Origin of the sequence: Extibacter muris, from assembly GCF_004345005.1 — a bacterium.
In the GTDB taxonomy this organism is placed as follows: Bacteria; Bacillota; Clostridia; order Lachnospirales; family Lachnospiraceae; genus Extibacter; species Extibacter muris.
The window spans coordinates 230,686-346,028 of sequence record NZ_SMMX01000001.1; the positions used below are offsets into that span (position 1 = coordinate 230,686).

Here is a 115,343-nt window from a genome sequence, read left to right on the forward strand (position 1 = left end):
AGGAGATTCAGATTGTGCTGAAGCGTTATCTGGAGAAAATAGTGCTGCACTTTTATAAGAAGAGCCTCAACAGGTAAAAAAAGGTTGAAAAAACGCAGAATGTATTATAGAATTAGTAAAGTGAGAAAGAACGTCAGGTGCTATTGGCGCACCTTTTAAGGAGGATTATTCATGGTATCAGCAGGTGATTTTAAGAACGGCTTGACCGTAGAGATCGAGGGGAACATCTACCAGATTCTGGAGTTTCAGCATGTAAAGCCAGGAAAAGGAGCTGCCTTCGTACGTACAAAGATGAAGAATATCATCAACGGCGGTGTTGTCGAGAAGACATTCCGTCCGACAGAAAAGTTTGAGCAGGCGCATATCGACAGGAAAGAGATGCAGTACCTCTATTCAGACAGCGATCTGTTCTATTTCATGGACGTGGAGTCATACGACCAGATTGCAGTCAATGCAGACACGGTCGGGGATTCTCTGAAGTTCGTAAAAGAGAATGAGAACGTAAAAGTTATCTCTTACCAGGGAAACGTATTTTCCATAGAGCCGCCGATAACGGTTGAGCTTGACATTATTGAGACAGAGCCTGGATTCAAAGGCGATACTGCTCAGGGAGCTACGAAGCCGGCTATTGTCGAGACCGGGGCTCAGGTTATGGTTCCTCTGTTCGTGGAACAGGGAGACAAGCTCAAAATCGATACACGTACGGGAGAATACCTGTCACGGGTATAGTCATGTTCTGGCGGCCGGCCCTGCCGGACAGCTTGGCAAGATAATCGCTATCAAGATAAGAAAAGCCTTGCAATTTCTGCAGGGCTTTTTTATAATTGATATACCATAATATTTCAAGGCTGTATCACGCAGCCTGTCCAGATGACATCTATATGCAGACCGGCCAGATTGATGTATACAGCCGGATCCAGGCAGCTTCTGCCGGATATTCAGAAAAAAGCCAATAAGATACTGCTGCACGAAGAAAGGAGTAATATGACTTACGATCAGTTTGTGCAGGCCGTAGAAAGAAAAGTGAACGAGGGAACCGATGATGATACTGCCGTATGTATCCACACGGCAGTCAAGAATAATGGAAGGGAGAGGAAAGGGATAAGGCTGACGAAGCGTGGTGTCAATATATCGCCTGCCATATATCTGGAAGAGTACTATGAGCAGTTTCAGTCAGGAGGCACGGTTGAGGATGCCGCCGGGGATATATTGAGGCTGTATGACGAGATAAGCTTCAGCCGCTCATGGGAAAAGGATCATATATCAGATTATGCGAAAGTGAAAGGGAGGATCGTATATCACCTCGTCAACAAGGAAAAGAATGAAAATATGCTGACGGATACCCCATATGTGCCGTATCTGGACATGGCGGCCGTGTTTTATGTCCTGTTTGAAGTCAATGCCTATGGCACGGCCGCGATGATGATCAAAATAGAGCATCTGAAGCTGTGGGACGTAACCGAAGAGGAGATATACCATCAGGCATGCCGCAATACAGAACGGCTTCTTCCCTACGAGTTCAGGACGATGAAAGAAGTGATAGCAGAGCTGACGGGAAGCAAAGAGGATCCGGGAAGGGATGTCATGTATGTACTGAGCAATACGATAAGAAGCTTTGGCGCGGCCGTAGTCTTGTATGACGGCGTGCTTGCGTATGTCGGAAGCTGCCTCAGAGAGAACTATTACGTGCTCCCGAGCAGCGTCCATGAAGTGATAATCATACCCGAAAGCGAAGCGCCGGGCAAGAAAGAGCTGGCCGCGATGGTGGCAGAGATCAACGCGACCCAGGTAGAAGAGGAGGATGTGCTGTCGGATAATGCATATTATTACGACCGGAATCTGAAAAAACTGCAGGAGTAATGAAGAAGTCCCTTTCCATCACGCGCGCCGGGTGTTAAAATGATACAAAGGAGGGTGGTGGAATGGGACAGGATACGGTCAGGTTGTATACGAGACAAAATGATAAGACGCTGCTGCCGTTAGAGAAGCAGGGCCGCATCATCAATCAGAGAGCATATGTGGAGATGCATTTCGGAGATATCGCGCCGCTGTTTCTGGAAAGCTACGACTGGTTTACAGAAACAGCGGCTAAGAGAGTGCCCAAGCCGGAGGACGTCCAGGCTCCGATCTGGTGCTCCATCAGTGCAGAGAACTGCCTGAAGCCGATTGATGGGACGGTCGTATACGTGCTGGAAGTGCCGAAGGAAAAGGTAATCTATTTTGACGAGGCTAAGTGGGACTACGTGCTGAACCGGATATATCTGCCGAAAGACGCCCGCGACAGGGCCGCGTATAAGGAACATCTGAAGGAGATCGGCATCTCCAACGGGTTTGAATTTTTCGAGGGACGATATAAAGGCATGTATCCTGAAGAAGAGCGGCGGATCAAAGACAGCTGGCAGCGCGTCTTTGAAATCGACAGCTGGACTATCTTCAATGTATGCGGCAACATATGGGAAATCAAAGAGGAATATGTACAGGAAATCGTATATCCAGGAGATGACCTGGAAGGGCTTACGTATTAAGCAAACAAAAAAGGATACCTTTTTTGCCGGCAAAGTGCTATAATAAAACTGTTCACAATCTGCACTGCTAAGGAGGAATCGGTATGAAACTGGTAATTACAATGAGCCGGCGTTACGGTACAGGAGCAAGCATCATCGCCCGGGAACTATCGAAGAGGCTTGGGGTACCTGTATATGACAAGGTCAACGTGGAACAGGAACTGTATAAGAATATCTATGAATCTGAAGTGGAAGTGATAAAGGAGCTGGCGGAGAAGCCATGCATCATCCTTGGACGCTGTGCTTCGGAGATATTGAAGGACAGGAAGAATGTGTTCAATATCTATGTGTGCGCAGACAAAGAGGACCGGGTACGCCGGATTATGGAGAAGGACGGCATCTCCTATGAGGAAGCCGATGAGAAGGTGGAAAGGACAGACGAAGAACGCGCCACGTACTATCATGAACATACAGGCAAGGCATGGGGGGACGTCAACAATTACCATATGATACTGAACACATCCGATTTGGGCGTAGAGAACTGTGCGGATATACTGATGCGGTACTTCGAGAAGATGGAGTACATATAAACTTTTATTTTGTCGAAGATATCTTCTTTACATTATGCAAGAAATGTGATAATATTACAAAGGCAATTTCATATAGGACAAATTATGCACCCGTAGCTCAGGGGATAGAGCACCGCCCTCCGGAGGCGGGAGCGGCGGTTCGAATCCGCCCGGGTGTGTACTTAAAAAAGTGCTTACAATGGAGGGAGTCTTATGAAAGCAAGATGGAAAGACTGCTCCGGCCGGCTGAAGAAGTATAGAAGGGCTAATATAATCATAGCCATAATGCTGCTTGTACTGGCTCTGGGCGTAGTCGGGTTCAATCTTACGGAAGAGAAGGTCCAGAAAGCACAAAAGACAAATTCCCAGGACATCAAGGCGGAAAACAAAGGATATGACAGCATGGAGACAAATCCGCTTAGACTGGAGGCGTACCCGGAGGTGACAGACGTGGTTAAGTCTTACTACGCGCGCCTGGCAGAGAATTCAGATTTTGTCGAGTCCTATGACAATGTACAGGTCTATACGAAATTGGGAAAATACAAAGACTCATATGTGGCTTTTGCCAAATATGATATGAAGATAAAAGATATCTACACAGGGGTACCTGGATTAGGTACGCTGTATGTAGAAAAGAACAAAGAGAGCGGCAAATATCATGTGAGCCAGACCGTGGAGGACGATGAGCTGAAAAGTTCCGTGGAAGAAGTGGCCGGCCAGGATGATGTGGACAAGCTGCTGGCGGACACTACGTCACAGTATCACAGTGCCGTCGAATCTGACGCGTTGCTCAGGGAAGCTTTGGCAGATTTGAAGAATGCATACGAGGATTCCACTGGGACAAGCGGTAATGAATAAAGTATATCAAGTCAGGCCTCTGTATCTCCAGAGGTCTGACTTTTTGAAAAATACAAAGGATGGGTTGAGAGAAGATGTCGGGATATAAAGAGGCATTTAAAAAGGCGTTTCCATACACGATTCCGGTAATGACGGGCTATATCTTTATCGGTATCGCGTTCGGAGTCATGTATGCGGAGAAGGGATATTCTTTTTTGTGGGCGGTGCTGATGAGCCTGCTCGTATATGCGGGGTCAGGACAATACCTGGCTGTAAACTTTTTTGTACCCGGAATCTCGTTCCTCCAGGTCATATTTATGACACTGATGGTGAACATACGCCATATCTTCTATGGAATCTCTCTTCTGGAGAAGTTTAACAATATGGGCGGAAAACGCTGGTATATGATATTCGGCCTGACAGATGAGACGTATTCCCTTCTCTGTACGACAAAAGTGCCGGATGGGGTGGAAGAGGAGAAGTTCCTGTTTGCCATATCCCTGATGGACCAGTCGTACTGGCTTATCGGCTCTGCTATCGGCGGACTGGCCGGCAGCCTGCTCCCTTTTGATTCGGAAGGGATTGACTTTGCCATGACCGCGTTGTTTGTCGTCATATTCATAGAACAGTGGATGGACAGGAAGAACAGGACGCCTGCGGTAATCGGAATCGCGGCTGCATTCATCTGCCTTCAGATATTCGGCACGGATAAGTTCGTGCTTCCTTCCATGCTGCTCATCGTCTTCGTGCTGTTCATGCTGCGGACGAGGCTGGAGAGAAGGGGGGAGATCCGATGCCTATAAGTGCAGCCATGTCATTTCTCATAATCCTTGCAGTTGCCGGTACGACCTTCGCGACCCGTGTCGTCCCTTTTCTCGTGTTTCCGAAAGGAAAAGAGATCCCTCGAGTCGTACAGTATCTCGGGAAGGTGCTCACGCCCGCCGTAATCGGGATGCTTGTCGTGTACTGCCTGAAAGCCACGCCTGTGCTGGAGAGCCCCCATGGCGTGCCGGAAGCTCTTGCAGTCATCGTGACGGCAGGGCTTCACGTGTGGAAACGCAACAACCTGCTCAGCATCGGAGCGGGAACCATATTGTACATGTTCCTGATCCAAGTGGTGTTCTAGTTCATATCTGACGGAAAAGAAGCCGGTTCCTGCTGTTGCATATGGCAGGGACCGGCTTCTTTGCATGCGATGGATTGGTTCTTACTGGAGATTTGTCTTCTTCCTCAAAATATAGTACGTAAGGATGTAAAGGATAACAGACGTAACAATGGAGAGCATGGCTGTTATCTTGCAGAGATAAATCATATATTCCGCAAAGTTGAAATCCAAGGTTCCATTCTGTGAGGCAATCGGCAGATAGTCTGAGAAGAAGCCGGTAACCGTCATGACGAGCAGGCTGAAGATGGACACGACTGTCGTGATGATGAAGTAGGACACGACGGCCCCGAGGATCCGGTGGTTTGAAAACAGCTGCCCCATGGAGATGGAGGCATATATCATGATGACGCTGCTGATTGCACCGATGATTACAAGCAGTATGATTGCGGTTATGAGCAGTGCAGGAGTCATATTGCCTGTGATTCCGAGCTGCTTGAAGACTTCTGCCTTGTTTGAGCTGTATGCATCCGCAACGGACGGCGTCATGATGACTATCCACATGGACAGTATGACGAGCAGGATGTCGATGATGCACCAGACAGTTGCAGCTATCGTCTTCGAGAGCAGATGCTGGCCCGGCGTCACCGGAAGCGTCCGGGTAAGATAGCCTTCACTGGAGAACAGGTTCTTATAGAACTTGACCGCTATTATCATCTCGGTTCCAAACACGACACCAGCCACTATGAGAAAATAAAGCATAATGGTAAGTGAAAGCATGAGCGTGGTCGTGTCGTTGACTTCTGTAAACTGTATCCGGCTTGTAAGGAAGAATCTTCCTGCCAGGGCAGACAGTATGAGAAAACCGTGTATGATGATTAAGAACCGGTTCAATGCTTTCATGTCATATTTTATCAGTTTGCCTAACATCTGAACACCTCCCTGAACAGTGCATCTACGGATTTGCCATGGTCCATGCGTATCTCATCTACAGCAGCATTGAGAGCGAGCTGGCCCTGCCGGATGAATATGACACGGTCCAGTATATTCTCAATATCATGGATCAGATGGGTGGATATGATGACAGTGGCATTTTCATTGTAGTTGCCCAGTATCGTCTGCAGTATATAGTCCCTTGCGGCCGGATCCACGCCGCCAATCGGCTCATCCAGGACATAGAGCTGCGCGTCCCGGCTCATGGTGAGCAAAAGCTGGACTTTTTCCTTTGTCCCCTTTGAAAATGTCTTCAGTCGTTTGTTCACGTCTATCTCAAGGTCCGTAAGCATCTTATAAGCCCTGTCCGTCACAAAATCAGTATAAAAGTCAGAGAAATATGCAATCATGTCTTTTATCTTCATAGAGTCATCGAGATGGATACGGTCCGGAAGATAAGATACGATTTTTTTAGTCTCTACGCCTGGTTCCTTACCATCAATCAGTATCTTCCCGGAAGTAGGCACGAGAATATCATTGATCAGTTTTATGAACGTAGTCTTTCCGCTTCCGTTCGGCCCAAGCAGCCCCACGATCTGTCCCCTCCCGATAGAAAGGCTCAGGTTATTCAGGGCATAGAAGCTGCTGCCATACCTTTTGGAAAGACCCTGGCATTCCAAAATTGGATTCATATTAGTGTTCCTCCTTTATTGCTTCCTGGATTAACAGAAGGGTTTCGTCCTCCTGAAAGCCGAGCTGTTTCATTTTTTCAAAAAAGTCTTTGATGTGTTCGGAAGCCAGTTCCGTCTTCATCTGTTTCAACATCTTTTCATCCTCCGTTATAAAGCGTCCGCTTGTCCGCTGGGAGTATACCAGGCCGCTGCGCTCTAGCTCGGACAGCGCCTTCTGCATCGTGTTAGGGTTCACGGCAGCGTCCAGTGCGAGGTCTCGCACAGACGGAAGCTTGTCGCCGGGCTTATATATACCTGCTATGATATCCTGCTGAATCTTCTCCATAAGCTGCAGATAGATGGGCCGATCGTTATCTAAATCCCATGGCATGTAATCACCTCGTTTCTGAAAGGATAATTATTATTGTATTATCTATATAATACAATAATACAGGAGAGGGAAATTGTCAAGTGATTGCGCAAGATTGGCTTGAAAATCGCAAAAAGACCCGGCAGAGTTATCATGCTTCTGCCGGGATCATGGGATAGCCGGTATAAAAAGTTATCGGATGCCGTCCGCTTCGTATTCTTCCAATACGGTTTCCGCGAGACGGGGATTGAACAGGCCGCTTCTGAGCATCGCTATCTCATGCTTGTATGGCGGGTAGGTCTTCTTAGGACGATCAACCGATGGGATATATGGCGTCTCGAGTATTTTAGGTATCTCCCGGAAATCAGGATGGTGTACGATGTAGGAGAGGGCATCGAAACCTATCTCGCCGCTGCCGATATTGATATGCCTGTCTTTCCCGGCCCCCCTCGGATTGCGGCTGTCATTGATGTGGAATACCGCAATCTGGTCTTTGCCGATTACCTTGTCAAAATGCTCCATGACACCGTCAAAATCATGGACGATATCATATCCGCTGTCATGCGTATGGCACGTATCAAAGCATACCCTCAGCTTGTCGTTGCAGACGACGCCGTCATAGATGCGGGCGAGCTCTTCAAATGTACGGCCGATTTCAGAACCCTTTCCGGCCATCGTCTCCAGCGCGATATGGACGGACGTGTCCCTCGTAAGTATCTCGTTAAGCCCCTTTATGATCTGGGCGATGCCTTTGTCTGCCCCTTCCCCTACGTGGGCGCCGGGATGGAGGACGAGCGTCCTGCTTTTGCAGGCAGCGCTGCGCTTTAGATCCATCTGGAGAAATTCTACGGCCAGCTCGTATGTCCTGGGATTGACCGTATTGCCCAGATTGATAATATAGGGTGCATGGATGATGATTTCGCCTATATCATGGCAATCCATATATTCCCAGGCGGAATCTATATTCAGCTCGCTTATCTCTTTTCGTTTCGTATTCTGGGGAGCCCCGGTAAATACCATAAAGGCATCGGCACCGTAGGACGCTGCCTCTTTTGCCGAGCCGAGCAGCATATCCTTGCCGCTCATGCTGACATGGGAACCTAGCTTTATCACTGTTGCATACCTCTCTTTTCATCCATTTGTCATTGCCTGCGGAACTTATCCTTTCCCTGCCCGCAGACCGGACATTTATAGGAATCTGGAAGGTCCTCAAACGGCGTCTCCTGGTCGTATACATATCCGCATACGCTGCATACCCATTTTGCGGCTGAGCTGTCTGCCCCTTCTGTTTCTTCCGGCAGATAAGTAGGCGCGTTCTTCGGACTCCTTCCTTTGACGACATTGTGGTAGTATGCGTAAGTCATGGCCGGGGAATCTTCCAGGAGATCTCCATCCACGACTTCACCGAGGAATACGGTGTGGGTAGAAGTCTCCATCTTATCTATGACGTTACAGACGATATAGCCGCAGGAATCGTCGATGACAGGGAGCCCTTCCTTCAAGGCATGGCCGACGCCTTCAAATTTGTCCACGTCTTTGCCGCTTTGGAAGCCGAACTGTCCGATGAGGGCAGAGTCAGATGACTCCGACAATATGGATATTGCAAACCTGCCGCTTTTTGCGATGCAGGAGTTGGTGAAGTTGTCATGGTTCATGCTGAGCGCGATGGTGGCAGGCTCCGACGTAATCTGCATGATGCTGTTGGCGACGCAGCCGGTGCCACGGCCGCCGTCCAGCGTAGAGATGATATAGACGCCGTAGGATAAGTTGCGGAATACATTTTTGTTCATATGATGACCTCCTATAATTTAATAATAGTAATTGTTATTAATATAATACCATGTTGTGGAAGATTTTGCAACAGCAGATTTAAAATATGGTTGTTGCAAAACTTCCCTTGTGATAGAATAACTAGGTAAAATACGTTATATTCAAGTTTTTCATATATAGGATCCATATATGCAAGGAGGAGGCAAAATGGAAAAAATTATCAGTCTCATAGAGAAAGAGATGGAAGAAGCGTTCGAGAAAGCAGGGTATGACAAGTCCTATGCCAAGGTGACGCTGTCCAACCGTCCCGACCTGTGTGAATACCAGTGCAACGGAGCGATGGCGGGGGCGAAGGCATACCGTAAGGCGCCGATAGCAATCGCGCAAGACGTGGCTGCAAATCTGTCTGCAAAGTCATGCATCAAGGAGGCGGAAGCTGTGAAGCCGGGATTCATCAACATCCGGCTGAAAGAGTCATTTGCCGCTGATTACCTGAACGAGATGAACGAAGACGAGGCGCTCGGCCTTACGAAAGCCGATGCTCCCAAGATGATTATCGTCGATTACGGCGGGCCGAACGTGGCCAAGCCGCTTCATGTAGGACACCTGCGCTCGGCAATCATCGGGGAGAGCCTGAAGCGCGTCGCAAGAGCGATGGGACATAAAGTGCTCGGGGATATCCACCTCGGTGACTGGGGATATCAGATGGGGCTGATCATTACGGAGCTTAGATGCCGTCAGCCGGAACTGCCCTACTTTGACGACAGCTTTGAAGGTGAATATCCGGAGGAAGCGCCGTTTACCATCTCAGAGCTTGAGGAGATGTACCCGGCAGCGAGCAGCAGGGCAAAAGAGGACGAGGACTACCGCGAACAGGCGCTCAATGCCACTTGCCTCCTTCAGAACGGACACAGAGGGTATACGGCCGTATGGAACCATATCATGGCCGTATCGGTAGCGGATCTTAAGAAAAACTACGAGAGCCTGGGCGTCAGTTTTGACCTCTGGAAGGGTGAGGCGGACGCCCAGAGATATATCCCCGATATGCTGAAGCGGCTGAAAGAAGAAGGGCATGCCCGCGTCGATGACGGTGCCCTCGTGATAGACGTACAGGAAGAGACGGACACGAAGGAAGTGCCTCCGTGCATGATCCAGAAGTCGGACGGCGCGTCGCTTTATGGGACGACCGACCTTGCGACGCTCGTACAGAGGGAACAGGACTATCATCCGGATGAGATCATATATGTGGTGGACAAGCGGCAGGAACTGCATTTTGAACAGGTGTTCCGGGCCGCCAAGAAGGCGGGCATCGTCAGAGAAGAGATGAAGCTATACTTCCTTGGTTTTGGCACGATGAACGGTAAGGACGGGAAACCTTTCAAGACGCGAGAGGGCGGAGTGATGCGGCTGGAAAGCCTGATTGCTGATATCGGGGAGGAGATGTACAAGAAGATAACGGATAACCGTACGGTATCTGAGGAGAATGCGGCCCGTACGGCACAGATTGTCGGCATGTCTGCCATCAAATATGGAGACTTGTCCAACCAGGCGTCCAAAGATTATGTGTTCGATGTGGACAGGTTCACATCCTTTGAAGGCAACACCGGACCGTACATCCTGTACACGATCGTGCGTATCAAGTCGATACTGAACAAGTACAGGGAAAACGGCGGCTCCCTGGAAGGGATCAAGATGGAAGGGGCCCGTTCAGAGAGCGAGAAGGCGCTTATGCTGGAGGCGGCCAAGTACAATGAAGTGATACAGGCCGCGTTCGAGGACCTTGCGCCTCACAAGATCTGTGCCTATATATATGACCTGGCTAATGTATTCAACCGTTTCTACCATGAGACGAAGATACTTGCGGAAGAAGACGGGGTCAGGAAAAAGAGCTATATCGCGCTTCTTGTGCTGACGAAAAAGGTGCTGGAGGCAAGCATCGTCCTGCTCGGATTCGAGGCACCGGAGAGGATGTAGGAGAAGGTGGATGAGATGACAAGGAAGTTGTTCTATGAAGACAGCCATATGCAGCAATTTGAAGCAGAAGTGCTGTCATGTGAACCGTCCCGGGACGGATATAAGATCATACTGGATGAGACGGCCTTCTTCCCGGAGGGAGGCGGACAGTACGCAGATACCGGATGGCTCGGTGACGTCCGAGTAACTGACGCGCACGAAAAGGACGGCATTGTCAGCCATACGGCTGACGGGCCGCTGGAACCGGGGACGAGAGTGGCAGGCCGGATCAACTGGGCAGAACGGTTCGAGAAGATGCAGCAGCACTCGGGCGAACATATCATATCAGGGCTTGTCCACAGGAAGTTCGGCTATGACAACGTAGGATTCCATCTCGGGAGCGGCTACTGTACGATTGACTTCAACGGGCCGATAACGAAGGAGGAGCTGAAGGAGATCGAGGAGCTTGCCAATGAAGCCGTGTTCAGGGACCTCGATATCGAGGTGGCGTATCCGTCACAGGAAGAGCTGAAGAACATGGACTACCGGAGCAAGATAGAGATAGAAGGGCAGGTGCGTATCGTAACCGTGCCCGGTTATGACGTGTGTGCATGCTGTGCCCCCCATGTGGACAGGACAGGGGAGATCGGCCTTATCAAGCTGACGGATATGGTCAATTACAAAGGCGGGGAACGGATCAACATGTTATGTGGCATACGCGCCCTGAAGGACTACCGGCAGAAGGAGAGCAATGTCAAGGCGGTCTCGGCGCTTCTGTGCGCAAAGGAGGACGAGGTCGCGGAGGCAGTCGGACATCTGAAAGAGGAACAGATTCAGCAGAAAGGGAAGCTCGCGTCTCTCCAGCAGAAGCTGATTGCATATAAGGCGGCGGAGATTGGCGCGGACAGCGGTAAAGTGGTCGTGTTCGACTCTGAGCTTGCCGGGAGCGGGCCGAGAGAACTTATGAACCTGCTCCTGGACAGGGGGGCGCATGTATGCGCCGTGCTGGCGGGAACGGGCGGTGACGGATACCGTTATGTCATCGGCAGCCGGACGGCAGATGTCCGTCCCCTGTGCAAGGGCCTGAACGGCAGGTTCTCCGGAAGAGGCGGCGGCAAGCCGGAGATGGTGCAAGGGTCGCTGGCAGGTGAGGAAAAAGAGATCAGAAGTTTTATAGAGAGCTGGCAGGAGGTTCTTTGACTGATAACAGGGGAAGGGCGCATATGGCCGCTGCAGAGAGCTCCGTTCGACGGAAAGCGATGCAGAAGACATATGCGCCCTTCTCTTTCTTTTTTTGACATTTAACGATTTTCTCATGGTTTTATCACAGATTGAACACAATTACACGGTACACTACATACATAGACAGTTAGAAACAACTGTTCATCTGACAAATGAAACGAAAGGAGTCTTATATATGGACAATCAATATAATTATTATAATCCGGAACAGGAGCATGCAGGAGGAACGCCAGGCGGTTATGACAATAAGCCGGAACGGGTGAAGAAGACGACGCCGAAGTGGGTAAAGCTCTTATGTTCTGCACTTGTCTTTGGCCTCGTGGCAAGCGCGGTATTCCAGACGGGCAATGTCGTCGGAAATAAAATCTTCGGAACGGGCAGCAGCGGCAAGACTGCAAAGCAGGCATCTACCGTAGGCAGCACGAAACTGAATACTACCACAAACAGCACGGTAAACTCGGACATTGCGGATATAGCGGAAAAGGTCATGCCTTCCGTCGTCTCAATCACGAACATGAGCGTACAGCAGGTGCAGAATTTCTTCGGCGGCGTGCAGCAGCAGGAAAGCAAGAGCGTAGGGTCTGGCATCATCGTCGGTCAGAATGACGACGAACTCCTCATCGTGACGAATAACCATGTCGTGGAAGGAAGCAATACGCTTACCGTATCCTTTATCGATGAAGAAAGTGTAGAAGCCAATGTTAAGGGTACGGATGCAGCGAAAGACCTGGCAGTGATCGCAGTGCCGCTTGATTCTGTCAAGAGTTCCACGATGGACGCTATCGCGGTTGCCACGCTCGGCGATTCTACGAAGCTGAAGGTCGGCGAACCGGCCATCGCGATTGGCAACGCCCTAGGTTACGGCCAGTCTGTTACGACGGGTATCATCTCTGCCACGAACAGGGAACTTGACACGTATGACGGCGAACTGATCCAGACGGACGCTGCCATCAACCCAGGCAACAGCGGCGGTGCGCTTCTCAATGCCAATGGCGAGGTTATCGGAATCAACTCGATTAAAGTGGCTACCGATACGGTGGAGGGTATGGGCTATGCGATACCTATATCTGACGCGGGCAGCATCATACAGAATCTGATGAATAAAGAGACGCGTACAAAGGTTGCGGAAGGTGAGCAGGGCTATCTCGGAATCCAGGGAGTGGATGTCAACTCTGAGATCGCGCAGATGTACAATATGCCGACCGGCGTCTATATATCAGAGGTTATCGACGGCAGCGGAGCCAAGAAGGCGGGACTTTCCAAGGGCAGCATCATCACGGAACTTGACGGGACGTCTGTCAACAGTATGGATACGCTGAAGGAACAGCTCCAGTATTACAAAGCGGGCGAGAAGGTCACGCTTACCATACAGACTCCGGACAAAGGTGGAGAGTATAAAGAGAGCAGCGTAGAAGTAACCCTTGGAACAAATACGCAATAATGATATAATGTACCTGGTAGGTAACGTAAATATGTAAGAATTGCCTGGGAGGTACGAAAATGTATACATTTGACGAGATTAAAAAAGCAGACAGTGAAATTGCAGAGGCGATTACTTCAGAGATGGAACGGCAGAATTCCCACATTGAGCTGATCGCTTCTGAAAACTGGGTGAGCAAGGCTGTGATGGCGGCCATGGGAAGTCCCCTCACCAACAAGTATGCCGAAGGATATCCGGGAAAACGTTACTACGGCGGATGCCAGTGCGTGGATACCGTGGAAAATCTGGCGCGGGAAAGGGCGAAGGAGCTTTTTGGATGCGAATATGTTAATGTCCAGCCTCATTCCGGTGCGCAGGCTAACCTTGCCGCATATTTTGCACTGGTAGATCCGGGAGATAAGGTGCTTGGCATGAACCTGGATCACGGGGGACATCTGACCCACGGATCACCGGTGAATTTTTCCGGGAAGTATTTTAATATCGTCTCATACGGGGTCAACGCAGACGGAGTCATCGATTATGACGACGTAAGGGAGATTGCGCTAAGGGAGAGGCCGAAGCTTATCATTGCGGGCGCCAGTGCATATGCAAGGACAATCGACTTCAAAAGGTTCCGGGGGATTGCAGATGAAGCAGGCGCATATCTTATGGTGGACATGGCCCATATAGCCGGGCTTGTGGCTGCGGGACTCCATCCGAGCCCGATACCGTACGCCGATGTAGTGACGACAACGACACATAAGACGCTGCGCGGACCAAGAGGCGGCATGATACTATGCAACAGGGAGGCCGCGGACAAGTTCAACTTTGACAAGGCGATATTCCCGGGAACCCAGGGCGGACCGCTGGAACATGTCATCGCAGGGAAGGCAGTCTGTTTCAAGGAGGCGCTGGAGCCGGCATTCAAAGCATACCAGCAGCAGATTATCGACAACGCGCAGGCACTCTGCAGGGGACTTATGGACAGAGGGGCAAGGATCGTATCCGGGGGCACGGACAACCATCTCATGCTCGTGGACTTAAGCCAAGAAGAGGTTACGGGCAAGGATCTGGAGAGGCGTCTGGACGATGCTCGCATCACATGCAACAAGAACACGATTCCGAATGACCCGCGCTCCCCGTTCGTGACGAGCGGTGTAAGGCTTGGCACTCCGGCCGTGACGACGAGAGGGATGAAGGAAGAGGATATGGATGTCATCGCGGAGGCGATCGTGCTTGTGATTAAAAGTGAAGATAATATAGAGAAAGCAAAAGAAATTGTGGCAGGGCTTACGAAAAAGTATCCGCTCTGCTAGAAGAGTGAAGGAAGGCCGGAACGACCGTTGATGAATGCGGAGGTTCCGGCCTTTTTGCGCCGGCTGGCGATTGTTGCGCTCCAATCATAATTCCCCGTTGACAAATATACCGTGTAGAGGTATAATCTAAATACCCGATAGGGGTATAGATGGAGGTGCTTATATGATTACGAAACAGTTTATTATAGGAGGTATGAGCTGCGCGGCCTGCTCCAGCGCGGTCGAGAAGGTTACGAGGAAGCTTGTAAGTGTTACGGAGAGCAGCGTGAACCTGACGACCGGCATAATGACGATAACCTTTGACGAACAGGCACTGTCTGACGAAGAGATTATCAGAAAAGTGGAGAGGGCGGGGTTCCGGGCAAAGCTCCATATCGATAAGAGCAAGGAAGAGAAGAAAGAAGAAGAAGCGGTGATGGAAGACGAGGTTCACAAGACGAGGACGCATCTCATCATCAATATTATACTTGCCATTCCGCTTCTCTATATTTCCATGGGGCATATGGTACCGTTTCCGATGCCGCTCCCGGCTGTGCTGGATATGCATCACAGCCCGCTCAATTTTGCGCTGGCACAGCTCATTCTTACGACCGTCATCCTGTTTAACGGAAGAAAATTCTATCTTGCAGGTTTTAAAAGCCTGTTCAGAGGGCATCCGAATATGGACTCGCTTGTGGCGATAGGTACAGGAAGTGCATATCTGTACAGTCTTGTGATGACATTTCTCATACGTACAGACGGCACGGCGGTCCACAACCTGTATTATGAGTCCGCAGCCATCGTCGTGACGCTTGTCATGGTCGGAAAGTACATGGAAGGCCGGAGCAAGAACAAGACAAAAGATGCCATACGTAAGCTGATGGAGCTGGCCCCGGACACGGCCTGCGTGCTGAGGGACGGGGAACAGACGGAAGTGCCGGTGGAACAGGTGGGACGAGGAGAGCTGATTCTCATCAGGCCGGGTGATAAAGTGCCTCTTGACGGAACCATTACCGAAGGGCGCACGACGGTAGATGAATCCATGCTTACAGGCGAAAGCATCCCGGTTGAGAAGGAGGCGGGTTCGGAGGTCATCGGAGGCAGTGTCAATTACCAGGGTGCTGTCACCGTTGAGGTTACCCGTGTCGGTGCGGATACGACGCTTGCGAGGATTGTAAAGATGATGGAGGACGCACAGGGAAGGAAAGCGCCTATTTCAAAGCTTGCGGATACGGTAGCGGGGTACTTTGTCCCTGCCGTCATGTGTATCGCATTTGTGGCGGCGGTCGTGTGGGCGCTGCTCGGACACGACGTTGCATTCGTGCTCACCATATTCGTATCGGTGCTTGTCATTGCGTGCCCGTGTGCGCTCGGGCTTGCCACCCCCACTGCGATTATGGTCGGGACCGGGCTTGGCGCGGGCAACGGCATCCTGATCAAGAGCGGCGAGGCGCTTGAGATTGCACACAAGGCCGACGCAGTCGTGCTTGACAAGACAGGAACGATTACGGAAGGGAAGCCGGCGGTCATGAACATCATAAGCCATGACAAAGATGAGGATCTGCTGCTGCAGATTGCGGCGTCCTGCGAACAGGCCTCGGAGCATCCGCTCGGGCGTGCTATCGTGGATGAGTCTAAAAAGAGAGGGCTGCCGCTTCTGAAAGCGGAAGAGTTCCAGAGCGTCACCGGACAGGGTATCGAAGCGGTCATCGGGGGTGACACATATTATATCGGTAACAGGAAGCTGTGCGAGTCTCTTGGGATTGGTCTTGGTGCATACGGTAAGGCGGCGGAGGCAATTGCCTCGAAAGGACAGACCCCTATGTTTGTCGTGCAAAAGCCAGGCAGACCGGAAGATGGTGCAGAAGAGGCATCTGCCCCGGCAGGAATCATCAGCGTGGCGGATCCGGTGAAGGAGACGAGCCGGGATGCCGTGGCACGTATGAAGGAACTGGGCCTCCAGGTCTATATGCTGACTGGCGATAACCGGTTGACGGCTGAGTATATTGGGGGTAAAGTAGGAGTAGACCATGTGGTTGCAGAGGTGCTGCCGCAGGATAAGGCAAATGTGGTGGAGAAGCTTCAGAATGAAGGGCGCCGCGTGATGATGGTGGGAGACGGCATCAATGATGCTCCTGCTCTTGTGCAGGCGGATGTTGGAGTGGCTATCGGAAGCGGTAGTGATATCGCCATCGACTCGGGTGATATGGTCCTTATGAAGTCTGATCTGAATGACGTATATAAGGCCATCCGGCTGAGCAACGCCACCATAAGAAATATCAAGCAGAACCTGTTCTGGGCGTTCTTCTATAACAGCTGTGGCATTCCGCTGGCGGCCGGAGCGCTGTACGCGATAAACGGGACGCTGCTGAACCCTGTCTTTGCGGGTCTTGCCATGTCCTTGAGCTCCGTGACCGTCGTGGGAAATGCACTCAGGCTGCGCAGGCTGAAATTATAGGAAGAATACACGAAGAGGAGAGGGACTATGGAAGAGAAGAGCTGCTGTACGGAACGTACAAAGCACCGGGATGCCGGCGAATATAAAGAGCTGGTGACGAGGCTGAACCGCGTCGAGGGACAGGTAAGGGGAATCAAGAAGATGCTGGAGGAGGACCGGTACTGTGTGGATATACTGACGCAGATATCCGCCATTCAGGCGGCATTGAATGCATTCAGCAAAAAGCTGCTCGTTAACCACATCCATACGTGTGTGGTTGATGATATACAGGAAGGCAAAGTGGAAGTGGTCGACGAACTTTGCGATACGATTCAAAAATTGATGAAATAGGAGGACGGGCCAGATGACAGTGATTAAAGTGGCAGATATGCACTGTGAGAAATGTGTGGAGAGGATTACCAAACTTTTGACAGAGGAAGGGCTTGATTTTAAAGTGAGCCTGGAGGATAAGACGGTAACGGTGGACGGATGCGAACACTGTGTGAAAACCGCCATGGAAGCTTTGGATGACCTTGGATTTTCTGCGGAAGTGTAGAGAAGTGGGGACACTGTGTAATTTGTTTTGATATTTGCTCTGTTATATAGTATAATACGCAGTGGAAGTACAGATAGAAACGAACGAGGAGGGACAGATTTCCATGAAATGTCCAAAATGCGGCCAGCCGTTAAAGCCGAGCCAGAAAGACCCGGATTACATGTTATGCTTCAACTGCAGAAAGAAGTTCAAGGTGCCAGGAACGAAGCGGCGCGGGGAAGAGGAAGAATCTCAGAAGTATGCCAATATTCCGCCGAAGAAAGTGCGGGATAAGCGGGAAAAAGAGATGCGAAAGGCATATGATGAACTGCTTTCCGTGGAGGAAGAGAGACCGAGAAAGAGGCCGAAGAGAAGGCCGGAGCCGGAAGTCGAGGATGACTATTATGACTTGGAAGATGATAAGGTCTCCAAAGTGCCGGTGATTATACTGGGAATTGCAATTGTAGCCGTGGCAGCATTGATTATCTACATGCTCTTAAAATAGGCAGCCGATAGTGAGGCCGCTGATTGCAGATGTACAGTCATCTGTAGTCAGCGGCTTTTTTGTGCACAACTTCCCGGTAAGTCCCATACTATAATATTGCATATGATTATGGAAGGAGTATGACACATGCCGAATTACCGTTATAATGCGCCGGAGTACGGAAGGCGTAATAATTGTGGAAGAACAGCACCTGTCATGAGAGAGGAAGGCTGCCGTACGAAAGTGCAGCCGAAGATGCAGCCGGCCTGCTGTGATGACAGGGACGCTTGTGACGAGCTGAGCGGTATGCCTTTAGCGATGGCCTATGTACCGTGGCAGCAGTGGCGCGCCTTGTACGAAGTTGAAAAAGGATTTCACTGTGGTACGATTTTTGAAGAACTGAACAAACCATTCCGGGGGATAGGAGGGTGTTCAAGATGACAGATAATAAGCCTAGCAGAAGGGAACTTTTAGAGTGGATCAACGTGGTGAGCTTTGCGGTGGACGACGTGAAGCTTTTTCTCGATACGCATCCTTGTAATGCAGAAGCTCTTGAATTCTTCAATGAATTTAAAAAACAGAGAGTCCAGGCATTGAAAGAATATGCCAGATACTACGGCCCATTGACACTTGACACTGCTGATACGGAAGCAGACAGGTGGAAATGGATCAACGAGCCATGGCCGTGGCAGGAAGGAGGATGTTAGTATATGTGGAATTATGAGAAAAGACTGCAGCATCCGGTAAAAATAACGCAGACGAACCCAAAGATTGCCCAGGTAATCATATCACAGTTCGGCGGGCCGGACGGGGAACTCGCGGCATCTATGCGGTACCTGTCCCAGAGATATACGATGCCATATAAAGAAGTGACCGGAATACTTACCGATATCGGTACAGAGGAGCTGGCCCACATGGAGATGGTCTGTGCCATCGTTCACCAGCTTACAAGAAACCTGACCCCGGAAGAGCTTGAAAAATCAGGCTTCGACAAGTACTACGTAGACCATACACTGGCACTGTGGCCGCAGGCGGCCAGCGGCGCACCGTGGACGGCAACATACTTCCAGTCCAAAGGAGACCCGATAACGGACCTTCACGAAGACATGGCGGCAGAACAAAAAGCACGGACTACTTACGATAATATACTGAGGCTCGTAAAGGATCCTGAGATATGTGAGCCAATCCGCTTCCTGAGAGAGCGTGAAATCGTTCACTACCAGCGTTTCGGCGAATCTCTGCGCATCGTGCAGGATAACTTGGACAGCAAGAACTTCTACGCATTCAACCCAGAGTTTGATGTCAGAAAATAGCGTGAATTGTCGAAGGGGTCAGACCCCCTGCATATGCAGGGGGTCTGACCCCTATGAAATTTCTCTTGACTTTTACGGCGGGTTAATGGTATACTCACCCCGTAAAGTAAACAAAAAGGACTTCGTTACTGACGGATAATGTGGGTTACCACAGGGGAATGAAGTCTTGGAATAAGCCGACCGTCTGGGCAGCATCATTTTTCTGGTGCTGCTCTTTTTTTAACGGTTGGGGTCAGGCCCCTTTCAAAAGGGGTCTGGCCCCAATGAAAAGAGCACAGGGAATGATGTCATACACACAGAGAACAGGAGGAATGGAATATGTTTATACAGTGGGAAGGTTTTAATCCGGGGATATGGCAGGAAGAGATGAATGTACGTGATTTTATCCAGAAGAACTATACCCCTTATACAGGAAATGGGGATTTCCTGAAGCCGGCGACGGAACGTACCGGTAAGCTGCTGCATAAGTTGGAGAATCTGCTTGTGCTGGAGCGTGAGTTCGGAGGCGTGCTTGACATCGATACCCAGACGGTCACTTCTCTTTTGAATTACAAGCCGGGATATCTGGACAAGGAACAGGAGATTATCGTAGGGCTCCAGACAGACCGTCCGCTAAAAAGGGGCGTCAATCCCTTCGGGGGCCTGCGCATGACAAGGGACGCTTGCCGGGCGTATGGCTATGAACTGTCACAGAAGGTGGAAGACGAATTCCAGTACAGGACGACCCACAACGACGGGGTATTCCGTGTCTATAACAAGGAGACGAAGGCTGCCAGGCATTGCGGCCTTATCACGGGTCTGCCCGATGCTTACGGACGCGGCCGTATCATCGGCGATTACCGCCGTGTCGCCCTCTACGGCCTCGACTATCTGATTGGACAGAAGCAGGCGGACAAAGACAGGCTGAGCCTGGAGGTCATGGATGTAGACCACATACGCCAGCAGGAAGAGCTGTACCAGCAGATCAACTTCCTCGGCAAGCTGCGCGACATGGCCGCTATGTATGGATATGACATTACAAAGCCCGCGGCGGACGCCAGGGAAGCGGTACAGTGGCTGTACTTTGCCTATCTCGGCGCCATCAAAGAGCAGAACGGAGCAGCCATGAGCCTTGGCCGCACCTCAACATTCCTTGACATCTATTTTGAACGCGATATTGCAAAAGGCATCCTGAGCGAAGAGGGAGCCCAGGAGATTATCGATGACTTTGTGATGAAGCTGCGTATGGCACGCCATCTGCGCACGCCGGGCTATAACGAACTGTTTGCCGGCGACCCGATGTGGATTACGGAATCCGTAGGCGGCATGGGTGAGGACGGCAGGACGCTCGTGACGAAAAATTCCTTCCGCATGCTCCATACGCTTTACAACCTGAAGCCATCGGCAGAGCCGAACCTAACGGTATTGTGGTCAAAGGACCTTCCGGATAATTTTAAGAAGTATTGTGCAAAGGTTTCCTGTGATACGGATGCCATCCAATATGAAAATGATGACCTGATGCGCCCGCAGTTCGGCGACGATTACGGTATTGCCTGCTGCGTATCTGCCATGAGAATCGGCAAGGAGATGCAGTTCTTCGGAGCCCGTGCCAACCTAGCCAAGCTGCTGCTCATGTCGCTGAACGGCGGCAGGGATGAAAAGCAGAACATACAGGTAGGGCCAGTGCATGAACCATACGATGGAGAATATCTGGATTACGGCAAGGTTATGGAACTTCTGGACGTATACCGTCCGTGGCTCGTGAGGATGTATGCCAACACGATGAATGTCATCCATTATATGCATGACAAATATGCCTACGAAAAGACGCAGATGGCACTGCACGATACGGAAGTGCACCGGTTCATGGCATTCGGCATCGCAGGGATGAGCGTGCTTGCAGATTCTCTTTCTGCCATCAAGTATGCCAAGGTGAGATGCATCCGCGACGAGGAGACGGGTCTGATCAAAGATTTTGAGATAGAAGGAGAGTATCCGGCGTTCGGTAATGATGACGACCGTGTGGATGGCATTGCCTGTGAACAGGTGAAACTGTTCTATGAAGAGCTGAAAAAACAGAAGCTGTACCGTGACGCTGAACCGACCCTTTCCATACTCACGATAACGTCCAATGTCGTATACGGCAAGAAGACCGGTTCCACACCGGACGGAAGGAAGGCGGGAGAGCCGTTCGCACCGGGTGCCAATCCGATGCACGGCAGGGAGAAGAACGGAGCGCTTGCCTCGCTCAACTCGGTTGCAAAGCTATCCTACCAGTACTGCAAGGATGGAATCTCCAATACATTCTCTGTCGTTCCACAGGCGCTTGGAAAGACAGAGGAGGAAAGGCTTGATAACCTGACATCCATACTGGACGGATATTTTGGCCAGATGGCGCATCATCTGAATGTCAATGTGCTGAACAGGGACACGCTTATGGATGCATACGATAATCCTGACAAATATCCTAACCTTACCATCCGCGTATCCGGCTATGCGGTGAACTTCAACAAGCTGACGCGTGAACAGCAGAAGGAAGTGATTTCACGTACCTTTCATGAGACGATGTAGCGGCCGTATCCACTCCTTCCAGTCCATGGGGGCAGTGGACGGGCCGGGGCTCAGATTCGTGGTGTTCATGCAGGGATGCCCTCTGCGGTGCGCCTACTGCCATAACCCGGATACGTGGGAGCCGGATGCCGGAGTAGAATACGCGCCGGAACAGGTGGCGGAGAAGATCCGCCGCTATCTGCCGTATCTGGAAAATGGAGGTGTCACGGTGACAGGAGGGGAGCCGCTCATGCAGCCGGAATTTGTGACAGAGCTGTTTTGCATTCTCAAGGAAGAAGGGATACACACCGCTCTGGATACGAGCGGAGTCGGAGATCTGCAGAAGGCCGGAATAGTATTAGAGTACACGGATCTGGTACTGGCTGATGTAAAGTTCCTAACTGCGGAAGACTACAGATATTACTGCAAGGCAGATTTCCAGAAGGTTATAGCGTTCTTGGATCTGGTAAAAAAGATGAACATACCGCTTTGGATACGCAGGGTTGTCGTCCCTGGCATCAATGACACGAAAGAACATATTATAAAGCTGGTGGATTTCCTGGAAGCGTATCCGAATGTTGAGAAGATCGAGCTGCTACCGTTCAGGAAGCTCTGTCTGGAAAAATATGAAACGATGGGCATACCGTTTGCGCTTGCGCAAGTGCCTGAGATGGCGGAGATGGAAACGGGAAAGCTGAGAGAGATTCTTCCGGACCGGTACCGGTAGACAATAATAGAATGACTGATACAAAGACGTAACCGGCTGCCTGGGGGGGCAGCCGGTTTTGCGGCTATTCGCCGCCTGGTCCGTCTTTTCTCGGACGTTCAGACTCCGGAAGGGGTTCAACTGATTTTTCGGAGTTGGAAGCGTTGATCTTACCGTCATAAGCGTCTTTGCTCTCCAAATAGTCGATTGGACGTTCCGTTGTAAATGAAGATTTGTTTTCTTTCATACGTGCACACTCCTTTCAAAAGTATGATGCTCACAAGTAAGAGGAAATATGTATCTGAATTCATCTTCCTCATTGCAGACATCGGAACCATACTTGTCAGAAGCCCTGATTTATTCCCTCGGGCAACGAGCCAAAGCCAGGCCCGCTTGGCCTTGGCGACTGCCGCGAGGGTCATATGCCCTGCAGCTCGCTGCGAGGTATTTGACTTCGCTGTACAGGATATAAGGAGTATAGTATAATTAGATATAAATGTACGATGACAGAAACATTGCCACAGAAGACAGGAGTGATGATTATGATATATGAAGGACAGATCTGCCGTGCGCCCATGGAGCGGGCATCGTTCATGCTTACGGTAATGGTAGGATGCTCTTATGGCAGGTGCAAGTTCTGCAATCTTTTCCGGCATCTGTATATCGGTATCGAAAGCGGCCTGGATGACGTTCTGGCATTCATGGAGAAAGACCATGATATGAGCCAGGCGTATGAGGCTGTCAATAGAATACGCCTTGCAGAAATGCAGAGGCTCTTGCCGCCTTTTTGAACAGCACAGCCCCCCGGTATGTGGTCAACTTCTCCATGTTCCATCATAAGGAAGCGCCGCTGTACCAGCATATCCTGGACAATACTTTCCGGCCTTCGGATGAGCTTGAGAACCTGCGGGAAGAAAGAAGGCTGCTGGAGCTACTTGGAACGCCGGATGTACAAGAAGGCGAGCCGGTCATATACGATGGATTCCATGATTATATACAGTTCCGTGTCCGGGGACGTCTGCCCGTGGACCGGACACAGATGCTTGATAAGCTCAAGGAGGGCATCAGACAGTATGAACACAGAAGCCCGGTATTCTCTTATGTACAGGGGGAGTGTCCGCATCTGGAGAAATGCGATGGACTTCAAAAAGTGTGGGATATGCCGACATGAACACCGGAACCTTAGACAGCCTGTGCACTCCATATAGCAAGGAGATACCCTGTCAGGCAGAAAATGCAGTTGTTTTTATTCTTTCATATCGTTATAATAAGAACGGTAGATTGGAGTGTAGATATTATGGCGAGAAATCAGAAGACAAGAAAAAGGAAAATGACTAAGACGCGGTATTTTGATTACAGTATGCTTGCGGTCCTTATATTTCTCATCTGTTTCGGACTTGTAATGCTGTACAGCACGAGCTCATACAGCGCGCTTGTAACCTATGGCGACAGTATGCATTATTTCAAACGGCAGCTTATATTCTGCGTGATGGGACTCATAGTCATATACGTGGTGGCTAAAATTGATTATCATATTTATATAAAATGGGCCAAACCGTTGTACATAGTCTCTGTATTTTTGATGATGCTCGTCAAGACGCCCCTGGGGAAAGAGGTAAATGGCGCCAAGCGCTGGATACAGCTGCCGTTTGACCAGCAGTTCCAGCCGGCGGAGGTGGCGAAGATAGCAATCATCTTATTTATCCCTGTGCTTATCTGCAAGATGGGCAAAGAGGTTAAGACGCTCGGAGGCATCGTGAAGATACTTGCGTGGGGTGCTTTTTCCGCAGCCTGCGTCCTGTTCCTGACGGACAACCTGAGTACGGCTATCATTGTAATGGGGATTACCTGCATCATGGTATTTGTCGTACATCCGAAGACGGCGCCGTTTATCGTGCTATTTACGGCAGGTATGGGTGTGGTACTTGTGGCGGTACAGATTCTGGGCAGGGTGCTTGTGACGAGTGAAAACTTTCGTTTGAGAAGGATACTCGTATGGCTTGCGCCGGAGGATCATGCCGCAGAAGGAGGATATCAGATCATGCAGGCGCTGTATGCTATCGGATCGGGAGGGTTTTTCGGGAAAGGTCTCGGAAACAGCGCACAGAAGATGATCATCCCGGAAGTCCAGAATGATATGATTCTTTCTATTATATGTGAAGAACTCGGGATATTCGGGGCAATCATGGTACTCGTCCTGTTCGGGATGCTGCTGTACCGCCTGCTCTTCATCGCCCAGAATGCACCAGATATATATGGTTCTCTCATAGTGACTGGCATATTCGCACATATTGCCATCCAAGTCATCCTGAATGTGGCTGTTGTGATAAACCTGATTCCTACAACCGGAATTACGCTGCCGTTCATCAGCTATGGGGGAACATCCATCCTGTTTCTGACGATCGAGATGGGAATTGCGCTCGGAGTGTCAAGAAAGATTAAGTTTGAAGATTAGGCTGTCTGGGAAAACTTTAATAAAAATACTTTTATTTCCAATATAAATGTGCTATGATTACTAATGTAGTATTCAAAACTACATATTATAGCAACAGATGACATGCCAGCCGAACACAGATATGGCAAGCCGGGAGGAAAGATATGAGTTATAAAGTGATTGTAGACAGCTGTGGAGAACTTACAGATGAGATGAAGGAGTCCGGGTGCTTTGAGACGGCGTCTCTTAAAATAGAAGTGGCGGGGCAGCAGATTGTTGATGACGAGACCTTTGACCAGGAAAGATTTTTGAAGCTGGTGGCAGCTTCACCGGAATGTCCAAAGTCTTCCTGTCCGTCACCGGAAAGATATATGGAGGGATTCCACTGCGATGCAAAGCATGTGTATGCGGTGACGCTCTCTTCAGAGCTGAGCGGCTCATATAATAGCGCCCTGCTCGGCAAGAACCTGTACAGCGAAGAATATGGGGAGAAAGATATCTACGTGTTCAACTCCCGCTCAGCCTCTATCGGCGAGACATTGATAGCACTGAAGATTGCAGAGTGCGAGGAGGCAGGCATGGCATTCCAGGACGTAGTGGATACGGTGGAGGAATATATAGCGGAACAAGATACGTATTTTGTGCTCGAGACACTTGAGACATTGCGGAAAAACGGACGGCTCACCGGCCTGAAGGCTATCGTCGCCACCGCTCTCAACATAAAGCCGGTGATGGGCGCCACGGCAGAAGGGACCATCTGCCAGCTTGGACAGGCAAGAGGGATCAAGAAGGCGCTCGTGAAAATGGTAGAAGAGATTGCAAAGAGGCTGAAAGAGCCGGGTAAGAAGATACTTGCCATATCACACTGCAACTGTCCGGAGCGTGCCCGCCAGGTAAAAGACATGCTGCTTGAAAAGGCAGATTTCCGGGAAGTCATCATTGTAGATACGGCTGGGATCAGCAGCATGTATGCTTCAGACGGAGGCGTAATTGTAGTTGTATAATGCCGGAAACTATGGTAGAATAGCTGTTAGTTATTGAGCTATAGAAGGAGCGAAAAAGTATGAGCCAGGAAAAAGTAGACAGATATAAGCAAGAGAAAGCTAACCGCAAAAAGAATATAAAAAAGGAGAAAGCCGCTAACATAGCCCGCAAATGTGTCGTAGGGCTGGCCGCACTTCTTCTTGTGGGCTGGGTTGGATATTCTGCCTACGGAACATATAAGTCCAATAAACCGAAAGAGTCAGTGGAAATCGATTACAGTGCGCTGACAGATTTTTCCACCAACCTGTCCGAGGCGGCAGGAAATACAGAAGAATAGCCGGTAAGATTCAAGATTACAAAGGCGCTGCAGAACAGATGGCTGGTCCATCTGTCCTGCAGCGCCTTATTTTTATGTTGGAAAACAAAAGAAAAAGAAGTCTGACAATAGCCTGAATTTTGAAAGGGGTCAGACCCCTGCGGACGCAGGGGGTCTGACCCCTTTCAAATTTTTCTAAAAAAAGGGTTGAAATCGCCCAAAAAGTGGTTTACAATGTATTCAAGTGGTAGAAAGTGGTGAAAAGTGGTATAAAGTGGTGCAAAAGTGGCAGACCACTTGAAAGAGGGTGAGTTCTTATGTTGAAAGGAGAATACAGTCATAATATCGACCCTAAGGGCAGATTAATCATTCCGGCCAAGTTTCGTGACGATCTAGGGGAGAATTTCGTCATAACAAAAGGCATGGAAAACTGCTTATATGTATATCCTGAAGATGAATGGAACGCCTTCGAAGATAAACTTAACGCTTTGCCTACGACCACGGACAAAAAAGCCAGAGCTTTTGCCTACTTCTTTCAGGGAAGTGCAACGGACGGCGACCTTGACAAGCAAGGAAGAACTTTAATCCCTTCTGTACTGAGGACCTACGCGCATCTTGAAAAGGAGGTCGTGTTTATCGGCATGGGGAAGCGTGCCGAGATATGGGACAAGGCAAGATGGGATGAAAAGAATGCTGAAGTGGAGCTCAACATCGAGGATATAGCATCTGATATGGAAGAGAGCGGATTCAGTATCTAGAGGGAGAAGATATGGGATTCGAGCACAAGTCAGTATTACTTGAAGAAACTATTAATGGGCTGAACATCAGGCCGGACGGCACATATGTGGACGGAACGCTTGGTGGAGGTGGACATGCATACGAGATATGCAGACGCTTAGGAGACAAGGGGAGTATTGTAGGAATAGACCAGGACGCGGCGGCTATCACTGCCGCAGGCGCCCGCTTAAAAGACTTCGGGGAGAAGGTCACGATAGTCAGGAGCAACTATTGTGATATGAAGTCGCAGCTCCATCAGTTAGGAATTGACAAAGTCGACGGGATCGTACTCGATCTGGGCGTATCATCTTATCAGCTGGATACGGCAGAGCGGGGATTCTCCTATCGCGAAGATGTGCCGCTGGACATGAGGATGGATACGCGTCAGAAGATGACAGCCAGGGACATCGTCAATGACTACGGTGAGATGGACCTCTACCGTGTGATACGGGACTACGGGGAAGATAAGTTTGCAAAGAACATCGCCAAACATATTGTAGCCGCACGCGCGGAGAGGCCCATCGAAACAACCGGCCAGCTGACCGGCATTATAAGACAAGCCATACCGATGAAATACCAGAAAAAGTCTGGGCATCCTTCCAAGAGGACGTTCCAGGCTATCCGTATTGAACTGAACAGGGAGCTGGAAGTTCTGCGGGATTCTCTGGATGATATGATCGACTTGTTAAAACCAGGTGGGAGGCTGTGCATCATAACCTTCCATTCGCTGGAGGACAGGATAGTAAAAAGTGCATTTAAGAAAAATGAAAACCCATGCACCTGTCCAAGCGATTTTCCCGTATGTGTATGCGGAAAAGAATCAAAGGGGAGTATTTTAACTAGAAAACCGATTCTTCCGGATGAGGAGGAGTTGGAATATAACAGCCGTGCGAAGAGTGCCAAGCTCCGCATATTTGAACGACGATAATTTAGAAAGGGGAAAAACATGGCAGCAGGATATACATCATCCAGAAGCAGGACAACCTATGGAATATCAAACAGAATACGCAGTCAGATGTATGTCTACGGCAATGTAGTGACAAAACCGGCATATGAGCCGGAACGGCGTACAAAAGAACTCGAAAGGCCGAGGAAGACAAGCAGGCAGGTGCGCAAGAACCGCAGGAAAGCGCTGCACATGAGCCCCGGATATGTTATTTTTCTGGCAGCGGCGGCCATACTTGCACTCGTAGTATGTGTAAATTATGTCCAGCTGCAGTCCAGGCTTACAAACCGCTCAAAAGCAATCTCTGCGATGCAGGAAGAGCTGGCGGATATGAAGGAAGAAAATAATACAAGGTATAATGCTGTAATGGATTCTGTCAATCTGGACGAGATTCGGGACAAGGCGCAAAATGAACTGGGAATGGTATATGCCAATTCAGACCAGATCGTAGAGTATGACAATCCCGCGTCAGATTACGTGAAACAATATGAGGATATACCGGAAGACGGTATACTCGCCCAATCAGACAAAAAATAATAACAGGTGGAATTATGGGAAAACAGACAAGAAATGTATTTAAAAGGAAGTTTTCCAAACTGATGCAGAAAAAGCTAGTAATGCTCTTCGTAGCAATTGTACTAGCTTTTGGTGTATTAGTAGGGAGAATTACATATATCAATGCGGCCAGCGGGGACAGGTATACGAAGGTGGTACTGGATCAGCAGCAGTACGACAGCCGTACGATACCGTTCAAGCGGGGCGATATCGTGGACCGGAACGGGACGAAGATAGCCACGAGCGAACGAGTATACAATGTCATCCTGGATGCCAAGGTGATGACAAGCGACAAGGACTATATCGAACCGACGATAGAAGTGCTGAAAGACTGCTTCGATATAAAGGAAGAGGATGTCAGGAAACTGATAAAAGACAACCCGGGGAGCAGATATAACATGCTGAAAAAAGGAATTGATTACGAAAAGGCCAAGGAATTTGAAAAGATAGACGCAGATGACAAGAAATATCCGGATGTAAAAGGCATATGGCTGGAAGAGGACTATGTCAGAAAGTATCCATACAATACGCTTGCCAGCGATGTCGTCGGATTTACCGTGGACGGCAATGTGGGAAGCAATGGGATAGAGGCGTCATACAATTCGGTCCTGAATGGGACCGACGGCAGGGAATATGGATATTTTGACAAGGAATCCAGCGTGGAGCGCACGGTAAAAGAGGCGGTGAACGGGAGCACCATCATATCTACCATAGACCTCCAGGTGCAGAGCATCGTTGAAAAGCATATACTGGAATTCAACGAAAAGCATAAGAACGAAGCTTCTGAGGGAGAGGGCAGCAAGAACACGGCAGTTATCGTCATGAACCCGCAGAACGGAGAGATAATCGCAGAAGCATCTTATCCGAACTTTGACCTCAACAACCCAAGAGACCTGACAAGATACTATTCCGAGGAAGCCATAGAGGGAATGGATGATGAAGAGAAGCTTGAGAAGCTGAATGCACTGTGGAACAACTTCTGCGTAAGCGACACGTATGAACCGGGTTCCACCTATAAGCCGTTCACCATATCTGCCGGCCTGGAGACCGGCGTACTGACCGGTAACGAAAGCTATACGTGCGGCGGGATGCTTCATGTGGGAGACCACGACATACACTGCAGCAACCGTGACGGGCACGGGACGCAGTCGCTGAAGCAGTCGCTTGAAAATTCATGTAACGTGGCATTGATGCAGATAGGCGCCGCGCTCGGTAATGACGAGTTCTGCAAATATCAGGAGCTGTTCGGATTCGGCTCGTCCACAGGCGTAGACTTGCCGGGGGAAGAGGCAGGACTGCTGTATGAGCCGGATAATATGGACCCGGCCAGCCTTGCTACTAATGCATTCGGCCAGAACTTCAACGTAACCATGACACAGATGGCATCCGCATTCGGTTCGCTCATCAACGGGGGGGATTATTATAAGCCCCATGTGGTGAAGCAGATTCAGGATGAAAACGGGAATGTCACGGAGCACAAGGATCCGGTGCTCGTAAAGCGGACTGTTTCAAAAGAGACGAGCGAGATCATCAAAGACTATATGCTCGGCGTCGTGCAGGAAGGGACCGGCAGTTCGGCAGCGGTAGAAGGCTATGACATAGGCGGCAAGACCGGAACCGCGGAAAAGCAGCCCCGTGGAAACGGCAAATATCTCGTATCCTTTATCGGATATGCGCCGCAGGACAATCCGGAAGTGGTCGTATATGTCGTGATTGACGAACCAAATGTGGCAGCACAGGCAAGCAGCTCTTACGCGACCGAGATGGCATCCAAGATAATGGCAGAGATATTCCCTTATCTCGGCGTCACAAAGGCCGCACCGGAAGCAGAATAGAAGAAATTAGGTAGAATAACCTCACAGAAGTGTTAATAAGTTATAAAAACGGCTTCTGTGAGGTTTTTTTGTGAAGAATAAGACCTATAATAAAAAGAAGATCTTTGTAGTATTTATCTGTGCCGCAGCCATCATACTGGGGCTCGTGGGAAGGCTGGTGTATCTCATGGTATTTGATGCCGAATATTACCAGAAGAAAGCCGAATCGCTCCACGAGCGCGAGAGGGATATCAAAGCGGCCAGAGGAGAGATTGTCGATGCAGGCGGAACGGTGCTTGCGACGAACAAGACCGTGTGTACCATATCGGTCATACACAGCCAGATGAAGGACCCGGAAGGCGTGATAAAGGCACTTTGCGCTGAGCTTGAAATGGACGAGGATACGGTGCGCAAGAAGGTAGAAAAGGTCTCTTCCATGGAACGTATCAAGACAAACGTAGATAAGGCTACGGGAGATCGGATACGGGAGCTGGAACTGGAAGGCGTCAAAGTAGATGAAGATTTTAAGCGCTATTATCCATATGATGAACTGGCATCCAAAGTGCTCGGGTTCACAGGAGGGGATAACCAGGGAATCATCGGATTGGAAGTGAAATATGAAGAATATCTGAAAGGCATCAACGGTAAGATACTCACGACGACAGATGCCAGAGGCGTCGAACTGGAAGGCGTGGCGGAGGACCGGATGGAACCGGTTGCCGGAAACACGCTCCAGGTGAGCCTGGACTATAATATACAGATGTATGCACAGCAGATGGCGGAGAAGGTCATGGAAGAAAAACAGGCAGACAAAGTGTCGATTCTCCTGATGAACCCGCAGAACGGTGAGATCATCGCCATGGTGAACGTGCCGGAATTCAACCTGAATGATCCGTTTACGCTCAATACGGAGGAAGATACAGGCGCGATGTCGCCGGAAGAAAAGCAGGACGCGCTGAACCAGATGTGGCGTAACGGCTGTATCAATGACACATACGAACCAGGTTCCACATTCAAGATCATAACAGCTTCTGCCTGCCTGGAGGAAGGCGTCGTATCCCTGGACGACAATTTCAGCTGTCCCGGCTACCGGGTAGTGGAAGACAGGAAGATACGGTGCCATAAAGTCGGGGGGCACGGGTCGGAGACTTTCGTGCAGGGCATACAGAATTCCTGCAACCCTGTATTTATCGACATCGGGCTGAGGCTTGGCGTTGATAAGTTCTATGAATATTTCAACCAGTTCGGGCTCATGGGCATGACCGGGGTAGACCTGCCGGGGGAAGCCGGGACCATCATGCACAAGAAAAGCAACGTAGGCATGGTGGAGCTGGCTACGATGGCGTTCGGACAGTCGTTCCAGATAACGCCGATGCAGATGGCTACGACCGTCAGCTCCCTTGTCAACGGGGGGACGAGAGTTACGCCGCACTTCGGAGTCAAAGTAATGGACTCGAAGGGCGAGGAAGTAGAGACGTTCAAGTATAAGAAAGAAAAGAATATCGTATCAAAAGAGACTTCCGAGACGATGCAGATGCTGCTGGAGAGCGTTGTCTCCGAAGGTTCTGGTAAGAATGCCTACGTTGAGGGGTATCACATCGGTGGTAAGACGGCCACCTCCCAGACGCTGCCGAGAAGCGCCAACAAATATATTTCATCCTTTATCGGTTTTGCGCCGGCAGATGACCCGCAGGTTCTCGGGATGTGTGTCATATACAATCCTCAGGGCGTATATTATGGCGGTACGATAGCGGCTCCTGTCATCCGGGCCATTTTTGAAAATATATTGCCCTATCTTGGCATTGAAAAAGAGTAAAAAATGAAGTATACTATGTAAGGTTAGTGATTAACAAAAGAAGCGAAGAGGTGGATTATGGATTATAGAGTTTTTCTCCCGGTATTGATTGCGTTCGCGCTTAGCGTAGTGATGGGGCCGGTGATTATTCCGATTTTAAGAAGGCTTAAGATGGGGCAGACGGAACGGGAAGACGGGGTGAAGTCTCATCTGAAGAAAGCAGGCACGCCGACGATGGGCGGAGTCATCATACTGGTGAGTGTCGTAGTTACTTCGGTGTTCTATCTGAAGAACTACCCGAAGATCATACCCATATTGTTCGTAACCCTGGGATTTGGACTCATCGGTTTCCTGGATGATTATCTGAAGGTCGTGATGAAGCGTTCCGACGGCCTGTACCCAAAGCAGAAATTTGCGCTGCAGATACTGGTGACGGCTGTCCTGGCGTTTTACCTCGTGCGTTTTACAAATATACCGCTCACGATGCTCATACCATTTTCAGGCGGACATTACCTTGACATCGGCTGGCTTGCGATACCACTCATGTTCGTGGCCGTGCTCGGAACGGTCAACGGTGCCAACTTTACAGATGGGCTGGACGGCCTGGCATCCAGCGTAACCGTCCTGATAGCCACGTTCTTTACTGTGGTCGCAATCGGCACGAAGAGCGGCATAGAGCCGATAACGTGTGCTGTCGTAGGCGCGCTTCTCGGCTTCCTGCTCTTTAATGTCTATCCGGCCAGCGTGTTCATGGGTGATACGGGGTCGCTTGCGCTTGGCGGGTTTGTGGCGTCAACGGCGTATATGCTGCAGATGCCGATCTTTCTCATCATCGTTGCATTTATATACATGGTAGAGATATTATCCGTCATGATACAGGTGACTTATTTCAAAAAGACGGGGGGAAGGCGTATCTTCAAGATGGCCCCGATACATCACCATTTTGAACTGTGCGGATGGTCGGAGACGAAGGTCGTTGCAGTATTTTCTATCATTACAGCGCTGCTCTGTCTTGTTGCGCTGATGGCTATGTAGGAGGAAATTATGGAAGTTACGAATAAGAAGGTGCTCGTATTCGGTTCCGGACTCAGCGGAACAGGCGCTGTGGGGCTACTGTCAGAACACGGTGCAGAAGTCATCCTGTATGACGGGAATGAAAAGCTTGACCGGGAAGAGATTGCGGGCCGCATCTGCTGCAGCGGCGATGTGCAGATCATACTGGGAAGCTTTCCGGAAAAATTGCTGGATACGCTTGACCTTGTCATACTGAGTCCGGGCGTGCCGACGGATCTTCCTGTAGTGGAACAGATGCGTGCGAAAGGGATAGGGATAATCGGAGAAGTGGAGCTTGCCTATGCATTCGGAAGAGGCGACGTGCTTGCCATCACGGGAACGAACGGTAAGACGACGACGACGTCGCTGCTCGGCGAGATTATGAAGAATGATAAAGAAGAAGTGTATGTCGTAGGCAATATCGGCAATCCATATACCGTCGCGGCGGGAGAGATGTCGGACAATGCCGTGGCCGTGGCAGAGATGAGCAGCTTCCAGTTGGAGAGCACCGTCAGCTTCCGGCCTGCTGTCAGCGCTCTGCTCAATATATCGCCGGATCACCTGAACCGCCATCATACGATGGAAGCATACATTGAAGCGAAGAAAAATATAGCCAGGAACCAGACGGAGGATGACTGGTGCATCCTCAACTATGAAGATGCAGTGACACGGGAATTCGGAAAGAATGTCAGGGCACAGGTTCTATATTTCAGCAGCCGGCGTAAACTAGAAAGAGGCATCTATCTTGATGACGGAATGATAGTCTATAAGAATCCGGAGGAGATCCGCATCTGCCATGTGGAGGAGCTGCAGCTTCTCGGTACCCACAACTATGAAAATGTTATGGCTGCTGCCGCTATGGCTGCCGTATACGGCGTCCCGATGGACAGAATCCGGGAGAGCGTCAAGGCGTTCAAAGGAGTGGAGCACAGGATAGAGTTCGTGACGGAGAAGGACGGAGTCGCTTACTACAACGATTCCAAAGGGACGAATCCGGACGCGGCAATCAAGGGAATACAAGCCATGAACCGTCCTACCATACTTATCGGCGGCGGATATGACAAAGATTCTTCTTACACGGAATGGATAGAGAGCTTTGGAGGGAAGGTCAGGAAGCTGATCCTTCTGGGCGCCACGAAAGAAAAGATAGCAGAAGACGCAGAAAGCTGCGGCTTTCATGATTATACGTTCGCAGATACATTTGAAGAGGCGGTGCTTATGTCAGCAGAGCTCGCGGGGCCCGGAGAAGCGGTGCTTCTGTCACCGGCCTGCGCCAGCTGGGATATGTTCCCCAATTATGAGACACGTGGAGATAAGTTTAAAGAAATTGTAAATTCCTTATAAGGAGTGCATATCGCTTGACACGGTCCAAAAAGAAAAAGTATGATTATACGATGCTGGCAGCCCTGCTGCTGCTCGTTCTTATCGGCCTGGTGATATTATACAGCACCAGCGCATATAACGGAGAAGTGAAATTTCATGATTCGTTTTATTATCTGAAGAAACAGGCGTTTGCGACAGTGCTTGGGATTGCCGGAATGTTTTTTGTTGCCAATATGGATTATCATGTGTGGAAACATGTGGCCGTGCTCGGATATATCACGGCGCTTCTGCTGTCTGTTGCGGTAATATTTGTCGGTGATGAGTATAACGGGTCCAAAAGATGGTTATCTTTGGGGCCTTTTTCTTTTCAGCCGTCAGAATTTGCCAAGGTGGCCGTCATACTGTTCCTCGCACATATCATAACGAAGAATGTCAAGAGCATGGGAAAGATGAGGACGATGGTAAAGGTGATGGTCCTCATACTCCCGATCGTCGGCCTCGTAGGCGCCAGCAACTTAAGTACGGCTATTATCATTCTCGGGATAGGCGTTATTCTCGTATTTGTGGCAAGTCCGAAATACAGCCAGTTTATATTGATGGGAGCGCTCGGAGCCGGCTTTATGACCATCTTCCTGGCACTTGAGAGCTACCGTCTGGAGAGGCTCGCGATCTGGCGCAATCCAGAGGCGTTTGAAAAAGGATACCAGACGCTGCAGGGCCTGTATGCAATCGGCTCGGGCGGGCTGTTCGGCAGAGGGCTCGGCGAGAGCGTGCAGAAGCTGGGATTTGTTCCGGAGGCCCAGAATGATATGATATTCTCTATCGTCTGTGAAGAGCTGGGGCTGTTTGGCGCAGGATTCATCCTGATCTTGTTCCTCATACTTATATGGCGCTTTTTCGTCATTGCCACACATGCGAAGGATCTGTTCGGGGCGCTGATAGCGGCCGGAGCCATGGGACATATGATGATACAGGTCATCCTGAATATTGCGGTCGTGACGAACACGATTCCGAACACGGGAATCACCCTTCCGTTCATCAGCTATGGGGGCACCTCGGTCGTATTTCTGCTATTGGAAATGGGGCTTGTGCTCAGCGTGTCATCTCTGATAGAATGAGAGAGGGTAAGGAGAAAGCTTAGGAGGAGTATACGATGGGAAAAAATGAGTATCAGGAGGAAGAGGCGGCGAGGCCGAGGAAAAAGAAGAAAAAAAGCCATAAAGTCTATGCGCTTATGGTCCTGGCCATGGGCATCGCCATAATCGTGCTCGCAGTCCTGATCCTTTTCTATGTACAAAAGATAGAAGTCGAGGGGAACGAATACTGTAAAGATAGGGAAATCATCGATACGGTCCAGAATGACAGGTTTTCAATCAATACATTGTACATACTCGGCAAATACGCGCTTGGCCGCGGAGAACAGCTTCCGTGCCTGGATGATATGAAAGTCGGCATGAAAGCGCCGTGGATCGTGAAGGTGACAGTGAAGGAAAAGCCTATCGTAGGTTATATACACGGGGGAAATGAATACGCATATTTTGACAAAGAAGGAATGATCGTATATAAAGGCCCGGATTTTATCGAGGGCCTTCCCTGCATCGAAGGGATAGATACCGGTGATATCAGCCTGTACGGCATGATTGAGAGCAAGGATAAAAGTATCTTTGAAGAGATGCTCGTAACGTCCCAGCAGGTGAAAAAATACAAGCTGTCCCCGGACAAGATCGTATGCCAGGACGATAAGATATATCTCTACAAAGGAAAGATACGGATTTCGCTCGGAAACAGTGTCTCTTCGGAACAGATAGCACAGATTCCGCCGATTATGGAGAAGCTGGAGGGGAAAGAAGGAACACTCCACCTGGAAAATTATTCAGAGGGAAATACTACTATCACATTCAATGCGGAAGAAATACAGGAAGAAAATTAAGAAAAATGCGTAAAAATCAATAAATTAAGATAAAATTCTATTGATATTTTATACAAAAGCTTATATTATATACTATATATAGCAAAATGCGTTTTTGCGTTTTGCGCTGTGGGATGTATAATATATAATAAGGATAGGATAAAGGAGGAAAAACCCTTGCTAGAAATTAAGACGAATGAATCAGAAGCAGCGGCAAAGATTATTGTTGTTGGAGTCGGCGGAGGCGGTAATAACGCGGTAAACCGAATGATTGACGAACAGATTGCCGGTGTTGAATTTATTGCTATTAATACAGATAAACAGGCGCTCCAGTTATGTAAGGCACCTACGCTTATGCAGATAGGGGACAAGATCACGAAAGGGCTCGGTGCGGGAGCCAAGCCGGAAGTAGGTGAGAAGGCGGCAGAGGAAAGTTCGGAAGAGATATCGGCAGCGCTTAAGGGCGCTGACATGGTTTTTGTAACGTGTGGCATGGGAGGCGGTACCGGTACGGGTGCCACGCCGGTCGTCGCGCGTATAGCGAAGGAGCAGGGAGCTCTGACTGTCGGTGTTGTCACTAAGCCGTTCCGTTTCGAGTCAAAGACACGGATGAACAATGCACTTTCCGGAATCGAGAAGTTAAAGGAAAGCGTAGATACGCTGATCGTTATCCCGAATGACAAGCTGCTGGAGGTTGTGGACAGACGCACGACCATGCCTGAGGCGCTCAAAAAAGCAGATGAAGTATTACAGCAGGGTATTCAGGGTATTACCGACCTTATCAACGTACCTTCACTTATCAACCTTGACTTTGCCGATGTACAGACAGTCATGACGGACAAGGGTATCGCCCATATCGGTATCGGACAGGGCCGCGGCGACGACAAAGCGCTCGAGGCAGTTAAGCAGGCTGTTGCCAGTCCGCTGCTTGAGACGACGATTGCAGGCGCGTCTCATGTCATCATCAACGTGTCCGGTGATATTACGCTTATGGATGCTTCTGACGCGGCAGAGTATGTGCAGGATCTGGCAGGGGAAGATGCAAATATTATCTTCGGTGCCATGTATGACGATTCCAGGGCAGACGAAGCTACCATTACAGTCATAGCTACAGGTCTACATAACGTAGGCGGCAGCGCTTCAAAGCTGAAGGCAAGACTGGAGACCCAGAGGGGAGCAGTACCGCAGCAGGGGGCACAGGCATATGAGAGGCCTGCGGCTGCCACAGCGGCGAAGCCGTCATCCCAGAAGCTGGATCTTGGCATGGCTCCGACCAGAGGCGGCGGCACGACGGCCGCGCCCAGAAAGCCCGCAGGAGGGACGACACCTTCTCTGGATACGCCTAGAACGCCGACGAGCAAGGTAAAAGAGCAATCCATCAAGATACCTGATTTCTTTAAACGATAGAGAGCAGATCAATAGTAGGAATACAAGGAGGACTTCACATACGAAGTTCTCCTTTTTCGTTATAAAAGCAACATTGTTCTTTCTTTTATTCGACAATATATCACAATTCTTATCCCTATTCGCTCTTAATCCCCATATTTCTCCCATAAAATTCTCGCTTTTACGCAAAAAACAGACACAAAGTATTGTGCTTTGTCAAAACACAAATCCGAAAAAAACAGTCCCCAAAAATCTATATGTTGTGGTTTGGAACAGCTGTCGAAAGAAAATAAGAATGGATTCCATCATCTGACAAAATCTTTTGGACCTTCCTCGTATAATAAATCTTGCTTGAGTACCAAATCGATTTAGTATCAAAAGAGAAAGAGGTGGAATGTGTATTATGAGTTATACATAGACGTATTTTTTCTGGTGAACTTCATGATGGACTTCATACTCCTGCAGATTACCCGCAGAATCCTGAAATGTTCTGCCACGCATGGAAGAATCTGCCTGGGTGCGGCTGCCGGAGCATTGCTCACCTGTGCTGTCGTGATAGTTCCCATACCATATGCGTTTATAAAATTCATACTGTTCCACGGTCTTGTCAATATTGTAATGCTTAAGGCAGGATTGAAAATCAGCTGGGACAGGACATTCGTGAAAGCTTATGTCGTGCTCTATATCAGCGGAATCCTCGTCGGAGGCGTATTTGAATATCTCCGGCAGTATATGAAGATTGGAAGCCTGTTCTTTGCCCTTGCGGTTGTGAGCTATTATGCAGTGCTTGGTATCTGGAACTTTCTGTCTTACCTTTCAAGACTGAAAGAATACAGATGTGAAGCGGTCCTGTACAAGGATGAAAAGATGTGCAGGGTGGAAGCGGTGATAGACACCGGCAACAGCCTGAAAGACGCCGTGACAGGCAAACCGGTCAGTATCGTGGATGAAAGCGTCGTGAAGGCACTGACAGAAGCTGCCCTGCCGGACGGCATCCGGTACATACCGTACCATTCCGTCGGGAAAGAGTCAGGGGTCATGCCGGTCATTACGCTGGATAAGATGTGCGTGTGCCAGAAGAACGAGAAGTGGATCGAGCGTCCGCTCATCGGTATCTGCGACGGCCATGTGGCATCAGATGGAGCATACAGGATGATATTAAATCCTGATATATTATAGGAGGAACAGATTATGGTTATCAAAGTAGCAGTACCGCATCAATTCAAACTAAAAGTAATTCCAGACTTTCGGACACTGCTTTTTCCGGATAAAAAGGATATACACTATATTGGGGGCTCTGAGATACTTCCCGCGCCACTTGAGGCGGAGGAAGAGAGTGCCGTGATAGGTGACCTCGGTTCCGAATATGACGAACAGGCCAAAAAAGTGCTCATTGAACACAACCTCCGCCTGGTAGTGTACATAGCCAAGAAGTTCGATAACACAGGAGTCGGTGTGGAAGATCTGATTTCGATCGGCACGATAGGACTGATAAAAGCAATCAATACATTTAACCCTGATAAGAATATAAAGCTTGCGACTTACGCGTCACGTTGCATTGAGAATGAGATACTGATGTATCTGAGAAGGAATAACAAGACGAAGATGGAAGTGTCCATAGATGAACCGTTGAATGTAGATTGGGATGGAAATGAACTTCTTCTCTCAGACATCCTGGGAACAGAAGAAGATACGATATATAAGGACCTGGAAAACGAGGTGGAACAGAAGCTTCTGCTGAAAGCGATCAGCAGGCTCTCCGGAAGGGAGCGGACGATAATACAGATGCGCTTCGGCCTTGGGACTCCTGACGGGGAAGAGAAGACGCAGAAAGAGGTGGCGGATATGCTCGGCATATCACAGTCCTACATATCCAGGCTGGAGAAAAAAATCATGCAGAGGCTCCGGAGGGAAATGGTAAAGTATTCATAGCCACGTCCATAAAAAGGTGATACAATAAAAGAAAAAAAGGGGTTGTGCATATGAAGCTTACTTTTATTGGGGCCGACCATGAAGTTACGGGAAGCTGTCACCTGATTGAAGCCTGTGGAAAAAATATTCTCGTCGACTGTGGCATGGAGCAGGGACCATACCTGTATGAAAATCAGGATATACCGGTAACTTCCGGAGACATCGATTATGTCCTGCTCACCCATGCACATATCGACCATTCCGGAAAGATTCCGATGCTCTGCAAGCAGGGGTTCAAGGGCGACATAATTTCAACCTTTGCAACTGCCGACCTGTGCAACATCATGCTGCGTGATTCCGCGCACATACAGGTGTTTGAGGCGGAATGGCGCAACAGGAAAGCGAAGCGCAGCGGAGCCGAACCGTATGAGCCGCTCTATACGATGGAGCATGCGGAGGCGGCTGTCAAGCTGCTTTCCCCCTGTGACTATAACCAGAGGATTACGCTCTGCGAGGGAATCGATGTGCGCTTCACGGACGTAGGGCATCTGCTCGGATCTGCGGCTGTCGAAGTGTGGATTACGGAAGACGGCGTGCATAAGAAGGTGGTGTTCTCCGGCGATATCGGCAATCTGAACCAGCCGATAATCAAGGATCCCCAAAAGGTAAAAGAGGCGGATTATGTCGTGATAGAGTCTACATACGGCAACCGGACGCACGGTGATGAGACGCCGGATTATGTGGGCGAATTTACAAGGATCCTGCGTGAAACCTTTGAAAAAGGCGGCAATCTCGTGGTGCCCTCGTTTGCCGTAGGACGGACTCAGGAGCTGCTTTATTTTATCCGGGAGATTAAGGAGCAGAAGCTGCTGCCGGAATTTCCTGATTTTGAAGTATACGTTGACAGCCCTCTTGCTATCGAAGCTACGAATGTGTTCAACAAGAACGTATGGTCCTGCTTCGATGAAGAGGCGATGGCACTTGTGAATAAGGGGGTGAACCCGCTCTTGTTCAGGGGGCTTAAGACGACAATCACGAGCGACGAGTCGAAGATGATTAACTTTGACGACAGGCCGAAAGTCATCTTATCCGCTTCCGGGATGTGCGAGGCCGGCAGGATACGGCATCATCTGAAGCACAACCTCTGGAGGAAGGAATGTACCATATGCTTCGTCGGCTATCAGGCGGTGGGAACGCTCGGCAGGAAGCTCATAGAAGGCGCAGAGAGCGTGAAGCTGTTCGGCGAGCCGGTGGAAGTCAATGCAAGGATCGAGGTGCTCAAAGGAATCAGCGGCCATGCGGATATGAACGGCCTGCTGGCTTGGCTGAAAGGGTTTGAGACCGTGCCGTCCCATGTATTTGTCGTACACGGTGAGGACCAGGTTACGGATGAATTTGCCCGGACGATTACCGATACGTTCGGATGTCCTGCACTGGCTCCGTATTCGGGAGGCTGCGTGGACCTGGCAACGGGAGAAGTGCTTACCATCGGGGTGAGGGAACCGAAAAAAGCGGTGGAGAAGCCGGCCAGGTCAAGGGCGGAAGCAGCGTTCAACAGGCTCGTCGCGGCCGCAAAACGTCTGCTTGAGGTCGTATATAAGAATGAAGGCCTGGCAAATAAGGAACTGGCCAAGTTCGAGACGCAGATACAGAATCTGGCGGAGAGGTGGGACAGAGATTAGAAAAGTGATGTCAAGCCCCAATAATTTTTATATTTTTGAAACGTTCGTATAATCCAAATCCATAATGAGAAAAATCTTATTGTACTTAATTTATTTGACAAAATGTAATGTTCAGTAAGGAGGATTCTTATTATGGCTCAGGGAAAAGTTGAAATATGTGGTGTAAATACGGCGAAGCTTCCCATCCTGAAAGAAGAGGAGAAGGAAGCTTTGTTTGCGCGTATAAAAGCAGGCGACCAGGAAGCGAAAGAAGAATATATCAAGGGAAATCTGAGGCTCGTCCTGAGCGTCATCAAGCGTTTCGGCGGCAGCAATGAGAATCCTGACGACCTCTTTCAGATAGGCTGCATCGGCCTGATTAAAGCGATCAATAACTTTAATACTGAGCTTGATGTCAAATTTTCGACTTATGCGGTGCCAATGATTATCGGTGAGATCCGGCGCTATATGAGGGACAACAATTCCATACGCGTCAGCCGGTCGCTTCGCGATACTGCTTACAAAGCGATATACGCGAAAGAAAATTATGTAAAAAGACACTTGAAAGAACCTACGGTGCAGGAGATAGCTGAGGAGATAGGAATCTCCAAAGAAGATATCGTATTTGCGCTCGATGCGATACAGGTGCCGATGAGCCTGCAGGAACCGGTGTACAATGACGGCGGAGACGCCCTGTATGTGATGGACCAGATAAGCGACACGAAGAACAAGGAAGAGAAATGGGTGGAGGATTTGTCGCTGGAGGCAGCAATGGAACATCTCGGGGAGCGTGAGCGATATATCATTAAGCTCCGTTTCTTTGAGGGCAAGACACAGATGGAAGTGGCGGAAGAAATCAACATCTCCCAGGCACAGGTAAGCAGGCTGGAGAAGAATGCCCTGCGTGTCATGAAGCAGTATCTGGAGGATTAGACGGAAGTTCCAGGATGAATGTAAGGCACGTGTAGCGGCGCGGCAGACAGGGTCGGAGAGGATCCTTATCTGCCGCGCTTTGCTCTGCCAGGCCGTCAAATCAACAAATTCCAGCTTGAAATTTATACACGTTCATACTATTATTAGGTACATAGGAGGATGTATGTATGGAAGCTTGCATATTTGATTTGGACGGGACACTGACGGATACATTGGAATCCTTGGCATATTCGGTAAAAGCGACCTTGCTCGAGATGGGACTTGAGGAGATAACGACAGACGAGTGCAGACGATTTGTCGGTAACGGGGCCAGACGGCTGATGGAATGTGCGCTTGAGGCTGCCGGGGACAAGACGGGCAGCAGAATTGATGAAGGTATGGAGATATACGGACGTATATTTGATGCAAACTGTACATATCATGTAACACCATACGATGGAATACCTCAGATGATAACCAGACTCAGGGCAGTGGGCCTGAAGCTGGCGGTCCTTTCCAATAAGCCGCATGTACAGACCGTGAAAGTAGTGCGGGAGATATTCGGGGACGATATCTTCGACTGTGTGCAGGGGCAGATGGAAGGCTTAAAGAGGAAGCCGGATCCGGAGGGAGTGTACAAGGTGCTCGAAAGGCTGCATACGGAGAAAGAAGACTGCCTGTATATAGGCGATTCTGAAGTGGATGTGCAGACTGCATGCAATGCGGGGATAACATGTATCGGAGCAGCATGGGGGTTCCGTTCAAGAGAAATCCTGGCAGATGCAGGGGCGGAGCATATCATAGATATGCCGGAAGAATTACTGCAGTATGTATAAGAAGATCGTAACGTCACTTTAAGGGAGGATATCAAGGATGTATGAGTATGATGAAGATTGTCTGAGAACGTTTTTGGAGAAACAGTCGCAGCTGTTCGACGAGCCGGTCGCCATAACACTCGAAGAGGCAGAAGCATTCCTGGAAGACTGCATGGCCGTCGTTGTGGATGGAATCGGTGAAGTGAGGGAGTTCTTTGAGGAAGAAGGCCTGGACATAGAAGGAATGTCGGAGGAAGAGCTGGAAGAGGCTTCCGAAGTGTTCCCTCTGCCTAACGGCAGATTCCTGATCGTGGAAGGGTAGCCCGGGCAGCGCAGTACATTAGAAAAGCCGCAGCTATTTGGTAACTGCGGCTTTTTTCAATGCTTCGTCGATGGCATTGACGATAAGTTGAGAGGTATATGGATTGTCTTCGGAATACTTGATGTCGTCAAGCGACTGTTTGTCATATACCTGTTCTGCAATGTCTTCGATTGCAGGCTGGATAAGCGGGAACATGGTAGTTACTGTTTCGTCCAGGTTAGAGAACCGCACGGAATTGATGTGGGATTCATCTACCGATACTTCCACTTCCAGCGCTGTGTTGTTCAGCGTCACGGTGGATGTATAGACTCCCGGGACATATTTTTCTTCATCCGCACCGGCGCCTTTGCTCTTGGGAAGGAACATAAATACCAGTAAAAGGATCAATACTATTGCCAACACGGCAAATACCGCCGTGTATATAATCTCTTTCATATGCAATACAACTATTTTTGTTTTAGAACTCATAAAGCCCTCCTGTGTCGTGTATCGTATTTTCACTTTCTATAATGTATGAGATTTATCCAAAAATTATTCGTGGCTTTTGCGTGACAAAATGATTGCCCTCTTGTAGAATGTAATAGGGAGAAAATGAGGTGAGAGAAAATGTTTATTATCGCAGGACTTGGCAATCCTACATTACAGTACGAAGGTACCAGGCATAACGTGGGATTTGATGTCATAGATACGATTGCAGACAAATATAATATTTCCGTAGATTACCGGAAGAACAGGGCGTATGTCGGAAAAGGCGTCATTGCCGGACAGAAAGTGCTGCTCGCAAAGCCGCAGACGTATATGAACTTAAGCGGAGAGAGCATCAGGGCGCTCGTGGACTATTATAAAGTAGATCAGGAGACGGAGCTTCTCGTCATCTATGACGATGTAAGCCTCGGCGCCGGGCAGCTGCGCATACGCAAGAAAGGCAGCGCAGGGGGGCACAACGGGATAAAGAGCATCATCTCGTGCCTTGGGACAGACATATTTCCGCGTATAAAAGTAGGAGTCGGCGAGAAACCAAAACGGTATGACCTGGCCGATTATGTGCTTGGCCATTTTTCTAAAGAAGAGCGGGAGATGATGGAGGAAGGCTATGGACATGCGGCTGAGGCCGTGGAGATGATAGCGGCCGGCGATATAGACGGCGCTATGAATGAGTATAACCGAAAAGTAAAGCCTAAGGAGGGCTAAATATGCAAGCCTTAATAAGGCCGTTAGAAGAATTGGCGGAATTTGAAGAGCTTCAGAAGAGGAAGAAGAGCAGGCCTGGGATGATACAGATATCCGGCTGCGTCAATTCACAGAAAACCCATATGATGTATGCGCTGAGCGATGGCTGTCACTATAAAGTCATCGCCTGTTCCAGTGAGTCAAAAGCGAAACAGATCTATGAAGAATATCGCTTCCTGGATCCGAATACATACCTGTACCCTGCAAAGGACCTTTTGTTCTATCAGGCAGATCTAAGGAGCAGGGAACTGGTGCAGCAGAGGATGGAAGTCATCCAGTCCGTCATCGCGGGGCAGGACATAACCGTTGTCACGAGCTTCGACGGGTTCATGGATGCTCTGCTTCCGAAGGCTGAGATCGAGAGACGTACGATAACGGTGAAAAGCGACAGCGCGGTCGACCTTGCCAAGATGCAAAGAGAGCTTGCCAGACTGGGCTATGACAGGGAGATACAGATAGAAGGCCCGGGGCAGTTCGCCGTCCGTGGAGGGATTCTGGACGTATATCCGCTGACAGAGGAACTTCCTATCAGAATAGAACTCTGGGGAGATGAGGTGGATTCGATTCGTACCTTCGATGTCGGCACGCAGCGGTCTATAGAGAATCTCGAGGAAGTCGTCATATATCCGGCCAGCGAATTCCCGGAAGAGGGGGAGAAGAGGGTTTCCTTTCTGGATTATTTTGAACCGGAGCATACGATTCTATTTCTCGACGAGCCGGTGCGGCTTCTGGAAAAAGGCAAAGGCGTCGAGGATGAATTTATTGAAGCCCAGAAACGCCGTCTCGAAAGCGGCTACGATATGACCGATGCGGAAGCGCAGCTCTTTCATACGGATGAGATAGTCAAGCGGATGAACGGCTACAGCAGCATCGGCTTCTTTGCGTTGGAGATGCGCTGCAGAGGATTTGAAGTCCGTGCTTCCCTCAGTCTTATGACAAAGAGCGTTAATCCCTATAACAGCAGCTTCGACATGCTGACGCAGGACTTGAAACGCCTGAAGAGAAACGGCTACCGTGTCGTGCTACTTTCCGGTTCCAGAACGAGGGCAAAGCGGCTGGCCGAAGATCTGCGCGATTATAACCTGAGCAGCTATTACAGCGATGAGATGGACCGGGAGGTAAATCCCGGCGAGATTATGACCGCATACGGACACGTGGCAGAGGGGTACGAATACCCCATGCTTAAATTTACCGTGATTGCAGAGACGGATATCTTCGGCAAGGTCAAGAAGAAAAAGAAGAGGAAATCTTACGAAGGCCGTAAGATACAGAGCTTTTCTGAGCTGAAGCCGGGAGATTATGTCGTCCACGAAAACCATGGCCTTGGAATCTACCAGGGGATAGAGAAGATAGAAGTGGACAAAGTGGCAAAGGATTACATGAAGATATCCTATGCAAAAGGGGGAAATCTCTACATTCCGGCCACTCAGCTGGACCTGATACAGAAGTATGCAAGCTCGGATGCCAAGAAGCCGAAGCTGAACCGGCTCGGGACGCAGGAGTGGACGAAGACGAAGAAAAAAGTCCGGGGGGCGGTAAAAGAAATCGCTAGAGACCTTGTCGCGCTCTACGCGGCCCGGCAGGAGCAGGAAGGCTATGTGTACGGAGAAGACACGGTCTGGCAGCGGGAGTTCGAAGAGATGTTTCCCTTTGAGGAGACGGAGGACCAGCTTCTGGCCATCGAGGCGGTAAAGAGGGATATGCAGAGCCGCAGAATCATGGACCGCCTCATCTGCGGGGATGTCGGTTACGGCAAGACGGAGATAGCGATCAGGGCAGCGTTCAAGGCCGTGCAGGAGGATAAGCAGGTCGTATATCTCGTGCCGACGACGATACTTGCGCAGCAGCATTACAACACATTTGTTCAGCGGATGCGTGACTTTCCGGTGCGGATTGACCTCATGTGCCGGTTCCGTACGCCGTCACAGCAGAAGAAGACAGCCGAAGATACGAAGCGGGGTCTCGTCGATATCGTGATAGGGACGCATCGCGTGCTGAGCAATGATATGGAATTTAAGAACCTTGGTCTCCTCATCATCGATGAGGAGCAGAGGTTCGGTGTACAGCACAAGGAGAAGATCAAAAAGCTGAAAGAAAACGTGGATGTGCTGACGCTTACCGCCACCCCTATACCGCGGACGCTTCATATGAGCCTGATCGGCATACGTGACATGAGCGTACTGGAAGAAGCGCCCAATGACAGGATGCCGATACAGACGTATGTGATGGAGTATAACGATGAGATGGTGCGCGAAGCGATAGAGAGGGAGTGCGCCCGCCAGGGACAGGTCTACTATGTCTATAACCGTGTGGAAGATATCGCGGAGGTTACGGCCGGCATACAGAAGCTCGTGCCGGAAGTCAGCGTCGCTTTTGCACATGGGCAGATGAAAGAACACCAGCTGGAGAAGATCATGTATGACTTCATCAACGGTGAGATTGATGTCCTCGTATCCACCACCATTATCGAGACAGGGCTTGATATATCGAATGTCAATACGATGATCATCCACGATGCAGACCGGCTTGGACTGTCGCAGCTCTATCAGCTGAGGGGCCGTGTGGGCCGTTCCAACAGGATGGCATACGCGTTCCTTCTGTACCGGAGAGACAAGATGCTCAAAGAGGTTGCGGAAAAGCGTCTGGCCGCCATCCGCGAGTTCACCGACCTTGGCTCCGGGTTCAAGATCGCCATGCGCGATCTGGAAATCAGAGGTGCCGGCAACCTGCTCGGGGCACAGCAGCATGGGCATATGGAGGCGGTCGGGTATGACCTGTACTGCAAGATGCTCAATGAGGCGGTGAAACATCTCAAAGGTGAGATGGAAGAAGAGACTTATACGACGACGATGGATCTGAACGTGGATGCATTTATCCCTGACTCTTATATTCCGAACGAATATCAGAAGCTGGATATATATAAGCGGATTGCCGCTGTGGAGACGGAGGATGAGATGGAGGATATGGTAGAGGAGCTCATCGACCGTTTTGGAGATATACCGAAGAAGGTGGAGACCCTGCTGAACGTCGCCCGTCTGAAAGCGCTGGCCCACAGCGTGTACGTGACGGCTGTGGAACAGAAAGGCGAGACATATACCTTTGTGATGTATGAGAAGGCAAAGGTCCGTCCGGAACAGATTCAAGACCTTCTGGATGCATTCAAAGGGGCGCTCATATTTAAGACCGATACGCCGCCATATTTTGTCTATGAAAAGAAGAACCGGAATAAAAAGGAAAAGAATGAGGATATTCTGCAGGTTGTGAAAAATGTGCTAATTGGAATAAAAGGATTGATTGACACTTAAAAACGGGCTATAATGGTGAAGTTAGCAGTACTAAGGAGGGTATATAAAAACATGAAAAAGAGAGTGTTACTATTTGCAATAACGGGTCTGCTCGCGGCGGGCGTCCTCACGGGCTGCGGTTCCATCGACGAGGATGACGTGGTGGCGACCGTGGGAGAGAAAGAGATTACAGCCGATGTTGCAAATTTCTTTGCAAGATATACACAAGCCCAGTATGAGACGTATTATTCCGGTTACCTTGGGGAGGATATGTGGAATACTGACGCTGCAGAAGGACAGACATATGAAGAATTCGTCAAAGACTCTGTGCTGGAAGAGCTGGAAAAGATGATCGTGCTGGAAGAGCACATGGGCGATTATGACGTATCTCTTACTGAGGAAGAGAAAGCTGTCATTGAGAAATCCGCCAAAACCTTTGATGAAGACAATACGCTGGAATCCAAAGAGAAGATATCAGGTTCCAAGAAGACGGTAAAACGTGTACTGACGCTCATGGCAATACAGAAAAAGATGTCAGAAGCGATAGAAGCGGATGCGGATACGGAAGTATCGGATGACGAGGCGGCCCAGAAGAGCATGCAGTACGTGCTGTTCCCTTATACGAAAACCGATGATTCCGGCAAATCTGCCGACCTGTCGGATGAGGAAAAGGCTGAGGCCAAGGAGAAGGCAGAGAGCTTTGCACAAGGCGCTGAGACGGCAGAAGATTTCAATGCACTTGCCACAGAGCAGGGACTGGAAGCACAGACCGCCACGTTCGACAGCGAGTCCGCAAGTCCGGATGGAGACCTCGTAAAGGCGGCGGACGCGCTCGGAGAAGGAGAAGCGACCGGCGTCATAGAGACAGACAGCGGCTGCTATGTGGCCAAAGTGACAAGCCTTCTGGACAGAGAGGCGACGGATTCCAAAAAGGAAAGCATCGTCCAGGAGAGAAAGACAAAACTCTACAACGATACGTGTGACAAATGGATAAAAAAGGCAGGCGTGAAGGTGAACAAAGGAGTCTGGAAGAAAGTGGACTTCAACGACCTGAGCGTAACCATCAAGCAGAGCAGCGAAGAACCATATTCCGACGGGGCCAAGACAGACGACCAGGCGGAGTAAATGCGGGTTTAGTAAACTAAGACGCCGCTGGGGAGGTATGGGGCAGATGCGCAGGTGCAAGCGGGAGAGGCGGAGAATCCGTCCCGGAATCCTTGGTTTGTGGGAGAGGAGCTGCTATCAGCGACTCTGCCGCAAAGTTAGGAGGCCGTGGACTAGTCGAAGCCTCGGACGCATCGGAGCAGATGCCACCCGGCTCCCTGTCCGCGGTCTGTTTCACTAAACTCTCATTTATTGGAAGAAGCTTCCTACGATATCGTTGACGAGCTTGCCGTCTGCTTTGCCTTTTACTTTTGGCATAAGGGACTTCATGATTTTTCCTTTATCCTTTGCAGTCGGGGATTCGATGCCGAGTTCTTTCAGCGTAGTTTCCACGATGTCCTTGATTGCGGCTTCGTCCATCATCTTCGGAGCATAGCCTTCCAGGACAGCCAGACGTTTGTTACACTCGTCTATGATTTCCGTGCGGTCCGCAGGGGTCATCTCAAGTGTTTCCTTTGTCTGCTTTATTTCCTTCAGGATGACTTGTGTCTCTTCCTCTTCCGTCAGGTCGGAACGTTTGTCTATCGCTTTATTCTTAAGGGCTGCCAGCAGCATGGATAATGTCTCTTTCGTCTCCTTGTCGCCTGCTTTCATAGCACTTACCATGTCACTTCTTACGTCTTCGATTTTACTCATGATATTTCCTCCATATTTGTTTTTTTCTGCCTCTATTAGATATAATAGTATACACACATCGTATTTTCAAGACCGGACCTTGCGAAACGGCAAGTATATTATTCTTTTGCTGCATGTATGTTTTTCCTGCTTTTAACAGATAATACATTTATCTGCCAATCAAGATAAATGGAGGGAACATAAGGACATGAAAGCAACTGGAATAGTGAGAAGAATCGATGATTTGGGAAGAGTAGTAATTCCCAAGGAAATAAGAAGGACTTTGCGGATACGAGAAGGGGATCCGCTGGAGATATTTACGGACCGGGAAGGTGAGATCATTTTAAAGAAATATTCTCCGATCGGCGAGCTGTCCGCTTTTGCAAGACAATATGCGGAAAGCCTTGCCCAGACGATGGGCTGCCTTGTGTGCGTAAGCGATATGGATCAGATCGTGGCATCGGCCGGAACCGGGAAGAAAGATTTCCAGGACAAATATATCAGCAAGCAGCTGGAAAAGGTGCTGGAAGAGAGAAATCCGATTCTGGCGGCAGTTGGAGATAAGAAGTTCATGAAGACGATAAATGACCAGGATGATGAATATCATTATCAGGTAATCCACCCTATCGTATGTGAGGGAGACGTCATCGGCGGCGTCATCTTCCTGACGAAAGAGAGCAAAAAGAAGTTTTCGGAACTGGAACAGAAGATGGCCGCATGTGCGGCAGGTTTTTTAGGCAGGCAGATGGAACAATAATGGCATAAATCCGTGTTCTGATTCATACCTTGTGATAGACGAGGAGGGATTAGATGGAGAGACGGATTCAGAAAGATTCAAAAGTCATGTGGGTGTTAAAGTCACTGCTTGCTTCTTATATAGTCACCGGAATCATGCTTCTGGTGCTGACCGTACTGCTTTATAAGATGGATTTGAACGAAAAAGCGGTATCGGCCGGCATTGTGGCTATCTATGTCATGGCTACGCTTATCGGAGGCATCATTATCGGGAAGCTTGCAAGGGTGCGCAGGTTTGTGTGGGGACTTGGCCTGGGAATCGGATATTTTGCACTTCTGCTTCTGATTACGCTCGGAGTGTACCATACGCTGAACGGAAACGGTGCGAACCTCATTACGACGTTTATTCTCTGCGCCGGCGGGGGCATGGTGGGCGGAATGATTTCATGAAAAACAGCCAGAAAAATACTTCCAAAAACATATTGCTTATGTTATAATAACAAAAGTTAAGCAAACGTAAGGAGGATATTGACATGAAACATGTGAAGACATTGAATACACAGACTTTGAATAATACTGTTAAAAAAGGCGGATGCGGAGAATGCCAGACATCCTGCCAGTCAGCATGTAAGACATCCTGCACCGTAGGAAACCAGACGTGCGAACAGAAGAAATAATGAAACATCATACGGAATACTCGGGACAGCGGTCTTAAGGGTCGCTGTTTCTTGTTACGTAGGAAAGCTTTTTCCTATGTGGCAAAACCCTCCGGGGATGTACACGATGTGCAGCCGCACATTGGCGCACGAAGTGTACAAGTCCTCCATGAGCGAGGGGTCTAGGTAGCTGAAGTGGACTTGTCCACTTTATTTTTGTTTGAAAAAGGGGGATATACAGTTTGGTTCACCAGTATAAAAACAATGGATATAATATAGTCCTTGATGTGAACAGCGGGGCAGTCCACGTGGTAGACGGGCTGTGCTACGATGTTATAGCGGAGCTTGAGGAAGCGCCGGAATCTCAGACGGCAGAGCACCTTAAGGCCCCGGAAACGCTGGAGCGGCTGAAGGAGAAGCTCGGCGGGACATACGATGCGAAGGACATAGAAGAGGCGCTTGCGGACGTCGTAGAGCTGGCAGAGGCGGGAAGGCTGTTTACGCCGGATACGCATGAATGTCTGATTGAGGAAGTGAAGAAGAGGAAGACGGTCGTCAAGGCGCTCTGCCTGCATATTGCACACGACTGCAACCTCGCCTGCAGATATTGCTTCGCGGAAGAAGGGGAATACCACGGAAGGCGCGCGCTTATGAGCTATGAAGTGGGCAGGAAGGCGCTGGACTTCCTCATAGCCAATTCCGGCAGCAGACGCAACTTGGAAGTGGATTTCTTTGGCGGCGAGCCGCTTATGAACTGGCAGGTCGTAAAAGACCTTGTAGCTTATGGACGGAGCCAGGAGAAGTTACATAACAAGCGCTTCCGCTTTACCGTGACGACGAACGGTGTACTTTTAAATGACGAAATACAGGAATTTGTGAACAAAGAAATGGATAACGTCGTTCTCAGCCTTGACGGGCGCAAGGAAGTCAACGACGCGATGCGCCCGTTCAGAAACGGGAAAGGCAGTTACGACCTGATAGTACCGAAGCTCCAGAAACTGGCCAGGAGCAGGAACCAGGAAAAGTATTACATAAGAGGTACATTTACAAGGAACAACCTGGATTTTGCGGAGGATATCCTGCATTTTGCGGATCTGGGCTTCCAACAGATGTCCATAGAGCCGGTCGTGGGGGAAGAGACGGATCCGTACGCGATCAGGGAAGAAGACATACCGGCGATCAAGCGGGAATACGACAGGCTGGCACAGATCATGATCGACCGTGAAAAGAAAGGAAAAGGTTTTCATTTCTTTCATTTTATGATAGACTTAGACGGTGGGCCGTGCGTGGCGAAACGCTTGTCAGGGTGCGGTTCCGGAACGGAATATCTGGCTGTCACCCCTTGGGGGGACTTCTATCCGTGCCATCAGTTCGTGGGTCAGGAAGCGTTCCTGATGGGGAACGTGGAGGAAGGGATCTTCAGGCCGGAGATTGCAGACGAGTTCAGAAGCTGCAACGTATATTCTAAAGAAAAGTGTAAGAACTGTTTTGCAAAATTTTACTGCAGCGGCGGCTGTATGGCTAATGCCTATAATTTCCACGGTACGATCCACGATACGTATGAGATTGGATGTGAGATGCAGCGTAAACGTGTAGAGTGCGCGATTATGATGAAGGCGGCGCTGGCAGAGGAAGATTCGGAAGGATAAGAGAAAGGAAGTAGACCATGAAGAAGAGTAAAGGCATACTTAGTCTTGTCGTGACGGCAGCGCTCATAGCATTGCTCGCATTCACGACAGCAGTAGGATTCGGTAAAGGCAAGACCGGTTCTGCGGAAAACATTAAGCTCGGCCTTGATCTGGCGGGCGGTGTCAGCATCACCTACCAGGTAAAAGACAAGAATCCGTCAGAAGAAGAGATGCGGGATACGATCTACAAGCTTCAGAAGCGTGTGGAGCAGTACAGCACAGAGGCTAACGTATATCAGGAAGGCGATGACAGGATCAACATCGAGATTCCTGGAGTAAGCGATGCCAATACCATCCTGGATGAACTTGGTAAACCAGGTTCCCTGGAATTTCAGACGCAGGACGGTGAGACGGTCATTACCGGTTCTGACGTGAAGACCGCTTCGGCCCGTGCCGGCGAAGACGATATGGGTAACAAGGAATACAGCGTGGAGCTTGACCTGAACGAAGAAGGGACGAAGAAATTTGCCGAAGCGACAGAGGCGAACGTGGGCAAGCCTATCTCCATCATCTATGACGGGGAGACGATCAGCAGCCCTACGGTGCAGACGGCAATCACCGGGGGACAGGCTTATATCACCGGCAATTTCAACTATGAAGAGGCGGAGAACCTTGCCTCCACCATCCGCATCGGCGGACTGAAGCTGGAGCTCACCGAGCTGCGTTCCAACGTAGTCGGCGCGCAGCTTGGAGAACAGGCGATCAGTACAAGCCTGAAAGCGGGGGCCATCGGCCTTGCTGTCATTTTTATCTTTATGATATGCGTATACCTGCTGCCGGGGCTCGCATCCAGCCTTGCCCTCATTATCTATACGGGGCTCGTGCTTGTGATCTTGAACGCATTCAATGTCACGCTGACGCTGCCTGGTATCGCAGGTATCATCCTCGGTATCGGCATGGCGGTTGACGCCAATGTCATCATATTTGCCCGTGTGCGGGAAGAGATGTCCAAGGGAAAGAGCGTGCGCAATTCCCTTAAGACAGGATTCCAGAAGGCCATGTCTGCCATAGTGGACGGCAATGTGACGACGCTTATCGCCGCGACGGTACTGTGGTTCAAGGGATCAGGTTCCGTCAAGGGCTTTGCCCAGACGCTGGCCATCGGCATCATCGTATCCATGTTCACGGCGCTTGTCATAACCCGGATGATCGTGTATGCATTCTATGCGGTAGGGCTCAGGAAAGAGAAGCTGTATTACCGTCCGAGGAAGGAAAGGAAATCCATTGATTTCCTCAGCAGGAAGAAATGGTTCTTCGCCCTGTCGCTGGCTATCGTCATACTCGGCTTCGTATTCATGGGTATCAACGGTTCAAAAGGAAAGGGAGCATTTGCATACAGCCTGGAGTTTGAAGGCGGTACGTCGACAAATGTAACATTTAACAAAGATTATACGATTGAAGAGATAGATAAAGAAATCGTGCCTGTCGTGGAAGAAGTGACCGGGGATGCCAATGTCCAGACGCAGAAGGTTGCAGACACGAACCAGGTTATCATTAAGACTAAGACGCTCAGCCTGGATGCGCGTGAGGCGCTGAACAAGGCGCTCGCCGACAACTTCAAGGTGGATGAGTCTCTGATTACCGCGGAGAATATCAGCTCTACCGTCAGTAAAGAGATGAGGCAGGATGCCATCATGGCGGTTATCATTGCCACGATATTTATGCTCATCTATATCTGGTTCAGATTCAAGGATATCCGTTTCGCAGCGAGCGCTGTCACCGCGCTTCTGCACGACGTGCTCGTGGTGCTGGCCTTCTATGCCGTGGCGAGGATTTCGGTCGGTAATACATTTATCGCATGTATGCTTACGATCGTAGGATACTCGATCAATGCCACGATTGTTATATTTGACCGGATCCGCGAGGAACTGAGGCTTAAGACGAAGGCTACGGATCTTGCGGAAGTGGTGAACAAGAGCATCACGCATACGCTGACACGGAGCATCTATACTTCTCTGACTACATTCGTCATGGTGGCCGTGCTGTTCGTGATGGGCGTAAGCTCCATCCGTGAATTTGCGCTGCCGCTCATGGTCGGCATCATATGCGGCGCTTATTCATCCGTATGCATCACTGGCGCGCTCTGGTATGTCATGCGGACAAAGCTCGGGAAGAAAACGGCAGATACAAAGAAGAAATAAAAGAGCGGTACAGGATAGCAGCCATGGCCATATTTATATGGCTGTGGCTGTTTACAGTGGAGGAAAAGAAAATGGAACAGTGGGTGCTGCTCAGAAAAGGAGCAGATTTTGAGGCCATCGGGAAAGAATTTGGAATCAGCCCGAGGCTGGCCTGCCTTATCAGGAACCGGGACGTGGTCGGCACGGAAGCCGTACGCCGTTATCTGAACGGGACGATTACCGACCTGTATGACGGAATGCTCATGAAGGATATGGATAAGGCGGTAGAAATACTCCGGGAGAAGATAGACGGGGGCAGAAAGATACGTATTATCGGAGATTATGATATAGACGGCGTGAATGCCACGTATATCCTGCTGAAGGGCCTGGATAAATCGGGTGCTGAGGTAGACAGTGATATCCCGGACCGTATCAAAGATGGATACGGTCTGAACATTGAGCTGATCGAGAGGGCTTACAGAGATGGGATAGACACGATAGTGACGTGTGATAACGGCATCGCGGCCAGTGAGGAGATTGCCTATGGCAGGCGGCTCGGCATGACGGTGATCGTAACGGACCACCATGAAGTGCCATATGAAGAAGAGGGGGGCCAGAAGCATTATCTGCTCCCGCCCGCAGATGCGGTCGTGGATCCGAAGCGGCCGGGCTGCGGCTATCCGTTCAAAGGGCTGTGCGGGGCGGCCATCGCCTACAAGCTCATAGAGGCACTGTATGAGGCGATAGGAAATGAAGCGGACGACCTGGATGATTTTCTGGAAAATGTGGCTGTCGCCACGGTCGGGGATGTGATGGAGCTGGAGGATGAAAATCGGATTCTAGTCAGGGAAGGGCTGGAACGGCTCAGAAGAACCGTCAATCCTGGCCTCAGCTCCCTGATCGACTGTACCGGCGTAGACAGAAGGAAGCTGAATACGTACCATATCGGCTTCGTCCTCGGGCCATGCCTGAATGCGGGAGGGCGGCTGGATACGGCGAAGCGAGCCCTTGACCTGCTCTGCGCTCAGAACAAGAAGGAAGCGGATATCCTGGCGGGGGACCTGAAGGCGCTGAACGACAGCCGCAAGGAGATGACCGCGGCCGCGGTGGACCAGGCCGTACAGATGATAGAGACGACATCCCTCGGCGGGGACCGGGTGCTGGCCGTATATCTGCCGGACTGCCATGAAAGCCTTGCGGGGATCGTGGCCGGGCGGCTGCGGGAACGCTACTGCCGTCCTGCCTATGTCATGACGGATGCGGAGGATGGAGTTAAAGGTTCCGGGCGCTCCATAGAAGCCTACCATATGTATGAAGAGCTTGCCGCATGCAGAGAAGTGCTCACAAAGTACGGGGGACATAAGCTGGCTGCTGGGTTTTCACTGAGGAAAGAGGATGTAGAGCGGTTCCGTAGGATGCTGAATGAAAACTGCACGCTGGACGAAAGTGATATGAGGGAGAAGGTGGTTATCGATATGGAGCTGCCGTTTTCCTGCGTCACAGAGGATATTGTCAGAGAACTTAGATATCTGGAGCCGTTTGGAAAGGGGAATACCAAGCCTGTATTTGCAGCCAGGAAGGTTGAACTGCTTGGCGGACAGATATTCGGGAAGCATAAAAATGTGCTGAAGATGCGCCTGAGGGACAGCCGGGGCAGTGAGGCTGAAGCAGTGTATTTCGGCGACATCAGCCGGCTGTGTGCCTATCTGGAGGAGCATTACGGCAAAGCTGCGCTGAACCGGTTCCTGATCCGTCAGCCGAGCGGGATGACACTGTCCGTTACCTATTATCCGGAAGTGAACGAGTATATGGGAAACCGCACAATGCAGATTGTTATCACGCATTACCAGTAAGCTGTCTAAAGTGTATAGAATTGTTTGAAAATAACATAAACTAATGTTATACTGTTTTTGTATTTATATGAGAGAATGGAGAGGGTGTCATGAAACCAATAGAAGAATATGTAAGAAGCATACCGGATTTTCCGGAGCAGGGAATCATCTTCAGAGATGTCACCAGCGTGCTCCAGGATGCGGACGGCCTGCATCTCGCGGTGGATCTGATGCAGGGGAAGCTGGACGGGGTGGAGTTTGACGTAATCGTGGGGCCTGAGTCCAGAGGATTTATCTTCGGCGTCCCTATTGCATATAATCTGCATAAACCGTTCATACCTATCAGGAAGAAGGGCAAGCTGCCATGTGAGACGGTCTCTATCCGTTACGATCTGGAATATGGGACTGCGGAGCTTGAGGTGCACCGAGATGCAATCAAGGAAGGGCAGAAGGTCGTCATCATCGACGATCTCATTGCCACGGGGGGAACGAACGAGGCGATGATTAAGCTCGTGGAAGGTCTGGGCGGTGAAGTAGTGAAGACGGTATTTCTTATGGAACTATCCGGTCTGGAAGGAAGAAAACGGCTGAAGGGTTATGATGTGGAATCCGTGATAGCTTATCCGGGCAAATAGACAGATATAAATTATGAAGAGGAAGGAGGCGTTAATATGTCAGAGAATACGATATATGAGTCTGAGAACCGGATCGCGCCGGAATCAATCGCAGATGAAATCTCGAAAGGGCTAGAGATCGTGGACGGGCATGCCGTGAAGGCTCCCGGAGACTATGAGAACCCGGACCAGCTTTATGACATGTTAATTGCCCGTATCCGGAAGTACCATCCTTCGACGGATGTATCCATGATAGAGAAGGCGTATGAGACGGCCCAGAAGGCGCACGGTGACCAGTGCCGCAAGTCCGGCGAACCGTACATTGTCCATCCGCTCTGGGTAGCCATCATACTGGCGAATCTGGAGATGGACAAGGAGACGATTGCTGCGGGGATGCTCCATGATGTCGTGGAGGATACGTCTATATCGGAGGAAGAGATTAAAAAGGACTTCGGAGAGGAAGTTGCGCTTCTTGTGGACGGTGTTACCAAACTGGGACGGCTGTCCTATTCTTCTGACAAGCTGGAAGTGCAGGCGGAAAATCTGAGGAAGATGTTTCTGGCCATGGCGAAAGATATCCGCGTCATCATCATCAAGCTTGCGGACCGTCTGCATAATATGCGTACGCTGCAGTTCATGACGCCGGCAAAGCAGAAGGAAAAAGCCAAGGAGACGATGGATATCTATGCCCCCATTGCTCAAAGGCTCGGTATCTCCAAGATCAAGACGGAGCTTGACGACCTGGCGCTTAAGTATTCTCAGCCGGAAGTATTCTTCGATCTGGTGAACCAGATCAATTCCAGGAAGACGGAGCGGGAAGAATTTGTGCAGCAGATTGTGGATGAGGTATCCACGCATATGAAGAATGCCAACATCAAGGCGGATGTCAACGGACGTGTCAAGCATTTCTTCAGCATATATAAGAAGATGGTGAACCAGGATAAGACGGTCGACCAGATATATGACCTGTTTGCCGTGCGGATCATCGTGGATTCGGTTAAGGACTGCTATGCCGCGCTTGGCGTGATCCATGAGATGTACACGCCGATACCGGGGCGGTTCAAAGATTATATAGCGATGCCGAAGCCGAACATGTACCAGTCGCTCCACACCACGCTTATGAGCTCGGTGGGGCAGCCCTTCGAGATTCAGATTCGGACCGAGGAGATGCACAAGACTGCGGAATATGGTATCGCGGCCCACTGGAAATACAAAGAGTCCAGCGACGGCAAAAAGAGCGTGCAGGCGCAGGAGGAAGAGAAGCTGAGCTGGCTCAGGCAGATTCTCGAATGGCAGAGGGATATGTCCGACAACCGGGAATTCTTAAATCTGCTCAAAGGCGATTTGGACCTCTTTGCCGAGGATGTGTACTGCTTTACGCCCCAGGGGGATGTAAAGAATCTCCCGAACGGCTCCACGCCGATAGATTTCGCGTATGCAATCCACAGCGCGGTCGGCAACAAGATGGTTGGAGCACGCGTCAACGGGAAGCTCGTCAATATAGATTATAAGATACAGAACGGGGACAGGATAGAGATCCTGACATCCCAGAATTCGAGAGGGCCGAGCCGTGACTGGCTTGGCATCGTCAAGAGCACGCAGGCGAAGAATAAGATCAACCAGTGGTTCAAGAAGGAATTCAAGGAGAGCAATATCGTCAAGGGCAAGGAGATGATCGCCTCCTACTGTAAGGCGAAGGCGATTACCCAGAGCGACATCATGAATTCCAGATATATGGAGATCGTGCAGAAGAAATACGGCTTCAAGGACTGGGAATCTGTGCTCGCGGCCATCGGACACGGAGGGCTGAAAGAAGGCCAGGTCGTGAACAGGCTCGTGGAGGAATACAGCAAGGAACACAAGCAGGAGATGACCGATGAGGTTGTCCTGGAGCGGGTGGCGGAAGCGTCTAAGAACAAGGTGCATATCGCCAAATCGAAGAGCGGAATCGTCGTCAAAGGCATCGACGATATGGCAGTCCGTTTCTCCAGGTGCTGCAATCCGGTGCCGGGAGACGAGATCGTCGGTTTCGTGACCCGCGGACGAGGTCTTTCCATCCACAGGACGGACTGTGTCAATATGATACATCTGACCGAAGGGGAGCGGGCACGGCTCATTGATGCAGAGTGGGAAAGCGAAGTGGCGGAGCAGAACGGCGGACAGTACCTTGCGGAGATCAAGATGTATGCCCATGACCGGCAGGGGCTGCTCATGGAGATGTCCAAGATATTTACCGAGGCGACGGTGGATGTGAAGTCCATGAACGTGCGTACGAGCAAGCAGGGGACGGCTACGATTGAAGCAGGATTTATCGTACACGGCAGGGAAGAGCTGGATACGATGGTAAAGAAGCTGCGCCAGCTCGAAGGAATCATAGATATAGAGCGGACGACAGGCTAAATGAAAGAGGATTACATGAAAGTAGAAAAATTTGTTACAGGAATTATCAGCACCAACTGTTATCTGGCCATCAATGAAGAGACGAGACAGGCTGTCGTGATAGACCCGGCAGCCTGCCCGTCTTATCTGATGGGGCATATAAAAAGCGAGGGGCTCCAGATAGAGGCCATCCTCCTGACGCACGGACATTTTGACCATATAATGGGACTGGACGGCTTTCTTCAGGAATTCCATGTCCCGGTGTACGTGCATAAAGATGACGAACAGCTTATGACAGATCCGGGACTGAACCAGTCCGGAGTCTACACATCAGGCTATACGTTTGGCATGGGCACATATATTCAAGACGGGCAGGCGATTCAAGCGGCGGGCTTCGAGTTCAAAGCGCTGCACACGCCTGGCCATACGCCTGGAGGCGTGTGCTACTACGCAGAGGCTGAGAAGATACTCTTCAGCGGAGACACGCTGTTCCAGAGCTCTGTCGGCAGGACAGATTTTCCGCTTGGCAGCATGTCGGATCTGGTTAGAGGAATCAAAGAAAAGCTGATGGTACTGCCGGATGAAGTGCTCGTATACCCGGGGCATATGGGCGAGACGACCATCGGCTACGAGAAAAGTCACAATCCATTTCTATAAAAAGGGGACGTAACACTTTTCAAAAGGGTTACGTCCCAAATTACATTTTGCCCTGTACCCAAATGAGAGTGTGAGGTTTGCTATGATTGAGATTTTCTGCAGTGATGAACTGTATACATACAATGTGTATCATATTACGAAGGCGTTCTTTCCGGAAGAAAAGGTGCTTCAGCATGTGGAGGCAGACTGCAAGGATGTGGTCCGGGCCGTGCTGCCGGATGGTACGGTTCTTGGGGTCGGTCGGGAGGAACTGCCGCAGCCTGTGGATCGGCAGGAGCGGAAGCGTCATATTGACAGAGAACTGTATATGAGGCTTCAGCGCTATACCGGGCGTCGCCTTGCATGGGGGCTTCTGACCGGTGTGCGTCCGACGAAGATTGCCATGAAGAAGCTGGAAGAGGGAATGCACGAGGAAGAGTTCCTCCGCTTCTTTATGGAACACTATTTTGTGGACAGGGAGAAGGCGCAGCTTGCGTGGGAGATTGCGGGACGGGAGAAGGAGCTTCTTGGCAGGCTTGACTGTACCGACGGCTACAGCCTGTATGTCGGCATTCCGTTCTGCCCTTCTGTATGCACGTACTGTTCGTTCAGCTCCGGCCCGCTGGAAGTGTGGAAGGACAGGGTGGACGACTACCTGGATGCGCTGACGAAAGAGCTGGCTTATATCGGAAGAGCGTCCACCTGCAAGAAGCTGAATACGATATATATCGGCGGAGGGACGCCCACGACGCTGACGGCGCGTCAATTGGAGCGGCTCCTTTGCTGCATAGACCGGAACTTTACCATGGAACACCTCCTGGAATATACGGTGGAGGCGGGACGCCCGGACAGCATAACGGCAGAGAAGCTCAAAGTGCTGTACCGGCATCGTGTCACGCGCATATCTATCAATCCGCAGAGCATGCAGCAGAAGACACTCGATCTCATAGGGCGGCACCATACGGTGGAAGACGTCGTCAGGACTTATGGGATGGCAAGAGCGGCTGGATTTGACAATATCAACATGGACCTCATAGCGGGCCTTCCGGGTGAGACGGCAGCAGACGTGTATGATACGCTCAGGCAGACAGAAGCTCTGGCACCGGACAGCCTTACCGTGCATTCTCTGGCAATCAAGCGGGCAGCGCTGATGGGGCAGGAAAAGAGTGCCCTCGGCTACGTGGACGCGCTTTGCAAAGATGCCGGGGAGATGGCTGCGAATATGACACGGATGGTCAAGGCTGCTGCCCAAAGCGCGCGCCGGATGGAGCTAAGGCCGTATTATCTGTACCGTCAGAAGAATATTGCAGGCAATTTTGAAAATGTTGGCTATGCAAAGGTTGACAAAGCAGGAATATACAATATACTTATTATGGAGGAAAAACAATCCATTATTGCCGCAGGTGCGGGTGCCTCCACGAAGATTGTACTGAAGGAGGCGGCTGAGCTTCCGGGCAGTAAAAACGGTAAGAAGACGAATCTGGTACGTATCGAGAACGTCAAGGCGGTTGACGCCTATATCGCGCGTATCGGCGAGATGATAGAACGTAAAGGAGAATGGTTATGGCGTTAAAGAAGAAACCGGTTACCGGTATGAAGGACATGCTTCCAAAAGAAATGGAAATCCGGGATCATGTCATACAGCTGATCAAGGAGACGTATAAGACATACGGCTTTTCTTCCATGGAGACCCCCTGTGTGGAGCATATAGAGAATCTGTGCAGCAAACAGGGTGGAGATAATGAGAAATTAATATTTAAGATATTGAAACGCGGGGAAAAGCTAAAGATAGAACAGGCAAAAGAAGAAAACGACCTTGTAGACGGTGGTCTTCGTTATGACCTGACAGTTCCCCTTGCAAGATATTATGCGAATCACGCAAATGAACTGCCTTCGCCGTTCAAGGCGATGCAGATCGGCAACGTATGGCGGGCCGACCGTCCGCAGAAAGGCCGTTTCCGCCAGTTCATGCAGTGTGATATCGACATTCTGGGAGAACAGAGCAATCTGGCTGAGATAGAGCTCATTCTGGCTACGACTGCGATGCTTGGAAAGCTGGACCTTAAGAACTTTACCGTATGCATCAATGACCGGAACATACTGAAGGCGATGGCCGCATTCAGCGGGTTCAAAGAGGAAGACTATGATGAAGTCTTCATCATCCTGGATAAGATGGACAAGATAGGCAGTGAAGGGGTCTCCGCTGAACTTGAGGGGCTCGGCTACGCAAAAGAGAATGTGGACACGTATCTGAAGCTTTTTGATGAGATATCACCGGATGTAGAGGGGATCGCTTACCTGCGGGAGAAGCTCGGGTCCTGTCTGCCCAAAGAGACCGCTGACGGCATGGAGCTTATCATTTCCAGCGTAGAAGCAGCAAAAGAGGCGGAGTTTAGGATAAAGTTTGACCCGACCCTTGTGAGAGGCCAGTCCTATTATACCGGCACAATCTTTGAAGTTACGATGGATGACTTCGGAGGTTCCGTAGCCGGAGGCGGCAGATACGACAAGATGATAGGCAAGTTTACCGGCCAGGACACGCCGGCATGCGGATTCTCCATAGGATTCGAGCGCATCGTCATGCTCCTTCTGGAACATGGCTACGAGGCGCCGGGCAACAGAGCGCGGAAAGCTTATCTACTGGAGAAGAAGCTGACCGGGGAAGGGATGCTCAAAGTGCTGAGCCTGGCCAGGGCTGACCGGGAAGCCGGCTTCCAGGTCATGATAGCGAATATGAAGAAGAACAAGAAATTTCAAAAAGAACAGCTGGAATCAGAGGGGTACACGGAAATCATCGAATGTTATTCCGATTCCATCGGCAGTTTATAATTATAGAAAAGGATAAGGAGATTAGAGTATGGCAGAATCAATGCAGGGCATAAAAAGAACACACCGTTGCGGTGAACTATCCGGGGCCAATGCAGGACAGGTCGTGACGGTCATGGGATGGGTGCAGAAGAACCGCAACAAGGGGGGGCTTGTATTCGTCGATGTCAGGGACCGTTCCGGCATCATACAGATAGTGTTTGAAGAGGGCAGTACAGATGCGGGCCTTATCGAGAAAGCGGCAAAGCTCCGCGCTGAATATGTAGTTGCAGTCACAGGTAAGGTAGAGAAACGTTCCGGTGCCGTCAATGAGAATCTTGCCACAGGTGATATAGAGATTATACCGTCCGAACTGCGTATATTGTCAGAATCTGAGACGCCGCCGTTCCCCATCGAGGAGAACTCCAGGACGAAGGAAGAGATTCGGCTGAAATACCGGTATCTTGACTTGAGAAGGCCGGACCTTCAGAGGAATATGATGATGAGAAGCCAGGTGGCTACGCTGACCCGCCAGTTTCTGGCAGAGGAAGGATTTCTGGAGATAGAGACACCGATACTGATTGGGAGTACTCCGGAAGGGGCGAGAGATTATCTCGTGCCGAGCCGTATCCACCAGGGACACTTTTATGCGCTGCCCCAGTCCCCGCAGCTTTTTAAGCAGCTGCTCATGTGCTCCGGGTATGACCGGTATTTTCAGATTGCAAGATGCTTCCGGGATGAAGATCTGAGAGCGGACCGGCAGCCTGAATTTACCCAGATCGACATGGAGCTCTCTTTTGTAGATGTGGATGACGTCATTGATGTAAATGAAAGGCTGCTTGCGAAGCTGTTCCGGGAAGTCCTTGGTGTAGAAGTGCAGCTTCCGATACCGAGGATGACATGGCAGGAGGCCATGGACCGGTTTGGTTCCGACAAGCCGGATACCCGTTTCGGCATGGAGCTTACGGATGTGACGGATGCTGTGAAGGGTTGTGAATTCGCTGTATTCAAAGGTGCCATAGAAAACGGAGGCTCGGTACGCGGTATCAATGCCAAGGGACAGGGCGGCATGCCACGCAAGAAGATTGACAAGCTCGTAAGCTTTGCAAAAGATTATGGTGCCAAAGGACTCGCTTATATAGCAATCCAGGAGGACGGAACGGTCAAGTCCTCTTTTGCCAAGTTCATGAAGGAAGAGGAGATGACGAGCCTCGTAGAAGCGATGGGCGGAGAGAACGGCGACCTGCTTCTCTTTGCCGCTGATAAGAATAAAGTGGTGTGGGATGTGCTCGGCAGCCTGCGCCTGGAGCTGGCGCGCCAGATGGAACTCCTCGACAAGAGCGAATATAAGTTCCTTTGGGTGACGGAATTCCCGCTGCTTGAGTGGAATGACGAACAGGAACGCTATACGGCTATGCATCACCCCTTCACGATGCCGATGGAGGAAGATCTGGAATATATCGATACAGACCCTGGAAGGGTCCGCGCCAAGGCTTATGACATCGTGCTGAACGGCAATGAAATCGGCGGCGGAAGCGTCAGGATATTTAACCAGGAAGTGCAGAACAAGATGTTCGAGGTGCTCGGCTTTACGCCGGAAAAGGCACAGGAGCAGTTCGGTTTCCTGCTGGATGCGTTCAGATACGGAGTACCGCCCCATGCAGGGCTTGCCTATGGGCTTGACCGTCTGGTCATGCTTATGGCGAAGGAGGACAGCATCCGTGACGTCATCGCTTTTCCGAAGGTAAAGGATGCCTCCGATCTGATGACGGATGCTCCGACGGCGGTAGAAGAGAAACAGCTCGAAGAGCTGGGGCTTGCTGTTACCGTGGAAGAATAAGATGCAGGTAGATGTAGGAACTGAAACATTTAAAATATTTTGTGGAGATAGCAGAGCAGAAAAGCATGCGCAAGGCCGCAGACCGTCTGTATGTGACGCAGCCGACCCTTACGAGGGCGATGCAGAACCTGGAGGACGAGATGGGAATGAAGCTGCTCGTACGGTCCAACCATGGCGTAAGCCTTACGACGACAGGGGAGAGCCTGTATTACTATGCCCAGTCTGTCATCAACCAGCTGAGCGAGATAGAGGCGCTGAAGCTGAAGGATAAAGAATTCGAGCAGAACAAGCTGGCCCTGTCTGTCGGCAATATCATACTGGAAGATGAGATAATGCTGAACTTCTATGAGAATCTGCAGACCAGGCATGCCAACATCTCTATCTATGAGACTTCCATCGAAAAAGTGCTCGTACATGTGGCTAAGCTGGAATCAGAAATCGGTATCATAGCCGTGAATACGGAGCAGTATCCGGCGCTTAATAAGATATTGGAGATCAAGGGGCTTGAAGCTCATGAGATAGCTTCCAGCCCGCTGTACGTGCACGTCGGCGGAAAGAGCCCGCTGTACGGGATGGACTGCATCGAACCGAGGGAACTGCTGCGCCACACTTACGTACATCTTCCTTATGATTACTTCTCCAATATCAATGAGCTTATCACGCTCGGCGAAATCAGAGTCATGGACTTTAAGCATACCATAGTCATAAATAATTATCACGCTATCGTCAATATGATCAAGCGTACAGATGCGTTCATCTTCGGCGGGAAATGGCAGATAGACGAGCTGGAGAAGGGGCATATCGACAGCCTGCTGCTCAACAACTGTAATGTGGAGAAAAAGCTCATGTGGATCAAACGTAAGAAGGAAATTCTTTCCATACAGGCAAGAGAATTCCTGGATATCATAAAAGAAAACTACGCAGACTAGGCGGTTGCGTTTGCGATACGTTTCATTTATCGCGGAGGATTGAAAAAGAAGCATTATCCAAAGTGTATTTCGTTTGTTGTTGCTAACAAATAAATACATATTGCGTATTTAACAACAAAATTTTTAGATAATTTCATAAAATAGTCATTCCATTTTATTTCATCTTTACATAGTTCTTTTCCTTTTAGTGCAAATGAGAACAGGAGAAATACAAGAGATAAACCTTTTGTTAATAATATTTTTAACGTTATAATAATGACTAAATATATTAAGGTTTTCATAAATAACTCCCTAAAAATAAAATAATTCTTCAAATTTTTTATCTAGTGCAATACACAAAATAAGTGCAAGTTTAGCAGTAGGATTAAATTGTCCAGTTTCAATAGAGCTAATTGTATTACGGGATACACCAACCATTTCTGCTAATGCGGATTGAGAGAGTTTTGCTTCTGCTCTTGCTGTTTTTAAGTTATTTTTAAGTACCAGTTTTTCTTCCATATATCACTCCTCATTTATCGACATTTCTAAAATGGTAAAATGTTCATTTCACTAAGAAACTGACACAGATAAAAAACAGTTGTCAAAGCAAAAGCTATCGTAAAGAAAATAGATGTTTTTGTTCTATCCTTTACTAATTGATAAGCAAAATATGAAAAGCATGTTATGTTCGTCAATAGTCCTAGTGCTGATTTGCCTATCATGTCTAATGGTGCAAATTTAGTTATTACTATCCAAAAGAATACTAAAACTCCGATGGAGAAATATGCACCTTGCATCTTAATTAAAGAGTTTCTTTCGTCTGACACTTCATTTTCTTTGCGACTTTTTGCTAAAATTTCTTGTTTGTTCATATATATTCTCCTTTCTTTGCAAAGTTTTCTTTACACTTATAGTATATCGCTGCCAAGTTTTATTGTCAACAGAAATAACATATTTCTAAAAATTTATAGGTAATTTAATTACTGGTGCATTAATAGCAGGGCTGTTAGTTTATATAGTTGCCATGCAATTTTTCGCGGAACAATTGAAAGAGTGGACAGGCTACCAGACATTCGTCATATTGACAGACAGTATGGTACCTACGATTCCAGTGGACTCTCTCGTGGTTGTAAAAGATTTAGGAGAGAAGGAAGAACTATCGCAAGGTGAAATCATCTCTTTCTATGTTGACCGGCTCGGTGATAAAGTTGTCTTTACAATTTATTTTGAAAAAAAGAAATAGATGAAACGGGAAAGGAACGGTATTATACGAAAGCTGAAAATGCTGACAGATATGATGATTACGTAACATACCGGGAGGATATTCTAGGGACATAAAGCCGAATCTGTGCAGATTTGTACAACACCTCTAAAAGAGCTGCCCCCGAAAAAAACAGAAGAAGTTCAGGAAAGACCGTATATCGTCAATGACGTATTATTCGGCTACCGCACGGTACCGTCGTCAGGGGCTTTTGAAAATGGTGGTGCAGGATACACGCTGACGGTAGGAAGGAATGGAGTCCTTCGACTTGAAGTACATAAAGAGAAAAAAGGGCAGCGAGGAGATTGCCGTCGTTACACTGTGCAATAGGATCCTAAAGAAGATTATGAGGATAATGAAGGACAGTGCGCTTGTTATCCAGAATCTGCCGGAGACGCTGGATAATGGATATTCTGTCGGGGCAGGCAGCTTCTTCATCTTCCGTGGCCGGGAGGTGGCAGCCTGGAATATAAAGCGTAATCATCTGAAGTGGACGAAATTGAAAGACTACGAATATTATAAAAAATATAAAAAGAATATAAAAAGAATATGCAGTACGAAAATGACGTGCTGGATATTTTTAAGAAAGTAAAAAATGTTTTGAAAGAGGAAGGCATTAAATTAAATCTTGATTCAGTGGAGATAAAGGATGGAAAACAGAGCTAGCAGGGGCCGTGCAAGGGTCCGGCCCCTGTGGTAATATTAGGATAATTTGCGGGTAAAATAAAAATGAAAATTATCCCAAGAAAAGTGTTGACAAATACAAGAGTATATAGTATATTAATTATTGTTCTGAGGAACAAAACACAACATATGCGACAGTGGCTCAGTTGGTAGAGTACGACCTTGCCAAGGTCGGGGTCGCGGGTTCGAACCCCGTCTGTCGCTTTAACAATCTAATATTGAAGGTGCTTCCGCTGCTTTGCCTAAAAGTACGATTGGAAGTACGGTTATGACAATAGGTACTGAAATAATAATCCAAGCATATTGGGAGATTATTTTGGTATCTATTTCAGTTTTAGGAATAACTGCCTATAGATCTGCCTTTCGTTCCGATTGCTGTGATGATATACTGGATATATAGGGATACACGTGAATCATTCCAATTGTATCAGGAGGTATATTATGAGCAATAGAGAACGCCAGATGCAGATATTAAAAGAAATACTCGTAGAAGATTTTGAAGCAGAGGAAGCCGGCATGCGCGGAGGCAGTACGTTGTTTGAAGTGACTTCCATCGAAGGAGTCGAGATTCCGGAAGGTCTTACTGTCGTGGTTAATTTTGATGATTGTGGAGAAGTGAGATGGGTTGGTCCGACAGTCCCTCTTTATATGCCGAATGTATCGGAGGAAATCGATGATATGCGCTTTATGGGGAACCTGAATGTGTTTGTCATGAAGAAAAAGAAAGTGCTTAAGCAAATACACAGATCTTTCGATGGAGAGGCATTTGCAAAGAAGGAGGACACATGCAGCCTGAGAGAAATACTGGTATGTGAGTAAATGAAGCTGCGATAGGACATTCTGGCTCATGGCCGCTACATAGCATCAGAGCAGCTTACGATATGGCAGGTCCCGGATTGGGAGTCTGCTTTTTTATTCGGTCTCAATATAGGAGCGGCAAGCTTCTTGAATATGTGGCACTGGAAGTCACATTATAATTGTGGTATACTTTACATCATGACCTGATATCAGGGCAAGAACTGCCATGGCCCCCGGCGGCGTGGCATACATGGTTAGCAGTAGTGAGCAAAGGAAACGGACGGTGATAATATATGACAGAGAAGAGAACGGTCAAGGTGGCGCTGCTCGGGCTGGGAACAGTCGGAAGCGGGGTATACAAGCTAGTTGAGAGACAGCAGAATGAGATGGTGAACAAAGTTGGTGCGGATCTTCGCATCGAAAAGATTCTTGTACATAATATAGGCAAGAAGAGGGATGGCGTGGATGCCTCTCTGCTGACCGACAGGTGGGAAGATATCATAGATGACAAGGAGGTAGAGATTGTCATTGAAGTGATGGGAGGAATAGAGCCGGCCAGGACGATGATACTTGAGGCGCTTAATTCCGGAAAGAATGTCGTCACAGCCAACAAAGACCTTGTGGCTGAGTATGGAAAAGAGCTGCTGGACGCAGCTGAGAACAATGGAGTGGATTTTCTCTTCGAGGCTGCGGTTGCAGGGGGGATTCCGATTATCCGTCCTTTGAAACAGTGCCTTGCTTCTAATGAGTTAGACGAAGTGATTGGAATCATTAACGGAACGACCAACTATATTCTTACAAAAATGTTTGAGGACGGCATGGACTTTGAAGAAGCGCTTGCGAAGGCGACGGAGCTCGGTTATGCGGAAGCAGACCCCACGGCAGATATAGAAGGGCTTGATGCAGGGCGGAAGGTGGCTATAATGGCGTCTATCGCTTTTCATTCCAGGGTAGTGTTCTCTGATGTATACACGGAGGGCATAACCGGAATTACGGCCAGAGACATCCAGTATGCACAGGAGTTTAAAAGTGTGATTAAACTGCTCGGTGTTGCGCATAATACAGAAGACGGCATAGAGGTAGGAGTCTATCCGATGCTGCTTCCAAAGGACCATCCGCTGGCGTCGGTCCGGGATTCTTTCAACGCGGTCTTTGTCCATGGCGACGCGGTCGATGACGCTATGTTCTACGGAAGAGGGGCAGGAGAGTTCCCGACGGCCAGTGCGGTCATGGGCGATGTCATAGATGTGGCAAGGGACATCCAGTACCACTGTACGGGCAGGATCAGCTGTACATGCTACAGGACGACGCCGATCAAGAAGTTCGATGATGTGAAAAATAAGTTTTTCCTGCGGATGCAGGTGGATAACAAGCCGGGAGTCCTGGCGGCGATTGCAAGCGTGTTCGGTGTCCACAAGGTAAGCATATCGAAAGTCGTACAGAAGATAATCAAGGGCGGGACAGCAGAGCTTGTCATCGTGACGGAAGCGGTGAAGGAATACCACATGCAGGATGCGCTGGAGCATTTGAAGGATATGGAGACGACTCGGGAAATCAGCAGTATTATCCGGGAGTATTAGGAGTAACGGAATAAATATGGAAGAATTAGTAAAACAAAATCCGCTGGCGGCTGAAAGAGTGGGCAGGCTGATAGCAAAATTTGCGGTTCCGGCAACTATTAGCATGCTTGTCAGTTCGCTTTACAATATAGTGGACCAGATCTTTATCGGACAAGGGGTAGGCATGCTCGGAAATGCGGCGACGAACATTGCATTTCCAGTGTCTATCATCTGTACGGCGACGGCGCTTCTGCTCGGTATCGGAAGCGCTTCTAATTATAACCTGGAGTCTGGTGCAGGAAATCCGGAACGTGCGGCCAGGATAGCTGGGACAGGTCTGTCCATGCTTGCGGTGAGCGGTGTGTTGATTGCCGTTATCGTGCTCGTATTCTTATATCCGCTTCTGCATCTGTTCGGGGTCACGCCGGACGTGCTGCCGTATGCCCTGGATTATACAGGGATAACGGCATTCGGCATCCCGTTCCTTGTCCTGACGACCGGAGGGAACCACCTCATCCGGGCGGACAGAAGTCCGACCTATTCCATGTCTTGTATGCTCACAGGAGCTATCATAAACACGATTCTTGACCCGCTTTTTATCTTCGGATTCCACTGGGGGATCAAAGGAGCAGCCTGGGCGACGATTATCGGGCAGATTATCTCCGGAATAATGGTGATCATCTATTTCATGAAGATCCGTCACATGGAGCTTACGGCATCCATGATGCGGCCGAAGGGGATTTACCTCAAGGCAATCATGTCGCTTGGGATGGCGGCGTGTATCAATCAGATTGCCATGGCTGCCGTACAGATTGTGATGAATAATACGCTGCGCCACTATGGAGCGTCTTCTATCTATGGTACGGACATTCCGCTCGCCTGCGTAGGGGTCATATCAAAGGTGAACATGGTCTTTATGGCTATCTGTATCGGAATCTCCCAGGGGTGCCAGCCAATCTGGGGATTCAACTATGGTGCGGGTAATTTCGGAAGGGTGAAGGAAACATATAAGAAGGCTGCGGTCATTTCTCTTGCGGTTGGAATCATATTTTTCGCAGCATTCCAGTTATTCCCGAGACAGATTGTCAGCATATTCGGCAGCGGCAGTGAAGAATATTTCCATTTTGCAGAACGCTATTTCTGCATCTTCATGCTAATGACATTTATAAACGGCTTGCAGCCGATGTCATCCGGATTCTTTACGTCTATCGGAAAGGCGAAGCTGGGCATCGTGGTGTCTCTTACGAGGCAGGTCATATTCCTGCTGCCGCTGATCGTGCTGTTCCCGCTGTTCATGGGGATAGACGGAGTCATGTTTGCGGGGCCGATTGCAGATGCGGCGGCCGCGGCAGTAGCGATTGCATATGCGTACCGTGAACTGAAAAAGTTTGGCCATTGCCTTGGGCGGGATAATGTGCTAGAATAGACAGGTAAAAATTAAATAAGAAAAGCAGAGTAGAGATATGTGCGTTAAGTGCCAGCCGGACGGGGAGTTGCCGGCAGGACGAAAAGCATGGGGCTTGCGGTACATATCTCGCATCCCGCTGCTACACATAGACAGAAGATACCTGCTGTGCGTAGCTTTAAGGAAAACTACTGCAAAGGAGGTATTTTTTATGAGAAAAATCAAGTCACTGTTCACGGACTCCTTTCACGAGTTGAGAAGCTTAAAGACATTGGCGATGTCTGCCATGCTGCTTGCGATTGCGGTCGTGCTGGGGTTCTACACGCTGCAGCTTACCGACTATATCAAGATCGGTTTCGCGTACATCGCAAACGAGCTTGCCGGTATGATGTTCGGGCCGGCCGTAGGAGGCGTGGTCGGAGGTCTCGCGGATCTGGTAAAGTATCTGGTGAAGCCCACGGGCCCTTTCTTTCCCGGATTCACTATCAGCGGACTGCTCGGCGGCATCATCTATGGAATCGTGCTCTATAAGAAGCCGCTCAGTATGAAGAGGATCATAGCTGCCAACGGGCTGGTGACGGTGCTCATCAACCTGCTGCTGAATACGTACTGGCTCACATTGCTGTACGGCAATACGTTTGTCGCGCTTCTGCCGGCCAGGGTTGTGAAGCAGATTATCATGCTGCCAATTGAGGTGGTTCTGTTCTATGCGGTAGCGAAGGTGCTCTCCAGGGCGCACCTGTTTGCAGGCGGAGGGAGAGTCGCGAAGCAGTAGGCGGCTAAGAATATGCGGGCCGGGAGGTCCGGCAAGTTAAGATGCAGGGCAAGTGTCGTGGCAGCCGTCGGACATTTGCCCTGTTGGTATGTTGCCCTGTTGTTATGTTAAGGAAGAGAAGATGGCGAGGAATAAAGGAGGAGACAAAAGATGCCGGTTGGAGTGATTGTGGACAGCGTATGCGTATTTGTGGGAGGGATAGCAGGAGCGCTTCTCGGGAAGCGGCTCGGCAAGAATCTGTGCAATACGCTGACGCTCGTATTTGGCGTGTGCAGCATGACATTGGGGATCATGAGCATCATAAAGATGGAACAGATGCCGGCCGTCATATTTGCCGTCATACTCGGGACGCTCGCCGGGGAGCTGCTGCGTCTGGAAGACAATATCGCATTGGCGGCAGAGAAGGTACAGGCACCGGTGGCGAGAGTCATGAAGACAGATACGAAGGACAGTAAAGACACGTTTATGGCAGAGTTCATCAGCATCCTCGTGCTGTTCTGCGCAAGCGGAACCGGGATATTTGGGGCCCTGCAGTCGGGCATCACAGGAGACCATACTATCCTCATATCAAAAGCCATACTAGATCTGTTTACGGCGGCGATATTCGCCGCAAGCCTCGGGTTTATCGTCTCGCTCGTAGCGGTCCCCCAGTTTGTCATATTGTTCCTGCTGTTTCTGTGCGCAGGGCTCATCATGCCGACGACGACAGACATGATGCTGGCAGACTTCACGGCCTGCGGAGGCATACTCATGCTGGCGACCGGTTTCCGGATAGCAGGGATCAAACGCTTTCCTGTCGCCAATATGCTGCCAGCCATGGCACTCGTCATGCCATTTTCATGGATATGGACGCAGATAATGTAAGCTGGAGCCGAGTTGGGGACGGGGGAAATCTCAATTTCCCCCGTCCCCAACTCGTTTTGTGGTGTCCCCAAATGGCTTGACATTTTGACGGAAGTATAGCATGCTATATATGGATACTGTCGTTATACTAAGGATAAGGGTGATGGCATGCAGGAAAGGCTACCGGTAGGTTTCGTATTTAAGCAGATCAACAATGTATATGAGAAGGAATTTAACAATTTGCTGCGGACGCTGGGCATTACGGCGTCACAGTGCGCGGTACTTGATTACCTGTTTTCCAGCAGGAAGGAAGAAGTGAACCAGAGGGATATCGAGAAGGCGCTCAGCCTTAAGAACCCAACGGTTACAGGGCTTTTGAAAAGGCTGGATGAAAAAGGGTTCATCCTGATCGTGCCGAGCAATAGAGATAAGAGATGCAAGATTGTATACCTGACGGAAAAGGCGTATGATATCCAGCGCAGGATGGAAGCAGACCGGAAGAAGATAGATAAAAAGCTTACGATCGGCATGACGAAGAAAGAGAAGGAAGCGCTTCAGAAGATGCTCGGGAAAGTGCTTTACAACATATCAGACCCGTAGGAGTTTCCAAAAGGGACAGGGCAAAGGCGAATTGGGGACGGAGGAAAACTCATTTTCCTCCGTCCCCAATTCGCCTTTGCCCTGTCCCTTTTGCATAATCGGAGTTTGATGAGAAAAGACTATCAATAATTACATTGCGCTTGCTATATAAAATTACTTGTGATATATTTGTTAATGCAAATGATAATCAATATCAATATAACAGTATAAGGAAAGGAATTTGATATGCCTGTAGAAGTTGTATCTTATATGATGACAGTTGAAGATGTGAAAAAGCGGCTGCAGTTCCAGCTCATCCTGCAGTGTGCCCCGTTCTTGAAAGGGATTAAGGTTGCATGTATCACGAACGTGGATAAGGATGTCTGTCAGGAACTCAGGATGGTGCTTGCGGGTACCGGAATCGAATATAGAATACTGGCTGTGAGAAAAGGCAGATGTCTTGTGTTCTTTTTCAGGCGGGCGGCATTTGAGAAATATCTCAACCGGAAGGATATCAGGGACTTTCTTTCTTTATATGGCTACGGATGTGCTGGCAAGGAAACGGACGTAGACGATATCCTGCAGAGGCTTTCCGCCAGAATCTGCTGCTATTCCAAGGAAGACATAGCGTTTCCACATGAGATAGGCGCTTTCCTGGACTATCCTCTTGAAGATGTGAAAGGGTTTATAGATAACGGCGGCAGGAACTGCCTGATTACCGGATACTGGAAAGTGTACGGTGACCCGGAGAAGGCGCAGATGATATTTCTTGCGTATGACAAGGCAAAGACAAGTGCCGTGAATGAATTCCTGGCAGGCAAGCACATCCGGGATATCGCGTGTGCGGCAGCATAGAAAAATCAGCAAGCTGGCAGGTATAAGGAGGAACAATCATGAACATACCAGTAGTATATTGGAGTGGAACCGGCAATACGGAGCAGATGGCAGAGGCTGTTGCGGAAGGAATCAAAGCCGCAGGGCAGGAGGCCGATCTGTGCAGGGTGGACAGAGCAGATGCCGACAGGATGGCAGAGCTTAGAGCTTTTGCACTTGGGTGTCCGTCCATGGGAGCGGAAGAGCTGGAAGAAAGCGAGATGGAGTCTTTTGTACAGGCATTAGAAGGAAGTCTGTCCGGTAAGACGCTTCTACTGTTCGGCTCTTATGGATGGGGCGACGGCGAATGGATGAGAACGTGGGAAGAGCGCATGAAGAACGCAGGAGCTGTACTGGTAAACGGAGAAGGCGTCATCGCAAATGAGACGCCGGACGATGCGGCAGTGAAAGCATGCGAGGAAGCCGGCAAAGCGCTGGCCGCAGCGGTGTAGGCTGATTTGACGAAAAAGGAGCGTGGCATAGATGAGTGTAGTGATTATAGGTGGTAATGAACGGATGGAGCAGCAGTATAAGCAGATCTGCAAACGTCATAAATATAAGGCAAAAGTATTTACGCGGATGTCCGGTAATCTAAAAACTCAGATAGGGCAGCCGGATCTGATCATACTGTTCACTTCTACGGTAGCGCATAAGATGGTCCACTGTGCGCTGAAAGAGGCGGAACGGTACAATATCCGGGTAGAGCGCTCCCACAGCAGCAGTGCGAACGCGCTGGACACTGTACTTCAGAACATAAAGCCGGCATAACATATGAAATCGGACATAATGGCACAAGACAGCGCAGACAGGTATCCGCGGCAGGAACCTGTCTGTTTTTTTGCCCTTTTACTCTCCGTAGAAAAGATTACATAAAAGGGAGAGCTATTTTCATGACAGAAGAGAGAGATCATGTTATCATAATGGATAGATTACGCAGGAGGTATGAGTGATGAGTTATGCAGATAAAGTGTTTATAGATATGTGCAGAGATATCATAGATAACGGCACGGATACAAAAGGAGAGAAAGTGCGCCCGGTGTGGGAAGACGGGACGCCCGCCTACACGGTCAAAAAGTTCGGCGTCGTCAACAGATACGACCTGTCAAAAGAATTCCCGGCACTGACGCTCCGGAGGACGGCCATAAAAAGCTGCACCGACGAGCTGCTCTGGATATGGCAGAAGAAGTCTAACAATATCCATGACCTGAACAGCCATATATGGGACAGCTGGGCAGATGAAGACGGCTCCATCGGCAAGGCTTACGGGTATCAGATGGGGGTCAGGCATCAGTATAAGGAAGGCATGTTCGACCAGATTGACCGTGTCATCTATGATCTGAAGCACAATCCATACAGCCGTAGGATCCTGACGAACCTCTACGTCCATCAGGATCTGCATGAGATGGCGCTGTATCCATGTGCGTACAGCATGACGTTCAATGTGACAAAAGAAAATGGCAGCGACAGGCTGACGCTGAACGGAATCCTGAACCAGCGTTCCCAGGACGTGCTGGCAGCCAACAACTGGAACGTATGCCAGTATTCCGTGCTACTCTACATGCTGGCACAGGTGTGCGGCATGAAGGCCGGAGAGTTCGTCCATGTCATCGCAGACGCGCATATATATGACAGGCATATCCCGCTGGTAGAAGAGCTGATAAGAAGAGAGCCGCTTCCGGCCCCTGTATTCTGGCTGAACCCGGAGGTGAAAGACTTCTACAGCTTTACGCGTGATGACGTGAAGCTGATAGACTACAATACACACGAACAGATAAAAAATATACCGGTAGCGATATAGGAGGAAGACGTATGAATCTGATAGTAGCGGTAGACAAGAACTGGGCGATAGGCCTGGGCAACAAGCTCCTTGTGAGCATTCCACAGGACATGAAGTTCTTCCGGGAGACGACGAAGGGCAAGGTGGTGGCTATGGGGCGCAAGACGCTGGAGAGCTTTCCGGGCGGACAGCCCCTGAAGAACAGGGTAAATGTCGTGCTGACGACGGATAAAAGCTACAGTACGAACGGAATCGTGCTTGTACATTCTATTAAGGAAATGCTGGACGAGCTTAAGAAATATCCGTCTGAGGACATCTATGTCATCGGCGGCGAGACGATATACCGCCAGCTCCTTCCCCATTGTGACCGGGCATATATTACCCGGATCGACCATGCATATGACGCAGACACATATTTCCCGAACCTGGATGAAGACCCGCAGTGGGAGATGACAAAGACGAGCGAGGAACAGACATATTTCGATCTGGAATATGTATTTACCATATACGAGAGGAAATCATGAACATTTTAAGCATTACGGCCCAGAAGCCGGAGAGTACAGGAAGCGGCATCTATCTGACAGAGCTTGTGAAGACATTTGCCGCCCAAGGACATAAGCAGGCGGTCATAGCCGGAATCTATGAGGACGACGGCCCTCAGTTCCCGGAGGGTACCGCCTTCTATCCGGTCTGTTTTTCAAGCGAAAGGCTCCCGTTCTATATCGTGGGCATGTCCGATGAGATGCCGTACAGAAGCACGCGTTACCGTGACATGACGGACGAGATGGCAGAGCAGTTCAAAGAGGCATTTCTGGAAGCGGTTGACAGGGCGGTAGAAGAGTTCCGGCCCGACCTCATACTCTGCCATCATCTGTACCTGCTCACTGCCCTCGTGAGGGAGCATCTTCCGGAACACAGAATCTACGGTTTCTGCCATAATACCGACTTGCGGCAGATGATGAAGACACCGCTGCGGCGCGGCTACATCGCAGAGCAGATCCGCAGGCTGGACGCGGTATTTGTGCCGCAGGCGGCCCAGGCAGAGGGCGTGGAACGGATATATGGGATGGAGACGGACAAGATACATATGTCCGGAACAGGTTATAACCAGGAGATTTTCTATCATAAGGAGTACAGCCCCAGAAGAGACGGCGTCCTGCGGCTCGCATATGCTGGAAAGATAGCGGAGAAGAAAGGTGTCATGAGCCTTATCCGATGCCTGAGCCGCCTGCCGTATGAGAGGGAATCCCTTGTCCTGTGCCTGGCGGGAGGGGCTGGAAATGAAGAAGAATACAGGGAGATTCAGCACCTGGCGGAAGAAGCGCCGTACGAGGTGGAATTCCTGGGAAAGCTACCGCAGCGAGAACTTGCCAAGGTATATAATGAAAGTGACATTTTTGTCCTGCCGTCCTTTTTTGACGGTCTGCCGCTGACGGTAATAGAAGCACTGGCCTGCGGCGATAAAGTCGTCGTGACAGATTTCCCCGGAATCCGGGACTGGCTTGGCAAGGAGGCGCCCGGCGCGCCGGTCCTCTATGTATCCATGCCCCGGATGCGCCATACGGACGAAGTAGTGCCTGAGTCGCTGGAAGCATTTGAGCGTGAGCTTGCGGCAAAGATAAAGGAATGTGCGGAACTTCCGGTGGCGGGCCGGACAGACATCACGCACCTGTCCTGGAAAAATATCTGCGAAAGAATATTGGAAATCAGTTGACATATGTGAGGCAAATCAACTATAATAGCATTAATTATCTGAGAAATGCTATGACAAGGAGGAGTACATAATCCCCTGATGCAAAGAGAGAAGATGGCTGGTGGGAATCTTCGTGACGGAATTATGGAAGTAGCCTTTGAGCAGTGAACCGAAAGGACAGGAAAAGGATGTCCCAGTAGACTTCAACGCATTCCCTGCGTTAACGGGGAACAATATCGGAGATGGAAAGAAAGGTTCAGAAGGCTCCTGTATTGGCTGAGTGCAGAGGGTGCAGCTCTCTGAAATTAGGTGGTAACACGGATGCAATATTCGCCCTAAGCCGGAATGGCTTAGGGCTTTTCTTTTCGTCCGGGAGATTAAGGAGGTAGTTTATGAAAAGAATCAGTGGGAACAAATTATTGGTAAAGGCGCTGAGAGAAGAAGGTGTAGATACCCTGTTCGGATATCCGGGCGCCTGTACGATCGACATCAGCGATGAGCTGTATAAACAGGATTATACGAAAGTAATCCTGCCGAGGCAGGAAGTGGCGCTCGTCCATGAGGCCGACGCATATGCCCGCTCTACCGGGAAAGTCGGCGTCTGCCTCGTCACAAGCGGACCTGGGGCTACGAACCTCGTGACCGGACTTGCGACGGCCAATTATGACAGCGTGCCGCTCGTATGCTTTACGGGACAGGTGGCGAGACATCTCATCGGCAACGATGCGTTCCAGGAAGTCGATATCGTGGGCATCACGAGAAGCATTACCAAATACGGGATAACCGTGCGGGACAGGGAAGACCTCGGACGTATCATTAAAGAAGCCTTTTATATCGCCCGTACAGGGAGGCCGGGTCCGGTACTCGTAGATCTGCCGAAAGATGTGATGGAAGAGCTCGGGCCTGCGGAATATCCGGAGGAAGTGAACATCCGCGGCTACAAGCCGAACACGCATGTCCATATCGGACAGCTCAAGCGGGCAATCAAAATGCTCGGAAAGGCCAGACGGCCAATCTATCTGGCAGGGGGCGGCATCAATATCGCCCGTGCCAATGAAGCGTTTACAAAGCTGGTGGAGAAGACGAATGTACCGGTCATCACGACAGTCATGGGGCGGGGAGCTATCCCGACCAACCACCCGCTCTACGTGGGCAATGTGGGGATGCATGGCGCATATGCGGCCAACATGTCCGTAAATGAATGCGACCTTTTATTTTCTATCGGGACACGGTTTAACGACCGTATCACCGGCAAGCTGCATTCCTTTGCGCCCCATGCGCAGATTGTACATATTGATATCGACACGGCAGCCATATCGAGGAACGTACAGGTGGATGTACCGATTGTTGCGGATGCCAAAGAGGCTGTAGAGAAGATGCTTGAGTATGTGGCGGAATGCGATACGCAGGAGTGGCTGGATGAGGTGAACGGGTGGAAAGCCGGACATCCGATGGCGATGAAGCAGAAGCCGGTCATGACGCCCCAGGATATCATAGAGAAGATCAACGAGCTGTTCGATGAGGCAATCATCGTTACAGACGTAGGGCAGCATCAGATGTTTGCGGCACAGTTCGTGGAACTGACGCAGAAGAAGCGCCTGCTCATGTCCGGAGGGCTCGGGACGATGGGATACGGCCTGCCGGGAGCGATAGGCGCCAAAATCGGCAATCCCGATACTCCTGTCATCTCCATCTCAGGCGACGGCGGCATGCAGATGAACATACAGGAGCTGGCCACAGCCGTGTTAGAAGAACTTCCAATCATCTCCTGTATCTTTAACAACAGCAATCTCGGCATGGTCCGGCAGTGGCAGAAGCTCTTCTACGGAAAACGGTATTCCATGACCTGCCTCCGCTCAGGGGCGGCCTGCAGGGGGAAATGCGGGGAAGTGGCATGTCCGGAATATACGCCTGACTTCATAAAGCTTGCAGAAAGCTATGGGGCCAGAGGAATCCGTGTGACAAAGAAAGAGGAGATAGCAGCCGCGTTTGAAGAGGCGAAGAAGAGCACGAAGACGCCGACCATCATAGAATTCACCATCGATCCGGAGGATCTGGTATATCCGATGATACAGCCGAGCGGAACGCTGGAAGACATGATTCTGGACTGTTAGAAAGGAGAGAGGGCAATGAGCAATGGAAATGGAATGAAGAAAAGATGGATATCCCTGTATGTGGAGAACCAGGTAGGTGTTCTCTCAAAGATTTCCGGCCTGTTTTCCGGAAAGTCCTACAACATGGACAGTCTCACCGTGGGCACGACAGAAGACCCGACAGTTTCCAGGATGACGATAGCGACGGTCAGCGATGACGAGACGTTTGAACAGATTAAGAAGCAGCTGAACCGGCTCGTGGAGGTCATAAAGGTCATAGACTTTACAGACATATTCGTAAGGATGAAAGAAATCCTGTATGTGAAGGTGCGGAAATGTACGCCGGAGGATAAGGTAGAGCTGTTCCAGATAGCAGAGACATTCAAGGCGAAAGTGATTGATTACGGCAAGGACAGCCTGCTTCTGGAGTTCGTCCAGACAGCAACGAAAAATGACGCGGTAATCAAGCTGATGAAAGAGGAGTTCCAAAGCATAGAGGTCGTGAGAGGCGGAAGCGTGGGAATTGAATCTATCAGCATGATGGAGAGGTAGGCGTTTGTTTTTTTAAAAAACAGAGCGCACTCTTGAATTCTGGCTGGTGCGGTATTATAATTAGAACAGATAAAAACAGAAGTTTTCCAGGACGGAGGAATGAGAACATGGATAAGAAAAATATAGACTGGACGAATCTGGGATTTGGGTATATCCCGACGGAAAAACGGTACGTTTCCAACTACAAAGACGGGGCGTGGGATGAAGGGACGATGACCTCCGATGCCAATGTAGTCATAAATGAATGTGCAGGGGTGCTCCAGTATGCGCAGACAATCTTCGAGGGGATGAAAGCGTATACGACAGAGGACGGACATATCGTAACATTCCGCCCTGACTTGAATGCGAAACGGATGGTCGATTCTGCAAAACGTCTTGAGATGCCGGCATTTCCGGAAGACAGGTTCGTGGAGGCGGTAAAGCAGGTCGTGGAGGCGAATGCGGCTTACGTGCCGCCTTACGGTTCAGGCGCAACCTTGTATATCAGGCCATATATGTTCGGATCCAATCCGGTTATCGGCGTAAAGCCGGCCGACGAATACCAGTTCCGGGTATTCTCCACTCCGGTAGGCCCGTATTTCAAAGGCGGGGCAAAGCCGATTACAATCCGCGTGTGTGATTTCGACAGAGCCGCGCCGCACGGGACGGGACACATCAAGGCAGGACTCAACTACGCCATGAGCCTTCATGCGATTATGAGCGCTCACGCAGAAGGTTATGACGAGAACATGTATCTGGACGCCGCCACGAGGACAAAAGTCGAAGAGACCGGCGGAGCCAACTTCATATTCGTGACGAAGGACAACAAAGTCGTAACACCGAAGTCTGACACGATACTGCCTTCCATCACAAGACGTTCCCTCATATACGTGGCCAAGGAGTATCTTGGACTGGAAGTAGAAGAAAGAGAAGTGTACCTCGACGAGGTGAAAGACTTTGCGGAATGCGGCCTCTGCGGAACAGCAGCCGTAATCTCGCCGGTAGGGAAAGTTGTCGACCACGGCAGAGAAATCTGCCTGCCCAGCGGTATGGAAGAGATGGGGCCGATAACAAAGAAGCTGTATGATACATTGACAGGAATCCAGATGGGACAGATAGAAGCACCCGAAGGTTGGATCTGTGAAATATGTTAAATAAATAACGGGGGACGTGATCTTTTTGAAAAAGATCACGTCCCCCGTTATTTATTTAACACGATGGCTCTGTATGATGAGGCGTACGGTCCGGTACAGGAACGGCTTATACTGTTCGATCGGCAGGGGCTCTTCAAACAGTATGGAATTGTAGCAGGTGGATCCTGCGAGCTCTACGATGGTGAACAGCATCACGTCTTCATCTTCGTAGGTATGGGCGTCGCTCTCCAGCAGCATCATATATTTGTCGAAGAATATGGCGTCCGAGCTTTCTCCGGAAAGCAGGGCGGAGCGCAGGGCGCCCATGACGAGGTTCTTCGATATGAAGTTGAGGAGGGCTTTGTTGCCGACCAGCTCGTTTACGATATGGTCGATGATGAATATGAGCTGTTCTTCCAACCCGCTTATTCTGGCCGCCTCCATCGCCGCACCTGCCTTAGTGAACAGCTCGTGTGTCTTGTGGGCTATGAGCTTGTTCTTGATATCATACTTGTCTTTAAAATACAGGTAGAACGTTCCTTTCGCCACGCCGGCCTTCTCCACGATATCTGATATGGAAGTGCCGTTGATTCCTTTTGTGACAAACAGCTCGTAGGCTGTGTTGAACAAGGCTTCCTTCTTCTTCTTTTTGTTTTCGTCGATTTTCCCCATAATGCTTTCTCCTTGATCCGTATAACTATACAAAATGAACTGCCCACATGCACAGTATCCAGTAGTTTTACATAGTATAACAGAAAAATGACCAAAAGTCAAAAATAGTATTGACTAATGGTCATTTTTGGTGTATAGTTTCAACTAAGTTAAATGACTGATGGTCATTATTGTACGGGCAGGAGGATGAAAGCAACATGATGGTGAAAATCGGTAAATGGATTGCAAAACATAAGAATATCATCTTGATACTCGGACTACTTCTGATTGTCCCGTCTATCATCGGGATGAACATGACGAGAATCAACTATGATGTACTAAGCTATCTTCCAGGCAGCCTTGAGACCGTAAAAGGGCAGGACACCCTGGTGGACGAATTCGGAATGGGCGCCTTTTCCATGGTTATCGTAGAAGGTATGGAAGAAAAAGATGTAGCCGCACTGAAGGAAGAGATGAAAGCAGTAGATCATGTGGCGGATGTCATCTGGTATGACGATCTCATGGATATCAGCGTTCCGATGGAGATGATTCCATCCAAGTATGAGAAGGTATTCAAAAACGGTGATTCCACCATGCTCGTCGCGCTGTTCGACAACACGACTTCTTCAGACGAGACGATGGATGCGGTGACGCAGCTTCGGAAAATAAGCGCGAAGCACTGCTTCGTAAGCGGAATGTCCGGTGTGGTGACGGACATCAAGTCGCTGGCTTTGGGCGAGATGCCGATCTACGTATTGATTGCGGTCGTGCTCTGCCTGATCATTCTGGCGCTCACGATGGATTCATGGATTACGCCGTTCATATTTATGCTCAGCATCGGTATCGCCATCCTGTACAACATGGGGACGAATATGTTCCTGTCCGACGTGTCGTATATTACGAAGGCGCTGGCCGCGGTGCTGCAGCTTGGCGTGACGCTGGACTATTCCATCTTCCTGCTGAACAGCTATGAGGAAAATAAAAAACGGTTTCCGGGCGAAAGGAACCGGGCGATGGCACATGCCATCTCCAATACGTTCAAGTCGGTCGTGGGAAGCTCTGTAACGACGATAGCCGGGTTTATAGCGCTCTGTTTTATGACCTTCAAGCTCGGCACGAATATCGGCATCGTCATGTCGAAAGGGGTCGCGATCGGTGTCGTGTGCTGTGTCACTCTGCTGCCGGCCATGGTGCTCACATTCGACAAGTGGATTGACAAGACGACGCACAAGCCGATACTGCCGGACCTGGGGAAGCTGTCCGCATTCATCACGCGGCACAATAAAATATGGCTGGCAGCGTTCCTGATTCTGCTCATACCGGCTATCTATGGCAATGCCCGCACGGATGTATACTACAATATCGACAAAGGGCTCCCGGATACGTTGAAAAGCTCTGTGGCCAATAAGAAGCTGGACGAAGATTTCCACATGAATAATGTCTACATGGTCATGCTGAAGAATGACGAGATGGATCAGAAGGAAAAAGCAGAGATGATGGAGCAGATAGAAGGGGTTGACGGCGTGAAATGGGCAATCGGCATGGAATCTGTCGTCGGTCCGGCTGTTCCGGAAGATTTTATTCCATCCGGAGTGAAATCAAAGCTGCAGAGCGACAATTATGAGATACAGTTCATCTGTTCGGACTATAAGACTGCCACCGATGAAGTCAATGAACAGGTCAAGTCGATTGACAAGATCGTGAAGAGCTACAACAAGGAGTCTATGGTGATTGGAGAAGCTCCGCTGACAAAGGATCTGACGGTAATCGCAGACAGCGACATGCGGAATGTAAATGTCATATCGACCATTGCTATATTTATCATCATCTGCCTTGTGTTCAAATCCATATCACTTCCGGTCATACTCGTCGCGATCATCGAGTTTGCCATCTGCGTCAACATGGCAGTCCCGTTTTATACGGGTACAGAGCTGCCGTTCGTGGCAAGCATCGTCATCGGGACGGTACAGCTTGGATCTACGGTCGACTATGCAATCCTCATGACGAGCCGGTACCAGAAGGAACGGAGCCGCGGACGCTCGAAGAAGGATGCCATCAGCCTGGCGCACCGGTCGTCCATGAAGTCGATCCTGATCAGCGGCGTCAGTTTCTTTGCCGCTACGTTCGGCGTGGGGCTGTACTCTAAGATAGATATGATAAGCTCGCTCTGCACGCTGCTGTCCAGGGGGGCAATCATCAGCACGGTTGTCGTTATCTGCGTACTGCCGGCGATGTTCATGGTATTTGATAAAGTAATCTGCAAAACAAGCAAAGGATTCTTGCCAAAACAGGCAGAATAAATCAGGGAGGTATCTATGATGAGAAAGAGTAGAAAGAATAAAATCATGGCAGGAAGCATGGCTCTTGTGATGGCTGTCTCCATGGCAGGCGTCTCCTGCTGGCACAATATGGCTGCGGTGGAAGTAAAAGCGGCGGACGAGGATGTGGAGACGCTGAAGAAGGCGGCATCCGAAGCGCTTGGCGATACAGACACGAAGACGGACGGGGTATACAAAGACGAGACCGTGTATGTGAAGGCAGATGCGGCAGGTAAAGTGACGGACACGACAGTTAGCGAATGGCTGAAGAATCCGGGCAGCGGCGTCTTAGAGGATACAACAGGCCTTAAAGATATCAAGAACGTAAAAGGCGACGAGACATTTACCGAGAAGGGGGAGGATGCCGTCACATGGGATGCGGAAGGAAACGATATCTATTACCAGGGCAGATCGGAAGAGCCCCTTCCGGTGGACGTCACTATAACATATAAGCTGGACGGAAAGAAAATATCAGCAAAGAAGCTGGAAGGAAAGTCCGGCAAGCTGGAAATCCACATCGATTATAAGAACCATTCCAGACAGACCGTGCAGGTGGACGGCAAAGATGTAGAGATGTACACGCCGTTCACGATGGTGACCGCGCTTCTGCTGCCCACGGACCAGTATAAGAATGTCACCGTGGACAGCGGAAAGATAGTATCCGACGCGGATAAAGATATTGTGCTCGGACTCGGATTCCCGGGCCTTACAGAGAATCTGAACCTTCAGGATGTGGATGTAGAGATACCGGAAAGCGTGACCATCACTGCGGATGTGAAGAAAGTATCTGTCGGCACGACGATTACGGTCGTATCCGCAGATCTGCTGGATAAATTCGGGCTTAACGATGTCAATGACTTTGACAGCTTCAGCGACTCTATCGACGAACTGTCCGACGCGGCCAGTCAGCTTAAGGACGGGAGCAGGACGCTTGCGGACGGAGTGAATACGCTGAACAGCAAGACGGGCGACTTGAAAAGCGGCGTAAACGAACTGGCTGACGGCGTGAATGCGTATGCAGGCGGCGTAAGCCAGCTTGCACATGGCAGTTCAGAGGTGGCGGCAGGCGCACAGAAGCTGAAAGACGGAGCCACGCAGGCACAGCAGGGGATCCATGATGCCAAGACGGGGGCGGATGCACTCGTTGCGGGATACGACGATCAGAGCACAGGTGCAGTCGTGGCAGCAAATGCACTGAGCAGCAATCTGAGCGCATTGAGCCAAAAGCTTGGAAGCGGAAGCATATCCGTCGAACTGACGGACGCGCAGAAAGCTGAGATAAGTGCTGCCGCCAATGCGATGGCGCAGGCAGCTGCACAAAATATCACTGACGATATGTTTACGACTATGGGTACGACGAGAGACGCCTATATCCAGAACCTGGCGGCAGCATTTGTGCCCGCCTTGACCGAGAAGATTACGGCCGTAGCACAAAATGCGGCTTCGACCACAAGCTCTGCAATCAAAGGTCCGGTAGACCAGCTGGCAGGAGTCGCACAGAAGCTTGCGGGCGGGGTAGGCGAACTGAGAAACGGCACGGCCAGCCTCCAGGCAGGCCTCGGCCGGCTCAGCGACGGCAGCGCCGAACTTGTGAACGGCACGGCAGACCTGTACGATGGTGCGGCTGCCCTCAAGCAGGGTGCGGCAGCCTTGAATGAGAAGAGCAGCCTGCTCATCACCGGCACGTCAAAGCTCAAGGACGGCAGCAGCCAGATGGGAACAGGCGTCAGCCAGCTGGCGGACGGAGCCGGTACGCTGGCAGACGGAATGTCAGAGTTCAAGGCAGATGGCATCGATAAGCTGACAGAAGTATTCAAAGGCGATATCGAAGGAGTGACGTCCCGGATCAATGCCATGATGACGCTAGGACAGAATTACAGATCCTTTGGCGGAATCAAGGACGGCATGGACGGATCTACAAAATTCATCATTGAGACAGAGGCGGCAGAATAGTATCAATCCTCCTTCACGGAGCAGGAGGACCCGGACAGCAGGCCGGAACATTCCCCTGTGTAAAAGAGGGTGAGCCGGTGCATGGCCCTCGTGCAGGCGATATAAAGCAGGTTACGGTCATGCTCGGAGAAGTAGGTTTCCCTATTGGCATGGGGAATGATGACTTCGTCAAATTCCAGCCCTTTCGACATTTTGACAGAAGTGACGGTGATACCGTTGTGAAACCTGCTGCTGTCCGGGGAAACGAGCTGCAGTCCATATTCCGGGGACAGAGCGTCAAAGAGTGCTTTGGCGCTCTTGTCTGTTTTGAGGATAATTCCAAGAGAGGCATTCACATTTCTGTTATATTCATCCATCGCTTTTCTGATTCGCAAAAGCTCATCCTGCCCGTCCCTGCAGCGGATTACCTCCGGGGCTTCGCCATGGCGCGCCACGGGCTCGAGCGCGGCAATATTCCGTATGCTTTTTGCAAAGGTCATAATCTCATATGTGGAGCGGTAGCTCTTGTTCAGCTCGGCAAACTGCGCGCCTTCATAGAGGGCAAGCAGATCATCAAGGGTATAGGCATGGTACGGATTCAGCGACTGGCCGAAATCCCCCAGAATCGTCTTCGGGCAAGGGAACAGCATGTTGAGCACGGCATACTGGATGGGAGCATAATCCTGCATCTCGTCAATGACAAGGTGCTTCGTAATCCTGCTCTGCGTCAGACCTTCATATGCTGCATAGAGATAGAGGAAAGGGTACACGTCTGTCCACTCCAGCGTATTCTTCTTGGGCATGACGAACAGCTCCGGATGGCCTGTCTTCCTATAGAAGCCCTTGTATAGGGCGAGCGGGCTTTTGCCCGTGAGCATAGCGGTGAGTGCTTTCACAACCGCCTGGAGCTTTGGCAGGTCATCCCCCATGAGGTTGTCGGACTCGAAACGGTGGAAGATATCCTTGGCCACCAGGGGCAGCCTTTTTCTCAGGGGATGGCTCTTATATGCAAGAAAGCGTTTCTGGATCCATTCGCCGGAGACAGAGAAACGGCCATAGGTGTAAGCTGCAGGAGCAAAGGCAGTATAAGGCAGTTCTGCTATATAACGGTCCATGAGCGAGACGAACTCCGGAGCAGACTTGTAGAGGATCCGCTCTGCCAGATTCACGTCCTCTGTCTCCGATGGATTCCTTTCGGGCTCAAAATGGATCACACGTTCCAGATGCATCTCTGCAATTTCTGCAAAGCTCAGCTCATAGACCGGCTCTTCTGCGAGTTCCGGAATCACGCCCGATATATAATCGGCGAATACCTTGTTTGGAGAGAGTATCGCCACATTCTCGGCAGTCAGCCTGTCTCTGAAACGGTAGAGCAGAAAGGCGATCCGATGCAGGGCCACAGAGGTCTTGCCCGAGCCTGCAACGCCTTGTATGACCATCGTCCCCGCATGGCCGCTGCGGATGATCTTATTCTGCTCCTTCTGTATCGTGGTGATGATAGATTTCATCCTTTCATCCGAAGTGTGGGACAGCTCTTTCTGCAGGATATCATCCTGGATGTGGGAGGAGCTTTCCAGGGCATACTCCATCGTGCCGTTCCGGATCTTGAACTGCCTTTTCCTCGTCAGCTCCCCTTCGATCCGCCCGGACGGCGTGTCATAGCCCGCAGGCCCTGGCTCATAGTCATAAAACATGCCGGACACAGGCGCACGCCAGTCATAGACCAGTATTTCATTGTCATGGCGGAAGGTGAAGCGGCCGATATAGAATGTTTCCGGGCTTTCGCTTCTGCCGCCGAAGTCGATTCTTGCAAAGTAGGGGGAGTCCTTCAGCTTTTCCAGCCTGTCCCGTATCCCTGCGGCGAAAGCCCCGGTATGGTCCGTCTGCCTGAGAAGCAGTTCATTCTGGAACATCTCATGCGGGTCAAGCTCTCCTCTGTATTCTGCCATATACCGCTTGGCGTCCCGGTATTCCCTGTCGATTCTGGAGACATCTCCGTCCGCCTGTGCCAGGGCCGCGTCCAGTTTCTTGTTCATCTCATCCAGATGTATCATTTCATCCGGGTAAGGGACCGGATTCGCAAGGATGAAACGCTGTGTGGGATAGCCAAATTCCTCCAGCAGCTCGCCTTCGGCAAATCCGAGCTCCTTCAGTTCTCTGCGCTGCCCGGTGTCCGCCCGGTCGCCGTCACGGTATGTCGTTATGCTGATTTCCCTTCCCTTCAGAAGTTCATGCATGACCTTGTTAAGCAATGCTCCCGGTACCCCCGCCTTCCGATACAGGGGATGGGTTCCCATAAAATCTATGCTGCCATTTCTGGCAGAAAACAGCATGATGCCGGCTGCCGTACTGCCGTCCTTCAGGATGAGGGCCTCTTGCCGCCGGATGCTCTCCTTCAGCGCTTGCATATATTCCTTTTCATCCAGGTGCGGATATCCGGCAACTACGAGCCTTACCAGTTCCATCCAGCAAGGGATATCTTCTTCGGATGCAAACGTGATATCCCATGCCGCGCCGCCTTGGTCCTCCAGCATCTTATAATCCCCTTCCAGATTGAACTTAAGCTGCAGCGGGTAGAAGCGTTCGGCTTCCCTGTATCGGTTCGGAGGCTGCTTATACATGGCGGTAAAGATATCTGTAAATGCCTGCTGGCTCTTATAGCCCGCCGCAAGTGCAATGTCCAGAATCGGCCTGTCTGAAAAGACGAGCAGCTTGGCAGCTTCTGTCAGCCGCCTGCGCACGATATATTCATGGATAGTGATACCGACGGCATCCGTAAAGATGCGGTGCAGATGATACTTGGAATAGTGGAGCGCTTCCGCGACGGCGTCTAAATCCGTCTTATCACTTAGATGCCCTTCCAGGTAGTCGATGACAGATATGACATGTTCAATATGTTTCATAGGCATAATTCGTACCCTCCTTCCAAATATCTATTATACAATCTAACTGCCCGGCCTGTTTCATCTTTCTTGCGGTTTGTGGAGGATTTATCTTCCAGCCGGGGCAGAGGGAGGCGTGCCGCTGTCTGAAACACCACTTTATAAAATGCCGGACGCGTGATATACTTATATACGTATGGACCAAGGAGGAAAAACATGGAAGCGTATACAAGTTTTGCTCATGTCTATGATACGTTTATGGATAATGTTCCATATGAAGAATGGACGGAGTATATAGTGGGAATCTTAAGAGAACATGGGATAGATGACGGGCTTGTACTGGAGCTAGGCTGTGGCACGGGCAGCATTACGGAGCGTCTGGCGGAGCAGGGCTACGACATGATCGGGGCCGACAACTCGGAGGACATGCTTCAGATTGCCATGGACAAGCGTTCCGCAAGCGGGCATTCCATCCTCTATCTGCTGCAGGATATGAGGGAATTCGAGCTGTACGGTACAGTGCGAGCAGTCGTAAGCGCCTGTGATTCCATCAACTATGTCACAGACCCGGAGGATCTGCTGGAGGTGTTCCGGCTCGTCAACAATTACCTGGATCCCCACGGCATCTTTATCTTTGACTTTAATACAGAGTATAAATACCGGGAGGTGCTCGGCAGCCAGTTCATAGCGGAAGACAGAGAAGAATGCAGCTTCATATGGGACAACTATTATGACAGCGAACAGCAGATTAACGAGTATGAGCTGACGTTTTTTGTCCGGGATGATGATAGCAGGCCCCTGTACCGGAAATATCAGGAGACGCACTACCAGAAAGGCTATACGCTCGGGCAGATACAGTCGCTGCTGAAAAGAGCGGGGCTGGCCTATCTGGCAGCTTATGACGCGTACACGAAGGATGCGCCGCTTCGTTCCAGCGAACGGATATGCGTCATCGCCCAGGAACAGGGAAAATAAAGGAAAGGAACAGAAGATAGATGAACGATTATATTGTTAGAGCGACAGCGGCTGACAGCCAGATAAGAGTATTTGCGGCGACAACCGCCGAGATGGTCGAGACGGCGAGGCAGCACCACAATACGAGCCCGGTCGCCACGGCGGCCCTCGGCAGGCTTTTGACGGCAGGAGCCATGATGGGGAGCATGATGAAGAACGATTCGGATGTACTTACGATACAGATTCGGGGAGACGGGCCGCTTGGAGGCATTACCGTGACCGCGGACAGCAGTGCCAATGTAAAGGGGTACGTCAACAATCCGGACGTCATGCTGCCTGCGAAGAACGGCAAGCTGGACGTGGGAGGAGCTGTCGGCATCGGCCTTCTGCAGGTGATTAAGGATATGGGGCTCAAAGAGCCATATGTGGGGCAGACGATTCTTGTAAGCAGCGAGATTGCGGAGGATCTGACGTACTATTTTGCAAACTCGGAACAGGTTCCGTCTTCCGTGGGCCTGGGCATCCTGATGAACCATGACAATACGGTGCGCCGCGCCGGAGGGTTTATCATACAGCTCATGCCTTTCGCGTCCGAGGATACGATAAGCCGGCTGGAGCAAAGCCTTAAGAACGTGACTTCGGTGACGGAGCTGCTTGACCGGGGCTATACGCCGGAACAGCTGCTTCAGGAGATTGTCGGAGATCTGGGCCTGGAGATTGCAGATACGGTTCCGGCAAAGTTCTACTGTGACTGCTCAAAGGAAAAGGTGGAAAAAGTAGTGGCCAGCATCGGGAAGAAGGATCTGCGGGAAATGATAGATGACGGGGAAGATATCGAAGTAAAATGTCATTTCTGTGATACAGCTTACAATTACACGGCAGAAGAGCTGAAAGAGATTATGAAACGAAGCAAATAGCAAATAAAGTATGGACGGAGGAAAATCATGAGACAGGGATTTGTAAAGGTGGCGGCGGCTACCCCTGATATACGGGTGGCAGACGTGGCGTATAACACGGAACAGATATGCCGGCTGATCGAGGAGACGGAAGAACAGGGGGCAAAGGTTATCGTGTTCCCGGAACTATGTATAACTGGTTACACGTGCGGTGACCTTTTTACCCAGGATATACTCTTATCGGATGCCAGGAGTGCGCTGCACCGGCTTGCAGGATTTACGGAAGACAAGGATGCGCTCATATTCATCGGACTGCCTCTTGTCGTGGACGGAGAGCTCTATAACGTGGCTGCTGCCCTGAACCGGGGAGTCGTGCTCGGGCTTACGACAAAGACATTTCTGCCTAATTACGGTGAGTTCTATGAGATGCGGCAGTTCTCCCAGGGGCCGGAAGAAGCCAGGGAGATATTGCTTGACGGACAGGTGGTTCCCTTCGGGCCGCAGCTTCTGTTCGAGTCTGCTGCCATGGACAGCCTCGTCGTATCGGCAGAAATCTGCGAGGACGTGTGGTCTCCGGTGCCTCCAAGCATCGAAGCGGCACGGGAGGGAGCGTCCATCATCGTGAACTGCTCGGCCAGCGATGAGACGGTTGGAAAAGCTGTCTACAGGAAAGGCCTGATAGAAGGACAGTCAGCCAGGCTGATCAGCGGGTATATATATGCCAATGCAGGAGAAGGAGAGTCTACGACAGACCTCGTATTCGGAGGACATAATATCATTGCCGAGAACGGGACCGTGCTCTGTACAGGCCGGCGCTTTGAAAATGGGGTCATCTATTCGGAGATTGACGTGAAGCGCATCATGAGCGAACGGAGGAAGAATACGACCTTCCAGAGCTCTAAAGAACGAAGGCTCCTCAGGATCCCGTTCTATATCGACGAGACCGGGACAGTCCTTACGAGGACTTTCGCGTCCAGGCCATTCGTACCGGCGGAAGGGAAAGAGCGGGAAGACCGGTGCGAGGAGATTCTTACCATCCAGGCCATGGGACTTAAGAAGCGTCTGGCGCATGCCAGGTGCAGGAGCGCTGTCGTTGGCATATCCGGAGGGCTCGATTCCACGCTTGCCCTGCTTGTGGCGGCCAAGGCGTTTGACGCACTTGAGCTGGACCGGAAAGGAATCACCGCCGTGACGATGCCATGCTTTGGCACGACGGACCGGACATACCAGAATGCGTGCAAGATGTCGGTGAAGCTCGGTGCCACGCTTCGTGAAGTCCCGATAGCAGCTGCGGTGAGGCAGCACTTTGAAGATATCGGCCATGACCCGGAGGACCATAGCGTGACGTATGAGAATGCCCAGGCGAGGGAGCGGACACAGGTGCTGATGGATATCGCCAACCAGACGGGAGGGCTCGTTATCGGTACCGGGGACATGTCTGAGCTGGCCCTTGGATGGGCGACGTATAACGGAGACCACATGTCCATGTACGGGGTGAATGCCTCCGTTCCAAAGACGCTCGTGCGGCATCTTGTCCATTATTATGCGGATACGTGTGGAGACTCTGAACTGAAAGAGGTACTGTATGATGTGCTGGACACGCCGGTGAGCCCGGAACTTCTGCCGCCGAAGGACGGAGAGATCGCCCAGAAGACGGAAGATCTCGTAGGCCCTTATGAGCTGCACGATTTCTTCCTCTACTATATGCTCCGTTTCGGATACGAGCCGTCGAAGATATACCGGATCGCCAAGCTGGCTTTTGCGGAAGAATATGACAATATCACGATATTGAAATGGCTGGAGACATTTTACCGGAGGTTTTTCAGCCAGCAGTTCAAGCGTTCCTGTCTGCCTGACGGGCCGAAAGTAGGAACGGTTGCTCTGTCTCCGAGGGGAGACTGGCGTATGCCGAGCGATGCGTGTGCGGCAGCCTGGCTGGAAGATCTGGCACATGTAAAGCTCGATTAAGGAGGGATATCATGAGGGCGGACAAGCATACGGCGGTTGAGAAATTCAGGAAGGATTATAACTGCTGCCAGGCAGTTGCCTGTGCGTATTGCGCAGAGCTGGGCATGAAAGAAGCAGATGTGTTCAGGATGGCGGAAGGATTCGGTTCCGGCATGGGAGGGCTTAAGGATACGTGCGGCGCGGCCGTGGGCATGTTCCTGATCATAAGCCTTGCCAACAGTGCGGGAGACATGGAGAACCCGAAGGCTACGAAGTCGGATACGTACGACAGGATACTTGAGGCTGCGCAAGAATTTAAAAAGAGGAACCATTCCCTCTACTGCAGGGAACTGAAGACAGAAGAGGGGAACCAGCCCCTTGCATGCTGTATAAAATGCGTGGAAGACGCGGCGGATATACTTGATGAATATTTCAGGCGGGACAGTTAAGTCCCGCCTGCTTCTTAAAATTTGATGTTCTTAAACAAGTCTCCAAGATTCGTGCCGATATTTTCTGATTTGGGGATATCAACCTTTTCCTCGGCTGCCTCTCTGGATTCTTCCAGCGCTTTCATGCTGAGGCTTATCTTGCCTTCCTTGAGGCCTATAATCTTAACGGTAACCTCATCACCGACGTTTAGCACGTCTTTTGGAGCTTTGACGCGCTTCTGGCTTATCTGTGATACGTGGACGAGTCCGGAGAGCCCGTCGTCCAGGCGCACGAACGCCCCGTAGTTCTGAAGGCTTTCGACCTTGCCTTTTACCACGCTGCCGATCTTAACGTTGGCGATCCTCTCTTCCTTTTCCTTCCGCTCCCGCTTCTTTAGTATCTCACGGGCAGATAATACGAGACGGTTGCTTGCCTGGTCCACATCAATGACCTGTACTTCGATATCTTTCAAAAGGTACGTTTCCAGATCCTCGATATAAGATAAAGAAAGCTTTGACGCGGGGATGAATCCGCGTAAGCCCTCCACCATCGCGATGGCGCCTCCGTTTACGATTCCTTCGATCTTCACCGGAAGGACAGTGCCTTTGTCCATATAGTCTTTTACGACATTCCACGGATTGGCATCATCGAAATGTCCTTCCAGGTCGGCCATCGTCTGTGGCTCGTTTGCTGCTTCTTCATGTAATAATTCTTCGCTCATAGTAAGATCCTTTCTAACATATAATATCCAGCCCCTGCCGGGGGCCGCACTGCCTGACATGTGACATTATTAACAGTATAACACAAAAGGCAAGGGATGTTCAAAGAAAAAAACATATATGTGGAAAAATTAGGTTGACGAACACTTGAAAAGATGGCACTCTTACTATTAGAGGTTAATTTGCAAGGAGTGAAACCATGGGAAAGAAAGCTGGAAAAGTGTATGTGGTCGGTCATAAGAATCCGGATACAGATTCGGTTTGTTCCGCCATCGCATATGCACATCTGAAGAAGGAGACTACCGGGGAGGAATATGTGGCCAGGAGGGCCGGACAGATCAACGAGGAGACACATTATGTGCTGGAGAAGTTCGGTGTCGAGCCGCCGTCCCTTCTGTCCAACGTAAAGCTCCAGGTCAAGGATATGGATATCCATAAGATAGACGGCGTGGCTCCGAACGTATCTATCAGAGATACGTGGGCAAAGATGAAAGAGAATAATGTCAAGACGATTCCGGTCTTAAAAGAAGACGAGCTTGTTGGCGTCATCTCAACCGGAGATATCGCGACTTCATATATGGAAGTGTACGACAGTACGATCTTGTCCAAGGCCAAGACCCAGTACAAGAATATCATAAGGACGCTGGACGGGACGCTGGTAACGGGCAACGAACACGGGTATTTTACAAAGGGGAAGGTGGCCATCGGCGCGTCCAACCCGGATCTGATGGCAGAATTTATCGAGAAGGACGATCTGGTGATACTTGGCAACCGGTATGAGTCGCAGGCGTGCGCCGTGGATGTGGACGCCAGCTGTATCGTAGTATGCCAGGGGGCAGAGGTGCCGGAGGAGCTTGTTCTGGAAGCGGAAGAGCAGAGCATCGTCATCATCAGCACGCCCCACGACACGTTTACCGCGGCAAGGCTTATCAACCAGAGCATTCCGGTCAAGCACTTCATGAGCCAGGGTCCTCTGACAACATTCCGCATGAGCGATTATGTGGAAGACATCAAAGAAGTGATGACGAAGAAGAAGTTCCGTGATTTCCCGATTCTGGACCGGCACGGAAGATTCAAAGGCTTCATATCGAGGCGCCGGTTCATGGATGTGAGCAAGAAGAAAGTGATCCTTGTAGACCACAACGAGAAGTCGCAGGCGGTGGACGGCATCGAAGAGGCGGAGATCGTAGAGATCATCGACCATCACAGGCTCGGCAACATAGAGACGATGGGGCCGGTATTTTTCCGCAATCAGCCGGTCGGCTGTACGGCGACGATTATCAGCCAGATGTATGAAGAAGCAGGCGTCAGGCCGGAACGTACGATGGCGGGGCTTCTCTGCTCCGCGATCATATCAGATACCCTTTTGTTCCGCTCGCCGACGTGCACGGCGCTGGATGAGCAGACAGCAGGGAAGCTGGCCAGGATTGCGGGTATCGATATGGAAGAGATGGCCAAGGAGATGTTCAATGCCGGAAGCAGCCTGAAGGGAAAGAGCGCGGATGACGTCTGCTTCCAGGATTTCAAACAGTTCACGGTCAACGATGCCGTATTCGGCGTAGGGCAGATCAATTCCATGAGCAAGGAAGAGCTGGCGGAAATCAAGGACGTGCTGAAAGGGCATCTTCCGAAGGTGCTGAAAGAGCACAACCTTCAGATGATCTACTTTATGCTGACAGATATATTGGATGAATCGACGGAGCTTATGTGCTGCGGCACAGGTGCCAAGGCATATGTGGCGGACGCTTTTGATCTGCCGGAAGACTCGGATAAAATCATACTGAAAGGCGTGGTATCCCGTAAGAAGCAGCTCATACCTGCGCTTGTGGGAGCACTGCAGCAGTAGGCCGCGCAGGGAAAGGGAAAGAGGATGGCAAAACAAATCTGGAAACCGGGCAATATGCTCTATCCGCTGCCGGCAGTCATGGTAAGCGCCGCCGGAAAAGACGGGGAGGCCAACATCATTACGGTGGCATGGACGGGCACCATATGTTCTGACCCGGCCATGCTGTACATCTCGGTGCGGCCGGAACGGTATACGTACCACATGATAAAGGAGACAGGAGAATTCGTGGTCAACCTGACGACGGAGAAGCTTGCCAGGGCTACAGACTGGTGCGGAGTGAGATCGGGCCGGGACGTGGACAAATGGAAAGAGATGCGCCTTACGAAGGGAAAGGCGGAGGAGCTTGCATATGCGCCGGTAATCAAGGAGAGCCCGGTCAATATCGAGTGCAGGGTGGCAGATGTAAAAGAACTGGGATCCCATCATATGTTCATCGCAGAAGTTGCCGCGGTTCAGGCGGATGAGAAGTACATGTCAAGAACCGGAAAGTTAGAACTGAATGCTACAGGCCTTCTGGCTTATTCACACGGAGAGTATATGACGCTCGGCAGAAAGCTTGGAAGGTTCGGCTGGAGCGTAAAAAAGAAGACGTAGAACGTATAGAGCTACAAGATAAGACGGGGAAAAAGCCATCGCTTTTTCCCCGTCTTATCTTGTAGCCTGCATGGCCGCAGCCTTATAGAGGCGGTGCTTCTCTATCCGTTCCCGAGCGGCTTCACCTTCAGCCGGTAGATCCTCTTGAGCAGAAGCGTAGAGAGGATGACAGATACGATCTCCGCTATCGGGATAGACCACCATACCATATGGAGCCCGAATACTGCCGCAAATATGTACGCAACAGGCAGGATGACGATAAGCTGCCTTGCCGCGGACACTATCAGGCTGTACATGCCGTTGCCGAGCGCCTGGAAGACAGAGCCTACGATAATGCAGTATCCGGCGAACAGGAAGCTTAAGCTTATGATGCGCAGTGCGGGCACGCCGATCGCGACCATATTGTCCGAAGCGTCGAACAGCGTCTTGAGCAGGAAACCGGATGACGTCTGGAAGATGAGGAATCCGGCCAGCATGATGGCTACCGCTATGAGGACGCTCAGCTTCGTCGTGTCTACGATCCGCTTTTTGTTTCTGGCGCCATAATTGTAGGCGATAACCGGTATCATCCCGTTGTTCAGCCCGAATATCGGCATGAAGACGAAGCTCTGGAGCTTGAAGTATACGCCGAACACGGCTGCTGCCGTAGAGGAGAACATGAGCAGGATCTTGTTCATTCCAAATGTCATGACCGAGCCGATTGCCTGCATGATGATTGAAGGGATGCCGACTTCGTAGATAATGGCAATCGTCCTTGCGTGGGGCCGGAATCCACGCATGTTGATGTTGATTTCCGGGTTCTTCTTCAGGTTGAAGAAGAAAGACATCGTTACCGCTACGATCTGGCCGATTACGGTGGCGATCGCCGCCCCCGCGACCTCAAGCCTCGGGAAGCCGAACAAGCCGAAGATAAGGATCGGATCCAGTACGATATTGATGATGGCGCCGGTCCCCTGGGTAATCATGTTATAGATAGTCTTGCCCGTGGACTGCAGCAGGCGCTCGAACGTTATCTGCAGGAAGATGCCGAAGGAGAGGACGGTTATGATCGTGAGATACTGCGTACCATATGTCACGATTATGTCGTTATCTGTCTGTATGGCGAAGAATAAATGTGAGCCGATTCCGCCGAGCAGCGCAAATACGATACAGCTGATGATACCGAGGAACAAGCCGTTTCTGGCGGCGTCGTTGGCTCCTTCAAAATTCTTCTCGCCCAGGTTGCGTGACAGCAGCGCGTTGATGCCGACTCCGGTTCCCGCGGCCACCGCTATCATCAGCGTCTGGATGGGGAAGGCGAGAGAAACTGCGGTAAGCGCGTCCTCGCTGAGCTGTGCGACGAACATGCTGTCCACGATATTATATAAAGCTTGCACGAGCATAGAAAGCATCATAGGCAGGGACATGGTAATCAGCAGTCTGGGAACAGGCATGACCCCCATCTTGTTTTCTTGCTTCTGTATATCTGGCATATGTAGCCCTCCTTCGTGTTATCGTACTGCTAGGTCAGTGACGGTGTACAGCTGGTACACCGACGCCTATTATAACACCATAAAAAATATAATGCAACCAGCCTCATACTAATTTCACGTGTTTCATATACATTAGAGAACATATAGGTCAGAAAGAAAGCAGAGGCTGTAACGTGGAGCATCATAATAATAGTCACGTCCTGCATGGCAGGACCGGCAGGCATAAGATACTGTTCTTTTGCGGTTTGGCGTATACGCTGTGCCTGTTCAGCATACTTGGCATATCAGTTGACATGAAGAACGGAAAAGGGGCAGAAGAATTAGGGCGGCTTAAGGAAGCGGCAGATTATGTGGATGCTTCGGTAGTCGAGGAGCCTTCGAAGATCGCGCTTACCTTTGACGACGGTCCGAACGCCCAGTGCACAGGCAGGCTGCTGGACGGGCTGAAGAAGAGGGGGGTAAAAGCGACCTTCTTCCTTATCGGAATGAATGCAGAAGACAACCCGGATCTGGTGAAACGATTATATGACGAGGGGCATCTTATCGGCAACCATACATACCATCACGTCGATATCACGAAAAAGTCCAACGAAGAAGCCAGGAAAGAGATAGAGGAAACCGACAGGGTCATATCTGCTATCACAGGTGAGCATGTAGCGTATATGCGCCCCCCTTTTGGAGTGTGGCAGAAGAACCTGGAACTGGAAATGGATGTGATGCCCGTGATGTGGTCCGTAGATCCCCTTGACTGGACGACAGAGAATACGGATGAAATTGTAAATAAGGTAGTGACGGAAACGGAAGAAAATGATATTATTCTATTGCATGACTGTTATGAATCCTCTGTGGATGCTGCGCTGAGAATCGTGGATATCCTGCAGAAGAAGGGGTTCGAGTTCGTGACAGTGGATGAACTGATTATAGAATAAGAAAGACGGACGATATATTATGATAAACGAATTTTCCAGGACAGAGCTGCTCATTGGAGCGGAAAAATTACAAAGATTAAGGGAATGCACGGTGATGGTGCTCGGCATCGGAGGGGTCGGTTCCCACTGCACGGAGGCTCTCGCCAGATGCGGCGTCGGACGGCTTGTCCTCGTGGATAATGACACTGTCTCCCTGACGAACATCAACCGCCAGTCCGTCGCGGCCCACAGTACGGTGGGACGCCTTAAGACAGACGTGATGCGGGAACGGATCAAAGATATCTGCCCGGATACAGAGGTGGTGACAAACGAGACCTTTGTCCTGCAGGACAATGTGGAAACACTGTTCGGGGAGCGGCCCGACTATATCATAGACGCCATTGATACGGTCACAGCTAAGATCGCGGTCGTCCAGAAAGCGGTGGAATATGGCATCCCCATTATCAGCAGCATGGGGACGGGCAACAAGCTGCACGCCGGACTGTTTGAGATCGCGGACATCAGCCGGACGTCTGTGTGCCCGCTCTGCAAGGTGATGAGGAAGGAGCTGAGGGCAAGAGGCATCCGGCATCTGAAAGTGCTATATTCCAAAGAGCAGCCGGTTGACATCTCAGCCAGAGAGACAGAAGAAGAGAAAGGCAGCAGGCGTTCCCTGCCCGGCAGCATCTCCTTCGTGCCGCCTGTGGCGGGGCTGCTCATCGCAGGAGAAGCGGTAAGAGACATGATTGCAGAGGGGCCAGACCCCGGGGGTGAATGATTATGGATTTGTTTGATTATGTGAGAGAGAAGAATATGGACAGCGAATCACCGCTGGCATCCCGGCTCCGGCCGGTGACGCTGGACGAGGTGGTGGGCCAGCAGCATATCATCGGGAAGGACAAGCTCCTGTACAGGGCCATCAAAGCGGACAAGCTGAGCTCCCTTATCTTCTACGGCCCTCCGGGGACGGGCAAGACGACGCTTGCCAAAGTGATAGCAAATACGACGAGCGCGGAATTCAAGCAGATCAACGCTACGGTGGCGGGCAAGAAGGATATGGAAGAAGTCGTGAAGCAGGCGAAAGAGCTGCAGGGGATGTACCAGAAGCGCGCCATCCTCTTTGTCGATGAGATACACCGGTTCAACAAAGGGCAGCAGGACTATCTGCTCCCCTTCGTGGAGGACGGGACGCTCATCCTCATCGGAGCGACGACCGAGAATCCGTATTTTGAAGTAAACGGGGCGCTCATATCGCGCTCCAGCATCTTCGAGCTGCATCCACTTGACAAAGAAGATATCAAGACGTTGCTTAAAAGGGCTGTCACCGACGTGGAAAAGGGGATGGGAAGCTATGGCGCGGTCATCGAAGAGGACGCCATGGAATTTCTGGCCGATATAGCGGGGGGAGATGCGAGGAATGCCCTGAACGCGGTGGAACTCGGCATCCTGACGACAGAGAGGAGCACAGACGGGAAGATCCACATCACGCTGGACGTGGCGTCCGAGTGTATCCAGAAAAGGGTCGTCCGCTACGATAAGACCGGGGATAACCATTATGACACGATATCCGCTTTTATAAAGAGCATGCGCGGCTCCGACCCGGATGCCGCGGTATATTATCTGGCCAAGATGCTATATGCAGGCGAAGACATCAAGTTTATCGCCAGAAGGATAATGATATGTGCCTCCGAAGACGTGGGAAACGCGGATCCGATGGCATTGAACGTGGCCGTGTCCGCAGCCCAGGCGGCAGAGCGCATCGGCATGCCGGAGGCGCAGATCATCCTGTCCCAGGCAGTGCTCTATGTGGCGACTGCGCCGAAGAGCAACTCGGCCGTCAACGCGATAGCTGCTGCGATGGAGAACGTGCGCCAGTATAAGACGACGGTTCCCCCTCATCTACAGGACTCCCATTACGGAGGGGCCAAGAAGATCGGGCACGGAATCGGATACAGATATGCCCATGATTATCCGCACCATTATGTAGAACAGCAGTATCTCCCGTCTGAAATCGCAGGGACGAAGTTCTATGAAGCAAGCCAGAACGGATATGAGAAAAAGATCAGCGACTGGATGGAATATATCAGGAACAGCAGATAGATAGAAGGAAAAGGCACGGCCGCCCCACTGTAAAGTGGAGCGGCCGTGCCTTCTGGCTTATTTGATATCGCGCTTCTTAAAGCTCACCATTCCGATGATGGCAGCCGCGGCCAGAAAGCATAAGGCAACCGTGATGCCCCGGATGGCGATGGTACGGGTAAGGCCGCCTGACACGGCAGCCATATTCGTGTCTATGAGATAGTTGGATAAGGTGACGGTATTGCCGGACAGCTTCTTGATGATGATCTCTCCAAGCATGACGAGAAGAGAGATAAATTCGAGAAAGCAGATATTTGCGGCAAGGGAACCGCCGTTCTGGCGGATGAGCATGCTGAACATGACGAATACGGATACGAACGCGCTTCCGAGCAGCAGCTCGATTCCAGCGGCCTTGAAAAAGTCCGGCCAGAATCCGGCGGAAATGTCGCCAAATCCCCAGAGCGCCGTCGCGGCCACGGTAGAGACAGCGGCATAGAGGAGGGTGAACACGACTCCTGTAATAACGCATACGATGAGCTTGGACAGATAGATGCTGTTGCGGCTGTAATTCCGGGAAGCGATATTTTTAATCGTGCCGTAGTTGAATTCACTTCCGACGAAGAGAGAGACGAGCACGGCAAGCAGGAGCGTCGTGTTGCCGGCAAAGAAAGAGAGCATCTGCCCTGAGGCGCTCAGTTCCTCATAGCTGCCGGGAACCCCCTGCATAGAGATATTGACTCCGTTTTCGTCCAGCGCTTTCTGCTGCTGCTCCATCTGCGCAGCCATCTGGTCTCCGCCGATCTTGTACGTAAAATCAAGAAGAAAGACAGAAGCTGCGGCGAGCACGACAGTAATGGCAAGGCACACCCAGAAGTACTTTGCCTTTCCTAATTTGTAAATATCATTTCTAAGTAGATTGATCATCTTACATCCCCCCTATCTTGTTCAAGAAATATTCTTCCAGATCCATCGCCGCTTGCGTGTCAGAGGCGTGGCAGCGCTCCCACAGCTCGTCCTCGGTAAATTCTTCAATCAGCCGGCCCTGGTGTATGATTCCGTATCTCGTGGCAAATTTGGACAGCTCCCCGAGGATGTGGCTTGATATGAGGACGGTGATGCCCTCTTCTTTATTGAGCTTAAGAATCAGTTCACGTATCTCTTTGATACCTTCCGGATCGAGGCCGTTCGTAGGCTCATCCAGGATGAGAAGCTCCGGGGTGCTTATCAAAGCGATGGCAATGGCGAGCCGCTGGCGCATGCCGAGCGAGAAGTTCTTCGCCTTTTTCTTCCCCGTGCCGTCCAGGCCGACGAGGGCCAGGATCTCATCCACCTGCGCGGAATCCTCCCCCTGCAGCCTGCACTGCGCGGTCAGATTCTCCCGGGCGGTCATTCCAGGATAGAACGCTGGCGATTCGATGACCGTTCCAATCTTCCTGCGTCCTTCCAGCAGGTCGGGCTTTCCGAACAAGAGCATATTTCCCTCGCTTGGGGCCGCAAGCCCGGTTATTATCCGGATAAGGGTCGTCTTGCCGGCTCCGTTCTTTCCGATGAAGCCATAGATATCCCCTTTATGTATCGTCATGGACAGGTCGCTGACTACAGGGCGGCTGCCGTACCGTTTGGTAACATGGTTGGTTCTCAGTATCACACTCATATCAATGCCTCCTTCATGTGATTTTCTATTGTACTATTAATTTAGTACAATAATATAATAATACAGAAAGAAAGTCAAGATTAATTTTAAAATGCGTCTGTCCCGATTGAGTTTTCAGGACAATAAGGGTATAATGACGCTATGTGAGTTCTAAATGAAAAGCAGGAGGATAAGAAGATGAAGATTTATGATTCAGTGAAGAAAGAAGAAGTAGAGATCGAGGGGACGAAAGGCCTCATTAATATCATGAAGGACGGACGCCAGGTCGACTTATATCTGAAGGAAAGGAAGACGGATGAGGACGGATACCTTACCTGGGACGTGGAGCACTGGTCAAGTGTCGACGGAAAGAGGTTCATCCGATGTTATTCGCTGGAAGGGAGAGTGCTGAGCGAGTCGACCGGACATAATATCTATGATCTGGAAAATGACTTCAAGCCGGAAGAGGCAGAGAAGATCGAGCTCAGTTAAGGCAGTACATACGGGATGAAGCATGGACGGATCCGGGGTGGAAAGCAGCCGCTTTCCGCCCCGGATATTATATTTTCAGAAGAAAGGTACAGCCGCCTCCGGGCGTGTCTGCCAGGGTCAGGCTCCCTCCGTGCAGATGAGCCAGTTCCTTAGCCACGCTTAGCCCAAGCCCGAAATGGGACTTGTCCTTGCGGGAGTGGTCGCTTCGGAAGAACCGGTCGAATGCCCGGGTCCTGTCTGCTTCGGCGATGCCAGGCCCGTGGTCTGCTACTGAGATGCACAGGTGGTGCCTGGTCTCCCAGGCAGAAAGTTCGATGGAGGGAGAGGCACACCGGCAGTCCTCCGGGAGGGCGTAGGCGATCGCATTGTCTATCAGTATCGCGAGTATCTGTTCCAGGCGCTCCCTATCTCCCAGGACAGGAGGCAGGGGAGTATCCGGCAGCGTAAGCTTCAGTATGGCATGTCTGGATGCGCAGAGCGGTTCGTAATGTTCGTAGACATCCAGGAGCAGGGTATCCATGTCTATCTGTTCGCGCGCAATCTGCCAGCCTTTCGTGTCGGCAGAGGCCAGCACGAGCATATCGTTGACAAGACGTCCCATCCTCTGGCATTCTTTCTGTATCACAGACAGGAACCCTTCCGCTTTCGAGAAATCCGTCAGGATCGCAGAGGAAGAAGCCTGGATGACCGCCAGCGGGGAACGCAGCTCGTGCGAGGCGGCGGCGATAAATTCATTCTGCCGTTCCCGGTTCCTGGCAAGCGGCTTCAATGAATGTCCGACAAACAGCCAGCTGACGAGAAAGATAGCCGCTATCCCGAAGAGGCCTGTAATGAGGAACAGTATACGTCCATTTGTAATCTGGGCCTTTGTCTGCCTGTTGTCATGCAGTACGACGAGGCTTTTAAAGCCTTCATTCCGGGTAGGGACGACCATCACATATGCAAGGTACGTGTCTTTGTGGGAGCCGGCAATGGATAGTATGCCTGTCTCTTGCAGCGAGGTGGAGACAGGCGGCATATCGACGTCCACCTGCTGGCTCCGGGCCATTTCTTTTGCCTGCTCTATCAGTCGTCCCCTGTCCGTCAAAGCGGCGTAAGAACCAGGGAATAAGAACGGTACGGCATTTTCTTCTATATGGATGATGAGCGCGTTTTCCGTTTCCTGGACGGCCAGCCACGCCTGGGAGATAGAGCTGCCGTTCTGCAGCTGTTCGCTCAGCTCTGCCACATTCTTCTTAAAGTTCTCTATATTGCGACCGGTTATGGACTTCTCGGTCGTATACAGGATGACCGAGAGGACGCAGGCGAGGACGATGCCGATAGTAACAGTGTAGGCGAGGGTGAGCTTTTTCCTTAACTTATGAATCATCTGCTTCCTCCATACGATATCCGACGCCGTGGACCGTTACGATCCTGGTCCGGCTGCCCAGCGCTTTTAGCCGTTTTCGCAGGAAGTGGATATAATTGTCCAGGTTCCCGTCCTCGACTTCCGTGTCCGGCCCCCAGACATGGGTCAGTATGAGTGGGCGGGGCAGCGTCTGTCCTGCATTCTTTATAAAGTATTCAAATAAGTCCGCTTCTCTCTTAGAGAGCGACAGCATCTGGCCGCGGCAGGAGATGCTGTGCTTTTCTTTACACAGCTTAAGGTCGCCGCAGGAGAAGCTGCGGCTTGGAATCAGTGCCGCCGGCCTTCGGGTGAGGGCGCGCACTCTTGCCATCAGCTCCAGCACGTCAAAAGGCTTTACGATATAATCATCTGCTCCGGCGTCCAGTCCGTCAATCCTGTCGGAGATATCATTCATGGCAGTAGCGAGTATGATGGGCGTCTGGATTCCGCTGCGTCTGATAGACTGCAGTATGGTCATGCCGTCAACGCCTGGCAGCATACGGTCCAGTATGATGGCATCATATGCCTGCTGGGAGGCGTAAAATAAAGCGTCCGTGCCAGTCGTGCATATATCCGCCTCATAATTATCCTTTATCAAGTGGCAACGCACAGCTTCGCACAGATCCAAATCATCTTCAATCAATAATATTCTCACGATACAGAATCCTTTCTTCTTTTTAGAAGCATCAGCAATCATTCGGTGGTTTCCATTAGTATATCAAATAATCCTCTAAAAAATCTTTAAAATCTGCCGGAATCCTTAAAAGATTTTTAGAGAAGCTTCTGTTAGACTTAAGGCAGAGCTCGAAGAGAACAAAATGGAAAAATGAAATGGAGGCTTACACAGTGAAAATAAAACGGATGATAGCGATACTGTTCGCAGTATCCCTCGTGACTACAGGGGCCGCAGGATGTTCGGCAAAGAAAGACGGAGACGGGAAAAAAGAGGCTATGGGGAGGTATGTGGAAAAGCAGGTCGAACTTCCTCTAAAGGAGGACGAGGAGGCGGTTGCGCTCACGGAAGACAGCGGGAACGGCGCTGTCCTTTACAGCCGGAACATGGAAGATGGAACATATAAGGCATACCGCTACGACGGGGGCAAATTTGAAGAGGAGGATGCTTCATGGCTGAACAGCGCCATCAAATCCGGAGGGACGCTCAGTAAAGTAGTGAAGGGAGACGACGGGAGCCTGTACGCGCTTTACGGTGATGAGAACGCTATGACCCATATAATAAGAAAAGACGGCAGCAGCAGCCAGGAGATCGGGATACCGGATCTGGCGGTCAAAGACAGCAACGGCATCTACCCGCTTATCAGCGGGATGCGTGTTGATAAGGAAGGAAACATCTTTCTGGCTGTTCCCATGAATGGGGAAGTGGTGATGTATGACAAGGGAACCGGGGGCAAGATCAGAAGCTTCCAGGGGAACCAGTTCTCCGGACTGATGGCGATGCCGATAGATGTGAGAGATAACAGGATCCTGCTGGCAGGCCCGGATGGAAGCGGCCTCGTATGCTATGATACGGGCAGCGGAGAAGTGGCAGAAGAGATCAAATATGCTGATATGGCCGAGGGCGGCATCCTCAGGCTCGGTGACAGCGATGACTGCATCTTAGCTGATTCCAAAGGGCTCCACCATCTGACGATGGGAGGAAGCATGGCAGAAGACCTGGTTGACAGCAGCACCTCCGCATTCGGCATACCGCAGACCAATATCATGGATCTGGCCCAGATGGGCAAGGGAGACTATACCGTGCTGCTGAGCGTACAGGAAACAAGCGGCCGCTCAACGCATGAAATGTACCGGTACGTCTACGACAAAGAGACGAAAGCCGAGCCATCCCATACGCTGAGAGTGTACGGACTGGAAGAAAGTGCCGCTGTCAGGCAGGCGATTGTCAAATACCAGCAGAAGCACCCCGACGTGGGGATTGAATATAAGACAGGTAATGCAGGAGAAGGGACCGGCACGAAAGCGGACAGCATCCGGGCGCTGAATACGGAACTGCTCAGCGGCAGCGGCGCCGACGTCATAATGCTGGACGGCCTGCCTGCGGATTCTTATATCGAAAAGGGGATCCTGGCGGACATAAGCGGTGTTCTGAAAGAAGCCGGGAAAGAGTCTGACATGAGAGATAACATAATAAAACCGTATAAGAAGGACGGGAAAATATACCAGATTCCTACGCGCTACGGGATTCCGCTCCTGATTGGCGCCAGCAGTACGACGGAGGCATTCAAATCAGCAGATGCCCTGGTGGATTACATGAAAGACCATGCATGGGATGACGTGATGAATCAGGTGGATAAAGAATCTTTGATGAAACTTCTGTTAAATATGTACTATGAGGATATCATTGACAAAAACAAGCAGATTGATACGAAACTGCTGGCACGGCTGATGGAGACTGTGGGAAAAGCAGAAGACAACGGGGATGGATCCGTAACCTCCAGCTCCGTATGGAGCTCGGATGAAGGACAGACGGAATCTGACTGGGATGTAGGCAAGTTCGGAAGCCCTGACAAAAAGGATACGTTGTCTTCCAAAGAGATGAAAGGAATCCAGGGAATGATGTTACCTTATCATTATCTGCGAAAGGAAGGCGCTTCCCCATCGGATGTAAATGGAATCTTTGTACCTCATGATATTGCAGGCATAAATAAAGCGTCCAAGAATACGGATTTGGCAGAAGATTTTGTCAAGATGCTGTTATCCGAAGAAGTGCAGTCCATAGACGTGGAAAATGGCTTTCCGGTGAATGAGCAGGCAATGGAAGCCTGGATCCAGAGTGTGGAAGAGACGCCGGATGAAGAGGGTGGCGGATTGTCGATAACCGTAGGAGAGGAGGTCATTACGTTTCCTCATCAAAGTGAAGTGAAATCCCTTGCTGAGATAGGCAAGAAACTTACGGTCCCTGTACAGAAGGACGACATAATAGGGGAGATGATACTGGATGGGGCAAAGACATATTTTGACGGCAGCAGATCGGCAGAAGAGGCGGCAGAGGACATTGCGGAAAAAGCAGACACTTACCTGGCGGAATAAAAGCAGACCATATCTTTTTCTTCTGCCAAGCATGACAGGAGTGGGAATTTTTATATTCTTCCCATTCCTGGATGTGCTCAGGCGTTCCTTTCTGGATGCCATGGGGGCAGACTATGTAGGTATGGAAAACTACCTGACCGTAATCGGGAAAAGCTCGTTCCAGCTGGCCGTCTGGAATACGGTACGTTTCATCGCGGTCTGTATCCCCCTGCTTATGGTGCTGTCCCTGGCGATAGCCGTCATGATAAACGGTATCACGAAGCTGAGGGAGCTGCTTAAGACCGTCTTTCTGTTCCCGATGGCGATTCCGGTTGCTTCCATCGTGGTATTATGGAGGCTCGTATTTGACAGCAGCGGATTTCTGAATCAATTTATCGATACGTTCCATATCAGCCCGGTTGACTGGATGAACGGCCCGTCTGCATTTTATGTCCTCGTATTCAGCTATCTGTGGAAGAACACCGGCTACGATATGGTCTTGTGGCTCGCCGGCCTGTATGCGGTTCCGGAGTCCCTTTATGAGGCGGCGCGGATAGACGGGGCAGGCAGAAAAGATTGCTTTATCCATATCACGCTGCCGATGCTCCGGCCTACGGCAGCCATGCTTGCAGTCCTGTCGCTTGTGAACTCCTTCAAAGTATTCCGGGAGGCATATCTGATAGCCGGGGACTATCCCCATAAGAGCATCTATATGCTTCAGCATCTTTTCAACAACTGGTTCGTGAAGCTCGACATACAGAAAATGAGCGCGGCCTCTGTCATGATGGCCTTGACAGTGGCATTGATTATGATAGGGGTGCATATGTCAAATGAAAAGAAAACATAATTGGACGGTGGCCGGCCTGGCCGTACTCAGCAGTGTGATATGGTTCCCGCTTTTTTATATGGCCGGCCAGTCGTTCATGGGGAACTGGGAGCTGATTCAGAACACCGGCGCAGTGCTGTCCGGGACAAAAGGCAGGGTGCATTTTGCCCTGCTGCCCCGATTTCCGACGCTGTCTCCGTATGTAGAGCTGCTTTTGGATTCGCCTGGATTTTTCGTCATGTTCTGGAATTCGTGCAAACAGGTATTTCCCATTCTCGCGGGCCAGCTTCTGCTTGGCATGCCGGCGGCATGGGCGCTCGGGCGATACAGGTTCCGTGGCAGGAGCTTTATAATGCTCCTGTATATGATATTGATGATCATGCCCTTCCAGGTCACGATGGTGTCGGGATATCTTGTATTGAAAAGGTTCCAGCTGCTGGATACGCATCTGGCGCTTATACTGCCCGGCATATTCAACACATTTCCGGTATTCATCATGACAAAAGCATTTGCGGGCATACCGGATTCCCTGATGGAGGCCGCGAGGATTGATGGTGCCGGGGAGTTCCGTATCTTCTTTTCCATCGGGATACCGATGGCGCTGCCTGGAATCATATCAGCCATGGTTCTTGGATTCCTGGAATACTGGAATGTCATCGAGCAGCCGATGACCTTTTTGAAAACAAAGAGCTTATGGCCGCTGTCGCTTTATCTTCCGAATATCACCTCGGATAAGATAAATGTCTCTTTTGCGGCGTCCATCGTGATGATGCTGCCGGCGGTATTGCTGTTCTTATGGGGGCAGAAGTATCTGGAACAGGGAATTGCGGCATCAGGGCTGAAAGAATAAATGCAAGGAGTGGCATAGCATGGTTCAATGGATAAGACATATCAATATCAAGGATAAGATGAAGAAAAAAACGTTCTGGGGCAAGCTTCTTGCAGCATTCTTTGTACTTATGGCACTGAGCACGGTCGTATCCAGGGCGGCGGATTCTGTAATCGTCCCGAGGGTGCGGCTTGAGAGGGCTTCTTCCGGTAGCCTGAATTACAGCTTCAAGGGCTCTGGAAGCATCATTGCTTCGGAAGGAAAACTTGTGACGCTGCCGGAGAAGCTGAGGGTCCGAGAGATTACAAAGCCGGGCACGACCGTAGAAGAAGGGGGCGTGCTCGCGCTGATAGATACGGATGAGCTGACGAAAGTGCTGGATGAGGAGAAGGCTGCGCTAGATAAGCTCCGCCTGCAGCTTCAGAAGGAACAGCTGGACGCGGTGCCGGATGCCATGACGCCGCAGGCATATTCCGCAGGAAAGAGCTTGGAGCTGGCCCGGAAACACTTTGACGAGGCGTCGGCTAAGCTTGATGAGGCGGCAAAGGCAGAGGAAACTGCGGCTGCAGAGAGGCAGAAGCAGCTGGATGAGAAGAAGAAAGCGGCCTACGATACATTTGTGAAGGAGGGCGGCGAGAGCAGCAGCGAGGCAAAAGCCGCGTATGAGGAGGCGGTCAGAAGTGCGGAAGAAGAGGCCAGGAACCTTAAAGCTGAGAAGGACGCGCAGATGGATGCCCTGATACAGAACCGGGACGCGATGAAGGATGCGTTGGAACAGGCCCAGGCCGCGTATGACGTCGCTCAGGCAGAAGACAAGAACGCAGCCGCCAACCGGCAGAAGGCCAGCCAGGGCTCAGGCATCATGCAGGAAGGGATGAAGATAGATATAGAACAGCAGCAGAAGAAGGTCGACAGGCTGCAGGAAGTCATGGACGCGGACGGAGTGGTCAAGTCGCCTGTGAAAGGCACTGTTACAGAAAACAGCCTGGCAGAAGGCATGGTGACCTCGGGACAGGAGTATATCAGAATAGGGACGGGAGGCTATGAATTCCGTGCCGCAGTTGAGAAAGATAATGCGATGAGGCTCAAGGCGGGAGATGCCATGGAAGTGGAATTCTCCGGTAGAAAAGACAGACAGATATTAGAGATTACAGATATCTGGGCGGAACAAAGCAGCGGCGGCCAGGACAGCGGCAGTGCGGACGGAACCGCCGGCGGCGGAGAAGCTGCCAAAGGGCAGGCCGGCAAGGAAAGCATCATGTATCTTACCGCAAAGCTTGACGGGGATGATTATGCAGCCGGAACGGAAGGCAGCTATACTATCGACAAAGAGTCGGATATACGGTATGACTGGATCCTGCCTGTGGAGGCGATACGTGAAGACCAGAGCGGAACATACTGCCTCATTTCCCGTAAGAAGGATACCATCCTCGGGGAGGAATACGTGGCAGAGAGGCTTAATCTGGTGAAAAAGGCAAAAGATGTAAACAAGGTAGCTGTAGAAGGCAATTTGGATAATAAGACAGATGTGATAATAGAAAGCAGCAAAGAAATTAATGAAGGAGACAGATTTCAAATTGAGGAAGAAGATTAGGCTGCGGCAGATGGCCCTGTTCCTGGCAGGCGGCGTACTCCTCGTGCTTTCTGCCGTACAGTATGCTTATATAGCCAAGACAGAGCATGTGGTACGGGCCAGATTTGAAGGGGGCACCGTGCGTGCAGCCCAGGTGGATGATTACTATGAACGGCACGGCAAGGCGGCGCAGGGCGGCAAAAAGCAGGACGGAGACATACCGTACGTGACGCTGTGGAACATGAAGGAAGGGATAGCGGTGGCTGCGGAAGGAAATGTCAGGGAAGAAAGTTTTTCCTTAATAGAAGGGTATGGAAATCTGGAGCAGATATTGCCGGGGCATAGGCTGGAGGGCATGTATCCTCCAAAAAGCGACACCGAAGGATGTGCGGTCAGTGACGCGGGCGCGAAAATGCTGTTCGGCAGCAGCCGTGTCCTGGGGAAAAAGCTGCATGTGGACGGCAGGGAATATATCATCAGGGGAATCATAGAAGACGGCAGAAATCTGCTCTGGATACAGAACCGGGAGGCAGGCGGGTTCCCTTATATGGAGATGGAATATCCGGACAGGACGTCTGCTTCCGCGGTAATGGAATGGCTGAGGCAGCAGGAATTTGGCGTCCCGGCCGTCATTCTGCCGGGCGGGGACTATTCGGCCTTTAACTTCTTGTTTCTGACGCTGCCGCTCTGGCTTGTCGCGCTCTGGCTCTATGCCGCCGTAAAAAGACGCATCCATGATGTAGAGAAGAAGTATGTGAGAGTGTTACTGGCGGCAGTGTGGGGCATAGGCCTCGTTGTACTCATCCTGGCAGGAGTAAGATACAGCTTCCGCTTCGGCCTGGACTATATCCCGCCGAAGTGGTCCGACTTCAGCTTCTACAGCCAGAAAGCTTCGGAACTGGCAGGCATGCACAAGAATCTGGCACAGATGAAGCCGCTGCCGGGCGACGCGCAGCTTCTGCAGCACAGCCGGTACAGCGCATACCTGGCATGGGGAAGCCTTTTGTTCACGGCGTGGGCAATCGTAAGCGGCAGACGGGACCGCCGCTGATTTTCATGTATTCTTAGATTCAGTATGGCATATATATGCCGTGCTGAATTTTTGCGTTTCAATCTAAAAAAAGTATAAACAGTGTTGACAAATAAAATCTATAGTGATACATTAATAATCGAAGATATTAGCACTCGGTTTAAAAGAGTGCTAACAGGTTGGAAATCCGGTAAAGGAGGCAAATAGATGGTATCAGAACACGGGCTGGATCAACGTAAGATGAAGATACTCCACGCGATCATCCAGAACTATTTGGAGACCGGAGAGCCGGTCGGCTCCAGAACCATTTCCAAGTATACAGACCTGAATCTAAGCTCTGCCACGATCAGGAACGAGATGTCTGATCTGGAAGAGATGGGATACATCTTGCAGCCCCATACATCGGCAGGGCGGATTCCTTCAGACAGGGGATACAGGCTGTATGTAGATATGCTGATGGAGGAAAAGGAGCAGGAGCTGAATGAGATGCAGGAGCAGATGCTTGACAAGGCAGACAAGATGGATCAGCTTCTGAAGCAGGCGGCAAAAGTGCTGGCAAGCAGTACGAACTATGCGACCATGGTATCCACGCCGCTCAACAGCGGCAATAAGATCAAGTTCCTTCAGCTCTCGCAGGTGGATGAGGAACAGATAATCGCAGTCATCGTTCTCGGAGGAAATGTCATCAAGAACAAGATCATCGACATGGAGGAGCCCGTCAGCAATGAAAATCTGCTGAAGCTGAACATGCTGCTGAATACGACGCTGAACGGCATGTCCATAGAAGATATCAACCTCGGCCTGATAGCAAGGCTGAAAGAGCAGGCCGGCATACACAGCGAGGTCATCGGACACGTGCTGGATGCGGTAGCTGACGTGATACAGGTGGATGACGAGATGCAGATATATACAAGCGGTGCCACAAATATATTCAAGTATCCGGAGCTCAGCGACAAGCAGAGCGCACAGGAGATCATCAGTGCTTTTGAAGAAAAGCAGCAGCTGACAGAGCTGGTAACCCAGACGCTGTCCAAGGAGGATAACACGGGCATACAGGTATATATAGGAGATGAGACGCCGGTACAGACGATGAAGGACTGCAGCGTAGTGACCGCTACCTATGAATTAGGTGAAGGGATGAAGGGAACGATAGGTATTATCGGACCGAAGCGGATGGATTATGAACATGTGCTAAAATCTATGAAGAAGCTGCAGAATGAGCTGGACCAGATGTTTCATAATAATGACTAGGAAAGGTGGAAGAACCCTTGGAAAATAATCAGGAAAACAAAAGTAAAGAAGAGATGGTAAAAGAGGCGGTAGAAGAAGCCAGGAAAGCGGCGTCCGAAGCGGCGGATGAACTGGCCGGGGATCAGGATAAGGCTGAGGCATCAGAAGACGGATACGGCGGGCCGGATGCAGCAGATACGGATTCTGCGGATACGGACGGTACAGACGGCAGTGCAGACAGCTCCATGGATGAGGATTCCGCCGAGGACGATAAGGCAGGCAAGAAGGTTAAGAAATTCGGCAAGAAGCCGAAGAAAGATAAAAAAGATGAAAAGATTGAAGAGCTGACGGACAGACTCACCCGTCAGATGGCAGAGTTTGATAACTTCCGCAAGCGTACGGATAAGGAGAAGTCCCAGATGTACGAGATAGGAGCGAAAGATATCATAGAAAAGATTCTTCCGGTTGTCGACAACTTCGAGCGCGGACTTGATGCGGCATCAGAGGAAGAGAAGGAAAATCCGTTCGTACAGGGGATGGATAAGATCTACAAACAGCTTATGACAACTCTGGAAGAGATAGGGGTGAAGCCGATCGAGGCCGTTGGCCAGGAGTTCAACCCGGATTTCCACAACGCAGTGATGCATGTGGACGACGAAGCGCTCGGCGAGAACATTATCGCAGAGGAATTCCAGAAAGGTTATATGTACCGTGACTCCGTAGTGAGGCACAGCATGGTTAAAGTAGCTAACTAACATTTTAATTGAAAATAAAAATCAGGAGGAAAAAATCATGGGCAAGATAATTGGTATCGACTTAGGAACGACAAACAGCTGTGTAGCTGTTATGGAAGGCGGTCAGCCGACCGTTATCGCAAATACAGAAGGAGCAAGAACGACTCCGTCTGTCGTGGCATTTACAAAGACAGGGGAACGTCTCGTAGGAGAGCCTGCAAAGCGTCAGGCGGTAACAAATGCCGAGAAGACGATTTCATCCATCAAAAGAGAGATGGGATCTGACTACAAAGTGACAATCGATGACAAGAAATTCTCACCGCAGGAGATATCCGCGATGATTCTTCAGAAGCTGAAATCAGATGCGGAAGGATATCTGGGCGAGAAAGTGACAGAAGCAGTTATCACGGTGCCGGCATACTTCAACGATGCCCAGCGCCAGGCTACAAAAGATGCAGGAAAGATTGCGGGACTTGACGTTAAGCGTATCATCAACGAGCCTACGGCAGCAGCGCTTGCCTACGGCCTCGACAATGAAAAAGAGCAGAAAATCATGGTATATGACCTTGGAGGCGGTACGTTCGACGTATCTATCATCGAGATTGGCGACGGTGTCATCGAAGTGTTATCTACGGCAGGCAACAACCGGCTTGGCGGCGACGACTTTGACCAGAAGATTACGGATTACATGCTGGCAGAGTTCAAGAAGAATGAAGGCGTCGACCTGTCTACAGACAAGATGGCGCTCCAGAGATTGAAAGAGGCGGCAGAGAAGGCGAAGAAAGAGCTGTCATCCGCTACAACGACGAACATCAACCTTCCGTTCATCACGGCCACATCTGAAGGACCGAAGCATTTTGAC

Annotated in this window: 113 protein-coding genes, 2 tRNA genes, 2 pseudogenes, 2 riboswitches and 1 other annotated feature (2 of these 120 only partly in view); of the genes and pseudogenes, 96 read left to right on the forward strand and 21 right to left on the reverse strand. The window is 50.4% G+C overall.

The annotated features are described in order from the left end of the window. The 9 genes from E1963_RS01140 to E1963_RS01180 form a co-directional block, all read left to right on the forward strand. Window positions 1-77, forward strand: partial view of a YqeG family HAD IIIA-type phosphatase gene (locus E1963_RS01140; protein WP_132274160.1) — the 3' portion only. It extends 424 nt beyond the left edge of the window; the window shows 77 of its 501 coding nt (coding positions 425-501); the start codon falls outside the window, past its left edge; its stop codon occupies window positions 75-77. A gap of 94 nt (window positions 78-171) precedes the next feature. After that, complete coding sequence (gene efp / locus E1963_RS01145; protein ID WP_066577881.1) at window positions 172-729, forward strand: elongation factor P; 558 nt, start codon at window positions 172-174, stop codon at window positions 727-729. A 171-nt stretch (window positions 730-900) separates the two neighbouring features. After that, window positions 901-1,860, forward strand: a complete 960-nt coding sequence (locus E1963_RS01150) for a DUF5688 family protein (protein WP_243117515.1) — start codon at window positions 901-903, stop codon at window positions 1,858-1,860. Window positions 1,861-1,922: 62 nt separating this feature from the next. After that, window positions 1,923-2,525: a DUF3841 domain-containing protein gene (locus E1963_RS01155; RefSeq protein ID WP_132274163.1), complete on the forward strand. Its 603-nt coding sequence runs from the start codon at window positions 1,923-1,925 to the stop codon at window positions 2,523-2,525. Window positions 2,526-2,608: 83 nt separating this feature from the next. Then, entirely contained in the window at window positions 2,609-3,094 is a 486-nt protein-coding gene (locus E1963_RS01160) for a cytidylate kinase-like family protein (RefSeq protein ID WP_132274165.1), read from the forward strand. 86 nt (window positions 3,095-3,180) lie between these two features. After that, window positions 3,181-3,252, forward strand: a tRNA-Arg gene (locus E1963_RS01165). A 34-nt stretch (window positions 3,253-3,286) separates the two neighbouring features. Next, on the forward strand, window positions 3,287-3,931 hold the full coding sequence (locus E1963_RS01170; protein ID WP_132274168.1) for a hypothetical protein: 645 nt from the start codon (window positions 3,287-3,289) through the stop codon (window positions 3,929-3,931). A gap of 74 nt (window positions 3,932-4,005) precedes the next feature. Beyond that, complete coding sequence (locus E1963_RS01175) at window positions 4,006-4,713, forward strand: AzlC family ABC transporter permease (RefSeq protein WP_132274171.1); 708 nt, start codon at window positions 4,006-4,008, stop codon at window positions 4,711-4,713. Continuing rightward, on the forward strand, window positions 4,704-5,036 hold the full coding sequence (locus E1963_RS01180) for a branched-chain amino acid transporter permease (RefSeq protein WP_132274174.1): 333 nt from the start codon (window positions 4,704-4,706) through the stop codon (window positions 5,034-5,036). The genes E1963_RS01175 and E1963_RS01180 overlap by 10 nt, the downstream gene beginning before the upstream one ends. Window positions 5,037-5,117: 81 nt before the next feature. On the opposite strand, the gene E1963_RS01185 is transcribed toward E1963_RS01180, so the two are convergent. From E1963_RS01185 to E1963_RS01205, 5 genes are all read right to left on the reverse strand, one after another. Beyond that, window positions 5,118-5,942 carry a hypothetical protein gene (locus tag E1963_RS01185; protein ID WP_132274177.1) on the reverse strand — a complete coding sequence of 275 codons (825 nt, stop codon included), beginning with the start codon at window positions 5,940-5,942 and terminating at the stop codon, window positions 5,118-5,120. Then, window positions 5,936-6,637, reverse strand: a complete 702-nt coding sequence (locus E1963_RS01190; RefSeq protein ID WP_132274179.1) for an ABC transporter ATP-binding protein — start codon at window positions 6,635-6,637, stop codon at window positions 5,936-5,938. The genes E1963_RS01185 and E1963_RS01190 overlap by 7 nt, the downstream gene beginning before the upstream one ends. Window position 6,638: 1 nt before the next feature. After that, entirely contained in the window at window positions 6,639-7,007 is a 369-nt protein-coding gene (locus tag E1963_RS01195) for a GntR family transcriptional regulator (RefSeq protein WP_132274182.1), read from the reverse strand. Between the two features lie 171 nt (window positions 7,008-7,178). After that, window positions 7,179-8,096 carry a deoxyribonuclease IV gene (locus E1963_RS01200; protein ID WP_132274515.1) on the reverse strand — a complete coding sequence of 306 codons (918 nt, stop codon included), beginning with the start codon at window positions 8,094-8,096 and terminating at the stop codon, window positions 7,179-7,181. 32 nt (window positions 8,097-8,128) lie between these two features. Beyond that, a complete protein-coding gene (locus E1963_RS01205; protein ID WP_132274185.1) occupies window positions 8,129-8,776 on the reverse strand; it encodes a flavin reductase in 648 nt (215 codons plus the stop codon). A gap of 187 nt (window positions 8,777-8,963) precedes the next feature. Here E1963_RS01205 and argS point away from each other — a divergent pair, with 187 nt between their 5' ends. The 13 genes from argS (at window position 8,964) to pflA (ending at window position 22,691) form a co-directional block, all read left to right on the forward strand. Then, a complete protein-coding gene (gene argS, locus E1963_RS01210; RefSeq protein ID WP_132274187.1) occupies window positions 8,964-10,730 on the forward strand; it encodes an arginine--tRNA ligase in 1,767 nt (588 codons plus the stop codon). Between the two features lie 15 nt (window positions 10,731-10,745). After that, window positions 10,746-11,909, forward strand: coding sequence for an alanyl-tRNA editing protein (locus E1963_RS01215; protein WP_132274190.1), 1,164 nt, complete (start codon window positions 10,746-10,748; stop codon window positions 11,907-11,909). Window positions 11,910-12,126: 217 nt separating this feature from the next. After that, complete coding sequence (locus E1963_RS01220) at window positions 12,127-13,392, forward strand: S1C family serine protease (RefSeq protein ID WP_132274193.1); 1,266 nt, start codon at window positions 12,127-12,129, stop codon at window positions 13,390-13,392. A 59-nt stretch (window positions 13,393-13,451) separates the two neighbouring features. Next, complete coding sequence (locus E1963_RS01225) at window positions 13,452-14,687, forward strand: serine hydroxymethyltransferase (RefSeq protein ID WP_132274196.1); 1,236 nt, start codon at window positions 13,452-13,454, stop codon at window positions 14,685-14,687. Window positions 14,688-14,850: 163 nt separating this feature from the next. Further along, entirely contained in the window at window positions 14,851-17,124 is a 2,274-nt protein-coding gene (locus tag E1963_RS01230; RefSeq protein WP_132274198.1) for a heavy metal translocating P-type ATPase, read from the forward strand. Window positions 17,125-17,151: 27 nt separating this feature from the next. Continuing rightward, window positions 17,152-17,454 (forward strand): metal-sensing transcriptional repressor, encoded by a 303-nt coding sequence (locus E1963_RS01235; RefSeq protein WP_132274201.1) that lies wholly within the window; start codon window positions 17,152-17,154, stop codon window positions 17,452-17,454. Between the two features lie 13 nt (window positions 17,455-17,467). Further along, entirely contained in the window at window positions 17,468-17,659 is a 192-nt protein-coding gene (locus E1963_RS01240) for a heavy-metal-associated domain-containing protein (protein ID WP_132274204.1), read from the forward strand. A 103-nt stretch (window positions 17,660-17,762) separates the two neighbouring features. Then, window positions 17,763-18,143 (forward strand): zf-TFIIB domain-containing protein, encoded by a 381-nt coding sequence (locus E1963_RS01245; RefSeq protein ID WP_132274207.1) that lies wholly within the window; start codon window positions 17,763-17,765, stop codon window positions 18,141-18,143. Between the two features lie 126 nt (window positions 18,144-18,269). Further along, window positions 18,270-18,563 (forward strand): spore coat associated protein CotJA, encoded by a 294-nt coding sequence (locus tag E1963_RS01250; RefSeq protein WP_243117516.1) that lies wholly within the window; start codon window positions 18,270-18,272, stop codon window positions 18,561-18,563. Further along, window positions 18,560-18,829, forward strand: coding sequence for a spore coat protein CotJB (locus E1963_RS01255; RefSeq protein ID WP_132274210.1), 270 nt, complete (start codon window positions 18,560-18,562; stop codon window positions 18,827-18,829). The genes E1963_RS01250 and E1963_RS01255 overlap by 4 nt, the downstream gene beginning before the upstream one ends. A gap of 3 nt (window positions 18,830-18,832) precedes the next feature. Beyond that, window positions 18,833-19,435, forward strand: a complete 603-nt coding sequence (locus tag E1963_RS01260; RefSeq protein WP_066577834.1) for a manganese catalase family protein — start codon at window positions 18,833-18,835, stop codon at window positions 19,433-19,435. A gap of 114 nt (window positions 19,436-19,549) precedes the next feature. After that, window positions 19,550-19,632, forward strand: a riboswitch (ZMP/ZTP riboswitch). A gap of 121 nt (window positions 19,633-19,753) precedes the next feature. Further along, a complete protein-coding gene (pflB, locus tag E1963_RS01265; protein ID WP_132274213.1) occupies window positions 19,754-21,985 on the forward strand; it encodes a formate C-acetyltransferase in 2,232 nt (743 codons plus the stop codon). Then, window positions 21,972-22,691, forward strand: a complete 720-nt coding sequence (gene pflA / locus E1963_RS01270; RefSeq protein WP_132274216.1) for a pyruvate formate-lyase-activating protein — start codon at window positions 21,972-21,974, stop codon at window positions 22,689-22,691. The genes pflB and pflA overlap by 14 nt, the downstream gene beginning before the upstream one ends. 64 nt (window positions 22,692-22,755) lie before the next feature. Here pflA and E1963_RS19535 read toward each other — a convergent pair whose 3' ends face one another. Further along, on the reverse strand, window positions 22,756-22,917 hold the full coding sequence (locus E1963_RS19535; RefSeq protein WP_167482083.1) for a hypothetical protein: 162 nt from the start codon (window positions 22,915-22,917) through the stop codon (window positions 22,756-22,758). 295 nt (window positions 22,918-23,212) lie between these two features. Between E1963_RS19535 and E1963_RS23010 the strand changes: the two are divergent. The 20 genes and pseudogenes from E1963_RS23010 to E1963_RS01370 all read left to right on the forward strand — a co-directional run bounded on the left by E1963_RS23010 (window position 23,213) and on the right by E1963_RS01370 (window position 43,583). Then, window positions 23,213-23,841, forward strand: a pseudogene (locus E1963_RS23010) (hypothetical protein). Between the two features lie 126 nt (window positions 23,842-23,967). Further along, a complete protein-coding gene (locus tag E1963_RS01280; RefSeq protein WP_132274219.1) occupies window positions 23,968-25,125 on the forward strand; it encodes an FtsW/RodA/SpoVE family cell cycle protein in 1,158 nt (385 codons plus the stop codon). 143 nt (window positions 25,126-25,268) lie between these two features. Then, window positions 25,269-26,108: a DegV family protein gene (locus tag E1963_RS01285; protein ID WP_132274221.1), complete on the forward strand. Its 840-nt coding sequence runs from the start codon at window positions 25,269-25,271 to the stop codon at window positions 26,106-26,108. A 59-nt stretch (window positions 26,109-26,167) separates the two neighbouring features. Further along, window positions 26,168-26,425 (forward strand): hypothetical protein, encoded by a 258-nt coding sequence (locus E1963_RS01290; protein ID WP_132274224.1) that lies wholly within the window; start codon window positions 26,168-26,170, stop codon window positions 26,423-26,425. Between the two features lie 296 nt (window positions 26,426-26,721). Continuing rightward, the gene (gene mraZ, locus E1963_RS01295; RefSeq protein ID WP_006442076.1) at window positions 26,722-27,162 is read left to right on the forward strand and encodes a division/cell wall cluster transcriptional repressor MraZ; all 441 of its coding nucleotides are present in this window, start codon (window positions 26,722-26,724) and stop codon (window positions 27,160-27,162) included. Between the two features lie 11 nt (window positions 27,163-27,173). Then, window positions 27,174-28,109: a 16S rRNA (cytosine(1402)-N(4))-methyltransferase RsmH gene (gene rsmH / locus E1963_RS01300; protein ID WP_132274227.1), complete on the forward strand. Its 936-nt coding sequence runs from the start codon at window positions 27,174-27,176 to the stop codon at window positions 28,107-28,109. 18 nt (window positions 28,110-28,127) lie between these two features. Beyond that, window positions 28,128-28,664: a hypothetical protein gene (locus E1963_RS01305; RefSeq protein ID WP_132274230.1), complete on the forward strand. Its 537-nt coding sequence runs from the start codon at window positions 28,128-28,130 to the stop codon at window positions 28,662-28,664. 14 nt (window positions 28,665-28,678) lie between these two features. Further along, on the forward strand, window positions 28,679-30,517 hold the full coding sequence (locus tag E1963_RS01310) for a peptidoglycan D,D-transpeptidase FtsI family protein (RefSeq protein ID WP_132274233.1): 1,839 nt from the start codon (window positions 28,679-28,681) through the stop codon (window positions 30,515-30,517). 70 nt (window positions 30,518-30,587) lie between these two features. After that, window positions 30,588-32,312, forward strand: a complete 1,725-nt coding sequence (locus E1963_RS01315) for a peptidoglycan D,D-transpeptidase FtsI family protein (protein ID WP_132274236.1) — start codon at window positions 30,588-30,590, stop codon at window positions 32,310-32,312. A gap of 57 nt (window positions 32,313-32,369) precedes the next feature. Further along, complete coding sequence (gene mraY / locus E1963_RS01320; RefSeq protein WP_132274239.1) at window positions 32,370-33,326, forward strand: phospho-N-acetylmuramoyl-pentapeptide-transferase; 957 nt, start codon at window positions 32,370-32,372, stop codon at window positions 33,324-33,326. Window positions 33,327-33,335: 9 nt separating this feature from the next. Continuing rightward, window positions 33,336-34,688 (forward strand): UDP-N-acetylmuramoyl-L-alanine--D-glutamate ligase, encoded by a 1,353-nt coding sequence (murD, locus tag E1963_RS01325; RefSeq protein WP_132274242.1) that lies wholly within the window; start codon window positions 33,336-33,338, stop codon window positions 34,686-34,688. 50 nt (window positions 34,689-34,738) lie between these two features. Then, the gene (locus tag E1963_RS01330) at window positions 34,739-35,785 is read left to right on the forward strand and encodes an FtsW/RodA/SpoVE family cell cycle protein (RefSeq protein ID WP_132274521.1); all 1,047 of its coding nucleotides are present in this window, start codon (window positions 34,739-34,741) and stop codon (window positions 35,783-35,785) included. Window positions 35,786-35,820: 35 nt separating this feature from the next. Beyond that, a complete protein-coding gene (locus tag E1963_RS01335) occupies window positions 35,821-36,597 on the forward strand; it encodes a cell division protein FtsQ/DivIB (RefSeq protein WP_132274245.1) in 777 nt (258 codons plus the stop codon). A gap of 156 nt (window positions 36,598-36,753) precedes the next feature. Further along, window positions 36,754-37,983 (forward strand): cell division protein FtsZ, encoded by a 1,230-nt coding sequence (gene ftsZ / locus E1963_RS01340; protein WP_049727578.1) that lies wholly within the window; start codon window positions 36,754-36,756, stop codon window positions 37,981-37,983. 375 nt (window positions 37,984-38,358) lie between these two features. Beyond that, window positions 38,359-39,141 carry a sigma-E processing peptidase SpoIIGA gene (locus E1963_RS01345; RefSeq protein WP_132274247.1) on the forward strand — a complete coding sequence of 261 codons (783 nt, stop codon included), beginning with the start codon at window positions 38,359-38,361 and terminating at the stop codon, window positions 39,139-39,141. Between the two features lie 12 nt (window positions 39,142-39,153). Further along, entirely contained in the window at window positions 39,154-39,894 is a 741-nt protein-coding gene (gene sigE, locus E1963_RS01350) for an RNA polymerase sporulation sigma factor SigE (RefSeq protein WP_132274250.1), read from the forward strand. A 50-nt stretch (window positions 39,895-39,944) separates the two neighbouring features. After that, window positions 39,945-41,555, forward strand: a complete 1,611-nt coding sequence (locus tag E1963_RS01355; RefSeq protein WP_132274252.1) for an MBL fold metallo-hydrolase RNA specificity domain-containing protein — start codon at window positions 39,945-39,947, stop codon at window positions 41,553-41,555. A gap of 132 nt (window positions 41,556-41,687) precedes the next feature. Next, window positions 41,688-42,467, forward strand: a complete 780-nt coding sequence (gene sigG / locus E1963_RS01360; RefSeq protein WP_132274255.1) for an RNA polymerase sporulation sigma factor SigG — start codon at window positions 41,688-41,690, stop codon at window positions 42,465-42,467. 167 nt (window positions 42,468-42,634) lie between these two features. Next, on the forward strand, window positions 42,635-43,282 hold the full coding sequence (locus tag E1963_RS01365) for an HAD family hydrolase (RefSeq protein ID WP_132274257.1): 648 nt from the start codon (window positions 42,635-42,637) through the stop codon (window positions 43,280-43,282). Window positions 43,283-43,319: 37 nt separating this feature from the next. Further along, window positions 43,320-43,583, forward strand: coding sequence for a glyoxalase (locus E1963_RS01370; protein WP_132274260.1), 264 nt, complete (start codon window positions 43,320-43,322; stop codon window positions 43,581-43,583). 33 nt (window positions 43,584-43,616) lie between these two features. On the opposite strand, the gene E1963_RS01375 is transcribed toward E1963_RS01370, so the two are convergent. Further along, window positions 43,617-44,051: a hypothetical protein gene (locus tag E1963_RS01375; protein ID WP_132274263.1), complete on the reverse strand. Its 435-nt coding sequence runs from the start codon at window positions 44,049-44,051 to the stop codon at window positions 43,617-43,619. Between the two features lie 138 nt (window positions 44,052-44,189). Between E1963_RS01375 and pth the strand changes: the two genes are divergently transcribed. Genes pth through E1963_RS01390 form a run of 3 tightly spaced genes read left to right on the forward strand, consistent with a single transcriptional unit; the run spans window position 44,190 to window position 49,222 of the window. Beyond that, window positions 44,190-44,774: an aminoacyl-tRNA hydrolase gene (pth, locus tag E1963_RS01380; protein WP_132274265.1), complete on the forward strand. Its 585-nt coding sequence runs from the start codon at window positions 44,190-44,192 to the stop codon at window positions 44,772-44,774. 2 nt (window positions 44,775-44,776) lie between these two features. After that, window positions 44,777-48,118 carry a transcription-repair coupling factor gene (mfd, locus tag E1963_RS01385; RefSeq protein WP_132274268.1) on the forward strand — a complete coding sequence of 1,114 codons (3,342 nt, stop codon included), beginning with the start codon at window positions 44,777-44,779 and terminating at the stop codon, window positions 48,116-48,118. 51 nt (window positions 48,119-48,169) lie between these two features. Next, window positions 48,170-49,222 (forward strand): peptidylprolyl isomerase, encoded by a 1,053-nt coding sequence (locus E1963_RS01390; protein WP_132274270.1) that lies wholly within the window; start codon window positions 48,170-48,172, stop codon window positions 49,220-49,222. A 16-nt stretch (window positions 49,223-49,238) separates the two neighbouring features. On the opposite strand, the gene E1963_RS19385 is transcribed toward E1963_RS01390, so the two are convergent. Both E1963_RS19385 and E1963_RS01395 read right to left on the reverse strand, forming a co-directional pair. Next, window positions 49,239-49,439, reverse strand: coding sequence for a hypothetical protein (locus E1963_RS19385; protein ID WP_145964147.1), 201 nt, complete (start codon window positions 49,437-49,439; stop codon window positions 49,239-49,241). A gap of 11 nt (window positions 49,440-49,450) precedes the next feature. Next, on the reverse strand, window positions 49,451-49,897 hold the full coding sequence (locus tag E1963_RS01395; protein ID WP_132274272.1) for a GatB/YqeY domain-containing protein: 447 nt from the start codon (window positions 49,895-49,897) through the stop codon (window positions 49,451-49,453). A gap of 187 nt (window positions 49,898-50,084) precedes the next feature. Here E1963_RS01395 and spoVT point away from each other — a divergent pair, with 187 nt between their 5' ends. From spoVT to E1963_RS01460, 13 genes are all read left to right on the forward strand, one after another. Further along, window positions 50,085-50,633: a stage V sporulation protein T gene (spoVT, locus tag E1963_RS01400; protein WP_132274275.1), complete on the forward strand. Its 549-nt coding sequence runs from the start codon at window positions 50,085-50,087 to the stop codon at window positions 50,631-50,633. A 53-nt stretch (window positions 50,634-50,686) separates the two neighbouring features. Continuing rightward, on the forward strand, window positions 50,687-51,061 hold the full coding sequence (locus E1963_RS01405) for a TIGR04086 family membrane protein (protein WP_049727589.1): 375 nt from the start codon (window positions 50,687-50,689) through the stop codon (window positions 51,059-51,061). An 83-nt stretch (window positions 51,062-51,144) separates the two neighbouring features. Beyond that, window positions 51,145-51,288 carry a six-cysteine ranthipeptide SCIFF gene (gene scfA, locus E1963_RS01410; protein WP_022318610.1) on the forward strand — a complete coding sequence of 48 codons (144 nt, stop codon included), beginning with the start codon at window positions 51,145-51,147 and terminating at the stop codon, window positions 51,286-51,288. A 221-nt stretch (window positions 51,289-51,509) separates the two neighbouring features. Then, window positions 51,510-52,916, forward strand: coding sequence for a thioether cross-link-forming SCIFF peptide maturase (scfB, locus tag E1963_RS01415; RefSeq protein WP_132274278.1), 1,407 nt, complete (start codon window positions 51,510-51,512; stop codon window positions 52,914-52,916). Window positions 52,917-52,933: 17 nt separating this feature from the next. After that, window positions 52,934-55,096: a protein translocase subunit SecD gene (gene secD, locus E1963_RS01420; protein ID WP_132274281.1), complete on the forward strand. Its 2,163-nt coding sequence runs from the start codon at window positions 52,934-52,936 to the stop codon at window positions 55,094-55,096. Window positions 55,097-55,167: 71 nt separating this feature from the next. Further along, complete coding sequence (gene recJ, locus E1963_RS01425) at window positions 55,168-56,928, forward strand: single-stranded-DNA-specific exonuclease RecJ (protein ID WP_132274524.1); 1,761 nt, start codon at window positions 55,168-55,170, stop codon at window positions 56,926-56,928. Between the two features lie 89 nt (window positions 56,929-57,017). After that, the gene (locus E1963_RS01430) at window positions 57,018-57,542 is read left to right on the forward strand and encodes an adenine phosphoribosyltransferase (protein ID WP_132274283.1); all 525 of its coding nucleotides are present in this window, start codon (window positions 57,018-57,020) and stop codon (window positions 57,540-57,542) included. Between the two features lie 36 nt (window positions 57,543-57,578). Next, window positions 57,579-59,921: a RelA/SpoT family protein gene (locus E1963_RS01435; RefSeq protein ID WP_132274285.1), complete on the forward strand. Its 2,343-nt coding sequence runs from the start codon at window positions 57,579-57,581 to the stop codon at window positions 59,919-59,921. Between the two features lie 15 nt (window positions 59,922-59,936). Then, window positions 59,937-60,557 carry an MBL fold metallo-hydrolase gene (locus E1963_RS01440; RefSeq protein WP_132274287.1) on the forward strand — a complete coding sequence of 207 codons (621 nt, stop codon included), beginning with the start codon at window positions 59,937-59,939 and terminating at the stop codon, window positions 60,555-60,557. 82 nt (window positions 60,558-60,639) lie between these two features. Next, window positions 60,640-62,109 carry a coproporphyrinogen dehydrogenase HemZ gene (gene hemZ, locus E1963_RS01445; protein ID WP_132274289.1) on the forward strand — a complete coding sequence of 490 codons (1,470 nt, stop codon included), beginning with the start codon at window positions 60,640-60,642 and terminating at the stop codon, window positions 62,107-62,109. Next, entirely contained in the window at window positions 62,094-63,365 is a 1,272-nt protein-coding gene (gene hisS, locus E1963_RS01450) for a histidine--tRNA ligase (RefSeq protein WP_201271975.1), read from the forward strand. Before hemZ ends, hisS begins: the two co-directional genes overlap by 16 nt. Before the next feature lie 28 nt (window positions 63,366-63,393). Beyond that, entirely contained in the window at window positions 63,394-65,181 is a 1,788-nt protein-coding gene (gene aspS, locus E1963_RS01455; protein WP_132274295.1) for an aspartate--tRNA ligase, read from the forward strand. A 20-nt stretch (window positions 65,182-65,201) separates the two neighbouring features. Continuing rightward, a complete protein-coding gene (locus E1963_RS01460) occupies window positions 65,202-66,110 on the forward strand; it encodes a LysR family transcriptional regulator (protein WP_262201831.1) in 909 nt (302 codons plus the stop codon). 53 nt (window positions 66,111-66,163) lie between these two features. On the opposite strand, the gene E1963_RS01465 is transcribed toward E1963_RS01460, so the two are convergent. From E1963_RS01465 to E1963_RS01475, 3 genes are read right to left on the reverse strand one after another with little or no spacing between them, the layout of a single operon-like run. Further along, on the reverse strand, window positions 66,164-66,391 hold the full coding sequence (locus tag E1963_RS01465) for a hypothetical protein (protein WP_132274300.1): 228 nt from the start codon (window positions 66,389-66,391) through the stop codon (window positions 66,164-66,166). 10 nt (window positions 66,392-66,401) lie between these two features. Then, complete coding sequence (locus tag E1963_RS01470) at window positions 66,402-66,608, reverse strand: helix-turn-helix transcriptional regulator (protein WP_132274304.1); 207 nt, start codon at window positions 66,606-66,608, stop codon at window positions 66,402-66,404. Between the two features lie 26 nt (window positions 66,609-66,634). Continuing rightward, on the reverse strand, window positions 66,635-66,961 hold the full coding sequence (locus E1963_RS01475; RefSeq protein WP_132274307.1) for a DUF6442 family protein: 327 nt from the start codon (window positions 66,959-66,961) through the stop codon (window positions 66,635-66,637). 152 nt (window positions 66,962-67,113) lie between these two features. On the opposite strand from E1963_RS01475, the gene E1963_RS01480 reads away from it, so the two are divergent. From E1963_RS01480 to E1963_RS01565, 18 genes are all read left to right on the forward strand, one after another. Continuing rightward, window positions 67,114-67,332: a S26 family signal peptidase gene (locus tag E1963_RS01480; protein ID WP_145964148.1), complete on the forward strand. Its 219-nt coding sequence runs from the start codon at window positions 67,114-67,116 to the stop codon at window positions 67,330-67,332. A gap of 286 nt (window positions 67,333-67,618) precedes the next feature. Beyond that, window positions 67,619-67,942 (forward strand): hypothetical protein, encoded by a 324-nt coding sequence (locus E1963_RS01485; protein WP_132274313.1) that lies wholly within the window; start codon window positions 67,619-67,621, stop codon window positions 67,940-67,942. A 223-nt stretch (window positions 67,943-68,165) separates the two neighbouring features. Then, window positions 68,166-68,238, forward strand: a tRNA-Gly gene (locus tag E1963_RS01490). A gap of 237 nt (window positions 68,239-68,475) precedes the next feature. Then, window positions 68,476-68,853: a hypothetical protein gene (locus E1963_RS01495; protein WP_132274316.1), complete on the forward strand. Its 378-nt coding sequence runs from the start codon at window positions 68,476-68,478 to the stop codon at window positions 68,851-68,853. Window positions 68,854-69,125: 272 nt separating this feature from the next. Continuing rightward, complete coding sequence (locus E1963_RS01500; RefSeq protein WP_132274319.1) at window positions 69,126-70,412, forward strand: homoserine dehydrogenase; 1,287 nt, start codon at window positions 69,126-69,128, stop codon at window positions 70,410-70,412. A gap of 16 nt (window positions 70,413-70,428) precedes the next feature. Continuing rightward, window positions 70,429-71,817, forward strand: a complete 1,389-nt coding sequence (locus tag E1963_RS01505) for an MATE family efflux transporter (protein WP_132274322.1) — start codon at window positions 70,429-70,431, stop codon at window positions 71,815-71,817. A 23-nt stretch (window positions 71,818-71,840) separates the two neighbouring features. Beyond that, window positions 71,841-71,940: riboswitch (THF riboswitch) on the forward strand. A 67-nt stretch (window positions 71,941-72,007) separates the two neighbouring features. Then, entirely contained in the window at window positions 72,008-72,571 is a 564-nt protein-coding gene (locus tag E1963_RS01510; RefSeq protein WP_132274325.1) for a folate family ECF transporter S component, read from the forward strand. 150 nt (window positions 72,572-72,721) lie between these two features. Continuing rightward, a complete protein-coding gene (locus tag E1963_RS01515; protein ID WP_132274328.1) occupies window positions 72,722-73,435 on the forward strand; it encodes a DUF554 domain-containing protein in 714 nt (237 codons plus the stop codon). Window positions 73,436-73,582: 147 nt separating this feature from the next. Beyond that, window positions 73,583-74,014: a MarR family winged helix-turn-helix transcriptional regulator gene (locus tag E1963_RS01520; RefSeq protein ID WP_066577652.1), complete on the forward strand. Its 432-nt coding sequence runs from the start codon at window positions 73,583-73,585 to the stop codon at window positions 74,012-74,014. Between the two features lie 249 nt (window positions 74,015-74,263). Then, complete coding sequence (locus E1963_RS01525) at window positions 74,264-74,848, forward strand: DUF3793 family protein (protein WP_243117520.1); 585 nt, start codon at window positions 74,264-74,266, stop codon at window positions 74,846-74,848. A gap of 38 nt (window positions 74,849-74,886) precedes the next feature. Then, window positions 74,887-75,318, forward strand: coding sequence for a flavodoxin (locus tag E1963_RS01530; protein ID WP_132274334.1), 432 nt, complete (start codon window positions 74,887-74,889; stop codon window positions 75,316-75,318). Between the two features lie 31 nt (window positions 75,319-75,349). Beyond that, entirely contained in the window at window positions 75,350-75,634 is a 285-nt protein-coding gene (locus E1963_RS01535) for a DUF2325 domain-containing protein (protein WP_049727608.1), read from the forward strand. Window positions 75,635-75,815: 181 nt separating this feature from the next. Next, the gene (thyA, locus tag E1963_RS01540) at window positions 75,816-76,664 is read left to right on the forward strand and encodes a thymidylate synthase (protein WP_132274337.1); all 849 of its coding nucleotides are present in this window, start codon (window positions 75,816-75,818) and stop codon (window positions 76,662-76,664) included. Window positions 76,665-76,675: 11 nt separating this feature from the next. Beyond that, the gene (locus E1963_RS01545; RefSeq protein ID WP_132274340.1) at window positions 76,676-77,167 is read left to right on the forward strand and encodes a dihydrofolate reductase; all 492 of its coding nucleotides are present in this window, start codon (window positions 76,676-76,678) and stop codon (window positions 77,165-77,167) included. After that, window positions 77,164-78,357 (forward strand): glycosyltransferase family 4 protein, encoded by a 1,194-nt coding sequence (locus tag E1963_RS01550; protein ID WP_132274343.1) that lies wholly within the window; start codon window positions 77,164-77,166, stop codon window positions 78,355-78,357. Before E1963_RS01545 ends, E1963_RS01550 begins: the two co-directional genes overlap by 4 nt. 41 nt (window positions 78,358-78,398) lie before the next feature. Then, window positions 78,399-78,677, forward strand: a binding site (T-box leader). Window positions 78,678-78,728: 51 nt separating this feature from the next. Continuing rightward, on the forward strand, window positions 78,729-80,450 hold the full coding sequence (gene ilvB, locus E1963_RS01555; RefSeq protein WP_132274346.1) for a biosynthetic-type acetolactate synthase large subunit: 1,722 nt from the start codon (window positions 78,729-78,731) through the stop codon (window positions 80,448-80,450). A gap of 15 nt (window positions 80,451-80,465) precedes the next feature. Next, window positions 80,466-80,981, forward strand: coding sequence for an acetolactate synthase small subunit (ilvN, locus tag E1963_RS01560; RefSeq protein WP_049727613.1), 516 nt, complete (start codon window positions 80,466-80,468; stop codon window positions 80,979-80,981). 107 nt (window positions 80,982-81,088) lie between these two features. Continuing rightward, entirely contained in the window at window positions 81,089-82,114 is a 1,026-nt protein-coding gene (locus E1963_RS01565; protein ID WP_132274349.1) for a branched-chain amino acid aminotransferase, read from the forward strand. A 51-nt stretch (window positions 82,115-82,165) separates the two neighbouring features. Here E1963_RS01565 and E1963_RS01570 read toward each other — a convergent pair whose 3' ends face one another. Next, window positions 82,166-82,765: a TetR/AcrR family transcriptional regulator gene (locus E1963_RS01570; protein WP_132274352.1), complete on the reverse strand. Its 600-nt coding sequence runs from the start codon at window positions 82,763-82,765 to the stop codon at window positions 82,166-82,168. 200 nt (window positions 82,766-82,965) lie between these two features. Between E1963_RS01570 and E1963_RS01575 the strand changes: the two genes are divergently transcribed. After that, on the forward strand, window positions 82,966-85,044 hold the full coding sequence (locus E1963_RS01575) for an efflux RND transporter permease subunit (RefSeq protein WP_132274527.1): 2,079 nt from the start codon (window positions 82,966-82,968) through the stop codon (window positions 85,042-85,044). Between the two features lie 15 nt (window positions 85,045-85,059). Further along, window positions 85,060-87,015: a YhgE/Pip domain-containing protein gene (locus tag E1963_RS01580; protein ID WP_243117521.1), complete on the forward strand. Its 1,956-nt coding sequence runs from the start codon at window positions 85,060-85,062 to the stop codon at window positions 87,013-87,015. A gap of 2 nt (window positions 87,016-87,017) precedes the next feature. Here E1963_RS01580 and E1963_RS01585 read toward each other — a convergent pair whose 3' ends face one another. Together E1963_RS01585 and E1963_RS22470 are read right to left on the reverse strand one after the other, a co-directional pair. Beyond that, a complete protein-coding gene (locus E1963_RS01585) occupies window positions 87,018-89,048 on the reverse strand; it encodes a HelD family protein (protein WP_201271977.1) in 2,031 nt (676 codons plus the stop codon). A gap of 27 nt (window positions 89,049-89,075) precedes the next feature. Further along, window positions 89,076-89,897, reverse strand: a pseudogene (locus E1963_RS22470) (helix-turn-helix transcriptional regulator); the annotation flags it as partial. A gap of 195 nt (window positions 89,898-90,092) precedes the next feature. Here E1963_RS22470 and E1963_RS01590 point away from each other — a divergent pair. The 4 genes from E1963_RS01590 to E1963_RS01605 are packed head-to-tail and all read left to right on the forward strand — an operon-like array spanning window position 90,093 to window position 94,122. Then, the gene (locus tag E1963_RS01590; protein WP_132274357.1) at window positions 90,093-90,851 is read left to right on the forward strand and encodes a class I SAM-dependent DNA methyltransferase; all 759 of its coding nucleotides are present in this window, start codon (window positions 90,093-90,095) and stop codon (window positions 90,849-90,851) included. A 20-nt stretch (window positions 90,852-90,871) separates the two neighbouring features. Further along, window positions 90,872-91,747: an Hsp33 family molecular chaperone HslO gene (gene hslO, locus E1963_RS01595; RefSeq protein WP_132274360.1), complete on the forward strand. Its 876-nt coding sequence runs from the start codon at window positions 90,872-90,874 to the stop codon at window positions 91,745-91,747. 27 nt (window positions 91,748-91,774) lie between these two features. Then, window positions 91,775-93,694 carry an NAD(+) synthase gene (locus E1963_RS01600; RefSeq protein ID WP_132274362.1) on the forward strand — a complete coding sequence of 640 codons (1,920 nt, stop codon included), beginning with the start codon at window positions 91,775-91,777 and terminating at the stop codon, window positions 93,692-93,694. 11 nt (window positions 93,695-93,705) lie between these two features. Further along, window positions 93,706-94,122, forward strand: a complete 417-nt coding sequence (locus tag E1963_RS01605; RefSeq protein WP_132274365.1) for a C-GCAxxG-C-C family protein — start codon at window positions 93,706-93,708, stop codon at window positions 94,120-94,122. Window positions 94,123-94,136: 14 nt separating this feature from the next. Here the strand turns inward: E1963_RS01605 and E1963_RS01610 are convergent, their stop codons facing one another. After that, complete coding sequence (locus E1963_RS01610; protein WP_132274368.1) at window positions 94,137-94,823, reverse strand: S1 RNA-binding domain-containing protein; 687 nt, start codon at window positions 94,821-94,823, stop codon at window positions 94,137-94,139. A 197-nt stretch (window positions 94,824-95,020) separates the two neighbouring features. Between E1963_RS01610 and E1963_RS01615 the strand changes: the two genes are divergently transcribed. Then, window positions 95,021-96,667 (forward strand): putative manganese-dependent inorganic diphosphatase, encoded by a 1,647-nt coding sequence (locus tag E1963_RS01615; RefSeq protein ID WP_132274371.1) that lies wholly within the window; start codon window positions 95,021-95,023, stop codon window positions 96,665-96,667. 24 nt (window positions 96,668-96,691) lie between these two features. After that, window positions 96,692-97,261 (forward strand): flavin reductase family protein, encoded by a 570-nt coding sequence (locus E1963_RS01620; protein ID WP_132274374.1) that lies wholly within the window; start codon window positions 96,692-96,694, stop codon window positions 97,259-97,261. Window positions 97,262-97,362: 101 nt separating this feature from the next. Here the strand turns inward: E1963_RS01620 and E1963_RS01625 are convergent, their stop codons facing one another. Further along, window positions 97,363-98,733, reverse strand: coding sequence for an MATE family efflux transporter (locus E1963_RS01625; protein ID WP_132274377.1), 1,371 nt, complete (start codon window positions 98,731-98,733; stop codon window positions 97,363-97,365). 173 nt (window positions 98,734-98,906) lie between these two features. On the opposite strand from E1963_RS01625, the gene E1963_RS01630 reads away from it, so the two are divergent. Genes E1963_RS01630 through E1963_RS01640 form a run of 3 tightly spaced genes read left to right on the forward strand, consistent with a single transcriptional unit; the run spans window position 98,907 to window position 101,741 of the window. Further along, window positions 98,907-99,662 (forward strand): polysaccharide deacetylase family protein, encoded by a 756-nt coding sequence (locus E1963_RS01630; protein ID WP_330570639.1) that lies wholly within the window; start codon window positions 98,907-98,909, stop codon window positions 99,660-99,662. A 19-nt stretch (window positions 99,663-99,681) separates the two neighbouring features. Next, window positions 99,682-100,419 carry a tRNA threonylcarbamoyladenosine dehydratase gene (locus tag E1963_RS01635; protein WP_132274380.1) on the forward strand — a complete coding sequence of 246 codons (738 nt, stop codon included), beginning with the start codon at window positions 99,682-99,684 and terminating at the stop codon, window positions 100,417-100,419. Between the two features lie 2 nt (window positions 100,420-100,421). After that, window positions 100,422-101,741, forward strand: a complete 1,320-nt coding sequence (locus E1963_RS01640) for a replication-associated recombination protein A (protein ID WP_132274383.1) — start codon at window positions 100,422-100,424, stop codon at window positions 101,739-101,741. Between the two features lie 57 nt (window positions 101,742-101,798). Here the strand turns inward: E1963_RS01640 and E1963_RS01645 are convergent, their stop codons facing one another. Continuing rightward, complete coding sequence (locus E1963_RS01645) at window positions 101,799-102,644, reverse strand: ABC transporter permease (protein WP_132274386.1); 846 nt, start codon at window positions 102,642-102,644, stop codon at window positions 101,799-101,801. Between the two features lies 1 nt (window position 102,645). Continuing rightward, window positions 102,646-103,374, reverse strand: a complete 729-nt coding sequence (locus tag E1963_RS01650; RefSeq protein ID WP_132274389.1) for an ABC transporter ATP-binding protein — start codon at window positions 103,372-103,374, stop codon at window positions 102,646-102,648. A gap of 177 nt (window positions 103,375-103,551) precedes the next feature. Here E1963_RS01650 and E1963_RS01655 point away from each other — a divergent pair, with 177 nt between their 5' ends. Continuing rightward, on the forward strand, window positions 103,552-103,845 hold the full coding sequence (locus E1963_RS01655) for a hypothetical protein (RefSeq protein ID WP_132274392.1): 294 nt from the start codon (window positions 103,552-103,554) through the stop codon (window positions 103,843-103,845). Between the two features lie 67 nt (window positions 103,846-103,912). On the opposite strand, the gene E1963_RS01660 is transcribed toward E1963_RS01655, so the two are convergent. Continuing rightward, entirely contained in the window at window positions 103,913-105,214 is a 1,302-nt protein-coding gene (locus E1963_RS01660) for a sensor histidine kinase (RefSeq protein ID WP_132274395.1), read from the reverse strand. Beyond that, window positions 105,204-105,887 (reverse strand): response regulator transcription factor, encoded by a 684-nt coding sequence (locus tag E1963_RS01665; protein WP_132274536.1) that lies wholly within the window; start codon window positions 105,885-105,887, stop codon window positions 105,204-105,206. Before E1963_RS01665 ends, E1963_RS01660 begins: the two co-directional genes overlap by 11 nt. Before the next feature lie 191 nt (window positions 105,888-106,078). Between E1963_RS01665 and E1963_RS01670 the strand changes: the two genes are divergently transcribed. From E1963_RS01670 to dnaK, 8 genes are all read left to right on the forward strand, one after another. Then, a complete protein-coding gene (locus tag E1963_RS01670) occupies window positions 106,079-108,280 on the forward strand; it encodes an extracellular solute-binding protein (protein WP_167482084.1) in 2,202 nt (733 codons plus the stop codon). Beyond that, window positions 108,246-109,106, forward strand: a complete 861-nt coding sequence (locus tag E1963_RS01675; protein ID WP_132274401.1) for a carbohydrate ABC transporter permease — start codon at window positions 108,246-108,248, stop codon at window positions 109,104-109,106. Before E1963_RS01670 ends, E1963_RS01675 begins: the two co-directional genes overlap by 35 nt. Next, a complete protein-coding gene (locus E1963_RS01680) occupies window positions 109,090-109,935 on the forward strand; it encodes a carbohydrate ABC transporter permease (RefSeq protein WP_132274404.1) in 846 nt (281 codons plus the stop codon). Before E1963_RS01675 ends, E1963_RS01680 begins: the two co-directional genes overlap by 17 nt. A 19-nt stretch (window positions 109,936-109,954) precedes the next feature. Continuing rightward, window positions 109,955-111,508 (forward strand): HlyD family secretion protein, encoded by a 1,554-nt coding sequence (locus E1963_RS01685; RefSeq protein ID WP_132274407.1) that lies wholly within the window; start codon window positions 109,955-109,957, stop codon window positions 111,506-111,508. Continuing rightward, window positions 111,492-112,538: an ABC transporter permease gene (locus tag E1963_RS01690; protein WP_132274410.1), complete on the forward strand. Its 1,047-nt coding sequence runs from the start codon at window positions 111,492-111,494 to the stop codon at window positions 112,536-112,538. The genes E1963_RS01685 and E1963_RS01690 overlap by 17 nt, the downstream gene beginning before the upstream one ends. Before the next feature lie 186 nt (window positions 112,539-112,724). Further along, window positions 112,725-113,768 carry a heat-inducible transcriptional repressor HrcA gene (gene hrcA, locus E1963_RS01695; protein WP_132274413.1) on the forward strand — a complete coding sequence of 348 codons (1,044 nt, stop codon included), beginning with the start codon at window positions 112,725-112,727 and terminating at the stop codon, window positions 113,766-113,768. A 5-nt stretch (window positions 113,769-113,773) separates the two neighbouring features. Beyond that, a complete protein-coding gene (gene grpE, locus E1963_RS01700; protein ID WP_414655364.1) occupies window positions 113,774-114,502 on the forward strand; it encodes a nucleotide exchange factor GrpE in 729 nt (242 codons plus the stop codon). A gap of 37 nt (window positions 114,503-114,539) precedes the next feature. Continuing rightward, window positions 114,540-115,343, forward strand: the 5' portion of a protein-coding gene (gene dnaK / locus E1963_RS01705) for a molecular chaperone DnaK (RefSeq protein WP_132274416.1). Its footprint extends 1,077 nt past the window's final position; only the first 804 of its 1,881 coding nucleotides appear in the window; it begins with the start codon at window positions 114,540-114,542; its stop codon lies beyond the right edge, outside the window.

What these genes read in the sequence shown, in the direction of transcription:
- E1963_RS01535 (WP_049727608.1), top strand. Translation starts at nt 75,350, where the DNA reads ATGAGTGTAGTGATTATAGGTGGTAATGAACGGATGGAGCAGCAGTAT.
- E1963_RS01215 (WP_132274190.1), top strand. Translation starts at nt 10,746, where the DNA reads ATGACAAGGAAGTTGTTCTATGAAGACAGCCATATGCAGCAATTTGAA.
- E1963_RS01580 (WP_243117521.1), top strand. Translation starts at nt 85,060, where the DNA reads ATGATGAGAAAGAGTAGAAAGAATAAAATCATGGCAGGAAGCATGGCT.
- E1963_RS01475 (WP_132274307.1), bottom strand. Translation starts at nt 66,961, where the DNA reads ATGAACAAACAAGAAATTTTAGCAAAAAGTCGCAAAGAAAATGAAGTG.
- E1963_RS01615 (WP_132274371.1), top strand. Translation starts at nt 95,021, where the DNA reads ATGGGAAAGAAAGCTGGAAAAGTGTATGTGGTCGGTCATAAGAATCCG.
- E1963_RS01600 (WP_132274362.1), top strand. Translation starts at nt 91,775, where the DNA reads ATGAGACAGGGATTTGTAAAGGTGGCGGCGGCTACCCCTGATATACGG.
- E1963_RS01550 (WP_132274343.1), top strand. Translation starts at nt 77,164, where the DNA reads ATGAACATTTTAAGCATTACGGCCCAGAAGCCGGAGAGTACAGGAAGC.
- E1963_RS01235 (WP_132274201.1), top strand. Translation starts at nt 17,152, where the DNA reads ATGGAAGAGAAGAGCTGCTGTACGGAACGTACAAAGCACCGGGATGCC.
- E1963_RS01520 (WP_066577652.1), top strand. Translation starts at nt 73,583, where the DNA reads ATGCAGGAAAGGCTACCGGTAGGTTTCGTATTTAAGCAGATCAACAAT.
- sigG (WP_132274255.1), top strand. Translation starts at nt 41,688, where the DNA reads ATGGCTCAGGGAAAAGTTGAAATATGTGGTGTAAATACGGCGAAGCTT.
- E1963_RS01310 (WP_132274233.1), top strand. Translation starts at nt 28,679, where the DNA reads ATGGGAAAACAGACAAGAAATGTATTTAAAAGGAAGTTTTCCAAACTG.
- E1963_RS01570 (WP_132274352.1), bottom strand. Translation starts at nt 82,765, where the DNA reads ATGGGGAAAATCGACGAAAACAAAAAGAAGAAGAAGGAAGCCTTGTTC.
- E1963_RS01260 (WP_066577834.1), top strand. Translation starts at nt 18,833, where the DNA reads ATGTGGAATTATGAGAAAAGACTGCAGCATCCGGTAAAAATAACGCAG.
- pflA (WP_132274216.1), top strand. Translation starts at nt 21,972, where the DNA reads ATGAGACGATGTAGCGGCCGTATCCACTCCTTCCAGTCCATGGGGGCA.
- E1963_RS01290 (WP_132274224.1), top strand. Translation starts at nt 26,168, where the DNA reads ATGAGCCAGGAAAAAGTAGACAGATATAAGCAAGAGAAAGCTAACCGC.
- E1963_RS01375 (WP_132274263.1), bottom strand. Translation starts at nt 44,051, where the DNA reads ATGAGTTCTAAAACAAAAATAGTTGTATTGCATATGAAAGAGATTATA.
- scfA (WP_022318610.1), top strand. Translation starts at nt 51,145, where the DNA reads ATGAAACATGTGAAGACATTGAATACACAGACTTTGAATAATACTGTT.
- E1963_RS01245 (WP_132274207.1), top strand. Translation starts at nt 17,763, where the DNA reads ATGAAATGTCCAAAATGCGGCCAGCCGTTAAAGCCGAGCCAGAAAGAC.
- E1963_RS01525 (WP_243117520.1), top strand. Translation starts at nt 74,264, where the DNA reads ATGATGACAGTTGAAGATGTGAAAAAGCGGCTGCAGTTCCAGCTCATC.
- E1963_RS01150 (WP_243117515.1), top strand. Translation starts at nt 901, where the DNA reads ATGTATACAGCCGGATCCAGGCAGCTTCTGCCGGATATTCAGAAAAAA.
- E1963_RS01505 (WP_132274322.1), top strand. Translation starts at nt 70,429, where the DNA reads ATGGAAGAATTAGTAAAACAAAATCCGCTGGCGGCTGAAAGAGTGGGC.
- pth (WP_132274265.1), top strand. Translation starts at nt 44,190, where the DNA reads ATGTTTATTATCGCAGGACTTGGCAATCCTACATTACAGTACGAAGGT.
- E1963_RS01280 (WP_132274219.1), top strand. Translation starts at nt 23,968, where the DNA reads ATGGCGAGAAATCAGAAGACAAGAAAAAGGAAAATGACTAAGACGCGG.
- E1963_RS01585 (WP_201271977.1), bottom strand. Translation starts at nt 89,048, where the DNA reads ATGATACATCTGGATGAGATGAACAAGAAACTGGACGCGGCCCTGGCA.
- hemZ (WP_132274289.1), top strand. Translation starts at nt 60,640, where the DNA reads ATGATTGAGATTTTCTGCAGTGATGAACTGTATACATACAATGTGTAT.
- mraZ (WP_006442076.1), top strand. Translation starts at nt 26,722, where the DNA reads ATGTTGAAAGGAGAATACAGTCATAATATCGACCCTAAGGGCAGATTA.
- secD (WP_132274281.1), top strand. Translation starts at nt 52,934, where the DNA reads ATGAAGAAGAGTAAAGGCATACTTAGTCTTGTCGTGACGGCAGCGCTC.
- E1963_RS01440 (WP_132274287.1), top strand. Translation starts at nt 59,937, where the DNA reads ATGAAAGTAGAAAAATTTGTTACAGGAATTATCAGCACCAACTGTTAT.
- E1963_RS01605 (WP_132274365.1), top strand. Translation starts at nt 93,706, where the DNA reads ATGAGGGCGGACAAGCATACGGCGGTTGAGAAATTCAGGAAGGATTAT.
- recJ (WP_132274524.1), top strand. Translation starts at nt 55,168, where the DNA reads ATGGAACAGTGGGTGCTGCTCAGAAAAGGAGCAGATTTTGAGGCCATC.
- mraY (WP_132274239.1), top strand. Translation starts at nt 32,370, where the DNA reads ATGGATTATAGAGTTTTTCTCCCGGTATTGATTGCGTTCGCGCTTAGC.
- E1963_RS01435 (WP_132274285.1), top strand. Translation starts at nt 57,579, where the DNA reads ATGTCAGAGAATACGATATATGAGTCTGAGAACCGGATCGCGCCGGAA.
- E1963_RS01255 (WP_132274210.1), top strand. Translation starts at nt 18,560, where the DNA reads ATGACAGATAATAAGCCTAGCAGAAGGGAACTTTTAGAGTGGATCAAC.
- E1963_RS01655 (WP_132274392.1), top strand. Translation starts at nt 103,552, where the DNA reads ATGAAGATTTATGATTCAGTGAAGAAAGAAGAAGTAGAGATCGAGGGG.
- hslO (WP_132274360.1), top strand. Translation starts at nt 90,872, where the DNA reads ATGAACGATTATATTGTTAGAGCGACAGCGGCTGACAGCCAGATAAGA.
- E1963_RS01355 (WP_132274252.1), top strand. Translation starts at nt 39,945, where the DNA reads ATGAAGCTTACTTTTATTGGGGCCGACCATGAAGTTACGGGAAGCTGT.
- E1963_RS01395 (WP_132274272.1), bottom strand. Translation starts at nt 49,897, where the DNA reads ATGAGTAAAATCGAAGACGTAAGAAGTGACATGGTAAGTGCTATGAAA.
- E1963_RS01370 (WP_132274260.1), top strand. Translation starts at nt 43,320, where the DNA reads ATGTATGAGTATGATGAAGATTGTCTGAGAACGTTTTTGGAGAAACAG.
- E1963_RS01510 (WP_132274325.1), top strand. Translation starts at nt 72,008, where the DNA reads ATGAGAAAAATCAAGTCACTGTTCACGGACTCCTTTCACGAGTTGAGA.
- E1963_RS01185 (WP_132274177.1), bottom strand. Translation starts at nt 5,942, where the DNA reads ATGTTAGGCAAACTGATAAAATATGACATGAAAGCATTGAACCGGTTC.
- E1963_RS01645 (WP_132274386.1), bottom strand. Translation starts at nt 102,644, where the DNA reads ATGATCAATCTACTTAGAAATGATATTTACAAATTAGGAAAGGCAAAG.
- E1963_RS01330 (WP_132274521.1), top strand. Translation starts at nt 34,739, where the DNA reads ATGCTGGCAGCCCTGCTGCTGCTCGTTCTTATCGGCCTGGTGATATTA.
- E1963_RS01610 (WP_132274368.1), bottom strand. Translation starts at nt 94,823, where the DNA reads ATGAGCGAAGAATTATTACATGAAGAAGCAGCAAACGAGCCACAGACG.
- E1963_RS01685 (WP_132274407.1), top strand. Translation starts at nt 109,955, where the DNA reads ATGGTTCAATGGATAAGACATATCAATATCAAGGATAAGATGAAGAAA.
- E1963_RS01365 (WP_132274257.1), top strand. Translation starts at nt 42,635, where the DNA reads ATGGAAGCTTGCATATTTGATTTGGACGGGACACTGACGGATACATTG.
- E1963_RS01680 (WP_132274404.1), top strand. Translation starts at nt 109,090, where the DNA reads ATGAAAAGAAAACATAATTGGACGGTGGCCGGCCTGGCCGTACTCAGC.
- E1963_RS01205 (WP_132274185.1), bottom strand. Translation starts at nt 8,776, where the DNA reads ATGAACAAAAATGTATTCCGCAACTTATCCTACGGCGTCTATATCATC.
- E1963_RS01190 (WP_132274179.1), bottom strand. Translation starts at nt 6,637, where the DNA reads ATGAATCCAATTTTGGAATGCCAGGGTCTTTCCAAAAGGTATGGCAGC.
- E1963_RS01405 (WP_049727589.1), top strand. Translation starts at nt 50,687, where the DNA reads ATGGAGAGACGGATTCAGAAAGATTCAAAAGTCATGTGGGTGTTAAAG.
- E1963_RS01620 (WP_132274374.1), top strand. Translation starts at nt 96,692, where the DNA reads ATGGCAAAACAAATCTGGAAACCGGGCAATATGCTCTATCCGCTGCCG.
- E1963_RS01640 (WP_132274383.1), top strand. Translation starts at nt 100,422, where the DNA reads ATGGATTTGTTTGATTATGTGAGAGAGAAGAATATGGACAGCGAATCA.
- E1963_RS01250 (WP_243117516.1), top strand. Translation starts at nt 18,270, where the DNA reads ATGCCGAATTACCGTTATAATGCGCCGGAGTACGGAAGGCGTAATAAT.
- aspS (WP_132274295.1), top strand. Translation starts at nt 63,394, where the DNA reads ATGGCAGAATCAATGCAGGGCATAAAAAGAACACACCGTTGCGGTGAA.
- hrcA (WP_132274413.1), top strand. Translation starts at nt 112,725, where the DNA reads ATGGTATCAGAACACGGGCTGGATCAACGTAAGATGAAGATACTCCAC.
- E1963_RS01545 (WP_132274340.1), top strand. Translation starts at nt 76,676, where the DNA reads ATGAATCTGATAGTAGCGGTAGACAAGAACTGGGCGATAGGCCTGGGC.
- E1963_RS01195 (WP_132274182.1), bottom strand. Translation starts at nt 7,007, where the DNA reads ATGCCATGGGATTTAGATAACGATCGGCCCATCTATCTGCAGCTTATG.
- murD (WP_132274242.1), top strand. Translation starts at nt 33,336, where the DNA reads ATGGAAGTTACGAATAAGAAGGTGCTCGTATTCGGTTCCGGACTCAGC.
- E1963_RS01635 (WP_132274380.1), top strand. Translation starts at nt 99,682, where the DNA reads ATGATAAACGAATTTTCCAGGACAGAGCTGCTCATTGGAGCGGAAAAA.
- E1963_RS01180 (WP_132274174.1), top strand. Translation starts at nt 4,704, where the DNA reads ATGCCTATAAGTGCAGCCATGTCATTTCTCATAATCCTTGCAGTTGCC.
- spoVT (WP_132274275.1), top strand. Translation starts at nt 50,085, where the DNA reads ATGAAAGCAACTGGAATAGTGAGAAGAATCGATGATTTGGGAAGAGTA.
- E1963_RS01225 (WP_132274196.1), top strand. Translation starts at nt 13,452, where the DNA reads ATGTATACATTTGACGAGATTAAAAAAGCAGACAGTGAAATTGCAGAG.
- E1963_RS01660 (WP_132274395.1), bottom strand. Translation starts at nt 105,214, where the DNA reads ATGATTCATAAGTTAAGGAAAAAGCTCACCCTCGCCTACACTGTTACT.
- E1963_RS01335 (WP_132274245.1), top strand. Translation starts at nt 35,821, where the DNA reads ATGGGAAAAAATGAGTATCAGGAGGAAGAGGCGGCGAGGCCGAGGAAA.
- E1963_RS01390 (WP_132274270.1), top strand. Translation starts at nt 48,170, where the DNA reads ATGAAAAAGAGAGTGTTACTATTTGCAATAACGGGTCTGCTCGCGGCG.
- E1963_RS01575 (WP_132274527.1), top strand. Translation starts at nt 82,966, where the DNA reads ATGGTGAAAATCGGTAAATGGATTGCAAAACATAAGAATATCATCTTG.
- E1963_RS01285 (WP_132274221.1), top strand. Translation starts at nt 25,269, where the DNA reads ATGAGTTATAAAGTGATTGTAGACAGCTGTGGAGAACTTACAGATGAG.
- thyA (WP_132274337.1), top strand. Translation starts at nt 75,816, where the DNA reads ATGAGTTATGCAGATAAAGTGTTTATAGATATGTGCAGAGATATCATA.
- sigE (WP_132274250.1), top strand. Translation starts at nt 39,154, where the DNA reads ATGGTTATCAAAGTAGCAGTACCGCATCAATTCAAACTAAAAGTAATT.
- E1963_RS01430 (WP_132274283.1), top strand. Translation starts at nt 57,018, where the DNA reads ATGAAACCAATAGAAGAATATGTAAGAAGCATACCGGATTTTCCGGAG.
- pflB (WP_132274213.1), top strand. Translation starts at nt 19,754, where the DNA reads ATGTTTATACAGTGGGAAGGTTTTAATCCGGGGATATGGCAGGAAGAG.
- E1963_RS01220 (WP_132274193.1), top strand. Translation starts at nt 12,127, where the DNA reads ATGGACAATCAATATAATTATTATAATCCGGAACAGGAGCATGCAGGA.
- E1963_RS01155 (WP_132274163.1), top strand. Translation starts at nt 1,923, where the DNA reads ATGGGACAGGATACGGTCAGGTTGTATACGAGACAAAATGATAAGACG.
- E1963_RS01230 (WP_132274198.1), top strand. Translation starts at nt 14,851, where the DNA reads ATGATTACGAAACAGTTTATTATAGGAGGTATGAGCTGCGCGGCCTGC.
- ilvB (WP_132274346.1), top strand. Translation starts at nt 78,729, where the DNA reads ATGAAAAGAATCAGTGGGAACAAATTATTGGTAAAGGCGCTGAGAGAA.
- E1963_RS01590 (WP_132274357.1), top strand. Translation starts at nt 90,093, where the DNA reads ATGGAAGCGTATACAAGTTTTGCTCATGTCTATGATACGTTTATGGAT.
- E1963_RS01625 (WP_132274377.1), bottom strand. Translation starts at nt 98,733, where the DNA reads ATGCCAGATATACAGAAGCAAGAAAACAAGATGGGGGTCATGCCTGTT.
- mfd (WP_132274268.1), top strand. Translation starts at nt 44,777, where the DNA reads ATGCAAGCCTTAATAAGGCCGTTAGAAGAATTGGCGGAATTTGAAGAG.
- ilvN (WP_049727613.1), top strand. Translation starts at nt 80,466, where the DNA reads ATGAGCAATGGAAATGGAATGAAGAAAAGATGGATATCCCTGTATGTG.
- E1963_RS01160 (WP_132274165.1), top strand. Translation starts at nt 2,609, where the DNA reads ATGAAACTGGTAATTACAATGAGCCGGCGTTACGGTACAGGAGCAAGC.
- E1963_RS01515 (WP_132274328.1), top strand. Translation starts at nt 72,722, where the DNA reads ATGCCGGTTGGAGTGATTGTGGACAGCGTATGCGTATTTGTGGGAGGG.
- hisS (WP_201271975.1), top strand. Translation starts at nt 62,094, where the DNA reads ATGGTTATGGCGTTAAAGAAGAAACCGGTTACCGGTATGAAGGACATG.
- E1963_RS01170 (WP_132274168.1), top strand. Translation starts at nt 3,287, where the DNA reads ATGAAAGCAAGATGGAAAGACTGCTCCGGCCGGCTGAAGAAGTATAGA.
- E1963_RS01565 (WP_132274349.1), top strand. Translation starts at nt 81,089, where the DNA reads ATGGATAAGAAAAATATAGACTGGACGAATCTGGGATTTGGGTATATC.
- E1963_RS01470 (WP_132274304.1), bottom strand. Translation starts at nt 66,608, where the DNA reads ATGGAAGAAAAACTGGTACTTAAAAATAACTTAAAAACAGCAAGAGCA.
- rsmH (WP_132274227.1), top strand. Translation starts at nt 27,174, where the DNA reads ATGGGATTCGAGCACAAGTCAGTATTACTTGAAGAAACTATTAATGGG.
- E1963_RS19535 (WP_167482083.1), bottom strand. Translation starts at nt 22,917, where the DNA reads ATGAAAGAAAACAAATCTTCATTTACAACGGAACGTCCAATCGACTAT.
- E1963_RS01495 (WP_132274316.1), top strand. Translation starts at nt 68,476, where the DNA reads ATGAGCAATAGAGAACGCCAGATGCAGATATTAAAAGAAATACTCGTA.
- E1963_RS01480 (WP_145964148.1), top strand. Translation starts at nt 67,114, where the DNA reads ATGCAATTTTTCGCGGAACAATTGAAAGAGTGGACAGGCTACCAGACA.
- E1963_RS01530 (WP_132274334.1), top strand. Translation starts at nt 74,887, where the DNA reads ATGAACATACCAGTAGTATATTGGAGTGGAACCGGCAATACGGAGCAG.
- efp (WP_066577881.1), top strand. Translation starts at nt 172, where the DNA reads ATGGTATCAGCAGGTGATTTTAAGAACGGCTTGACCGTAGAGATCGAG.
- E1963_RS01305 (WP_132274230.1), top strand. Translation starts at nt 28,128, where the DNA reads ATGGCAGCAGGATATACATCATCCAGAAGCAGGACAACCTATGGAATA.
- E1963_RS01500 (WP_132274319.1), top strand. Translation starts at nt 69,126, where the DNA reads ATGACAGAGAAGAGAACGGTCAAGGTGGCGCTGCTCGGGCTGGGAACA.
- argS (WP_132274187.1), top strand. Translation starts at nt 8,964, where the DNA reads ATGGAAAAAATTATCAGTCTCATAGAGAAAGAGATGGAAGAAGCGTTC.
- E1963_RS01175 (WP_132274171.1), top strand. Translation starts at nt 4,006, where the DNA reads ATGTCGGGATATAAAGAGGCATTTAAAAAGGCGTTTCCATACACGATT.
- E1963_RS01650 (WP_132274389.1), bottom strand. Translation starts at nt 103,374, where the DNA reads ATGAGTGTGATACTGAGAACCAACCATGTTACCAAACGGTACGGCAGC.
- E1963_RS01465 (WP_132274300.1), bottom strand. Translation starts at nt 66,391, where the DNA reads ATGAAAACCTTAATATATTTAGTCATTATTATAACGTTAAAAATATTA.
- E1963_RS01240 (WP_132274204.1), top strand. Translation starts at nt 17,468, where the DNA reads ATGACAGTGATTAAAGTGGCAGATATGCACTGTGAGAAATGTGTGGAG.